Source organism: Jejubacter calystegiae (assembly GCF_005671395.1).
In the GTDB taxonomy this organism is placed as follows: Bacteria; Pseudomonadota; Gammaproteobacteria; order Enterobacterales; family Enterobacteriaceae; genus Jejubacter; species Jejubacter calystegiae.
In genome coordinates, this window is record NZ_CP040428.1 from 2117058 (window position 1) to 2232400 (window position 115343).

General features: G+C 54.2%; 100 protein-coding genes, 1 tRNA gene, 2 rRNA genes and 4 pseudogenes (1 of these 107 only partly in view). 69 read left to right on the forward strand and 38 right to left on the reverse strand.

The features are described from left to right. Positions 1–74 precede the first annotated feature (74 nt). Positions 75–233, forward strand: a pseudogene (locus tag FEM41_RS24860) (YacL family protein); the annotation flags it as partial. A 564-nt stretch (positions 234–797) separates the two neighbouring features. After that, complete coding sequence (gene ltrA / locus FEM41_RS09730) at positions 798–2282, forward strand: group II intron reverse transcriptase/maturase (RefSeq protein ID WP_138095785.1); 1485 nt, start codon at positions 798–800, stop codon at positions 2280–2282. Between the two features lie 95 nt (positions 2283–2377). On the opposite strand, the gene FEM41_RS09735 is transcribed toward ltrA, so the two are convergent. The 4 genes from FEM41_RS09735 to dtnK form a co-directional block, all read right to left on the reverse strand. After that, entirely contained in the window at positions 2378–3586 is a 1209-nt protein-coding gene (locus FEM41_RS09735) for an IS256 family transposase (RefSeq protein ID WP_138095786.1), read from the reverse strand. A gap of 198 nt (positions 3587–3784) precedes the next feature. Beyond that, entirely contained in the window at positions 3785–4549 is a 765-nt protein-coding gene (locus FEM41_RS09745) for a DeoR/GlpR family DNA-binding transcription regulator (protein ID WP_138095788.1), read from the reverse strand. Between the two features lie 2 nt (positions 4550–4551). After that, complete coding sequence (locus FEM41_RS09750) at positions 4552–5538, reverse strand: D-threonate 4-phosphate dehydrogenase (protein WP_138095789.1); 987 nt, start codon at positions 5536–5538, stop codon at positions 4552–4554. After that, positions 5539–6774, reverse strand: a complete 1236-nt coding sequence (dtnK, locus tag FEM41_RS09755; protein ID WP_138095790.1) for a D-threonate kinase — start codon at positions 6772–6774, stop codon at positions 5539–5541. A 168-nt stretch (positions 6775–6942) separates the two neighbouring features. Here dtnK and FEM41_RS09760 point away from each other — a divergent pair, with 168 nt between their 5' ends. From FEM41_RS09760 to FEM41_RS09785, 6 genes are all read left to right on the forward strand, one after another. Beyond that, positions 6943–8112, forward strand: coding sequence for an iron-containing alcohol dehydrogenase (locus tag FEM41_RS09760; protein ID WP_138095791.1), 1170 nt, complete (start codon positions 6943–6945; stop codon positions 8110–8112). Continuing rightward, the gene (locus FEM41_RS09765; RefSeq protein ID WP_138095792.1) at positions 8105–8992 is read left to right on the forward strand and encodes a dihydrodipicolinate synthase family protein; all 888 of its coding nucleotides are present in this window, start codon (positions 8105–8107) and stop codon (positions 8990–8992) included. Before FEM41_RS09760 ends, FEM41_RS09765 begins: the two co-directional genes overlap by 8 nt. Positions 8993–9070: 78 nt before the next feature. After that, complete coding sequence (locus FEM41_RS09770) at positions 9071–10483, forward strand: sodium:solute symporter family protein (protein ID WP_138095793.1); 1413 nt, start codon at positions 9071–9073, stop codon at positions 10481–10483. Between the two features lies 1 nt (position 10484). Then, positions 10485–11654, forward strand: a complete 1170-nt coding sequence (locus tag FEM41_RS09775) for a sialidase family protein (RefSeq protein WP_138095794.1) — start codon at positions 10485–10487, stop codon at positions 11652–11654. Then, positions 11654–12124, forward strand: a complete 471-nt coding sequence (locus FEM41_RS09780) for a NanQ anomerase/TabA/YiaL family protein (protein WP_138099156.1) — start codon at positions 11654–11656, stop codon at positions 12122–12124. The genes FEM41_RS09775 and FEM41_RS09780 overlap by 1 nt, the downstream gene beginning before the upstream one ends. Next, a complete protein-coding gene (locus FEM41_RS09785; protein ID WP_138095795.1) occupies positions 12125–12802 on the forward strand; it encodes an SDR family NAD(P)-dependent oxidoreductase in 678 nt (225 codons plus the stop codon). A gap of 50 nt (positions 12803–12852) precedes the next feature. Here the strand turns inward: FEM41_RS09785 and speD are convergent, their stop codons facing one another. The 3 genes from speD to FEM41_RS09800 all read right to left on the reverse strand — a co-directional run bounded on the left by speD (position 12853) and on the right by FEM41_RS09800 (position 14977). Continuing rightward, positions 12853–13647: an adenosylmethionine decarboxylase gene (speD, locus tag FEM41_RS09790; RefSeq protein ID WP_138095796.1), complete on the reverse strand. Its 795-nt coding sequence runs from the start codon at positions 13645–13647 to the stop codon at positions 12853–12855. Positions 13648–13661: 14 nt separating this feature from the next. After that, on the reverse strand, positions 13662–14528 hold the full coding sequence (gene speE, locus FEM41_RS09795) for a polyamine aminopropyltransferase (RefSeq protein WP_138095797.1): 867 nt from the start codon (positions 14526–14528) through the stop codon (positions 13662–13664). A gap of 101 nt (positions 14529–14629) precedes the next feature. Next, entirely contained in the window at positions 14630–14977 is a 348-nt protein-coding gene (locus FEM41_RS09800; RefSeq protein ID WP_138095798.1) for a YacC family pilotin-like protein, read from the reverse strand. Between the two features lie 307 nt (positions 14978–15284). On the opposite strand from FEM41_RS09800, the gene FEM41_RS09805 reads away from it, so the two are divergent. The 3 genes from FEM41_RS09805 (at position 15285) to cueO (ending at position 18500) form a co-directional block, all read left to right on the forward strand. Further along, the gene (locus FEM41_RS09805) at positions 15285–15650 is read left to right on the forward strand and encodes a DUF3302 domain-containing protein (protein ID WP_138095799.1); all 366 of its coding nucleotides are present in this window, start codon (positions 15285–15287) and stop codon (positions 15648–15650) included. Continuing rightward, positions 15650–16792, forward strand: coding sequence for an HlyD family secretion protein (locus FEM41_RS09810; protein WP_138095800.1), 1143 nt, complete (start codon positions 15650–15652; stop codon positions 16790–16792). Before FEM41_RS09805 ends, FEM41_RS09810 begins: the two co-directional genes overlap by 1 nt. Before the next feature lie 112 nt (positions 16793–16904). Beyond that, positions 16905–18500, forward strand: coding sequence for a multicopper oxidase CueO (cueO, locus tag FEM41_RS09815; RefSeq protein ID WP_138095801.1), 1596 nt, complete (start codon positions 16905–16907; stop codon positions 18498–18500). Between the two features lie 808 nt (positions 18501–19308). On the opposite strand, the gene FEM41_RS09820 is transcribed toward cueO, so the two are convergent. Continuing rightward, positions 19309–21696, reverse strand: coding sequence for a glucose/quinate/shikimate family membrane-bound PQQ-dependent dehydrogenase (locus FEM41_RS09820; protein ID WP_138095802.1), 2388 nt, complete (start codon positions 21694–21696; stop codon positions 19309–19311). A gap of 205 nt (positions 21697–21901) precedes the next feature. Here FEM41_RS09820 and hpt point away from each other — a divergent pair, with 205 nt between their 5' ends. Next, positions 21902–22438 carry a hypoxanthine phosphoribosyltransferase gene (hpt, locus tag FEM41_RS09825; protein ID WP_138095803.1) on the forward strand — a complete coding sequence of 179 codons (537 nt, stop codon included), beginning with the start codon at positions 21902–21904 and terminating at the stop codon, positions 22436–22438. Between the two features lie 29 nt (positions 22439–22467). Here the strand turns inward: hpt and can are convergent, their stop codons facing one another. After that, entirely contained in the window at positions 22468–23130 is a 663-nt protein-coding gene (gene can, locus FEM41_RS09830; protein ID WP_138095804.1) for a carbonate dehydratase, read from the reverse strand. Between the two features lie 108 nt (positions 23131–23238). On the opposite strand from can, the gene FEM41_RS09835 reads away from it, so the two are divergent. Continuing rightward, positions 23239–24165: an ABC transporter ATP-binding protein gene (locus FEM41_RS09835; protein WP_138095805.1), complete on the forward strand. Its 927-nt coding sequence runs from the start codon at positions 23239–23241 to the stop codon at positions 24163–24165. Next, positions 24162–24932, forward strand: coding sequence for an ABC transporter permease (locus tag FEM41_RS09840; protein WP_138095806.1), 771 nt, complete (start codon positions 24162–24164; stop codon positions 24930–24932). Before FEM41_RS09835 ends, FEM41_RS09840 begins: the two co-directional genes overlap by 4 nt. A 68-nt stretch (positions 24933–25000) precedes the next feature. On the opposite strand, the gene panD is transcribed toward FEM41_RS09840, so the two are convergent. The 9 genes from panD to thpR form a co-directional block, all read right to left on the reverse strand. Beyond that, complete coding sequence (panD, locus tag FEM41_RS09845; protein WP_138095807.1) at positions 25001–25381, reverse strand: aspartate 1-decarboxylase; 381 nt, start codon at positions 25379–25381, stop codon at positions 25001–25003. A 97-nt stretch (positions 25382–25478) separates the two neighbouring features. Continuing rightward, positions 25479–26333: a pantoate--beta-alanine ligase gene (gene panC / locus FEM41_RS09850; protein WP_138095808.1), complete on the reverse strand. Its 855-nt coding sequence runs from the start codon at positions 26331–26333 to the stop codon at positions 25479–25481. A 14-nt stretch (positions 26334–26347) separates the two neighbouring features. Continuing rightward, the gene (panB, locus tag FEM41_RS09855) at positions 26348–27142 is read right to left on the reverse strand and encodes a 3-methyl-2-oxobutanoate hydroxymethyltransferase (protein WP_138095809.1); all 795 of its coding nucleotides are present in this window, start codon (positions 27140–27142) and stop codon (positions 26348–26350) included. Between the two features lie 112 nt (positions 27143–27254). Next, positions 27255–27734: a 2-amino-4-hydroxy-6-hydroxymethyldihydropteridine diphosphokinase gene (folK, locus tag FEM41_RS09860; protein ID WP_138095810.1), complete on the reverse strand. Its 480-nt coding sequence runs from the start codon at positions 27732–27734 to the stop codon at positions 27255–27257. Further along, positions 27734–29125 carry a polynucleotide adenylyltransferase PcnB gene (pcnB, locus tag FEM41_RS09865; RefSeq protein ID WP_206665554.1) on the reverse strand — a complete coding sequence of 464 codons (1392 nt, stop codon included), beginning with the start codon at positions 29123–29125 and terminating at the stop codon, positions 27734–27736. The genes folK and pcnB overlap by 1 nt, the downstream gene beginning before the upstream one ends. A 51-nt stretch (positions 29126–29176) precedes the next feature. Next, positions 29177–30079, reverse strand: a complete 903-nt coding sequence (gene gluQRS / locus FEM41_RS09870; protein WP_138095812.1) for a tRNA glutamyl-Q(34) synthetase GluQRS — start codon at positions 30077–30079, stop codon at positions 29177–29179. A gap of 53 nt (positions 30080–30132) precedes the next feature. Continuing rightward, complete coding sequence (dksA, locus tag FEM41_RS09875; RefSeq protein ID WP_138095813.1) at positions 30133–30588, reverse strand: RNA polymerase-binding protein DksA; 456 nt, start codon at positions 30586–30588, stop codon at positions 30133–30135. A gap of 166 nt (positions 30589–30754) precedes the next feature. Beyond that, positions 30755–31459 (reverse strand): DNA/RNA nuclease SfsA, encoded by a 705-nt coding sequence (gene sfsA, locus FEM41_RS09880; protein WP_138095814.1) that lies wholly within the window; start codon positions 31457–31459, stop codon positions 30755–30757. An 8-nt stretch (positions 31460–31467) separates the two neighbouring features. Beyond that, positions 31468–31998: an RNA 2',3'-cyclic phosphodiesterase gene (gene thpR, locus FEM41_RS09885; RefSeq protein WP_138095815.1), complete on the reverse strand. Its 531-nt coding sequence runs from the start codon at positions 31996–31998 to the stop codon at positions 31468–31470. 74 nt (positions 31999–32072) lie between these two features. Between thpR and hrpB the strand changes: the two genes are divergently transcribed. The 6 genes from hrpB to fhuB all read left to right on the forward strand — a co-directional run bounded on the left by hrpB (position 32073) and on the right by fhuB (position 43352). Continuing rightward, positions 32073–34499 carry an ATP-dependent helicase HrpB gene (hrpB, locus tag FEM41_RS09890; RefSeq protein ID WP_138095816.1) on the forward strand — a complete coding sequence of 809 codons (2427 nt, stop codon included), beginning with the start codon at positions 32073–32075 and terminating at the stop codon, positions 34497–34499. Between the two features lie 100 nt (positions 34500–34599). Continuing rightward, positions 34600–37113, forward strand: a complete 2514-nt coding sequence (mrcB, locus tag FEM41_RS09895; RefSeq protein ID WP_138095817.1) for a bifunctional glycosyl transferase/transpeptidase — start codon at positions 34600–34602, stop codon at positions 37111–37113. Positions 37114–37389: 276 nt separating this feature from the next. Beyond that, a complete protein-coding gene (gene fhuA, locus FEM41_RS09900) occupies positions 37390–39627 on the forward strand; it encodes a ferrichrome porin FhuA (protein ID WP_138095818.1) in 2238 nt (745 codons plus the stop codon). Between the two features lie 49 nt (positions 39628–39676). Next, complete coding sequence (gene fhuC / locus FEM41_RS09905) at positions 39677–40474, forward strand: Fe3+-hydroxamate ABC transporter ATP-binding protein FhuC (RefSeq protein WP_138095819.1); 798 nt, start codon at positions 39677–39679, stop codon at positions 40472–40474. Then, positions 40474–41370, forward strand: coding sequence for a Fe(3+)-hydroxamate ABC transporter substrate-binding protein FhuD (gene fhuD, locus FEM41_RS09910; protein WP_138095820.1), 897 nt, complete (start codon positions 40474–40476; stop codon positions 41368–41370). Before fhuC ends, fhuD begins: the two co-directional genes overlap by 1 nt. Continuing rightward, the gene (gene fhuB / locus FEM41_RS09915) at positions 41367–43352 is read left to right on the forward strand and encodes a Fe(3+)-hydroxamate ABC transporter permease FhuB (RefSeq protein WP_138095821.1); all 1986 of its coding nucleotides are present in this window, start codon (positions 41367–41369) and stop codon (positions 43350–43352) included. Before fhuD ends, fhuB begins: the two co-directional genes overlap by 4 nt. Here fhuB and FEM41_RS09920 read toward each other — a convergent pair. Beyond that, complete coding sequence (locus FEM41_RS09920; RefSeq protein ID WP_138095822.1) at positions 43349–44260, reverse strand: LysR family transcriptional regulator; 912 nt, start codon at positions 44258–44260, stop codon at positions 43349–43351. The two genes, fhuB and FEM41_RS09920, sit on opposite strands and share 4 nt — an antisense overlap. A gap of 91 nt (positions 44261–44351) precedes the next feature. Here FEM41_RS09920 and FEM41_RS09925 point away from each other — a divergent pair, with 91 nt between their 5' ends. Then, entirely contained in the window at positions 44352–45134 is a 783-nt protein-coding gene (locus tag FEM41_RS09925; RefSeq protein WP_138095823.1) for an NAD(P)H-dependent oxidoreductase, read from the forward strand. Between the two features lie 36 nt (positions 45135–45170). On the opposite strand, the gene hemL is transcribed toward FEM41_RS09925, so the two are convergent. Continuing rightward, positions 45171–46451 carry a glutamate-1-semialdehyde 2,1-aminomutase gene (hemL, locus tag FEM41_RS09930; protein WP_138095824.1) on the reverse strand — a complete coding sequence of 427 codons (1281 nt, stop codon included), beginning with the start codon at positions 46449–46451 and terminating at the stop codon, positions 45171–45173. 178 nt (positions 46452–46629) lie between these two features. On the opposite strand from hemL, the gene clcA reads away from it, so the two are divergent. Both clcA and erpA read left to right on the forward strand, forming a co-directional pair. Further along, entirely contained in the window at positions 46630–48051 is a 1422-nt protein-coding gene (gene clcA, locus FEM41_RS09935; protein ID WP_138095825.1) for a H(+)/Cl(-) exchange transporter ClcA, read from the forward strand. An 81-nt stretch (positions 48052–48132) separates the two neighbouring features. After that, positions 48133–48477 carry an iron-sulfur cluster insertion protein ErpA gene (gene erpA / locus FEM41_RS09940; RefSeq protein ID WP_138095826.1) on the forward strand — a complete coding sequence of 115 codons (345 nt, stop codon included), beginning with the start codon at positions 48133–48135 and terminating at the stop codon, positions 48475–48477. 52 nt (positions 48478–48529) lie between these two features. Here erpA and FEM41_RS09945 read toward each other — a convergent pair whose 3' ends face one another. From FEM41_RS09945 to mtnN, 3 genes are read right to left on the reverse strand one after another with little or no spacing between them, the layout of a single operon-like run. Next, on the reverse strand, positions 48530–49150 hold the full coding sequence (locus FEM41_RS09945) for a TRIC cation channel family protein (RefSeq protein WP_138095827.1): 621 nt from the start codon (positions 49148–49150) through the stop codon (positions 48530–48532). A 10-nt stretch (positions 49151–49160) separates the two neighbouring features. Continuing rightward, positions 49161–49973 carry a vitamin B12 ABC transporter substrate-binding protein BtuF gene (gene btuF / locus FEM41_RS09950; protein ID WP_138095828.1) on the reverse strand — a complete coding sequence of 271 codons (813 nt, stop codon included), beginning with the start codon at positions 49971–49973 and terminating at the stop codon, positions 49161–49163. Further along, the gene (mtnN, locus tag FEM41_RS09955) at positions 49966–50664 is read right to left on the reverse strand and encodes a 5'-methylthioadenosine/S-adenosylhomocysteine nucleosidase (protein ID WP_138095829.1); all 699 of its coding nucleotides are present in this window, start codon (positions 50662–50664) and stop codon (positions 49966–49968) included. The genes btuF and mtnN overlap by 8 nt, the downstream gene beginning before the upstream one ends. A 64-nt stretch (positions 50665–50728) precedes the next feature. On the opposite strand from mtnN, the gene dgt reads away from it, so the two are divergent. From dgt to FEM41_RS09970, 3 genes are all read left to right on the forward strand, one after another. After that, positions 50729–52243, forward strand: a complete 1515-nt coding sequence (dgt, locus tag FEM41_RS09960; protein WP_138095830.1) for a dGTPase — start codon at positions 50729–50731, stop codon at positions 52241–52243. Positions 52244–52393: 150 nt separating this feature from the next. Continuing rightward, positions 52394–53821 (forward strand): serine endoprotease DegP, encoded by a 1428-nt coding sequence (degP, locus tag FEM41_RS09965; protein WP_138095831.1) that lies wholly within the window; start codon positions 52394–52396, stop codon positions 53819–53821. Positions 53822–53976: 155 nt separating this feature from the next. Beyond that, positions 53977–55152 carry a CdaR family transcriptional regulator gene (locus tag FEM41_RS09970; protein ID WP_138095832.1) on the forward strand — a complete coding sequence of 392 codons (1176 nt, stop codon included), beginning with the start codon at positions 53977–53979 and terminating at the stop codon, positions 55150–55152. A 2-nt stretch (positions 55153–55154) separates the two neighbouring features. On the opposite strand, the gene FEM41_RS09975 is transcribed toward FEM41_RS09970, so the two are convergent. The 5 genes from FEM41_RS09975 to map all read right to left on the reverse strand — a co-directional run bounded on the left by FEM41_RS09975 (position 55155) and on the right by map (position 60816). After that, a complete protein-coding gene (locus tag FEM41_RS09975) occupies positions 55155–55541 on the reverse strand; it encodes a DUF3461 family protein (RefSeq protein WP_138095833.1) in 387 nt (128 codons plus the stop codon). 162 nt (positions 55542–55703) lie between these two features. Further along, positions 55704–55871, reverse strand: coding sequence for a YhfL family protein (locus tag FEM41_RS09980; protein WP_138095834.1), 168 nt, complete (start codon positions 55869–55871; stop codon positions 55704–55706). Between the two features lie 571 nt (positions 55872–56442). Next, positions 56443–57267 (reverse strand): 2,3,4,5-tetrahydropyridine-2,6-dicarboxylate N-succinyltransferase, encoded by an 825-nt coding sequence (dapD, locus tag FEM41_RS09985; protein WP_138095835.1) that lies wholly within the window; start codon positions 57265–57267, stop codon positions 56443–56445. A 42-nt stretch (positions 57268–57309) separates the two neighbouring features. Continuing rightward, the gene (gene glnD, locus FEM41_RS09990) at positions 57310–59979 is read right to left on the reverse strand and encodes a bifunctional uridylyltransferase/uridylyl-removing protein GlnD (RefSeq protein WP_138095836.1); all 2670 of its coding nucleotides are present in this window, start codon (positions 59977–59979) and stop codon (positions 57310–57312) included. A gap of 42 nt (positions 59980–60021) precedes the next feature. After that, a complete protein-coding gene (gene map / locus FEM41_RS09995; protein WP_138095837.1) occupies positions 60022–60816 on the reverse strand; it encodes a type I methionyl aminopeptidase in 795 nt (264 codons plus the stop codon). A gap of 316 nt (positions 60817–61132) precedes the next feature. Between map and rpsB the strand changes: the two genes are divergently transcribed. From rpsB to accA, 17 genes are all read left to right on the forward strand, one after another. Beyond that, positions 61133–61858, forward strand: coding sequence for a 30S ribosomal protein S2 (gene rpsB / locus FEM41_RS10000; protein ID WP_138095838.1), 726 nt, complete (start codon positions 61133–61135; stop codon positions 61856–61858). A gap of 184 nt (positions 61859–62042) precedes the next feature. Continuing rightward, the gene (gene tsf, locus FEM41_RS10005; protein WP_138095839.1) at positions 62043–62891 is read left to right on the forward strand and encodes a translation elongation factor Ts; all 849 of its coding nucleotides are present in this window, start codon (positions 62043–62045) and stop codon (positions 62889–62891) included. A 210-nt stretch (positions 62892–63101) separates the two neighbouring features. Continuing rightward, the gene (gene pyrH, locus FEM41_RS10010; protein WP_138095840.1) at positions 63102–63827 is read left to right on the forward strand and encodes a UMP kinase; all 726 of its coding nucleotides are present in this window, start codon (positions 63102–63104) and stop codon (positions 63825–63827) included. A 142-nt stretch (positions 63828–63969) separates the two neighbouring features. Then, positions 63970–64527, forward strand: coding sequence for a ribosome recycling factor (gene frr / locus FEM41_RS10015; RefSeq protein ID WP_138095841.1), 558 nt, complete (start codon positions 63970–63972; stop codon positions 64525–64527). A 262-nt stretch (positions 64528–64789) separates the two neighbouring features. Beyond that, a complete protein-coding gene (gene ispC / locus FEM41_RS10020; protein WP_138095842.1) occupies positions 64790–65986 on the forward strand; it encodes a 1-deoxy-D-xylulose-5-phosphate reductoisomerase in 1197 nt (398 codons plus the stop codon). A 197-nt stretch (positions 65987–66183) separates the two neighbouring features. Beyond that, complete coding sequence (gene ispU, locus FEM41_RS10025) at positions 66184–66942, forward strand: (2E,6E)-farnesyl-diphosphate-specific ditrans,polycis-undecaprenyl-diphosphate synthase (protein ID WP_138095843.1); 759 nt, start codon at positions 66184–66186, stop codon at positions 66940–66942. A gap of 12 nt (positions 66943–66954) precedes the next feature. Then, the gene (cdsA, locus tag FEM41_RS10030) at positions 66955–67815 is read left to right on the forward strand and encodes a phosphatidate cytidylyltransferase (protein WP_138095844.1); all 861 of its coding nucleotides are present in this window, start codon (positions 66955–66957) and stop codon (positions 67813–67815) included. Between the two features lie 14 nt (positions 67816–67829). Beyond that, positions 67830–69182, forward strand: a complete 1353-nt coding sequence (gene rseP, locus FEM41_RS10035) for a sigma E protease regulator RseP (protein WP_138095845.1) — start codon at positions 67830–67832, stop codon at positions 69180–69182. 34 nt (positions 69183–69216) lie between these two features. Further along, entirely contained in the window at positions 69217–71622 is a 2406-nt protein-coding gene (gene bamA / locus FEM41_RS10040; protein WP_138095846.1) for an outer membrane protein assembly factor BamA, read from the forward strand. A 120-nt stretch (positions 71623–71742) separates the two neighbouring features. Then, positions 71743–72222 carry a molecular chaperone Skp gene (gene skp, locus FEM41_RS10045; protein ID WP_138095847.1) on the forward strand — a complete coding sequence of 160 codons (480 nt, stop codon included), beginning with the start codon at positions 71743–71745 and terminating at the stop codon, positions 72220–72222. Between the two features lie 3 nt (positions 72223–72225). Next, positions 72226–73248: a UDP-3-O-(3-hydroxymyristoyl)glucosamine N-acyltransferase gene (gene lpxD / locus FEM41_RS10050; protein WP_138095848.1), complete on the forward strand. Its 1023-nt coding sequence runs from the start codon at positions 72226–72228 to the stop codon at positions 73246–73248. Between the two features lie 130 nt (positions 73249–73378). Further along, positions 73379–73834, forward strand: a complete 456-nt coding sequence (gene fabZ / locus FEM41_RS10055; protein ID WP_138095849.1) for a 3-hydroxyacyl-ACP dehydratase FabZ — start codon at positions 73379–73381, stop codon at positions 73832–73834. A gap of 3 nt (positions 73835–73837) precedes the next feature. After that, complete coding sequence (gene lpxA, locus FEM41_RS10060; RefSeq protein WP_138095850.1) at positions 73838–74626, forward strand: acyl-ACP--UDP-N-acetylglucosamine O-acyltransferase; 789 nt, start codon at positions 73838–73840, stop codon at positions 74624–74626. A 15-nt stretch (positions 74627–74641) separates the two neighbouring features. Then, a complete protein-coding gene (gene lpxB / locus FEM41_RS10065) occupies positions 74642–75790 on the forward strand; it encodes a lipid-A-disaccharide synthase (RefSeq protein ID WP_138095851.1) in 1149 nt (382 codons plus the stop codon). Further along, a complete protein-coding gene (rnhB, locus tag FEM41_RS10070) occupies positions 75787–76383 on the forward strand; it encodes a ribonuclease HII (RefSeq protein WP_138095852.1) in 597 nt (198 codons plus the stop codon). Before lpxB ends, rnhB begins: the two co-directional genes overlap by 4 nt. 21 nt (positions 76384–76404) lie before the next feature. Next, positions 76405–79887, forward strand: a complete 3483-nt coding sequence (dnaE, locus tag FEM41_RS10075; RefSeq protein ID WP_138095853.1) for a DNA polymerase III subunit alpha — start codon at positions 76405–76407, stop codon at positions 79885–79887. Positions 79888–79899: 12 nt separating this feature from the next. Next, positions 79900–80859, forward strand: coding sequence for an acetyl-CoA carboxylase carboxyl transferase subunit alpha (gene accA, locus FEM41_RS10080; RefSeq protein WP_138095854.1), 960 nt, complete (start codon positions 79900–79902; stop codon positions 80857–80859). Positions 80860–81010: 151 nt separating this feature from the next. On the opposite strand, the pseudogene FEM41_RS24865 reads toward accA, so the two are convergent. Continuing rightward, positions 81011–81161: pseudogene (locus FEM41_RS24865) on the reverse strand (IS3 family transposase); the annotation flags it as partial. 413 nt (positions 81162–81574) lie between these two features. Here FEM41_RS24865 and FEM41_RS10085 point away from each other — a divergent pair. The 19 genes and pseudogenes from FEM41_RS10085 (at position 81575) to FEM41_RS10175 (ending at position 101439) form a co-directional block, all read left to right on the forward strand. Then, positions 81575–82024: an acyl carrier protein gene (locus FEM41_RS10085; RefSeq protein ID WP_168198777.1), complete on the forward strand. Its 450-nt coding sequence runs from the start codon at positions 81575–81577 to the stop codon at positions 82022–82024. 56 nt (positions 82025–82080) lie between these two features. After that, entirely contained in the window at positions 82081–83352 is a 1272-nt protein-coding gene (locus FEM41_RS10090; RefSeq protein WP_138095856.1) for a beta-ketoacyl synthase N-terminal-like domain-containing protein, read from the forward strand. After that, on the forward strand, positions 83349–84398 hold the full coding sequence (locus FEM41_RS10095; RefSeq protein WP_138095857.1) for a beta-ketoacyl synthase N-terminal-like domain-containing protein: 1050 nt from the start codon (positions 83349–83351) through the stop codon (positions 84396–84398). The genes FEM41_RS10090 and FEM41_RS10095 overlap by 4 nt, the downstream gene beginning before the upstream one ends. Positions 84399–84412: 14 nt before the next feature. Further along, complete coding sequence (locus tag FEM41_RS10100) at positions 84413–85684, forward strand: beta-ketoacyl-[acyl-carrier-protein] synthase family protein (protein WP_138095858.1); 1272 nt, start codon at positions 84413–84415, stop codon at positions 85682–85684. After that, positions 85684–86394: a hypothetical protein gene (locus FEM41_RS10105; RefSeq protein WP_138095859.1), complete on the forward strand. Its 711-nt coding sequence runs from the start codon at positions 85684–85686 to the stop codon at positions 86392–86394. The genes FEM41_RS10100 and FEM41_RS10105 overlap by 1 nt, the downstream gene beginning before the upstream one ends. A gap of 8 nt (positions 86395–86402) precedes the next feature. Continuing rightward, positions 86403–89255, forward strand: coding sequence for an aminotransferase class III-fold pyridoxal phosphate-dependent enzyme (locus FEM41_RS10110; RefSeq protein WP_138095860.1), 2853 nt, complete (start codon positions 86403–86405; stop codon positions 89253–89255). Continuing rightward, positions 89252–89998, forward strand: coding sequence for an SDR family NAD(P)-dependent oxidoreductase (locus FEM41_RS10115; RefSeq protein WP_168198778.1), 747 nt, complete (start codon positions 89252–89254; stop codon positions 89996–89998). Before FEM41_RS10110 ends, FEM41_RS10115 begins: the two co-directional genes overlap by 4 nt. 11 nt (positions 89999–90009) lie before the next feature. Further along, a complete protein-coding gene (locus FEM41_RS10120; protein ID WP_138095862.1) occupies positions 90010–90753 on the forward strand; it encodes an SDR family NAD(P)-dependent oxidoreductase in 744 nt (247 codons plus the stop codon). After that, entirely contained in the window at positions 90741–91934 is a 1194-nt protein-coding gene (locus FEM41_RS10125; protein WP_138095863.1) for a DUF1302 family protein, read from the forward strand. The genes FEM41_RS10120 and FEM41_RS10125 overlap by 13 nt, the downstream gene beginning before the upstream one ends. 4 nt (positions 91935–91938) lie before the next feature. Continuing rightward, a complete protein-coding gene (locus tag FEM41_RS10130; RefSeq protein ID WP_138095864.1) occupies positions 91939–92748 on the forward strand; it encodes an outer membrane lipoprotein-sorting protein in 810 nt (269 codons plus the stop codon). A gap of 11 nt (positions 92749–92759) precedes the next feature. Further along, positions 92760–95354 carry an efflux RND transporter permease subunit gene (locus FEM41_RS10135; RefSeq protein ID WP_138095865.1) on the forward strand — a complete coding sequence of 865 codons (2595 nt, stop codon included), beginning with the start codon at positions 92760–92762 and terminating at the stop codon, positions 95352–95354. After that, on the forward strand, positions 95351–95911 hold the full coding sequence (locus tag FEM41_RS10140; protein WP_138095866.1) for an NAD(P)H-dependent oxidoreductase: 561 nt from the start codon (positions 95351–95353) through the stop codon (positions 95909–95911). Before FEM41_RS10135 ends, FEM41_RS10140 begins: the two co-directional genes overlap by 4 nt. 724 nt (positions 95912–96635) lie before the next feature. Further along, a complete protein-coding gene (locus FEM41_RS10145) occupies positions 96636–97211 on the forward strand; it encodes a TetR/AcrR family transcriptional regulator (protein WP_138095867.1) in 576 nt (191 codons plus the stop codon). 214 nt (positions 97212–97425) lie between these two features. Continuing rightward, positions 97426–98151, forward strand: a complete 726-nt coding sequence (locus FEM41_RS10150) for a 4'-phosphopantetheinyl transferase family protein (protein WP_138095868.1) — start codon at positions 97426–97428, stop codon at positions 98149–98151. A 553-nt stretch (positions 98152–98704) separates the two neighbouring features. Further along, positions 98705–99094, forward strand: a complete 390-nt coding sequence (locus FEM41_RS10155; protein WP_138095869.1) for a VOC family protein — start codon at positions 98705–98707, stop codon at positions 99092–99094. Between the two features lie 71 nt (positions 99095–99165). Beyond that, positions 99166–99294 (forward strand): annotated as a pseudogene (locus tag FEM41_RS24870) (hypothetical protein); the annotation flags it as partial. Further along, positions 99294–99674, forward strand: a pseudogene (locus FEM41_RS10165) (Orn/Lys/Arg family decarboxylase); the annotation flags it as partial. The pseudogenes FEM41_RS24870 and FEM41_RS10165, both read left to right, overlap by 1 nt. Before the next feature lie 140 nt (positions 99675–99814). Next, on the forward strand, positions 99815–101128 hold the full coding sequence (gene tilS, locus FEM41_RS10170; protein WP_138095870.1) for a tRNA lysidine(34) synthetase TilS: 1314 nt from the start codon (positions 99815–99817) through the stop codon (positions 101126–101128). Beyond that, positions 101125–101439 (forward strand): c-type cytochrome, encoded by a 315-nt coding sequence (locus FEM41_RS10175; protein ID WP_138095871.1) that lies wholly within the window; start codon positions 101125–101127, stop codon positions 101437–101439. Before tilS ends, FEM41_RS10175 begins: the two co-directional genes overlap by 4 nt. A 38-nt stretch (positions 101440–101477) precedes the next feature. On the opposite strand, the gene rof is transcribed toward FEM41_RS10175, so the two are convergent. Next, positions 101478–101738, reverse strand: coding sequence for a Rho-binding antiterminator (rof, locus tag FEM41_RS10180; protein ID WP_138095872.1), 261 nt, complete (start codon positions 101736–101738; stop codon positions 101478–101480). Then, positions 101725–101925, reverse strand: coding sequence for a YaeP family protein (locus FEM41_RS10185; RefSeq protein WP_138095873.1), 201 nt, complete (start codon positions 101923–101925; stop codon positions 101725–101727). The genes rof and FEM41_RS10185 overlap by 14 nt, the downstream gene beginning before the upstream one ends. 187 nt (positions 101926–102112) lie before the next feature. Between FEM41_RS10185 and FEM41_RS10190 the strand changes: the two genes are divergently transcribed. From FEM41_RS10190 to nlpE, 3 genes are read left to right on the forward strand one after another with little or no spacing between them, the layout of a single operon-like run. Further along, complete coding sequence (locus tag FEM41_RS10190) at positions 102113–102655, forward strand: YaeQ family protein (protein ID WP_138095874.1); 543 nt, start codon at positions 102113–102115, stop codon at positions 102653–102655. Beyond that, positions 102652–103074 carry an alternative ribosome rescue aminoacyl-tRNA hydrolase ArfB gene (gene arfB, locus FEM41_RS10195; protein WP_138095875.1) on the forward strand — a complete coding sequence of 141 codons (423 nt, stop codon included), beginning with the start codon at positions 102652–102654 and terminating at the stop codon, positions 103072–103074. Before FEM41_RS10190 ends, arfB begins: the two co-directional genes overlap by 4 nt. A 32-nt stretch (positions 103075–103106) precedes the next feature. Continuing rightward, positions 103107–103805, forward strand: a complete 699-nt coding sequence (gene nlpE, locus FEM41_RS10200) for an envelope stress response activation lipoprotein NlpE (protein WP_138095876.1) — start codon at positions 103107–103109, stop codon at positions 103803–103805. Between the two features lie 43 nt (positions 103806–103848). Here nlpE and FEM41_RS10205 read toward each other — a convergent pair whose 3' ends face one another. The 7 genes from FEM41_RS10205 to metN all read right to left on the reverse strand — a co-directional run bounded on the left by FEM41_RS10205 (position 103849) and on the right by metN (position 110342). Next, positions 103849–104655: a YaeF family permuted papain-like enzyme gene (locus FEM41_RS10205; RefSeq protein WP_421805285.1), complete on the reverse strand. Its 807-nt coding sequence runs from the start codon at positions 104653–104655 to the stop codon at positions 103849–103851. A gap of 45 nt (positions 104656–104700) precedes the next feature. Beyond that, positions 104701–106419, reverse strand: coding sequence for a proline--tRNA ligase (proS, locus tag FEM41_RS10210; RefSeq protein ID WP_138095878.1), 1719 nt, complete (start codon positions 106417–106419; stop codon positions 104701–104703). A gap of 159 nt (positions 106420–106578) precedes the next feature. Beyond that, on the reverse strand, positions 106579–107301 hold the full coding sequence (tsaA, locus tag FEM41_RS10215; protein WP_138095879.1) for a tRNA (N6-threonylcarbamoyladenosine(37)-N6)-methyltransferase TrmO: 723 nt from the start codon (positions 107299–107301) through the stop codon (positions 106579–106581). Next, a complete protein-coding gene (gene rcsF / locus FEM41_RS10220; RefSeq protein WP_138095880.1) occupies positions 107298–107702 on the reverse strand; it encodes an Rcs stress response system protein RcsF in 405 nt (134 codons plus the stop codon). The genes tsaA and rcsF overlap by 4 nt, the downstream gene beginning before the upstream one ends. Positions 107703–107818: 116 nt before the next feature. Beyond that, on the reverse strand, positions 107819–108634 hold the full coding sequence (locus FEM41_RS10225; RefSeq protein WP_138095881.1) for a MetQ/NlpA family lipoprotein: 816 nt from the start codon (positions 108632–108634) through the stop codon (positions 107819–107821). A gap of 30 nt (positions 108635–108664) precedes the next feature. Next, positions 108665–109318, reverse strand: a complete 654-nt coding sequence (locus FEM41_RS10230) for a methionine ABC transporter permease MetI (RefSeq protein ID WP_138095882.1) — start codon at positions 109316–109318, stop codon at positions 108665–108667. Next, the gene (gene metN / locus FEM41_RS10235) at positions 109311–110342 is read right to left on the reverse strand and encodes a methionine ABC transporter ATP-binding protein MetN (protein ID WP_138095883.1); all 1032 of its coding nucleotides are present in this window, start codon (positions 110340–110342) and stop codon (positions 109311–109313) included. The genes FEM41_RS10230 and metN overlap by 8 nt, the downstream gene beginning before the upstream one ends. 185 nt (positions 110343–110527) lie before the next feature. Here metN and gmhB point away from each other — a divergent pair, with 185 nt between their 5' ends. The 4 genes from gmhB to FEM41_RS10255 form a co-directional block, all read left to right on the forward strand. Then, on the forward strand, positions 110528–111088 hold the full coding sequence (gmhB, locus tag FEM41_RS10240; RefSeq protein ID WP_138095884.1) for a D-glycero-beta-D-manno-heptose 1,7-bisphosphate 7-phosphatase: 561 nt from the start codon (positions 110528–110530) through the stop codon (positions 111086–111088). A 366-nt stretch (positions 111089–111454) separates the two neighbouring features. After that, positions 111455–112996: ribosomal RNA gene (locus tag FEM41_RS10245) — 16S ribosomal RNA — on the forward strand. Between the two features lie 88 nt (positions 112997–113084). After that, a tRNA-Glu gene (locus tag FEM41_RS10250) sits at positions 113085–113159 on the forward strand. Positions 113160–113339: 180 nt separating this feature from the next. Beyond that, positions 113340–115343, forward strand: a 23S ribosomal RNA gene (locus tag FEM41_RS10255) (it continues 990 nt past the right edge of the window). The 16S and 23S rRNA genes sit together here with 1 tRNA gene alongside, the layout of an rRNA operon.

Genomic DNA, 115343 nt, shown 5'->3' on the forward strand with positions numbered 1-115343 from the left:
ATATAAACCCCTTTTGATTGGTTAAAACACCTTGCGGTCTGGCAACTGCAAGGGTTAAACAAGAAATCAAAAGGGTGCGGGCCAATCAGCTCGACTTTTCTGGCGACGAGATCGAAGAAGGGATGAGCGACTACGATGAAGAGAGTCTGACCCTGTGCGGGGTCGAGGACCCTGTAAATAATTCTGTGGTGCGACACGAGGCTGTTCCTGTGATTGTTTCAGCCAGTATGTAGTAATAAGTGTGAAGAAACCTGCTGTCTCACCAGCAGTTCCCTACCCGGCTGTGCGTTGAGAGTAATTTCAGGGTTCAAAGCGTCGGGGACCACGTAGCCACGGATTATCCGTAAGAGCGAGCCGTGAGGCTCAATCCGAAACTGCCAGCCGCAGGCGGTGAAGGCGCAAGGGATGAGGGCATGGTCAGCATAAGCAAACCCCGATAAGCATCGTAATACTTAAGGAGCCAAAGCGGCTGTCAGGCTTCAGCCAAAAGGCACGCGAGCAGGTATGCCCTCTCACAGATGGGGTATCGTGAGTGTTGTATCGCCGGTGTTAGCGGGGGACCTGTCCCCTCGAGTCACAGGAACGGAACGTGGTAACCCCGTACAACTCCGCAAGGTAGTGAGTTCGTGAGGACAAACAATGGTTGTGCGGGAACGGGACGCCGGAAGAAGCGAATGATCGGTTGTAATGACCGATATACGGTTTTTTTTTTTTTTACCGACCTGAAAAGGGGCTGACGTCCGGTGGGTCTTCTCTGGCGAGAAAGTCTGGAAAATCGACATTATGAGGGAATGCAAATGACGCAACAGGCCAGAAGCCAGTGCGGTGCACCTTCAGCATCATCTCTGTGGTCATCAATTGACTGGCAACAGGCTGAGGATGATGTATTTCGCTTTCAGATGCGTATCGCTAAGGCAACCAAAGCACAGCGCTGGACTAAAGTGCGTGTGCTCCAGCGGCTTCTCACCCGATCCCATCAGGCGAAACTGCTGGCTGTAAGGCGCGTGACATCGAACCGGGGACGTAACACGCCGGGTATAGACGGAACGCGATGGATAAATCCGCAGCAAAAGTGGCATGCGGCTATGGAGTTGTCCTGCCGGGGCTATCGGGCACGACCTTTACGACGTATACATATTCCCAAAAAGAACGGTAAAACAAGGCCGTTGGGGATCCCCACTATGCATGATCGCGCCATGCAGGCACTCTTTCTGTTAGCAACAGAACCCGTGGCTGAAAACACAGCCGATCACCATTCGTATGGTTTTCGACCAAAACGCTCAGCCGCAGACGCGATAGAACGGTGTTTTGTGGTGCTGGCGCAAAGGTCATCAGCACAGTGGATCCTCGAAGGGGATATTAAGGGCTGCTTTGATAACATCAGCCACGACTGGATGTTAAGGCATCTCCGCATCGAGCGTAAGATACTTGCACAATGGCTGAAAGCAGGCTTTGTTGAGAAAGGACAGCTTTTCTCCACTGTAGCAGGAACGCCGCAGGGCGGCATTATCTCCCCCTGTCTGGCTAACGGTGTTCTGGACGGTATGGAATCAATGCTGAAAAGCATGACGAGACCTGCCGACAAGGTTCACATGGTCAGGTACGCCGATGATTTTGTGATAACCGGAAGTTCGAAAGAGCTACTGGAAAACAGGATCAAACCGGCGGTAAAGACATTCTTGCGGGAAAGAGGGCTGACACTGTCTGAAGAAAAAACCGCGATCGTTTCGATATCACAGGGATTTGATTTTCTTGGTTTTAATATTCGTAAATACGGCAGGAAACTGCTGATAAAACCAGCGAAAAGCAGTATCAAATCTTTCCTGAACGTTATTCGAAAAGAGATTAAGGTCAGTATAGCTCTGCCCACAGTAGCACTAATAGGTCTGCTCAATCGTAGAATAATGGGTTGGGTAAACTATTATCGGCATGTTGTGGCAAAAGCGGTCTTCAGTAAAATCGACACTGCCATTTTCTGGGCTCTTTATCGCATGATAAGGCGGAAACACGGCAAGAAATCAAAGCGTTGGCTTTACCGAAAGTATTTTGGTAGCAGAGGGCTGCGTCGCTGGATCTTTCACTCGGTCTGGCGCACGAAAAACGGCGAAGTCAGGGGTATCAACCTGAAACAGGCTTCTGCGACACCCATCAGGCGTCACAGACAAATCCGTTCAGCCGCCAATCCTTACGATGTGGAATACGTCGATTACTTTAAAGAGAGAATGCGGAAATATCCTCCACAAGAGGAAGTTGCCGGGTCAGGAATTTATCTGGCTTTGTGAAGGCCTGAGCCGTGTGCGGGGAAACCTGCACGCACGGTTCTGAGGAGAGGGAGTCGCAGAAATGTGGCTCTCTTATCCGACTAACTGCCATCGTGTTAAAGGTGATCGCTCAGGCGGTCACCGAACTCAATAATAAAACGGCTCATCGCCAGCCGCCAGTTCTGGATCGGCATGCTCCATTTTTTCGATGCCGACTGGATTGCCAGATACACCACCTTCCGCACCGAGTCATCCGTCGGGAACACCTTGCGTTTCTTTATGGCGGCACGGATAACGCTGTTCAGCGATTCGATGGCATTCGTCGTGTAGATAGCTTTTCGGATGTCAGCCGGATAGCCGAAGAACGTATTGAGGTTTTCCCAGTGCGCACGCCAGCTTTTGCTGATTTGCGGATATTTGTCATCCCATTCTTCTGCGAACGCATCCAGTGCCATCAGCGCGGCAGCTTCTGTGGGGGACTGATAAACGGCTTTCAGCCCGCCCGTGACCGCTTTGTAGTCTTTCCACGCCACGTATTTCAGGCTGTTACGCACCATGTGGATGATGCACAGCTGGATGTGAGTCTGCGGATAGACGCTGTTTATCGCATCCGGGAAGCCCTTCAGGCCATCCACGCAGGCAATCAGGATGTCCTGAAGGCCGCGATTTTTAAGTTCCGTCAGCACGTTCAGCCAGAACTTTGCACCTTCATTTTCAGCCAGCCACATCCCCAGAAGCTCTTTCCGGCCTTCGGTATTGATGCCCAGCGCCAGGAACACCGCTTTGTTAATCACGCTGCCGTTCTGGCGAACCTTAACAACAATACAGTCCATATAAACAATGGGATAGAGTCCATCCAGCTGGCGATTCTGCCATTCGGCGACCTGCTCTTTAACTGCATCCGTGACTTTTGAAATCAGGGCAGGTGACACATCAGCATCGTACATCTCTTTGAACGTATCGACGATTTCCCGTGTGGTCATCCCCTTGGCGTACAGGGACAAAATCTGGCTGTCCATCTGCGTGATACGCGTCTGATTCTTCTTAATCAGCTGAGGCTCAAAGGTATTTTCCCGGTCGCGCGGCGTGTTCATCTCGATTTCACCGTCGTCGCACAGCAGCGTTTTTGAAGAATAGCCGTTGCGGGTGTTGGTGCCGGTTTTAGGGGCGTTTTTCTCGTGCCCGAGGTGGTCAGTCAGCTCTGCATTGAGTGCCGTTTCAACGGTCAGCTTCGTGAGCATGCGGGAAAACTGATTGAGGTCGGCCTCAGTTTTGAGGCCTTTGGCCAGCTCAGCTGCGAGGGCTTTAAGTTTCTTCTCGTCCATAATTTGCCTGTCTCCGTTGTTGGAGTGAACATATCAAAAACAGGCAATTACACAATTTTAATTACAGTCTCGGGTCGAGGACTTTCTTCAGGTGCTGTGCGCTTACCGACAGTTTGTGATGGGGCGTTAGTCCCGCTTTTTTCACCTCTGTCAGGCCGGGGGCGTACTCCCCGGCTCTTCCCGCTGCTGTCCTGACGTTTAATGATCGGAAATGATTAACTGGCTGGGCATCTGAGCCAGTTGTTCACGGATGCTCTCTTCCAGTTGCGCATCCGTCACGATATCGGTCAGAGAATTCAGATGGGCGACATTAAACAGCGACCATGCGCCATATTTTGAGCTGTCTGCCAGTAGCACCCGGCGTCTGGCATTGGCTATCAGATCGCGTTTTAACCCCGCCTTTTCTTCCGTGGGCGCCGTAATCCCTTTTTCGATGTCCCAGCCGTTACAGCTTAAAAATGCAATATCCGGCCAGATATTCTGTAGCAGCTTACGACCATGCTCGCCAATACAGGACTGGCTGCTCTCATCGATACGCCCACCAATAATCGTCACTTCTATCTGCTTAAATTCCGAGAGAAACAGCGCGATGCGCAGATCGCTGGTAATGACCCGCAGCGTCAGATGTGTCAACTGGCGGGCCAGTTCCATCATGGTGGTGCCGGCATCCAGCACGATGGTATCTCCGGCCTTAACCAGACCCGCCGCCGCCCTGGCGATGGCGCGTTTTTCCACGATATTACGCTGCATTTTTTCATGCGTGGTCGGCTGAGAAGGGATAAACCGGTTAAGCGTCACGCCGCCATGGGTACGGCTGATAACGCCTTCTTGATCGAGCTTAATCAGGTCCCGGCGAATGGTTGCCGGGGAAGCCTGAGTGACCGCCACTAATTGCTCTACTGTGACCAGATTTTGCCCTTTCAGGTAATCCATGATCTGTTCTAACCGGTTATATCCTTTCATTTTTAATCCCGCGTAATTTGCATCGCTAACTGGATAGACACGGCCATGCTTTCAGACCTGGCCTTGCCTGTCCAGGCAATATCAAATGCCGTACCGTGATCCGCTGAGGTGCGGATAAAGGGTAATCCGGCAGTGATATTCACTCCGTCATAAAATCCCAGTAATTTTAGCGGAATATGGCCCTGATCGTGATACATCGCGACCACCATATCGTACATCCCTTCATGGCACTGCATGAACACCGTATCGGGTGGGCACGGACCGGCGACATTCAGCCCTTTAGCCCGCATGGCTTCTACGGCAGGCCCGACAATCTTGATCTCTTCATCACCGAACAGGCCGTTTTCCCCGGCATGGGGATTGACCCCTGCGACCGCAATACGCGGATCCTGATAACCGACGCGCCGCAGGAAGCTGTCGGCTATCTGAATTACGGTTTTTACCCGCTCTTCGCTTAGCGTATCAAGGAATTTGCGCAAAGCGATGTGGGTGGTGACGTGGATGACTTTCAGTTTATCGGTGTACAGAACCATGGCGTAGTCTTTGCTGTCGGTCAGATGGGCCAGCAGCTCGGTATGTCCGGGATAGTGATGCCCGGCCAGGTGTAACGCCTCTTTATTGAGCGGCGCGGTGGCGATCGCGCTGACTTTCCCTGCCAGGGCCAGCGCCGTGGCGCGTTTAATACAGCGATACGCCAGATCGCCAGCCTGCGCCTGTACCACGCCGGGCTTTAACGACCCGGGGTCGGCCAGCGCTTCGTCTATCACGTGGATGACGCCTGGGGAGAATTGGGCCTGGGCGACATCATCGATAATCCGTAACTCTACCTGTGGCGTGATGTTCAGCGCCAGCAACCGCCGTAGCGTTTGCGCGCATCCGACCACCACCACCGGCGAGCCAGAAAGCTCGCCTTCCGCCAGCGATTTGATAATGATTTCCGGGCCGATGCCGGCAGGGTCACCCATAGTAACAGCAATGATATTATTCACTCATCTCTCCTCAATAAAATTCAGTACCTGAAGTAAGGTGGCCTCGTCGCCAAATCCTCCCGCTTTCGTCATCACCGGACGCTGCCAGAGGCCGCCAGCAAAGCGACCGTACGGCACGCACTGTGCGACGCAGCCGGTGATCCTGAATCCCCTGGCCCCCAGTGCTCCGGCAACTGCAGAGGCGACATCTCCCCCTGACAGATACAGCGCGTCGGGTGTGACAGCCTCAAGGACCTGGCGCGTCAGGGTTCCCAAAAAATGGCAAACTTTTTCGCCAAGCTGGGGGCGAGTCAGCTGCCAGCGTGCGCAAAGCCCGGGGATCCGATGGCGTGCTTCACGATCCGGACAGGTATGGACAATACAGTGCCGACCGGATGACAGAATGTTTATAATCTGCTGCAGGTAATGCGTCGGCGAACCGCAAAGGACATTTTCAATATCAATGACCAGGCTCTCCGCTCTGGCGTTTCGGCAGACGGTGGCGATTTGTCGTTGCGCGACTTCGCTCATTGAACCCACCATCGCCAGTAAACAACGTGGCGAAGTATTTACGTGCTGCCGCGCCAGCGCCTGGCAAATTCCCGCAGAGCCCACCAGTAACGGGCGCTCCTTTTGCGCCAGAGCCTGGGTGGCGATGGTATCCAGGCAGCCATCGGTCTGCGCATCCACCACCCAAATTTCCGGGCCATCCGACGCATACTGGTTCAGCCTGTGGCTAAACTGGCTCAGCGACATCGACTGGCAGGGAATCGTCGTTTGCGCCTGCAATAGCAGGCCGATATCGGCGCTGGCGACCGGGGTTTTCGGGTCGCTGGCAAATTCGGTTTCCGTGACGGGAACGCCGTTTATCAGGCATTGCCCCTGTACTGTTGTGCGTCCTGCATCAGGAAAGGCCGGGGCGACAATCGCCAGCTGTTTTCCGGTCGATAGCATCATTGCTTCCAGCTCTGCGCCTGGATTGCCACGCAGCGTGGAATCTATCTTCTTCAGCAGTAGCTGATGTGGATTGCTGTAGCAATCATGAACCAGCGCCTCAATGCGTGAAGCGGCGTGCCGTGCGGCAAGCGCCCGGCTATCGCTGTTCACCACCAGCACATCGGCATTGCCGTGATAGGGCAGTTCAAAAGCGACATCGACCCGCAAACCGGTGCACGCCAGGCTGACGCCCGCATCATTACCACCGGTAAAGTCATCGGCAATCACTACGATTTGAGGCGTTGTGAGTTTTGTGTCCATCCCAGCTCCGGATCATCATATTTCAGATTTGATTATATTCAATCACATTTGATTAAATGTGAGCAAGTTCAATTTATTCGGTCAAGAGATAAACTATAAAGTTACGCCATGATGCGATTGTGATGAACTTGTTATGAGCGAGTTCAATCAAACAGACAGGAGAATATTGTGGCAACGATTAACAGCACCGTGATAGCCGGCCCGGCATCCGTTTTTGCGCTCGAACCGCTGGTGGCCGGCAGGCGCCAGATTTTGCTGGTGACTGACGCAAACATGATAAAGCTGCCGCTGGTTGCGCAGATCAGGGAATTACTGGCAGCCGACGGTCGTGATATCACGGTGGTCGATACTGTGCCTGCGGAGCCGAGCCATCGTGATGTTAACGGCATCATCAACGGCCTGGGCGATGCCGACGTCGATATGGTGGTTGGCATCGGCGGGGGAAGCGTACTGGATGTGGCAAAACTGTTTTCCGTGCTCTGCCATCCGACCACCCCCAGGCTGGAAGCCATGCTGGCCGGTGAAAAACCTCAGCAGCGCGTGGCGTCATTACTGATTCCGACCACGGCAGGTACCGGCTCGGAAGCCACGCCTAACGCCATTCTGGCGATCCCTGAACAAAATACCAAGGTGGGCATTATTTCTCCGGTGCTGCTGCCGGACTATGTGGCCCTGTTGCCCGAACTTACCGCCAGCATGCCCTCACATATCGCTTCGTCTACCGGGATTGATGCGCTGTGTCACCTGATTGAGTGTTTTACAGCCACTGTCGCGAATCCGGTGAGTGATAATGCGGCGCTTATCGGGCTGAAGAAGCTGCTGACTCATATCGAAACTTCGGTGAATGAGCCGGAAAACCGGCTGGCCAGACTCGAGATGCTCTGGGCGTCCTGGTACGGCGGGGTCGCCATCAATCATGCCGGTACCCATCTGGTGCATGCTCTGTCTTATCCGCTGGGCGGTAAATATCATCTGCCCCATGGCGTCGCCAATGCCATTCTGCTGGCCCCCTGCATGAAAGTGATACGTCCCTGGGCTGTCGATAAATTTGCTCAGGTCTGGGATCTGCTGCCTGATGCTGACCACACTCTCTCTGTTGCAGATAAATCCATCGCGCTGGTGGACTATTTTTCCGGGCTGGTCAAACGCCTCGACCTGCCGGATAACCTTGCGACGCTGGGCGTCCCCGTCACGGATATTCCGGAACTCGCCGAAGCCGCACTCAATGTGAAGCGTTTGATGAACAATGCCCCTTGCCAGGTGAATCACCACGATGTCCAGGCCATCTATCAAACGCTTTTCCCCACCCGCGAATACACAGGGAGTGAAAATGAGTAACAAAATCGACGGTGTACTGACCGCTATTGTGACCCCGTTTGACAGCGAAGGTGCGCTGAATCTGAAAGCGCTAAAGGAGCAGATTACCCGACAGCGGCAGGCAGGAAACAGTATCTTTTGCGGTGGTACTAACGGTGAATTTTTTGTGCTTAATGAAAAGGAGAAAGTGACCGTGACTCAAACCTGCGTCGATGAAGTCGCAGGGCAGGCTCATGTGGTGGCTCACATTGGTGAGATATCCACGCGCGAGACCATCCGTCTGGGAAAGCAGATTGAAAAACTGGGCGTGGACGCGGTATCGGTGATTACGCCTTATTTCGTTCCACTGCAGCAACAGGAGTTAATCGCCCATTATACGTCCATTGCCGATGCGCTGACCGTGCCCCTGTTTCTTTATAACATCCCGGCGCGCACTGGAAATACGATTGAGCCAGAGACGGCGAGAATATTGGCGGCACACCCGAATATCATCGGTATTAAAGATAGCGCCGGAAGCTATCAAAGCCTGAGCGGTTTTCTTAATGCGGTAAAGGATATCGACGATTTTGATGTGTTAAATGGCCCGGATTCGCTTATTCATCAGGGATTTGTAGAGGGCTGCTCCGCCTGTATTTCCGGGCTGGCAAATGTAGCGCCGAAGGCGATAAATTCCATCTGGTCGCGCTATAAAGCGGGGGATATTGATGGCTCCCGTCAGGCGCAGGAGAGCGTGACGCAGCTACGTAGTGAGCTTTACCAGGTGGCGTTCTCTCCTGCGGCAGTCAAAAAAGCATTACAGCTTATGGGTTATGCCGTTGGCGAAAGTCGTTACGCCGTTGAATTTAGCCCGCAACAGGAAAGCGTTATTCGCCAGCTCATTGCGAATATTGCCCACGAATAAGGTTGTTAAATCATCACAAGCATTCTGCGTGCCCCTTCCGGCGCGTAGGATCGGTACGCCTTGATAAGAGAGGTAAAGATGAACACATTTACCGCTGAAGATACCCTGATTATTGTCGGAATCGTTATTGCCTATATTATTTTTACCACATGGCTGACTTTCCGTATCCGAAGTAAAAACTCGGGTGATTTTATGGAAGGGTCTCGCGCCATGCCGGCTTTTATTGTCGGTATCCTTTTAATGTCTGAATATATCGGCGCCAAATCCACCATCGGTACGGCTCAGGCCGCTTTCGAAAGTGGTATTGCTGCTTCCTGGTCGGTGCTTGGCGCCGCCATTGGCTTCCCGTTATTCGGGTTGATACTGGTTAAGCGGGTTTACAGCACCGGTAAAATTACGATTTCCGGGGCGATTGCAGAGAAATATGGCAACAGCACCAAAAATATTATCTCGGTCATTATGATTTATGCCCTGTTGCTGGTTAACGTCGGTAACTACGTGAGCGGGGCCGCGGCGATATCAACGGTATTACAGGTGAATTTACCGGTCGCTGCCTTTATCACCGCCATTGTCAGTACCTTCTATTTTGCCTTTGGTGGGATGAAAGGGGTGGCATGGGTGACGATGCTGCATAGCGCCCTGAAATATATTGGATTGTTGGTTATCCTGGGATTTGCCTTGTCGAAAACCGGTGGCTTTAGTCCGATGATCGAAAAAATGCCGGAGTTCTACTGGACCTGGGACGGCAATATCGGCATCAGTACTATTATTGCCTGGCTTATCGGGACGATTGGCTCCATTTTCTGCACCCAGTTTGTTATTCAGGCTATCTCATCTACCCGGGATGTAAAATCGGCAAAGCGTTCAACCTGGGTCGCCTTTTTCTTCTGTCTGCCGATAGCCTTTGCTATCGCCATTATTGGCGTGGCGGCGAAATACCTGCACCCGGAAATTAATAGCCTGTATGCCATGCCGGTTTTCCTGCAGGATATGAACCCGTGGATGGCCGGTCTGGTCACGACATCGCTGGTGGCCTCTATCTTTGTCAGCGTCAGTACGGTGGCGCTGGCGATTGCGTCATTGGTGGTGAAGGACTTCTATGTACCGATGCGCAACCCCACGCCGGAACAGGAATTTAAAGCCACCCGCTGGATATCGCTGTTCATCGGCTTCCTGCCGTTAATCTTTGTGCTGCTGGTGCCGGAGGTGCTTAAACTTTCCTTCTTTACCCGCGCTATCCGCCTGTCGATTACCGTGGTCGCCATTATCGCTTTCTATGCCCCTTTCTTTAAGAGCGCTCGTGGCGCCAACTGCGCACTGCTCGGCGCCTGTGTGGTGACCTCTGTCTGGTATCTGCTGGGCGATCCCTTTGGTATTAATAATATGTATATCGCGCTGCTCACCCCGGCATTAATTATGGGTATCGATCGTTTGATCCCCAATAAAGCGGAATATAAAGCCCCGGGTCACGTTAAAAATATTGGAGTTTAAAATGACTGTAACCGTAAATCGCGATGGCGTTCTTCATTCACAGGGACAGGATAACGCGGTGATGACTGCGATGTTACCCTCGGAATGTCCACAGAATCATGCGGCCAATATTCTGCCGCTGCCGGACGGCTCTCTGATGTGCGTCTGGTTTGGCGGCACCCAGGAAGGCATTGCCGACATCTCGGTCTGGGGTTCGCGGCTGGGGGTTGGCGGCGATCGCTGGAGTGATGCCGTAAAACTTTCCTGTGACCCGGAACGTTCGGAGCAGAATCCGGTATTGTTTCTCGCGCCTGATAATGTCCTGTGGCTGATGTGGACTGCGCAAATCTCCGGTAATCAGGATACCGCTATTGTGCGCTATCGTCAGTCGCAGGATATGGGCAAAACCTGGGGGGATATTGCGACACTGCTCGATAAACCAGGCACTTTTATTCGCCAGCCGGTGACTGTGTTGAACAATGGTAACTGGTTACTGCCCGTTTTCTATTGTCGTACTCAGCCGGGTGAAAAATGGGTCGGTAATGATGATATTAGCGCAGTCAAAATTTCTGCTGATAACGGAAAAAGCTGGCGGGATGTGGAAGTTCCTGAAAGCCTGGGCTGTGTTCATATGAATATTACGCCGCTGGCGGACGGTACTCTGGTTGCACTGTTCCGCAGCCGCTGGGCCGATAATATTTACCTGAGCCGTTCTGATGATAGCGGTGAAAGCTGGTCTGTGCCTGAGCCGACCTCATTGCCCAATAATAACTCTTCCATTCAGGTCACGACGCTACAGGATGGCAAGCTGGCACTGGTTTTCAATCATATGAGTGCAGCAGGGGCGCCGGAGCGCCGTGCATCGCTGTATGATGAAATTGATGATGGCGATGACAGCCGTAAGGAGCCGACGGTAACCGATGGGCGCACGGCATTTTGGGGAGCCCCCCGGGCGCCGATGACCGTCGCGCTTTCCCCCGATGGCGGTAAAACCTGGCCCTGGCAGCGCAATCTTGATGAGGGTGATGGTTACTGCATGACCAATAACTCTCAGGATAAGCTCAACCGTGAATTTTCCTATCCCAGCATTAAACAGGGGGAGGACGGCCAGCTGCATATCGCCTATACGTATTTCAGGCAGGCGATTAAGTATGTGCGCATCTCTCCCGAATGGATTCAGGGGGCGGAGTGATGATTATTGGTCAGCTAAAAGCGCTTCCCGTCGCAGGCTTATCGGCGTATTTACGGGAGATTCTTGGCGACCCTCGCTGTCATTTCGAGGCGTTGCGGGCGCGGGAAGATGGCCGCTGGCAGCCCGAAGGCGCTGACTGGTATTGCACCATTGGTCCGGCAACCACACAACCGGTCTCTTTGCGTCATACCGAATATCATCGTCAGTGGGCCGACATTCAGGTCATGCTGGAAGGTGCCGAAATCATTCATGTCGGTACGTTACCGGTCCCGGACCCGGCCGATGAAGAGCGTAAACCGGATCTGTTTATTACCGCTAATGCGCGGCATAACGTGTGCATCACCTTAGATCCGGGAGATTTTGCGGTTTTCTTCCCCGGCGAGCCTCACCAGGCGCTCTGTGCCGTTGGCGAGCCGCAAACGGTCCGCAAAGCCGTATTTAAAGTACCGCTAAGCAAACTGGGGGGATAAATGCGTCATGCGATTGTGACCGGTGCCAGCTCCGGGATTGGAGAGGCGGTTGTCAACCGCCTGCTGGCCGACGGTTGGCGGGTTACCGGCCTGAGCCGTACCCCGGTTGTTCGGGATGAGACGTTATTTGACAGCATCAGTGTTGACCTTAGCGATAGTGTGCGACTCCAGGCGCTATTACCCGAACTTCCGGTGCCAGATGCGCTTATCCACGCGGCTGGAATGATGGCGGCCGCGCCGCTGGGGGAACTGGATCCGGTGGTAAGCCAGCGTCTGTGGCAGTTGCATGTCGGGGGAGCGGAAATGCTGGTCAACTTTTTTGCCCCCCGTATGTCGGCTGGCGGGCGCATCGTAATTGTTGGTAGCCGAACCTCAAGAGGGGCGGCTGGTCGCTCACAATATGTTGCGACCAAAGCTGCGCTGGTGGGGATGGTCAGAAGCTGGGCAGCGGAACTGGCTCAGAAGGGGATTACGGTGAATGTGGTTGCGCCTGGCGCCACGCAAACGCCAATGCTGCACGCCCCTGGCCGGGAAAGCGCATCGGTACGGGTGCCGCCCATCGGCAGACTGATTAAGCCGCAGGAGGTGGCATCCTTAACGGCCTGGCTACTGGGAGAGGACGCGGCGCCGGTTACTGGCCAGGAGATGGTGATATGTGGCGGTGCATCGCTATCCTGATGGCATAAAAAATGCCGGTAATTTACCGGCATTGATTCAACGAGATGGCTTCAGACCGACGGAATATTGCGTCCGTAGTAGATCTCGCGCATCTCTTTCCATAGCAGATCGGTAATGGTCTGACGCTCTTCCTCAGTTAAATCTTCCGGTTTGGTGTGGAACATATAGTGCTTCAGGTCGAACTCCTTCAGCAGCATTTTGGTGTGGAAGATGTTTTCCTGGTAGACGTTGACATCAACCATGTCATACAGCGCTTTCATGTCGTCGGACATAAAGTTCTGAATCGAATTGATCTCGTGGTCAATAAAGTGCTTCATGCCATTCACGTCGCGGGTAAATCCCCTTACCCGGTAGTCGACGGTGACGATATCGGATTCCAGTTGGTGAATCAGATAGTTCAACGCGCTAAGCGGGGAAATCACGCCGCAGGTTGAAACTTCGATATCGGCACGGAAGGTGCAGAGCCCGCCTTCCGGATGGCTTTCCGGATAGGTGTGCACGCAAATATGGCTCTTATCGAGGTGGGCCACGACGGCGTCCGGCAGCGGGCCGGGACGTTCGCTCGGGTCAATCAGTTTGGGGTCTACGGGCTCTTCGCTCACCAGAATAGTGACGCTGGCCCCCTGCGGCTCATAATCCTGACGCGCGATATTCAGAATATTGGCGCCGATGATGGAGCAGGTTTCGGTCAGTATTTCGGTAAGACGGTTAGCGTTATACAGCTCATCGATATAGGCGATATAGCCGTCACGCTCCTCTGCCGTCTTAGCGTAACAGATGTCGTAAATGCAAAAACTCAGGCTTTTGGTCAGGTTGTTAAAGCCATGCAGTTTGAGTTTTTTCAATTTGGTCCACCCCCTTAGGATGCCTGTCCGGACAGGGCATCTTGTAGATACTGCGGCAGAGCGAAAGCTGCCGAATGGATCGCCGGATTGTAATAGCGGCAGCGGATACCGGCGCTGTGGAACCGTGCCTGAATGGTGTCGGGACGCAGATGACGCAGCGCTTCGTTGTCGGTCGCCCAGGCAAAGGTCATGATGCCGCCGTAGTAGGTCGGAATCGCCGCCTGGTAGAAACTCACATCCTTAAAGTAGTGGCTCAGTTTGCGATGACTGTCGAGGACTTCGTCCTGCTGCAGGAAGCAGACGCCGTTCTGGGCCACAAAAATACCACCCGGGTTCAGGCAGCGTTTGCACCCTTCATAGAAGGCCGAAGTGAACAGGCTCTCGCCCGGACCGATGGGATCGGTACAGTCAGAGATAATCACATCGAAGGTCTGCGTCGTGCTGTTGACAAAGTTAACGCCGTCATCAATGACCAGATTAAAGCGCGGATCGTCGTAGCTGCCTGCGCTGTGTTTGGGCAGGTACTGACGGCAGAAAGAGACCACGCCGGCGTCGATTTCCACCATGGTGATGCTTTCCAGACTGCTATGACGGCAGACTTCGCGCAGCATACCGCCGTCGCCGCCGCCGATAATCAGCACCCGTTTCGCGTGGCCATGGGCCAGCAGCGGAACGTGAGTCAGCATTTCATGATAGATAAATTCGTCGCGCTCGGTGGTCTGCACCACGCCGTCCAGCGCCATTACCCGGCCAAAGGCCGCGTTTTCGAAAATGACCAGATCCTGATGTTCGGTCTTCTCATGGTAAAGCACGTTATCGACGCTAAAGTACTGACCAAAATGGTCATGCAGCGTTTCATGCCACAGCTTGTTATCGCTCACTGGCGGAAACCTCCTTCGTTAACTTCCCCAAAAAACGGGCGCAACATAATAGCTAACAATGGAGGGGGATGCACATTATTTCAGCGTAGGAGAGCGGAGGGTTACTTCGCCCAGGCGAGCAGGCTGAGGGAGTCACGGGCCAGCGCTTTACACTTCTTCTGGGTGGGTACGGCAATGCCGCTCAGATCGCGATAGCTCTCTTCACCCAGCCGCTTCATATCGTAATTTTCGTAATTGCTCAGATCCCACTGATTCTGTCGTGCGAAGAAAACCAGCGCGCGACGGATCTGGTCATTAGGCAGGTGATCGTAACCGCAGTCATTCTTAAGAAAGACAAAAACTGCCGTGAGATCGGCCATATCTTCCGCTTCTGATTCGTTAAGCGCCTGGCTGGCGGTGGAAAACCCCAGCAGGCCGCCCAACAGCATTGCCCTGACAAACTTCTTCATTACGACTACCGCTTCTGGATGGATACCAGACGTTAGCATATTTTGCCAAAGCGCTACGAGCGGTTATTACCAGGAAATAACCGAGATCAATGGCAACAGGGGATGGTGAGCGGTTTACTTAATCACGGATTAAGTTCTGATTATCAGATAAGGCTGATATAACGTTCGCCAGCGCCCGGGCGGTTACCCACTCTCTCCGTCATCGCCACCCTGTCCGGAGTGCGTTCTCGCTGTTTCTGTTGAGCTGCCTGTTATTTCATTCACCTGCTTCAGGCGGGTTCGCTGCTATGCCTTTTATGGAGAAACCATGACCCTGGATTATGTTGCTCTGGGAATATTCATCGCCGTGGCGTTGATTATTTTCTACGGCATTATCGTGATACACGATATTCCCTATGAAATTGCTAAAAAGCGCAATCATCCGCATCAGGATGCCATCCATTATGCCGGATGGGTCAGTCTGTTCACGCTGCACGTCCTGTGGCCGCTACTGTGGATCTGGGCCACGCTGTGGCGTGAAGACCGGGGCTGGGGCATTCAGCAAATTGCCCAGGAACAGCATGATATTCAGCACCATATGGCGCAATTGAATAACCAGATTGATGAATTACGTCAGGAAATCGCTGTGTTGAAAACCGCCAATAACCCGCATTCGCAGCAGGAGGAACAATAATGGAAACGTTAATGTTACTGACCTACGCGGCGCTGTGTATTGTTATCTTTAAGTTATTTAAAATCCCGCTGAATAAATGGACCGTACCGACTGCGGTACTGGGGGGCATTATTATGATTGGCGCCCTGGTATTAGTAATGAATTACAACACGCCCTATACCCGAATGGGCAGCCAGGTTTTTCGTTCGGTGCCGATTGTTCCCCAGGTGCGAGGTCGGGTGATTGAGGTGCCGGTGAAACCGAATCAGCCGCTCAGGCAGGGCGATGTTCTGTTCCGTATCGATCCCACGCCATTTCAGGCCGAGGTAGATAATCTGAAGGCTCAGGTGAAAGAGGCCAGCCAGGGGGCGCTATCGCTGGATGCCAGCCTTTCAGGCGCCCGGGCGGAACTTCAGCGAGCGGTGGCACAGCGTGATAAAGACCAGCGTGAGTACGCCCGTTTCCAGGCCGGATATGCCAAAGGGGCATTTTCCGACCAGATGATCGACAGCCGTCGGCAAAACTATAAAGCATCTCAGGCGGCCGTAGAGGCGGCACAGGCGAAGGTGCGCGAAGCGAAGCTGGCGCTGGATTCGGAAATCAACGGCGATAATACCGCCGTGGCGGCGCTGATGGCGGAATTGCGTAAGGCGCAGTTTAAGCTGGACCATACCGTAGTGCGCGCGCCTTCTGATGGCTATGTCACTCAGGTGGGGCTGCGTCCGGGCGTGATGGCAACGGCGCTGGGGCTGGCGCCGGTGATGACCTTTATTCCGACCGATACTCACCAGTCTGCGAGCTACGTCGCCGCGTTTCGCCAGAATTCGCTCCAGCGCCTGAAGCCGGGTTACAAGGCGGAGTTTATCTTCCCGGCCATTCCCGGCAAGGTGTTTGCAGGCGAAGTGGTGCAGGTGCTGCCCGCTATTGGCGAAAGTCAGCTTCAGGCCCAGGGAAAACTGCTGACCACCTCGGCGCTACAGACCGACGGCCGCGCGCTGGTCATGCTGAATGTCACCGATAAACGGCTGGCCGCCTATCCTCTGCCGCAGGGAACTTCGGTGGAAGTGGCGGTCTATTCGGACCATTTTCACCACCTGGCGATGATTCGTAAAATCCTGATTCGTATGAAAAGCTGGCAGAATTTCCTCTACCTGGATCACTAAATTCATCCGACGATAGAAAAGTTGTGCAAATAACCGACAGAGGCTTGACCCTCCCCCAGGAAGAAGGTCTATGCTCCCATGTCCGATACCGGTTAATAAGGAACAATGGATCATGCAACGCCGCGATTTTCTGAAGTATTCTGCCGCGCTGGGCGTACTCAGTAGTTTCCCTTTGCTTAGCGGTCGTCTTTATGCCGCAGAGCGCCCGCGGTTACCGATTCCCACACTGCTGGAACCCGACGCTCAGAGCTCGATTCGCCTGACGGCCCAGGTCGGGAAAAGCATGCTGGCGGGCCATCAGGCAACCACCTGGGGTTATAACGGCTCTCTGCTGGGGCCGGCGCTGCGCCTTGAGCAGGGTAAAAAGGTCAACGTTGAAATTCATAACCGGCTGTCGGAAAGCACCACGGTACACTGGCACGGCCTGGAAATCCCCGGTGAAGTGGACGGTGGCCCTCAGGGCGTAATTGCCTCAGGCGCGAGTCGCCGGGTTTCGTTCACGCCGCAGCAGCGCGCCGCCACCTGCTGGTTCCACCCGCATCAGCACGGTAAAACCGGCCATCAGGTCGCGATGGGCCTGGCCGGACTGGTTCTGATTGATGACCTGGAAAGCCGCCAGTTGATGCTGCCGAAGCAGTGGGGAATCGATGATATTCCGCTGATTATTCAGGATAAACGCTTCGATGCCGATGGCCAGATCGACTATCAACTGGACGTCATGAGCGCCGCGGTAGGCTGGTTTGGCGATACACTGTTATGCAACGGCGTTAATTACCCTCAATTCGGCGCGCTGCGCGGCTGGCTGCGACTGCGCCTGTTGAACGGCTGTAACGCCCGCTCGCTGGAGCTGGCGACCAGCGACGGTCGCCCGATGTATGTGGTAGGCAGCGACGGCGGTCTGCTGGCGGAGCCGGTGAAGGTCGAAAGCCTGCCTGTGCTGATGGGGGAACGCTTTGAGGTGTTGGTGGAAGTGAAGGATGCCAAACCCTTCGAGATTATGGCGCTACCGGTGACACAGATGGGGATGCAGGTTGCACCCTTTGATAAACCTCAGCCGGTGGTGCGTATCCAGCCAGTACCGGTTCACGGCTCCGGCGAGCTGCCGGATACCCTGGCGAAGGTGCCTGAACTCCCGAAGCTTGAAGGGCTTAATACCCGCTGGCTGCAACTGATGATGGATCCCCGCCTGGATCAGATGGGCATGCAGGCACTGATGGCAAAATATGGTCAGGAGGCTATGGCCGGGATGGATCACGGTGCTATGGGCCATGGCGATATGGAACAGATGAAAGGGGGAATGGGCCATAGCGCGATGGATCATGGTGCTATGGGCAGGATGGCGAACGGCGATCGGAAGCTGGATATCTATAACGCCAATAAGATTAACGGCAAGGCCTTCGACATGAACACCCCGTCATTTAACGTGCCGCGCGGGCAGTACGAGCGCTGGATCATCTCCGGTGAAGGCGACATGATGCTGCATCCGTTCCACATCCACGGTACCCAGTTCCGTATTTTGTCGGAAGACGGCAAGCCGCCAGCGGTGCATCGCCGCGGCTGGAAAGATACGGTGCGGGTGGAAGGCAAGCGCAGCGAAGTGCTGGTACGTTTCGATCATACCGCCCCTGCGCAACACAGCTATATGGCCCACTGCCATCTGCTGGAACATGAAGATACCGGGATGATGTTGGGTTTTACCGTGGGTTGAGCCTGGGGCGCTGCGGCGGGCGAAGACCGCCGTCTGCGTAAGCTCCCGTGTAGCCATATTTTGTCAATCGAAAAAGCCCATTACCGGTATGTTTCTTGATGAGAAACGCTGATTTCAGGAAGTTGGGAGCATTTAATCTGAATGCTATTCTGAATAATAGGTTCCCGAAGTTCGCTTTTCCGGAAACAGAGGAAGCCACCGAACGACTTGCTGGCTACAGGCTATATATTAAAAACGGATTTTTAATTTCCCTCACAGTCTATTTAATTGCGTTGTGTTCTGAGCTAACAATAAGAAAAATAATGAATTTTTAAAAGCATGATCTGACAAAGTTGATATCGGATTTTTTTGGGAGGGGTGGTTTTTATTTAAAGGACGTATATCATACATTTTGTTTCCCGGCGATTTCTGGTTTAGGCGTGGTTTTACATAAACTGTCTGCTGTTGTGTAAACTAAGGCAACTTATTTTTCCGGGGATTATGAAAGCGCCCGTAAAGGCAAGTTAATACAATTAATAATAGGGATATTCACCATGAGAAATATTACTGACTCTGAGCTTAATGTCGTTTCTGGGGGTTATTATGGCGGTTGCTGTCGTCCTCCGGTTGTCGTTACTCCGCCGTGTAGTCCGCGCCCGCCTGCTTGCGGTAACTGGCTGAATTCACTTCTTCATGCTATTTTTCGCTGCTGATTAAAATAAATCTCTTTCCTCTTCTCTGATAACGAATAAGTTATCTTATCGCAGCTTTTGTAATAACTATGGTAACGGAATCATTTCCGTTACCATAGCTCGTTTGTCATATACGCTTATTCTGCTTCATCCGGCAGCGCATACGCGACAATATAATCACCCATCTTCGTACCGAAAGAGCCGTGCCCCCCGGCGGAGATCACCACATACTGCTTACCGTTAACCTCATAGGTCATAGGCGTGGCCTGACCGCCTGCGGGCAGGCGTGCCTGCCACAGCTTCTTGCCGTTGGTCATGTCATAGGCGCGCAGATAGTTGTCCGCGGTGGCGGCAATAAACAGCACGTTACCGGCGGTAGAGATCGGCCCGCCAAGCATCGGCATTCCCATATTAAAGGGAAGCGAGAACGGGAGCGGGAACGGCAGGCTGTCGCGCGGAGTACCTATGCGTTTCTTCCAGGCGATGGTGTTGGTCTTGAGATCGATACCTGAAATATAACCCCAGCCCGGCTGCTTACACGGCAGGCCGAGCGGCGACAGGAACGGATTCAGGGTAACGCCAAAAGGTACGCCGTACTGCGGCTGAATACCGGATTCGGTGCCGGAGCCTTTGGCATCCTTCGGCGGCTCCATCGGATTACCCGGCCCGCGCGGGATAAGTTTCGAAACGAACGGCAGCGCCATCGGGTTGGCAATGGCTACCTGGCGGTTGGGATCGACCGAGATACCGCCCCATTCAAACATCCCCAGGTTACCCGGGAAGACCAGGGTGCCCTGTTCGGAAGGCGGGGTAAAGGTGCCTTCATAGCGCAGACCGTGGAAGATCACCCGGCACACCAGCTGATCGTACATGGTAGCGCCCCACATATCGGCGCCGGTCAGTTTTTTCTCCGGACGGAACGTCAGTTCAGAGAACGGTTGAGTAGGCGACAGACGATCGCCTTTTGCAGGGCCCTGCGGAACCGGACGCTCTGGGGCAGGTACCACGGTTTTACCGGTGCGTCTGTCCAGCACGAACAGGTTGCCGGTTTTGGCCGGCGCGTAGATAACCGGAACGGTGTTGCCGTCTTTATCGGTAATATCCGCCAACGTCGGCTGGGAAGGCATATCCATATCCCACAGATCGTGATGCACGGTCTGATAGGACCACTCCAGTTTACCGGTGGTGGCGTTAAGCGCCAGAATCGAGCTGGCATAGCGCTCCTGCTCCGGCGTACGATTGCCGCCCCAGATATCCGGCGTGGTCACCCCGGTCGGGATGTAGACCAGATCCAGCTTCGCATCGTAAACCGACGGCGCCCAGGAGTTCGGCGAGTTCAGGGTAAAGTGATGCTCGTCGGCCGGAATAGCATTCGGGTCTTTGGCGCCGGGGTCGAAGACCCACAGCAGCTTACCGGTATTCACGTCGAATCCGCGAATCACGCCGGAAGGCTCGCGGGTCGAGAAGTTATCGGTGACCGCTCCGGCAATCACAATGACCTTGTCGGTAATGATCGGCGGCGAGGTGGGTTCGTACATGCCCGGCGTAGTGACCGGCATATTGCTCTGCAGATTCAGTTCGCCGTTATCGGCAAAGCTGGCGCAGCGTTTGCCGTTATCGGCGTTAATGGCAAACAGGCGGCCATCGTTAACTGGCAGAATGATACGGCGCGGGCAGTCTGCCACCACATCCGGCGCAGCATTGTCGGGGGTAGCCTCATGATAAGAGACGCCGCGGCAGGTCACGTGCTGGAATGAAGGGTCGGTCTTCAGTTCAGGATCAAAATGCCATTTTTCTTGCCCGGTGGCGGCATCCAGGGCGAACAGGCGCTGGTGCGCGGTGCACAGGAACAGGCTATTGCCCACTTTGATCGGCGTGACCTCGTTAGTGATCTCGACCGGATCGTTATCCTGCTTCAGATCGCCGGTACGAAACACCCAGGCTTCTTTTAGCTGGTGCACGTTGTCAGCGTTGATCTGCTTAAGGGGCGAGTAACGCTGGCCTTCCTGGGTGCGTCCATAGGCTGGCCAGTCGCCGTCAGGAATATCGGAACTCTGCGCCGCTGCCGTGGCGTCGGTCGGCAGGGTACCGTGGATCTCCTGAGGGTCGTTAAATCCAGCCCAGGTCAGGATCCCGGCGCTGATAAGCAAGGTGACGACCAGTGCAGGAATAGCCAGACTGACATGAACGAGGTTGCGCCAGATAAAGGGCAACAGTAGCCAGATACCGAAGAATACCAGCACGTCACAACGCGGTGTCAGGGCCCAGAAGTCGAAGCCGACCTCCCAAACGCCCCATAGCATGGTGCCGAGTAGCAGAAGGGCATACAGCCATAATGCAGCGGCGCTGCGGCGCCACAGCAACCAGGCAACCACCAGCATGACGATGCCGGCTATCGGGTAGTACCAGGAGCCGCCGATCGCGACCAGCCAGACACCACCTCCCAACAGCCAGAGTCCTGTTAACAACGCAAACAGAGCGGATAACGTCACGACCATACGTGGCCGGGGTTGTTGTTTTTCCATAGCGAAGAGTTCCATTAATTTTTGATAGCAATTAATTATAGTTATTTACATGTGTGATAACGATCACAAAAAAGGCTTTTGATGCAAAGAAGCGAAGGTGGGGGGTTTGCTGTTATACTCTGCGATCTTTCGATTCACGCGGGCACTTTCTCTGAATGAAGGGCCGCGGAGCAGAGCCTTATCAGCAAATTATTTGGTTATACAGATGAAACATAAAGTAGAAGTGATGATCCCGGAAGCGGAGATCGCGGCGCGTGTCGCAGAGCTCGGGCAGCAGATTAATGAACGCTATCGCGACAGCGGCAGCGAAATGGTGCTGGTGGGGCTGCTGCGCGGCTCCTTTATCTTTATGGCGGATCTGTGCCGGGCGGTTGAAGTGCCTCATGAAGTCGACTTCATGACCGCTTCCAGCTACGGGAGCGGGATGTCCAGCACCCGTGACGTGAAAATCATCAAGGATCTGGATGAGGATATTCGCGGTAAGGATGTGCTGATCGTGGAAGATATTATCGACTCCGGCAACACCCTGAGCCGGGTGAGTGAGATTTTGCGCCTGCGTGAGCCGAAATCACTGGCTATCTGTACCCTGCTGGATAAACCCTCGCGCCGTGAGGTGGACGTTAAGGTTGAATATATCGGCTTCTCCATTCCCGACGAATTTGTGGTGGGTTACGGCATTGATTACGCTCAGCACTATCGCCATCTGCCCTACGTCGGCAAAGTCGTTCTGCTGGACGAGTAACAAAAAGGGCCGCGATGCGGCCCTTAACATTATTTATGGTTTTGATGCTGCTGACGCAGGTTGCAGATGCCCTTACGGTAGTTCTGCTCCAGCGACTCGCGGCTGGTGGCGGTTACGTCCAGATCGCGCAGCAGGCCGTCGTGAATGCCGTAGGCCCAGCCGTGGATGGTGACCTTCTGGTTACGTTTCCACGCTGACTGCATAATGGTGGAGTGGCCCAGGTTATAGACCTGCTCCATCACGTTCAGCTCGCAAAGCGTATCCATGCGCTGACTTTCCGGCAGTTCGCCCAGCAGGGAGCTGTGCTTAAACCAGATATCACGAATGTGCAGCAGCCAGTTGTTGATCAACCCCAGTTCGGGATTTTCCACCGCCGCCTGCACGCCACCACAACCGTAGTGACCGCAAATAATGATATGCTCGACCTCCAGCACATCGACGGCGTACTGAACCACGGAAAGACAGTTCAGGTCGGTATGGATAACCAGGTTAGCCACGTTACGGTGAACGAATATCTCGCCCGGCTCCAGGCCGGTGAGGCGCTCAGCGGGAACGCGGCTGTCGGAACATCCGATCCATAGAAAACGGGGCTTCTGAGCTTGAGCAAGCTGCGTAAAGAAGCCGGGATCCTCTTCCACCAGCATTTTGGACCAGAGACGGTTATTGCTGATGAGACTGTCGATATCTTTCATAGAGGTTAACAACCTGTAACCAGATTAGTGCGTTGGGGTAATATAGGGCAACTCAACTTTTTTTTAAACCATATAACTCGTGTAAGAAAAACAAGGCAAGCTGAATCTATGGCATATGCACTGGAACTTGAGCAACTGACGAAAACCTATCCCGGCGGCGTTCAGGCGTTGCGAGGCATCGATCTGCGCGTAGAAGCCGGTGATTTTTACGCACTATTGGGGCCTAACGGCGCAGGAAAATCCACCACCATCGGTATTATCAGCTCGCTGGTCAATAAAAGCGCAGGCCAGGTCAAGGTCTTCGGCTATGACCTGGCGCGTGATGTGGTGAATGCCAAGCGCCAGCTTGGGCTGGTGCCGCAGGAATTTAACTTTAACCCCTTCGAGACGGTACAGCAGATCGTCGTGAATCAGGCGGGTTACTACGGCGTACCGCGCCGCGAGGCGATAGCGCGTAGCGAAAAATACCTGACGCAGCTCGATCTGTGGGGAAAACGCAACGAACGTGCGCGCATGCTCTCTGGCGGTATGAAGCGTCGCCTGATGATCGCCAGGGCGCTGATGCATGAGCCGCGGTTGCTGATTCTGGATGAGCCCACAGCCGGAGTGGATATTGAACTGCGCCGCTCAATGTGGACCTTCCTGAAGGATCTGAACGACCAGGGCACCACCATTATCCTGACCACCCACTATCTGGAAGAGGCGGAGATGCTGTGCCGCAATATCGGTATTATCCAGAGCGGGGAGCTGGTGGAGAACACCTCCATGAAAGATCTGCTCTCCAAGCTGAAGTCGGAAACCTTTATCCTCGATCTGGCGCCGAAAAGCCCGATTCCTAAGCTGGACGGCTATCAGTACCGGTTGGTGGATACCTCGACGCTGGAGGTGGAAGTGCTGCGCGAGCAGGGGGTCAATAGCGTCTTCGCTCAGCTGAGCGCACAGGGTATTCAGGTATTAAGTATGCGTAACAAAGCTAACCGACTGGAAGAGCTGTTTGTCACGTTGGTCCATGAGAAGAAAGGAGAGCCGGCATGATGCAGCTTTACTGGGTCGCCCTGAAGAGCATCTGGGCGAAAGAGATTCACCGTTTTATGCGCATCTGGATCCAGACTCTGGTGCCGCCGGTGATCACCATGACCCTGTACTTTATTATCTTCGGTAATCTGATTGGTTCGCGCATTGGCGAGATGCACGGCTTTAGCTATATGCAGTTTATCGTTCCGGGTCTGATCATGATGGCGGTGATCACCAACGCTTACGCCAACGTGGCTTCCTCTTTCTTTGGATCTAAATTCCAGCGCAATATCGAGGAGCTGCTGGTGGCGCCGGTGCCGACCCACGTGATTATTGCGGGTTATGTCGGCGGCGGCGTGGCCCGCGGCCTGTGCGTGGGGATTCTGGTCACGGCGATTTCGCTGTTCTTTGTACCGTTCCACGTGCATTCGTGGCTGTTTGTGGCCCTGACCCTGCTGCTGACCGCGATCCTGTTCTCGCTGGCGGGGCTGCTGAACGCGATATTCGCCACCACCTTTGACGATATCAGCCTGATACCGACCTTTGTACTGACGCCGCTGACCTATCTGGGCGGGGTATTCTATTCGCTGACGCTGCTGCCGCCTTTCTGGCAGGCACTCTCCAAGCTGAACCCCATCGTCTATATGATTAGCGGGTTCCGCTACGGCTTCCTGGGGGTGAGTGACGTTCAACTGCCGCTGACCGTTGGCGTACTGCTTATCTTTATTGCTGCGTTCTATCTGCTGTGCTGGCGACTGATCCAGCGCGGGCGTGGGCTGCGTAGCTAATTCTCCTCGTAAAAAAACCGGAACGCCATCTGACGTTCCGGTTTTTTTATACGCTGACGAAGGGGCTATCAGGCGACCTGCACCGGCACAGCCTTCGCAATACGCTTCATTTCGTTATCACCGTCGAAGTAGGCGACTTTCGGCTGCCAGCTACGGGCTTCTTCATCTGGCATGGTGACATAGCTTGCGATAATCATGATATCGCCAACGCTGGCGCAGTGGGCCGCGGCGCCATTCACCGAGATAATGCGCGAACCGCGTTCGGCGGCGATGGCATAGGTCGAAAAGCGCTTACCGTTGGTGACGTTGTAGATATCGATGGCTTCATATTCCAGAATACCTGCCGCGTCGAGGAAATCCTGGTCAATGGCGCAGGAGCCTTCATAGTGCAAATCGGCCTGCGTTACTTTGACGCGGTGAAGTTTGCCCTGCAGCATAGTACGAATCATAGCGTTAAACCCTGGTCATTAAGTCATACGGAACAAGGGCCAGGCGGGCCTGGCCCTGGGAAAGTGGGGCAGTATTACCCCATCAGGCGTCTGCTGTCTACTCTGTAAGCGTGACCTGCATATTATCAATCAGGCGCGCTTCACCGAGCCAGGCGGCCATCAGAATTACCGCGCGCTGGCTTTCCGGCGTCAGAGCCAGCAGGCTATCGGCATCGCGGATTTGCAGATCGTCGGCGCGGAAGCCTTTTTCGTTCAGCGCCTGGGCGGCAATGGCGAGAATCTCTTCGCAGTCGCGTTCACCTGCGCTAAGTTTGGCGGCAATCTCCTTCATGACCTGATGCAGGCCCGGGGCGATTTTACGCTGACCGGAGGTGAGATAGCCATTGCGGGAACTCAGCGCCAGGCCATCCTTCGCGCGTACCGTAGGGACGCCGACGATGTCGATATCGTAGCCCATATCCGCCACCATCTTGCGGATCAGCGCCAGTTGCTGAAAATCTTTCTCGCCGAAGCAGGCGACGTCCGGCTGCACCAGGTTGAACAGCTTGCTGACCACGGTAGAGACGCCGCGGAAGTGGCCAGGGCGGCTGGCACCTTCCAGGATAGTGGAGAGTTCCGGCACCTCGACGAAGGTCTGTCCTTCCATGCCTTTGGGGTAAACCTCCTGCGGCGTAGGAGCGAATACCACGTCCACACGACGCTTGTTAAGTTTTTCGCTATCCTGCTGCAGCGTGCGGGGATAGCGCGCCAGATCGTCAGGCCTGTCGAACTGCATCGGATTCACGAAAATACTGACTACCACCACATCGGCGCGTTCGCGGGCTTCGTCGACCAGTTTCATATGGCCATCGTGCAGGTTGCCCATGGTTGGAACCAGCGCAATCCGTTTCCCCTCCTTCCGCCAGCGGCGAATTTGCTGACGCAGCAGCGGTAAGGTTTCAACGATCAACACAGCGATTACTCCTGTTATTCAAAACTATGTTCGTCACCCGGGTAAGCCCCGGACTCGACTTCGGCGACATACTGGCGCACGGCTGCGCGGATATCACCGGTTTGGGCAAGAAAGTTTTTAGCAAATTTGGGGATGTGGCCGCCCGTGATGCCGAAGGCATCGTGCATCACCAGAATCTGACCGTCGGTGCCGTTGCCGGCGCCGATGCCGATCACCGGAATAGAGAGGGCGTCGGTAATGCGCTGAGCCAGCGCTTTAGGCACGCATTCCAGCACCAGCAGCTGCGCACCGGCGGCTTCCAGCGCCTGAGCGTCTTCCATCAGCGTCTGAGCGGCCGCATCGCCGCGCCCCTGAACCTTATAGCCGCCGAAGATGTTAACCGACTGCGGCGTCAGCCCCAGATGGCCACAGACCGGCACGGCGCGTTCAGTCAGCAGGCGTACGGTGTCCGCCAGCCACTGGCCGCCTTCAATTTTCACCATATTGGCGCCGGCGCGCATGACCTGAGCGGCATTATCAAATGCCTGTTCGGGAGTGGCATAGGCCATAAAAGGCAGGTCGGCAAGCAGCAGGCAGCCTGGCGCGCCCCGGCGTACGGCGCGGGTGCACCAGGCGATATCGTCAACGGTAACGGGCAGTGTGGAGTCATAACCCTGGACGGTCATACCCAGAGAATCGCCCACCAGCATCACGCTGATGCCTTCGTCGGCGAAGAGTCTGGCAAAGCTGTAGTCGTAGGCGGTAATACTGGCGAATTTCTTGTTCTGCTCTTTGAGCTGGCGTAGGTGGGTGATGGTTGTCGCTTTCATAATATCCCCCGTAACAAAACGATAGCGCATTCTGAAAGATCCCGGGGAAGAATGCCAGTGCTATAAAGTGAGGGGAGATTCTGTTGCCACAATATGAATAACGGGTGGCCGGTTACCATACCACCGGCGTTGGGTCAGTCAGACGCGCCAGGCAGTCGCGCAGGCTCTGGCCATCGGGGAATACCAGATCGGGCGCGATTTCGAACAGCGGCCACAGCATAAACATGCGGTTTTTCATGTCGTAGTGGGGGACCGTCAGGCGCGGCGTGGCGAGAGTCAGATCGCCAAACAGCATGATGTCGAGATCCAGAGTGCGGGGTCCCCAGCGTTCGGCCTTACGGGTGCGGCCCTGCTCCAGCTCAATGCGCTGGGTACTCTCGAGCAGCGTTTCGGGCTCGAGCGCGGTTTCCAGCGCTACGGCGGCGTTGAGGTAGTCGGGCTGGTCCTGGGGGCCGAGCGGTGGCGTGCGATAAAACGCAGAGAGCGCGACGCGTCGGGTCTGAGGAAGGCCATCCAGGGCCTCTACGGCGGCGCGAGCCTGCGCCAGCGGAGAGGCCAGATTACTGCCGATGGCGATGTAGCACAGGGCCACTATTTCTCCTCGCGTCGGGGAGCGCGACGGCGCGGACGACGGTGACGCTTGCGGCCGCTGGGCTCATCGCCAAGCTGGCTGACCATATTTTTCTGCTGCGGCGGTGGGGCCACCTGGAATTCGCCCCACCACTGGGTCAGACGCTGCAGTTCGCCGTTGTTCTCGGCCACGGCGCGCTGTTCCAGCAGATCGTAGGCGGCGCGGAATTTGGGGTGTTCCATCAGGCGCCAGGCGCGTTTGCCCTGACGGCGGGAAAGCCGCAGCTGCAGCTGCCAGATATCGCGAATCAGCGAGGTAATACGCTTTGGAATGGCAATAGAGCGGCAGGCTTCGTCCAGCACTTCATTCATGGCCAGGGCAAAGGCGTCGTAGTAAGCAAGCCCGCTCTCCTGGGTCAGCTTCTGCGCCATTTCCAACTGCGGGTACCACAGCATGGCGGCGAACAGGAAGGCCGGGTTAACACGCTTGCCGTTCAGAATACGGTTATCGGTGTTCTTCAGCACCTGCTCAATGATGCGTTCCATGGGGCTGTCGCCGCTTTCGGTGAAGTAGCGGGTGATGCTGGGGAACAGCGGCTGAAACAGTTGATATTCGCGCAGCAGCCGATAAGTTTCGTAGCCGTAACCGGCTTGCAGCAGCTTTAGCGACTCCTCGAACAGACGGGCTGCGGGCACGTCGTTGAGCAGATTGGCCAGACGGGGAATAGGATCGCCGGTTTCCGGGCTGATGGTCATGCCGAGTTTGGCGGCGAAGCGCACCGCGCGCAGCATCCGCACCGGATCTTCGCGATAGCGGGTTTCGGGGGAGCCAATCAGGCGAATGCGTTTTTCCTGCAGGTCGCGCAGCCCGCCGACATAGTCGCGTACCGTAAAGTCGGCGGCGCTGTAGTAGAGGCTGTTGATGGTGAAGTCGCGGCGCTGGGCATCTTCTTCGATGGAGCCGAAGATGTTGTCGCGCAACAGCATCCCGTTTTGCCCGCGCTGGGAAAGCTGGCGGTCGGTTTGCGCTTCATGATGGCCGCGGAAGGTGGCGACTTCGATAATTTCCGGCCCGAACATCACATGGGCAAGGCGGAAGCGGCGCCCCACCAGACGGCAATTGCGGAACAGCTTACGGACCTGCTCCGGCGTGGCGTTGGTGGTGACGTCAAAATCTTTTGGCTTCTGCCCCAGCAGCAGATCGCGGACGCCGCCGCCAACCAGCCAGGCTTCATATCCCGCTTTGTTGAGACGATAGAGTACCTTGAGGGCATTTTCACTGATGTCTTTGCGGGAAATGGTGTGCCGATCGCGCGGGATCACCGTCATGACAGGCTGTGCGGAGTGCGCCTGCTGGGCGCCGTCTTCGCGGTTCAGCACTTTACGGCAAAAATTAGCGACTCGAGTAAAAATGGTACACCTCGGTTGTGTCAATCATCAGGGGACAAAAAAAACAGCGGCTAATCATAGCTCAGTGTGACGCGTTTGAGAATGGCGGATTCGTGGTGTTTCTGGCAATACCGTCGCCAGCGACCAGTTGTCCGCGGCGTAAGCCAGCAGCGCATCCAGCGGCATATCGCGCCAGTCGGGGGGCGGCGTCTGGTTGAGAAACTCCAGCGCTCTCATCAGAACTGGCCGTGGATCGCCTTTGGGCAGGGCCGGGGCGTGGTTCTGTTTTGATAGCTTATCGCCGTGTTCGTTAAGGGCCAGCGGCAAGTGGATATAGTCCGGCACCGGCCAGCCAAAGGTCTGGTACAGGGATATCTGACGCACGGTGGGGGCTACCAGATCGGCACCGCGCACGATTTCGGTAACGCCCTGAAAGTGGTCGTCCACTACCACCGCCAGGTTATAGGCGAACAGACCGTCGCGGCGATGGATAATAAAATCTTCGCGCGCCAGCGCCTGGTCGGCGTCCAGGTGGCCGCGCAGGCGGTCGGTAAAGCTAAAAACCGGGTGGCGCTGCCACAGGCGTAGCGCTGCGTTTTCCGGCCCTAATCCCAGGGAACGGCAGTGGCCGTCGTAAACGCCGCCGGTCTCGTGGATGCGGCGTCGGGTGCAGATACAGTAGTAGCTGAGTCGTTGCTCATGCAGCCAGGCGAGCGCGGCGCGATAGGCATCACTGCGCTGTGACTGCCACAGCACTTCGCCATCCCAGACCAGCCCGTAGTGTTCGAGCTGGCGCAGAATGGTGCTGGCAGCGCCGGGTACCTCCCGGGGAGGATCGATATCTTCGATGCGCACCAGCCACTGACCCTGCATAGCGCGGGCCTGAAGCCAGCTGCCGAGGGCGGCAATCAGCGAACCGAAATGCAACTCACCGGAAGGAGAGGGGGCGAAGCGCCCAATATAGTTTTGCACAGACATGGGGTATTAAGGCGGGGGATAGCCCCCGCCCCGGGAAAGTTTGATGTCGACTGTTAGCCAGCCATCTGTTTTTCGCGGATTTCGGCCAGCGTCTTACAGTCGATGCACAGATCGGCGGTCGGACGCGCTTCCAGACGACGAATTCCGATTTCAACACCGCAGGATTCGCAGTAGCCGAAGTCTTCGTCTTCCACTTTCTTGAGCGTTTTTTCGATCTTTTTGATCAGCTTACGCTCGCGGTCACGGTTACGCAGTTCAAGGCTGAACTCTTCTTCCTGAGCGGCACGGTCCACCGGATCGGGAAAGTTGGCAGCTTCGTCCTGCATGTGAGTTACGGTACGATCGACTTCATCCCTGAGCTGATTGCGCCATGCTTCCAGAATCCGCTTGAAGTGCGCCAGCTGGGCGTCGTTCATATACTCTTCGCCCGGCTTCTCCTGATATGGCTCCACCCCAGCGATGGCGAGAATACTCAGGGACGATGTCTTACGGTTTTGCCCTTGTTGCATGTTGCTTCTCCTTAACACGCACTATCGGTCCCCATATCGGGGGAAAATCAGGCCGCTATAAATAACAGAAGCGTTTCCGGATGGCAATTGTATTAAATCCGCCTCTTGACAACCTTGTGAAGGAAAGCGTATTTAGCACGCGGCCCGATCGTAAAATCAGACAGCCCTAAGGAATGAAAGGAACCGGCGCGCTAAGCTGCAGCGCGCTTCGGGTCAGACTGGCTTTCCAGGCCAGTACCTCCACCCCCCGGGCGACGGCTTCATCAAGAAGCTGTCCGTATTTCGCATCGTATTGCCGTGCCGGTGAGACGCTGTCGATGGCTGAATGCATTACCGCAAACAGCAATACGGCTCGTTCACCCCCCTGTACCACGCTTATCAACTCCCGCAGATGTTTCTGCCCGCGTTCGGTGACAGCATCGGGAAACCAGCCGCGGTTCGCATCGGCTAACGTGACTGATTTGACTTCAATATAGCAGTTAACCCGGTCATCCGCCTGCAGCATAAAATCGATGCGGCTACGTTCGGCGCCGTATTTTACCTCGCTGTGAAGCTGGGTATACCCCTCCAGTCCGGAAATCAGATGATGACTCAGCGCTTCCTTTACCACCGCGTTGGCGCGTAGCGTGTTGACGCAGAGGATTGCGCCCTGAGCGGTTTCGGTCAGTTCCCAGGTATGGGGATACTTGCGGGCCGCATTGCTGGAGGTGGAATACCAGACCGTATCGCCCGGCGTAGCGCAGCCGGTCATGGCGCCAGTATTGGGGCAGTGCAGCGTCAGTTCTTCTCCCGATGGGGTAATCACATCAGCCAGAAAGCGTTTGTAGCGGCGCACCAGGGTGGCGGGCTGTAGCGGCGGAGTAAATTCCATGATCTTCCTTATTGGGTTAACGGCCAGCGCTCAAGCGCCCGGTAACGGGTGCGGCCCTGCTCGAACAGCGACTCATAGAGGGCGAAATTTTCCACCTCCCAGCGCCAGCTAAATCCCGGTGCCGGGAGTTTGACCAGCGACTGTGCATGGCGCCAGAGCGTCACATGGGGGTGAAAAGGGCGGGTTCCCTGGGGGCAGCCGCTGCGTTCGGCCTGAGCGCGCAGCAGAGAGGCGAGCTGCAGCAGACCGCGAGGCGCGCGTCGCGTGCCCAGCCACACCACCCGGGAGCGCGGCCAGTGACCGGCATCGTCCAGCGTGAGGGCGAAGCCGGGCTGGCGGATGCGCCCGGCCAGGGTGGTCAGCGCCTGCTGTTTTTTGCTTCCCACCTCGCCCAGAAAGGCCAGCGTCATATGCAGGTTGGCTGCCGCTACCGGGCGTCCGGTCTCCTGGGGGAACTGTTGCGCGCGCCAGTGCAGGATCTGCTGCTGAATGGCGGCGGGAATCTCCAGAGCAAAAAACAGGCGACGTGTGGCGGACATGGCTCTCTCGGGGTCAAAGGTTTGCCGGGATGCTACAATGCCGCCACGCGATTGTTAACCCCGGGAAACGCATTGTGTCCACATTACCCGTTGCGGCGGTCCTGCCGGAACTGCTCACCGCGCTGCGGAACAAGCCTCAAACGCTGTTGATTGCCCCTACCGGCGCCGGTAAATCCACCTGGCTGCCGCTCTTGCTGCTGCGCGAGATGCCCGCCGGGCGCATTCTTCTGCTGGAGCCGCGACGGCTGGCAGCCCGCAATGTGGCCCAGCGCCTGGCGGAACAGTTAGGCGAACAGCCGGGCGAAACCGTGGGTTACCGCATGCGTGCGGAAACCTGCGTGGGGCCGAACACCCGGCTGGAGGTGGTGACCGAAGGGATCCTGACCCGCATGATCCAGCGCGATCCGGAACTGAGCGGTATTTCCCTGGTGCTGCTGGACGAATTCCACGAACGCAGCCTGCAGGCCGATCTGGCGCTGGCGCTACTGCTGGAGATACAGCAGGGGCTGCGTGACGATTTAAAGCTGCTGATTATGTCGGCAACCCTGGACGACCGGCGCCTGAGCCAGCTATTGCCGGAGGCGCCGGTGGTGGTTTCCGAAGGACGAAGCTGGCCGGTGGAACGCCGTTATCAGGGGCTGCCAGTCCACCAGCGTTTCGACGAAGCGGTAGCCATCGCCACTGCGCAATTACTGCGTGAAGAGTCGGGATCGCTGTTGCTGTTCCTGCCGGGCGTAGGCGAGATCCTGCGCGTGCAGGAGCAACTGCGCGAACGAGTGCCCCGGGATGTGATGCTCTGCCCGCTGTATGGCGCGCTGCCGTTGAGTGAGCAGCGGCGCGCGATTTTGCCCGCGCCGCCTGGCCAGCGCAAAGTGGTGCTGGCGACCAATATCGCCGAAACCAGTCTGACCATTGAAGGGATCCGTCTGGTGGTGGATAGCGCTCAGGAGCGCACCGCGAAATTTGATCCGCGCAGCGGGCTGACCCGGCTTATCACCCAGCGCATTAGTCAGGCCTCGATGACTCAGCGCGCCGGTCGTGCCGGGCGCCTGGAACCGGGGATCTGCCTGCATCTGGTGGCGGCAGATCAGGCAGAGCGCGCTGCCGCTCAGGGGCAACCGGAAATGATGCAGAGCGATCTTTCCGGTTTATTGCTGGAGCTCTGCCTGTGGGGCTGTACCGATGTGGCGCAGATGAGCTGGCTGGACAAGCCGCCGGAACCCAATCTGGCGGCGGCGCGGCGTCTGTTGCAGCAACTGGGGGCTCTGGATGAACAGGAGCGCCTGACGGTACAGGGGCGACGTATGGCGCAACTGGGGCTGGATCCCCGGCTGGCGGCAATGCTTGTGGCAGCGGCCACGCCGGATGAACGCAGCACCGCAGCACAACTTGCGGCGATCCTCGAAGAACCGCCCCGCGGCGACGGCGCTTTGAACGATGCCCTGACGAAACCCCAGGGCAACTGGCGGGCGCGGGCTCGGCAGTTGCTTAAACGTATTCAGGGCGAAGCGGGGAGCTGCGATCCTGAACTGGCTCCGGGTCTGCTGGCCCGTGGTTTTGCCGATCGTATCGCGCTGCGGCGCGGCCAACAGGGGCGCTACCTGCTGGCTAACGGCATGGGGGCGACACTGGAGCCGGATTCTCCGCTGACTCGCCACGAATGGCTGCTGGCGCCGCTACTGCTTCAGGGGGCCAGCTCGCCGGATGCCCGCATTCTGCAAGCGCTGCCGGTGGATCCAGAACGGCTGGCGGCGGAGGTACCTGGGCTGCTGAGTCAGAGCGACAGCGTGGAGTGGGACGAAGGTCCTGGTACCCTGAAGGCCTGGCGCCGCTGGCGCATTGGCGACCTGACCGTCAGGCGTCAGCCGCTGAATCGCCCCGATGAAAATCAGCTTCACCAGGCGATACTGAACGGCATTCGCGATAAGGGACTGTCCCTGCTTAACTGGAGCGAAGCGGCGCAGCAGCTGCGGTTGCGTATAAGCTGCGCCGCCCGCTGGCTACCGGAGCATCCGTGGCCGAAGGTTGATGACGAAACGCTACTGGCGACGCTGGAGCAGTGGCTGCTGCCGCAGATGGGCGGGGTAAAATCGCTCCAGGCCCTGAAAAATCTGGATCTCTGCCAGGGACTTTACAGCCTGCTTGACTGGTCACTGCGTCAGCGGCTGGATAGTGCGCTGCCAACTCATTACACTGTGCCGACCGGGAGTCGTATCGCCATCCGTTATGATGCGGATAATCCTCCTGCGCTGGCGGTACGAATGCAGGAGATGTTCGGCGAAGCGACGACACCTTCGATTGCCGAAGGACGGGTTGCGATGGTACTGGAGCTGTTGTCTCCGGCCCATCGTCCGCTACAGATCACCCGCGATCTGGCTGCCTTCTGGGGCGGTGCGTATCGCGAGGTGCAAAAAGAGATGAAGGGTCGCTATCCCAAACACGTCTGGCCGGACTCCCCGGCGACGGCGCAGCCCACCCGACGCACTAAACGTCACCAGTGACGGCGCGGGATTGACCAGATTTTGAGAGCTTTCTTCTTTCGCCAACGGCGGAAGACAGGAGAATCGGGCCCTTGCGCCTGCACTTTTGTGGAGAAAGAGAATGGCGGGGAATGACCGCGAACCTATCGGACGCAAAGGTAAACCTAAGCGTCCGCCTAAAGAGAAGGTGAGCCGTCGTCGCCTGCGCGATGAGCGGTATGACGATGATGATAATGACGACGATTTTGATGAGGCGCCCATGTCGCGCAAGGTAAAGAAGGGGCGTCCGCCACGCCGTAAACGCAGTTGGATCTGGTTTTTCGTTAAGCTGATGATCGTACTGCTGGTGCTGTTTGTCGCCTATGGCGTCTGGCTGGACCAGAAGATCCGCAGTCGTATTGACGGTAAAGTCTGGCAACTGCCAGCGGCGGTCTATGGGCGCATGGTGAACCTTGAGCCCGATATGGCCTTCAGCGAAAAAGAGATGGTGAAGCTACTGGAAGGGACGCAGTACCGTCAGGTGACGCGTATTACCCGCCCTGGCGAGTTCACCGTGAAGGGCAACAGCATCGAGATGCTGCGTCGCCCGTTCGATTTTCCTGACAGCAAAGAAGGGCAGATTCGCGCGCGCCTCACCTTTGATGGCGATCGTCTGGAATCCATCAAGAATATGGAAACCGGTCGCGATTTTGGCTTCTTCCGCCTGGATCCGCGGCTGATTACCATGCTCTCTTCGCCCAACGGCGAGCAGCGCCTGTTCGTGCCGCGCAGCGGCTTCCCGGAGCTGCTGGTCGATACCCTGGTGGCCACCGAAGACCGCCACTTCTACGAGCATGACGGCATCAGCCTCTACTCCATTGGCCGCGCTTTTCTCGCCAATATAACCGCGGGTAAAGCGGTGCAGGGGGGAAGTACTCTGACCCAGCAGTTGGTGAAGAACCTGTTCCTGACCAACCAGCGCACCCTGTGGCGTAAGGCTAACGAAGCCTATATGGCGCTGATCATGGATGCCCGTTACAGCAAGGATCGCATCCTGGAGCTGTACCTGAACGAGGTGTATCTCGGCCAGAGCGGTAACGACCAGATCCGCGGTTTCCCGCTGGCCAGCCTTTATTACTTCGGCCGTCCGGTAGAGGAGCTGAGCCTCGATCAGCAGGCGCTGCTGGTGGGGATGGTGAAAGGGGCTTCGCTGTATAACCCGTGGCGTAATCCGAAGCTGGCGCTGGAGCGCCGTAACCTGGTGCTGCGACTGCTGCAACAGCAGAAGATTATCGACCAGGAGCTGTATGATATGCTCAGCGCCCGTCCGCTGGGCGTTCAGCCGCGCGGCGGCGTGATTTCGCCGCAGCCTGCCTTTATGCAGATGGTACGTCAGCAGCTGCACGACAAGCTGGGGGACAAGGTTAAGGATCTCTCCGGCGTGAAGATCTTCACCACCTTTGACTCGGTGTCTCAGGATGCCGCAGAAAAAGCGGTGACCGACGGTATTCCGGCGCTCAAGAAGCAGCGTAAGTTGGACGATCTGGAAACCGCGATGGTGGTGGTCGACCGCTTTAGCGGTGAAGTCCGCGCTATGGTTGGTGGTTCCGATCCTAACTTTGCCGGTTATAACCGCGCCATGCAGGCGCGTCGTTCTATCGGCTCGCTGGCAAAACCGGCTACCTATCTGACGGCCCTGAGTCAGCCGAACAAGTACCGGCTCAACACCTGGATTGCCGATGCGCCGATCTCGCTACCGCAGCCGGGTGGCAAGACCTGGTCGCCGCAAAACGACAACCGTCGCTTTAGCGGCCAGGTGATGTTGGTGGATGCGCTGACCCGTTCGATGAACGTGCCGACGGTGAATCTGGGCCTGTCGCTGGGTCTGCCCGCGGTCACTGAAACCTGGACCAAACTGGGGGTGCCGAAAGATCAGTTGCATCCGGTTCCGGCTATGCTGCTGGGCGCCCTGAACCTGACGCCGGTAGAAGTGGCCCAGGCGTTCCAGACTATCGCCAGCGGCGGTAACCGGGCGGAACTGTCGGTACTGCGTTCGGTGATTGCCGAAGACGGTACCGCGCTGTATCAGAGCTATCCGCAGGCAGAGCGCGCCGTACCGGCTCAGGGGGCCTATCTGACGCTCTACACCATGCAGCAGGTGATGAAACGCGGCACCGGCCATGCGCTGGGGGCGAAGTTTCCGGGTCTGAACCTGGCGGGTAAAACCGGTACCACCAACAATCAGGTCGATACCTGGTTTGCCGGTATCGACGGTAAAGAGGTAGTGATCACCTGGGTGGGACGCGACAACAACCAGCCGACCCATCTGTACGGCTCCAGCGGTGCAATGTCGCTCTACCAGCGCTATCTGAGCGATCAGTCGCCGATTCCGCTGACCCTGACGCCGCCGGAAGATATCGTCGATATGGGCGTGGATGATATGGGCAACTTCCAGTGCTCGGGCGGTTACCGAACGCTTCCGGTCTGGACCACCAATCCGGATGGCCTCTGCCAGCAGAGCCAGCAGGAGATGGATTCCCGCAACCCGTTCAATAACGCTGAGACTGCGCCGCAGCAGCAACAGGAGCAGCAGCAGGAAGAGAAGAAGAGCGACGGCGTTGCCGGCTGGATTAAAGATATGTTCGGCGGCGACTAACCGAACAATACTGGCAAAAAGCGAAATCCCCCGACCAGTCGGGGGATTTTTTTTGCTAACACCAGGCGCATTTCGATAACGTCATACTGAACATCAGTGCAACATTTCACAATGTACAAAATGACCGCGTGCTTTGCCTGGTTATTTCCCGACCTGACAAGGGCCCCAGGACGGAGCGGCGCTTGATATACGCGCAATCTTTCGCATATTATCCGCAGTCATAATAATAATTCTCGTTTTCGTTCAACCTGGCACCTCTCACTAAGAGAATTTACCATGACGCGTTGTTTCACCGTTCGGGCAGCTCAGCTTCCCGTTTGTCGACTGGCCATACTGATAGCCGCGGCGCTGGGCGGCGTGACTGCCCCGGCATTCGCCGCCGATGAGGCTAAACCCGAAGATACCATCACTGTTTCCGCCGACGCGGCGAACGTCGCTCAGGAGAGCGCCTGGGGCCCGGCGCCGACCATCGCGGCTAAACAGAGCGCCACCGGTACCAAAACCGATACCCCAATAGAGAAGGTGCCGCAGTCGATCTCCGTGGTGACCCGCGAAGAGATGGATATGCGCCAGCCCCAGACCGTGAAAGAGGCGTTAAGCTATACGCCGGGCGTATTTGCGACCCGCGGCAGCTCCAGTACCTATGACGTGGTGTCGATTCGCGGCTTTACCTCGCCTTCTACGGTGAACACCAACCAGTATCTGGATGGCCTGCGCCTGCAGGGAAACAATTACTCCGAAGTCTCGATGGATCCCTATTTCCTGGAGCGCGCGGAGCTGATTCGCGGCCCGGTATCGGTACTGTACGGTAACAGCAACCCCGGCGGGGTGATATCGATGGTCAGTAAGCGTCCGACCACTGAACCGCTGCGCGAAGTTCAGTTTAAGGCCGGTTCACGTAACCTGTGGCAGACCGGCTTTGACTTTAGCGATGCCCTGGACGATGACGGCGTCTTTTCATACCGCTTAACCGGTCTGGCTTTCAGCCAGGATGCCCAGCAGGATCGCGTTAAATCTAACCGTTACGCCATTGCGCCCTCTTTTAGCTGGCGCCCGGACGATAAAACCGACTTCACCTTCCTGAGCAACTTCCAGAGCGATCCGCACGCCGGTTACTACGGCTGGCTGCCGCGCACCGGCACCGTGGTGCCCTATGTGGATGCCGATGGTCATTCGCACAAGCTGCCGACCGACTACAACGAAGGCGATCCGGATAACAAAATGCAGCGCCGCCAGCAGATGGTGGGCTACAGCTTTGCGCACGCCTTTAACGACACCTTTACCGTACGCCAGAACCTGCGCTATTCGCGGGTACATACCCTGTATCGTTCAGTCTATGGCTTTGGTATGACGGGGCAGGGCAATATGCTGAAGCGTAGCTATGTGCGTTCAGATGAAGACCTGACCAATTTCGGCGTCGATACCCAACTGGAAAGTAAATTCCATACCGGCCCGGTGGCCCACACGCTGCTGACCGGGGTGGATTATCTGCGCAGCCGTAACGATGTAGACGCCCAGTACGGCGATGCCGATCCGCTCGATCTCGGTAGCCGCGGCGTAACGCCGTCCAATATTTATCCGTATGCGGATAAATATCAGGTGGTTAACCGCCTGGAACAGACCGGTCTGTATGTGCAGGACCAGGCTGAATGGGATAAATGGGTGCTGACCCTGGGTGGGCGCTATGATTTTGCTAAATCCAGCGTACATACCCGTAAAACCAGCTATGCCAGCGCTTCCAATGATATTAACCGCGATGAAGCCTTCACCTGGCGTGGCGGTCTGAACTACCTGTTTGATAACGGCGTTTCCCCGTACTTCAGCTACAGCGAATCGTTTGAACCGAATTCCGGGCGTTCATATGACGGTAAAGCATTCGATCCGTCACGCGGCAAGCAGTATGAAGCCGGGGTGAAATATATTCCTAAAGATAAGCCAGTTAGTGTGACTGCCTCGGTGTTCCAGATCACCAAGGACAAAAACCTGACGGTGGATCCGCGCAATGAACTCTATAGCACCATGGGCGGCGAGATTCGCTCACGTGGCTTCGAGCTGGAAGCGAAAGCGGCGCTGACGGCCAATATCAATATGACGGCGGCCTACAGCTATACCGACGCCGAATATACGGAAGACACTCTGTATAACCATCAGCGCCCGGTCGAAGTGCCGCGCAATATGGCATCGCTGTGGATGGATTACACCTTCTATGAAACGGCGTTGAGTGGTCTGACGCTGGGGGCGGGGGTTCGCTATGTGGGCTCCAGCTCCAGCTTCTACTCCAACACCTATTACGACGAGAGCAAAAGGAACAAGTCCTTTAACGTGCCGAGCTATACCGTTGCCGATGCCACCGTGAAATACGATCTGGCCCGCGTTGGTATGCCGGGGTCGTCCGTGGGCGTTAACGTCAGCAACCTGTTTAATCGTGGTTATGTCTCCAGCTGCTACCGCGACTACGCCTGCTATTGGGGCGCAGAGCGTCAGGTGACCGCTACCGCGACTTTCCGCTTCTGATATTTACCCGGGCGCGGTGATGCCGTGCCCACCAACCAATTGGCGAGTTATGCAGGATAAACCGAGTGGCCACGGGGCTACGTTCAGCCTCTCCGATGTCTCTTTTCGCGTGCCGGGGCGCACGCTGCTTCACCCTCTCTCACTCACTTTCCCTGCCGGGAAAGTGACTGGCCTTATCGGCCACAACGGCTCAGGGAAATCGACGCTGCTCAAAATGCTGGGACGCCATCAGAAGGCTTCCGACGGTGAGATCATGCTCGACGGACAGCCGCTGGAGAGCTGGGGCAGCAAGGCATTTGCCCGCATGGTGGCCTATCTGCCCCAGCAGTTGCCCCTTGCTGAAGGGATGACGGTGCGCGAACTGGTGGCTATCGGCCGTTATCCGTGGCACGGCGCGCTGGGGCGATTTGGCGTGGCTGACCGTGAAAAAGTGGATGAGGCCATTGCGCTGGTAGGGCTGAAGTCACTGGCCCATCGCCTGGTGGACAGCCTTTCCGGCGGCGAGCGGCAGCGCGCCTGGATCGCCATGCTGGTGGCCCAGGATAGCCAGTGCCTGCTGCTGGATGAACCCACCTCGGCGCTGGATATCGCCCATCAGGTAGAGGTACTGGCCCTGATTCACCGTTTGAGCCAGAAGCAGGGACTGACGGTGATCGCCGTACTGCATGATATCAATATGGCCGCCCGCTACTGCGACCATCTGGTGGCGCTGCGCGGCGGTGAGATGATCGCCGAAGGTTCGCCGGAAATGTTGATGAATGGCGAAACGCTGGAGCGGATCTACGGTATTCCGATGGGCATTCTTTCGCATCCGGCGGGCGCCTCGCCGGTAAGTTTTGTCTGGTGATGGATAATCTGTTTGCAACGGACATCAGCCGCCGTCGGCTGGTGACGGCGCTTGCGCTGGCGCCGCTGCTGTGGCACACCCGCGGCGTTCGGGCTGCAACGGCCGATCCCCGACGGGTGGTGGCGCTGGAGTGGCTGCCGGTGGAGCTGCTGGTCGCACTGGGCGTCACCCCGATGGCGGTGGCGGATATCACCAACTATCGCCTGTGGGTTGGCGAGCCGCCGCTGCCGGAAGGCGTTATCGAGGTGGGATTGCGCACTGAACCCAATCTGGAGCTGCTGACCCAATTGCAGCCCTCGCTGATTGTCTACTCTGCGGGCTACGGGCCGGGAGAGGATAAAATTAAGCGTATTGCGCCGGGGCTGGGGGTCAACTTCAGCGACGGGCGCCAGCCGCTGACCAGCTCCCGCCAGTCATTGATCGAACTGGGTGAAACCCTGGGGCTGGCGTCTCAGGCCCGGGCTCATCTGAATGAATTCGATGCCTTTATTGAACAGATGAAGCCGCGCTTCGCCGCTCGCGGCGATCGTCCGCTGCTGCTGATGTCGCTGCTCGATGAACGTCATGCGCTGGTGATTGGGCCTAACAGCCTGTTCCAACAGGTGATGGATATGCTGGGGCTGAAGAATGGCTGGCAGGGTGAAGTGAACTTCTGGGGCAGCGCGGTGATTGGCCTTGAGCGCCTGGCCACCATCGAAGCCAGCGACGTGCTGTGCTTTGCCCATGGCGATGATGCCGTGATGGAGCGGATTGCCGCCACGCCGCTGTGGCAGGCGATGCCGTTCGTGCGCGCCGGGCGCTTTCAGCGCCTGCCGCCGGTCTGGTTCTATGGTGCGACCCTGTCGGCCATGCACTTCTGTCGCCTGCTGGATAAGGCGCTGGGAGGCCGTCCATGAGACATCGTCACCTGATTCTGCCGGGGATTCTGCTGAGCGTGCTGTTTATCGCCGCGCTGCTGCTGACCGGCTTTAACTTTAGCGCTCAGCTGCCGCTGACGGAGTGGGGGCGCGCCCTGCGTCATCCTGATATCGACAGTATCCCGCAGATGCTGTTCCACTACAGTACGCTGCCGCGACTGACGGTCTCGCTGCTGGTGGGGGCGGGCCTGGGGCTGGTTGGGGTATTGTTCCAGCAGGTGCTGCGTAACCCGCTGGCCGAGCCGACCACGCTTGGCGTCGCCACCGGCGCGCAACTGGGGGTCACCGTCGCCACGCTGTGGGCGCTGCCGGGCGGCCTGCTGACCCAGCAGTTTGCCGCGCTGGCCGGGGCGGGCATTATCGGCCTGCTGGTATTTGGCGTCGCCTGGGGGAAGCGGCTGTCGCCGGTCACCCTGATTCTGGCGGGGCTGGTGGTGAGTCTCTACTGCGGGGCCATCAATCAACTGCTGGCGATTTTCCACCATGACCAGCTCCAGAATATGTTCCTGTGGAGCACCGGCGCTCTGAACCAGACCGACTGGCGCATTGTTGATAGCCTGTGGCCGCAGCTATTGGGCGGCGTGGTGCTGACCCTGCTGCTGCTGCGTCCGCTGACGCTGATTGGGCTGGACGACGGCGTGGCGCGCAACCTGGGACTGGCGCTCTCTCTGGTACGGCTGGTGACCCTGGCGTTGGCTATCGCCATTAGCGCACTGCTGGTCAATGCCGTGGGGATCGTTGGCTTTATCGGCCTGTTTGCGCCGCTGCTGGCGCGGATGCTGGGGGCCAGGCGCTTGCTGGCTCGTCTGGTACTGGCGGCGCTGATTGGCGCTCTGATCCTGTGGCTTTCCGATCAGGTCATCATCTGGCTGACCCGGGTCTGGCGGGAGTTTTCCACCGGTACGGTGACCGCGCTGATTGGCGCGCCGCTGCTGCTGTGGCTGCTGCCGCGCCTGCGTACCATGAGCGCCCCTTCGATGAACGAGGGCAACAGCGTCAGCGCTGAACGCCATCATGTGGTCTGGTATGCGCTACTGGGCATCGGCCTGTTGCTGGTATTACTGGCCCTGGCGCTGATGCTGGGACGTGACGCGGTTGGCTGGCGTTGGGCATCCGGTGAACTGCTGAGTCAGCTCTGGCCCTGGCGCTGGCCACGGGTGCTGGCGGCTCTGAGCGCCGGTATGATGCTGGCGGTGGCGGGCTGTATTATCCAGCGCCTGACCGGCAACGGTATGGCCAGCCCGGAAGTGCTGGGGATTAGCTCCGGCGCGGCCTTTGGCGTGGTGGTGATGCTGTTTATGGTGCCGGGCGATGCCTTCGGCTGGCTGCTACCGGCCGGTAGCCTGGGGGCGGCGCTGACTCTGGTGGTGATAATGATCGCCGCCGGACGCGGCGGTTTTTCGCCCCAGCGTATGCTGCTGGCGGGGATGGCGATCAGCACCGCCTTCACCATGCTGCTGATGATGCTGCTGGCGAGCGGCGATCCGCGCATGGCTTCGCTGCTGACCTGGCTTTCCGGCTCTACTTATAACGTGACCGGCGCCGCTGCGGGTCGTACCGCGCTGGTGATGGCGGTGCTGCTGGCGTTGACGCCGCTGTGTCACCGCTGGCTGCAGGTACTGCCGCTGGGTGGTCCCACCGCCCGGGCCGTGGGAATGGCGCTGACGCCGACCCGGATCGTGCTGCTGCTGTTGGCTTCCTGCCTGACGGCCGCGGCGACCCTGACCATCGGCCCCCTGAGCTTTGTCGGGCTGATGGCGCCCCATATCGCCCGAATGATGGGTTTTCGTCGCGCTATGCCGCAGTTGATCATCGCGGCGCTGCTCGGCGGGGCGTTGATGGTGCTGGCCGACTGGTGTGGGCGAATGCTGCTGTTCCCGGATCAGATCCCGGCGGGCCTGCTGGCCACCTTTATCGGCGCCCCTTACTTCGTGCTGCTGCTGCGCAGGCAGGGGCGTTAGGCAGACGCTGGCTTCCCGAGCGAAGCCACGATTTGCTCTCTTAACCAGCGGTGCGCCGGGTCCCGGTGCATCCGCTCGGGCCACAGCATCAGCATCTCAAAGCCAGGGAGCGCGATGGGCGGCTCCCACATTCGCAGCCCCGGCTGACCGCGCACCAGACGTTCCGGCAGCACCGCCACCTTATCGCTCTGTGCCACAATCGCGGCCGCAAAGCTAAAGCGGGGCACCGAAAGCGCCACCCGACGCCGGATGCCCTGTGCCGCCAGCGCTTTATCGGTCATTCCCACAAAGCCGCCCCCCTCCGGTGAGACCACGATATGTTCCAGCTTACAGAAGGTCTCCAGCGTGGGCAGCGTCATCAGTTGCGGATGGTCGTGGCGGCAGGTCAGAACGTAGCGCTCTTCAAACAGCACCCGACTGCGCAACCCCGGGGGCGCTTCCTCGCGGGTGTTAAAGGCCAGATCGATACCGCTGCGCTCACTCATTTCTGCAAGACGCGACGGCGCCTGGCTGATGATAGCCAGCCGACAGTCGGGCGCTTGCGCACTCAGGCGGTTAAGCGCCGGTAGCAGCACTGTCTGCTCGCTGAAATCCGAAGCGATCACGCGCCAGGTGAGGCTGGCCTGTTTCGGAACGAAGCTGGCGGGGGGCGCGACGGCCGCTTTCAGCGCGCTGAGCGCTAGGTGCAGCGGTTCCCGCAGCGCTTCAGCCCTGGCGGTTGGGCGCATTCCCCGGGGGCCGGGGATCAGGAGCGGATCGTTCAGTTGCTCGCGCAACTTCGCCAGCTGGATACTGACTGAAGGCTGAGACAGATTCAGCCGGGATGCGGCCCGGGTGACGCTTTGCTCGCGCAGCAGGGTATCCAGGGTCACCAGCAAATTCAGGTCCAGTCCGTCAAAATTGTTCATGGCTATACCGGTTATTAAGGTAATTCATTTTAACTATACCTGAGGGCGCACTAGTCTGCTCATAACATCAACCCCATAAGGAGTGACTGAGATGAGCCATGTTCTGCTGGTTTATGCCCACCCGGAGCCCCGCTCCCTGAATGGCGCGCTTAAGCGCTTTATGATGGAGCGGCTGGAGGCGGCCGGTCATCAGGTGCTGCTTTCCGATCTCTATGCCATGAACTGGAAGTCGGCGCTGGATGCCAGGGACTATCCAGCCCGGGATCCGGAGCAGCCTTTTAATCCCTCCCTGGATTCGCTCCAGGCGTTTAACGAGGGAACCCAGAGCGCGGATATCGCCCGGGAGCAGGAAAAGCTGCGTCAGGCGGATGCGGTGATTTTTCAGTTCCCGCTGTGGTGGATGTCGATGCCGGCGATCATGAAAGGCTGGGTGGAGCGGGTTTACGCCGCCGGGCTCGCCTATGGCGTAGGGGAACATTCAGACCGCCACTGGGGCGATCGCTACGGAGAAGGGAGTATGGTCGGTAAGCGCGCCATGCTGGTGGTCACGATTGGCGGCTGGGAGTCCCATTATGGTCCCCGGGGCGTTAACGGCCCGATCGACGATATCCTGTTCCCGATTCATCACGGCATGCTGTGGTATCCCGGCTTTGAGGTGATCGCGCCTCATCTGGTCTGGCGTACCGGAAAAGTGGATGAGCAGCGTTTTGCACAGGAGTGCGCCGCACTGGGGGAACGGCTGGATACCCTATGGCAGCAGCCGACGATGCGCTGGCGTTGCCAGAATGGCGGCGATTACACCATTCCCGATCTGACGCTGCGTGAAGACATTGCGCCGGGGCAGAGCGGCTTCGGGATTCATTTACGGTCGTAGGAAAGCGCCGCCGACGGAGGTCGGCGGCGGATGGGGTTACAGCTTCGCGAATGCCTTGCGGGCGGCGTCGATGGTGCGGTTGATGTCGTCGACGCTGTGGGCGATGGACATAAAGCCCGCTTCGAAGGCGGAAGGCGCCAGGTAGACGCCTTCGTCCAGCATCAGATGGAAGAAGCGTTTGAAGCGTTCCACATCGCAGGCCACCACGTCCTGATAGCAGGTGACGGTCGGCGCATCGGTAAAGAACAGGCCGAACATGCCGCCCACGTGGTTCACCACCAGCGGAATTCCCGCTTCCTGTGCCGCTTCACGCAGCCCTTCCGCCAGTTGGGTGGTCAGATCGTCCAGGGTTTCATGCACGCCGGGCTGGGCCACTTCGCTCAGGCAGGCATAGCCTGCCGCCATGGCGATGGGGTTACCGGAAAGCGTACCCGCCTGGTAGACCGGGCCGGTGGGGGCCAGAGCATCCATCACGTCTCGGCGGCCGCCGAAGGCGCCGACCGGCATCCCGCCGCCGATGATTTTGCCCAGGCAGGTGAGATCCGGCACCACATTGTAATAAGACTGGGCGCCCGCCAGCGCGACGCGGAAGCCGGTCATCACTTCGTCGATAATCAGCAGCGCGCCGAATTCGTCGCACAGCGCCCGCAGGCCGGGCAGGAATTCAGGCAGCGGCGGCACGCAGTTCATATTGCCCGCTACCGGTTCGACGATGATACAGGCTATCTGTTCCGGGTACTGTTCGAAGGCGGCGCGCACCGAATCGAGATCGTTGTAGGTGCAGGTCAGGGTGTGCTTCGCAAAGTCAGCGGGCACCCCCGGCGAGTTGGGCTGGCCCAGGGTCAGGGCCCCGGAGCCGGCTTTCACCAGCAGGCAGTCGGCGTGGCCGTGGTAGCAGCCCTCGAATTTGATGATTTTGTCACGGCCGGTGAAGCCGCGCGCCAGGCGGATGGCGCTCATGGTGGCCTCGGTCCCGGAGTTCACCATACGCACCATATCCATGGTCGGCACCAGCTCGGTCACCAGCTGCGCCATTTTGACTTCCATCTCGGTCGGCGCGCCGAAGCTCAGGCCGCGCTCTGCCGCCTCGATAACCGCGCTGCGAATGCCGGGGTGGTTATGGCCCAGCACCATCGGACCCCAGGAGCCAACGTAGTCGACGTAGGCTTTGCCGTCGACATCATAGAGGTATGCGCCGTCGGCTCGCTCAATAAACAGCGGCACGCCGCCTACGCCGGTAAAGGCGCGCACCGGCGAGTTAACGCCCCCGGGGATGAGCTGGCGAGCGGTAGCGTAGAGGTTTTCAGACTGGCTCATGAATCGACTCCTGATTCGTATGATGATGTGTAGCTGGCTATTCTACGGGATTATGCAACCTTTATAAAAGATTTGCCCGATTGAACCAAGACCCTTTGTAAGGTTTTTTCTGATGACGTAAGCCAGTAAGGTGATAGAATGTGCGGCGGCTTTTTGTCATACCAATTTATGATGACCTATGAATCCTGAATCTCCCACTTTCGAGTCACGCCAGGTGTTACGCCTGCGGCGCGGCGATATCGTGCGCCGTCTGATCCATCGCGATAAAACCCCGCTGGCCATTCTGCTGCTGGCCGCCATTGTCGGTACTCTGGCCGGGCTGGTCGGCGTGGCCTTTGAGAAGGCTGTAAACTGGGTACAGAACAACCGTATTGGGCTGCTGGCTGAAACGGCGCATCACTGGTGGCTGGTATGGCCGCTGGCGTTTATTGCCTCGGCGGGACTGGCGATGGTGGGGTACTGGCTGGTGCGGCGCTTTGCGCCAGAAGCAGGCGGTTCGGGGATTCCGGAGATCGAAGGGGCGCTGGAAGAGCTGCGCCCGGTGCGCTGGTGGCGGGTGCTGCCGGTCAAATTTATCGGCGGTATGGGGACGCTGGGCGGCGGCATGGTACTGGGGCGCGAAGGGCCGACGGTGCAGATTGGCGGCAATATCGGGCGTATGGTGCTGGATATTTTCCGGGTACGCGGCGCCGAGGCGCGTCATACGCTACTGGCGACCGGCGCAGCGGCGGGGCTTTCCGCGGCCTTTAACGCGCCGCTGGCCGGGATTCTGTTTATCCTGGAAGAAATGCGCCCGCAGTTCCGCTATAACCTGATCTCCATTAAGGCCGTGTTTACCGGCGTAATTATGTCGAGCGTGGTGTTCCGCATCTTTAACGGGGAAGGGGCGGTCATCGAAGTTGGCAAACTGATTAATGCACCGGTAGAGACGCTCTGGCTCTACCTGGTGCTGGGGATGATCTTTGGGGTGCTGGGACCGCTATTTAACGGCATGGTCTTCCGCACCCAGGATATGTTCCAGCGCTTGCACGGCGGCAATATTAAGAAATGGGTACTGATTGGCGGACTGCTGGGGGGCATGTGCGGCATTTTAGGGCTGATTGAACCCACGGCTGCCGGAGGCGGCTTCACGCTGATCCCCATTGCCGCCGTCGGTAATTATACCGTGACGACGCTTCTGTTTATTTTCGTCGCCCGGGTGGTGACGACGTTGCTGTGCTTCTCTTCCGGCGCCCCTGGCGGTATTTTTGCGCCTATGCTGGCGCTGGGCACGCTGTTCGGTACCGCCTTCGGTATGGCCTGCATGGCCTGGTTTCCCGGCTATAATCTGGAAGCGGGCACCTTTGCCATTGCCGGTATGGGGGCGCTGTTCGCCGCCTCGGTGCGGGCGCCGCTGACCGGTATCGTACTGGTGCTGGAGATGACCGATAATTACCAGCTCATTTTGCCGATGATTATCACCTGCCTGGGCGCTACCCTGTTAGCCCAGTTCCTGGGAGGTAAACCGCTCTATTCGTCGATCCTTGCTCGCACCCTGGCGAAACAGGAGGCGGATAAGCAACTGGGGCAGCAGAAGGCGCCAGCGCAGGAGAATACTTGAACGATTTACCAGGGTATTGGATAATGGCATCAAAAATCGGGTTAATTTTTACCCGGCGAAGTCCTTAGTTGGGAGCAAAAAATGAGTGATGACGTAGCGCTGCCCCTGCAGTTTACCGATGCGGCAGCCAGTAAAGTAAAACACCTGATCGCAGATGAGGAAAACCCGAATCTGAAGCTGCGCGTGTACATCACCGGTGGTGGTTGCAGCGGCTTCCAGTATGGCTTTACGTTTGATGACCAGGTTAACGAAGGCGATATGACCATTGAGAAACAGGGCGTGTCGCTGGTGGTGGATCCCATGAGCCTGCAATATCTGGTCGGCGGAGCCGTCGATTATACCGAAGGGCTGGAAGGTTCCCGCTTTGTGGTGAATAACCCGAACGCGACCAGCACCTGCGGGTGCGGCTCTTCGTTCAGCGTCTGATTTTCCCCTTCGGGTAGAACAGGGCCGCGCATGATGCGCGGCCTTTTTGTTTTTATTGCCTGTCCTCAAGCGCAAAGGTGGGCAGCTTCAGGCGCCAGCGAATGGCGGCCAGCCGAATACTCAGGGTCACGGCCATGCCTATCATACTGGCTTGCTCCAGCGGAACCTGGAAGGTATCCCAGGCGGTGGCGTGGACAATACCGCCGACAATGCAGGCAGTGGCATAGATTTCGGTACGCAGTATCATCGGCACTTCACGGGCCAGGACATCGCGGATAATGCCGCCACCGACACCGGTCAGCACGCCCATGCAAACGGCGATCAGCGGGCCGGTTCCGGCCATAAAGGCTTTATTCACCCCGATGCCGACAAACACCGCCAGGCCTACGGCATCCAGCACCGGCAGTATCCATTTCGGCAGGCGTCTGGGCTGGCGCACCAGAATAATGGTCATCATGCTGGTGACCATCGCCACCACCAGATCGGTGGGATCCTTAACCCAGAATACTGGGCCATTCGCCAGCGCCATATCGCGGATGGTACCGCCGCCCACGGCGGTCACCACGCCGAGAACCAGCACCCCGAAGGGGTCCATACGTAGTTTTCCCGCCAGCAGAACGCCGGAGATCGCAAAGACGGCTGTGCCAATAATATCCAGCCAGTAGACCAGCATGCAGAGTGCCTCAACTCGGTGATTTCAGGTGCGACAGCGCCCCGCAAAGCTGCCGGGCGGCGAGGATAATACGCGGCCCCGCCCGTTCAAACCAGTCCTCTTTAAGGCCAATCACCGGAACCGGCAGCGTTGCTCCCCAGAAGCGTCGAACGGCAGCGGCTTTCTGCTCACCGCCTGGCGTAATAATAGCCTGAGGCTGGCGCGCCAGCACCTGTTCCCGACTAACCTGGGGCCAGGGCACCTTACTTTCAGCAAAGATATTGTCGCCGCCGCAGGTTTTCAGTAGCTGGTTCTGAAGCGAACGGGCGCTGCTGGTGAACAGTGGCCGGTCACCGAACTGCAAAAATACCGGTCGTTTTGGCCTGCCGCTGTACTGTTGCTGTAGCACTCGCCACTGGTCGCGTAACCGAGCCGCTGCCTGGCGCGCCTTGTCCGGCGCTGGGCTCCAGTCAGCCAGTTGCTGGAGCGCGTTCGCCACCTCTTCGACCCGGGTGGGATCGAGCCATAGCACCTTAATACCAAATCGGGACAGTTGTTCGACCGGGCGACTGGGGTTGCCGCCGCGCCAGGCCAGTACCAGATCGGGCTTTAGCGCCAGGATGCGCTCGACCTTAATGCCCTGCCAGTCTGCTACCTGCTCAATACTTTTCGCCTGTTCGGGATAGTCTGACCAGGCGCTGACCGCTACGGGGGTAATACCGGCGGCGAAGGCCAGTTCGGTATTGGCAGGGGAGAGTGAAATGACGCGCGGCGCGGCAAACAGCCACGCCGGCAGTAGCATCAGCAGAGCGCAGAGCGTGGCTCTGCCGGGCCTGTTAGCCATGGGCCAGTTTTTGTACCAGTGATTCGACCATCAGGCTGGACTGACGGGCCGCGACAGCCAGGAACTCTTCGAAGCTCAGGTGGGATTCCTGGTCGGCCACGTCGGAAATGGCGCGAACCACCACGAACGGCGTGCCAAAGTTATGGCAGACGTGGCCAATGGCGGTGGCCTCCATTTCTACGGCGATCGCCTGCGGGAAGCGGCGGCGAATATTAGCCAGATTTTCCGCGCCGTTGATGAAGGCGTCGCCGCTGACTACCAGACCGCGCACGGCGTGCAGGTTTAGGGCTTCAATGCACTGTTCGGCGGCATTAATCAGCTTTTCGTCGGCCACAAAAGCCGCCGGGCAGCCTGCCATCTGGCCGTATTCATAGCCGAACGCGGTGACGTCGGCATCGTGATAGCGCACTTCGTCAGAGACCACGATATCACCCACTTTTAGCGACGGCGCCAGGCCACCTGCCGATCCGGTATTGATCACCACATCCGGTTTACAGTGGTCCAGTAGCAGCGCGGCGCCCATGGAGGCGGCCACTTTACCGATGCCGGATTTCAGCAGAGCCACATCAACCCCGTTCAGCGTACCGGTATAGATTTCGCTACCGCCAAGCTTCAGCGTCTGGCGGTTTTCAATTTTGTCGCGCAGCAGCGTGACTTCTTCTTCCATTGCACCAATGATGCCAACTTTCATTCGGGTACTCTCCAGGGCTAATTTGGCTGTATAGTCTATCATGGCTGGAAAAACGGGAGGGAGCATGAACGGTATTGATTTTCGCAGGAAAATAAACTGGCACCGCCGGTTTCGTTCACCGCAGGGAGAAAAGACGGAACATGAAATTCTGCGGATTTTCGAAAGCGACCGCGGCAGGATCATCAATTCGCCGGCTATTCGCCGCCTGCAGCAGAAGACTCAGGTCTTCCCGCTGGAGCGCAATGCGGCGGTGCGCACCCGGCTGACCCACTCTATGGAGGTTCAGCAGGTGGGGCGCTACATCGCGCGCGAGGTGCTGAGTCGTCTGAAAGAGCAGAAGCTGCTGGAAATCTACGGGCTGGATGAGCTGACCGGGCCTTTTGAGAGCATCGTCGAGATGGCCTGTCTGATGCACGATATCGGTAACCCCCCTTTTGGCCACTTTGGCGAAGCGGCCATTAATGACTGGTTTCGTCAACGTCTGTTTCCGGAAGATACCCGCTGTGACGCCGCGCAGGATACGCGCTGCGAGATAACCTGTCTGCGGCTTCGGGAAGGGGAGTCGGAACGTAATACCTTGCGTCGCCGGGTGCGTCAGGATCTCTGCCATTTTGAGGGTAATGCCCAGGGTATTCGTCTGGTGCATTCGCTGTTGCGAATGAACTTAACCTGGGCTCAGGTGGGCTGTATTTTGAAATACACCCGTCCGGCCTGGGATGCCGACCAGCCGCCTGAGGCATTTCGCTACCTGATGAAAAAGCCCGGCTACTACCTTTCTGAAGAAGCCTATATCGCCCGACTGCGGCGCGAATTAGAAATGGATGAATATTGCCGTTTCCCCCTGACATGGATTATGGAAGCCGCGGATGATATCTCTTATTGCGTGGCGGATCTGGAAGATGCGGTAGAAAAAAATATTTTCACGGTAGAGCAGCTGTATCAGCACCTGAAAAACCGTTGGGGAGAGCCTGAGTCTGGCGATCTGTTCTCTGTGGTCATCAATGACGCCTGGGAGAAGTCGGGCACCAATACCATGCGCCGCAGTACGGAAGATCAGTTCTTTATGTATCTGCGGGTCAATACCCTGAATAAGCTGGTACCCTACGCCGCACAGCGTTTTATCGATAATATCGGGCAGATATACGCGGGCTCCTTTAATCACGCGCTGCTGGAAGATGACAGCCCGTTCAGTCGTCTGCTGGAGCTGTATAAACAGGTGGCGAAGCGTCATGTTTTTTGCCATCCGGAGGTCGAGCAGTTGGAGCTTCAGGGCTACCGCGTCATTAGCGGGCTGCTGGATATTTACCGCCCGCTGTTGATGATGTCGTTTGCGGATTTCCAGCAAATGGTGGCGAACAATAGCGTGGGCCATTTGCCGATCGAAACCCGGCTATACCACAAATTATCCACCAAACACTGCCTGTCTTATATTGAGGCGATTAAGAATTTGCCAGAGAATTCGCCCGACATGGAGGAGATGGAGTTTTATTATCGCTGTCGCCTGATTCAGGACTATATCAGCGGAATGACCGATCTCTATGCCTGGGACGAATACCGGCGGCTGATGGCGGTGACCTGAGTCACCGCTTTGTAAAGATGAACAATAAATTTTTACCTTTTCCATAACCTGTTTAAGGGAACTTCACGCTATAAATTCACTCTGATAATTGCCATAAACAATAGCCATTCTGGCTCGCTCAGTATTTAAAGAAATTTGAGATAGAAACTGATGAAAAAAACCACGTTAGCAATGAGTGCGCTGGCTCTGAGTCTGGGCCTGGCGCTGGCCCCTGTGTCATTCGCCTCCGCCGCTGAGACTGCCTCTTCTTCCGTCGCGTCGCAACAGATGCCGAGTCTGGCGCCGATGCTGGAAAAAGTGATGCCATCGGTGGTGAGTATTAACGTAGAAGGGAGTACTACGGTTAATACGCCGCGCATGCCGCGCAACTTCCAGCAGTTCTTCGGCGACAACTCACCGTTCTGCCAGGACGGTTCGCCTTTCCAGAGTTCTCCCTTCTGCCAGCAGGGGGGCGCGGATGGCGGCCAGCAGCAGAAATTTATGGCGCTGGGCTCCGGGGTCATTATTAATGCCGAAAAAGGCTATGTGGTGACCAACAACCACGTTGTGGATAAGGCGACCAGCATTAAGGTTCAACTGAGCGACGGGCGTAAGTTCGACGCTAAGGTAGTCGGTAAGGACCCGCGTTCTGATATCGCGCTGATCGAGCTGAAAGATCCGAAAAACCTGAGTGCGATTAAACTGGCGGATTCCGATGCCCTGCGGGTGGGCGACTACACTGTCGCTATCGGTAACCCGTATGGTCTGGGTGAAACCGTGACCTCCGGTATCGTCTCTGCCCTGGGGCGCAGTGGGCTGAATGTGGAAAACTATGAAAACTTCATTCAGACCGATGCCGCCATTAACCGCGGTAACTCCGGCGGCGCGCTGGTTAACCTGAACGGCGAGCTGATTGGTATTAACACCGCGATTCTGGCGCCGGATGGCGGCAATATCGGTATCGGTTTTGCCATTCCCAGCAATATGGTGAAGAACCTGACCGAGCAGATGGTTAAATATGGCCAGGTTAAGCGCGGTGAGCTGGGCATCATGGGGACCGAGCTGAACTCCGACCTGGCGAAAGCCATGAAGGTCGATGCCCAGCGCGGCGCTTTCGTAAGCCAGGTGATGCCGAACTCCTCTGCGGCGAAAGCGGGCGTGAAAGCGGGCGATGTTATCGTCTCTATGAACGGTAAGCCGATCAGCAGCTTTGCCGCGCTGCGTGCCCAGGTGGGCAGTATGCCGGTAGGCAGTAAGGTTAAACTGGGTCTGCTGCGTGAAGGCAAGCAGGTTAGCGTTGACCTGGAGCTGCAGCAGAGCAACCAGAATCAGGTGGACTCTTCCAGCGTCTTTAACGGTATTGAAGGGGCCGAACTGAGCAACCGCACCGGCAAAGATAAAGGCGTTATCGTCAATAGCGTGAAGGCGAATACGCCTGCAGCGCGCATCGGTCTGAAGAAGGGCGATGTGATTGTTGGCGCGAATCAGCAGCCGGTAAACAACATTGCCGAACTGCGTAAGATTCTGGACAGCAAGCCGTCGGTGTTGGCGCTGAACGTTCAGCGCGGCGACACCTCTATCTATCTGCTGATGCAGTAATCCTCTCTTCACTCCTTCTCAGGCCGCGTATGCGGCCTTTTTTTGTGATGTTTTACATATCTTCATATCCCTCTGTTGCGCTTTGGGCATTTGCACAATGTTATTGCCTTCTCTCTGGCCTATGCTAGAACGTCGATTAGCGGGAGGAGGGGATTATGGCAGACTGGCACCTGAATGACCTGATGGCGCAGGAGATCGTCGACAGGACGATGCGTATCATCGATACCAATATCAACGTCATGGACGCACGCGGCAGAATTATTGGCAGCGGAGATCAGGAGCGAGTTGGCGAATTGCATGAAGGTGCGCTGCTGGTGCTCTCACAGGGGCGGGTTGTGGATATCGACGACGCGGTGGCGCGCCATCTGCACGGGGTACGTCAGGGGATTAATCTGCCGCTACGTCTGGAAGGGGACATTGTCGGCGTAATCGGGTTGACCGGCGCACCGGAAACGCTGCGTCAGTACGGCGAACTGGTCTGTATGACGGCGGAGATGATGCTGGAGCAGTCAAGGCTGATGCATCTGTTGGCCCAGGATCGGCGGTTGCGTGAAGAGCTGGTGATGAACCTGATTCAGGCGGAAGAGCACACGCCTGCGCTGGTGGAGTGGGCCCAGCGGCTGGGAATTGACCTGAATCAGCCACGGGTAGTGGCCGTGGTTGAGGTAGACAGCGGGCAGTTGGGGGTCGACAGCGCCATGGAGGAGTTGCAGCGTCTGCAAAACGCCCTGACCACGCCGGAGCGAAATAACCTGATCGCTATTGTTTCGCTGACGGAAATGGTGGTGCTGAAACCGGCGCTAAACGCCTTTGGGCGCTGGGATGCAGACGATCACCGACGTCGGGTGGAGCAACTGCTGTCCCGCATGGAAGAGAGCGGTCATCCACGTTTTCGTATCGCGCTGGGTAACTACTTTACCGGCCAGGGAGCGATAGCCCGTTCCTGGCGAACGGCCCGCACTACTATGATGGTGGGTAAGCAGAGGATGCCGGAACAGCGCTGTTATTTTTATCAGGATCTGATGCTGCCGGTGTTGCTCGATGGCCTGCGTGGCGGCTGGCAGGCTAATGAGCTGGCCCGGCCGTTGGCCAGGCTGAAATCGATGGACAACAACGGGCTGCTGCGCCGTACCCTGAACGCCTGGTTCCGTCACAATGTACAGCCGCTGGCGACCTCACGGGCGCTGTTTATTCACCGTAATACGCTGGAATACCGGTTGAATCGGGTGGCGGAACTGACGGGGCTTAATCTGAGTCACTTCGACGATCGGCTACTACTGTATATCGCCCTGCAACTGGATGAGCAGCAGGGCGTGGGCGGCGTCAGCTAAAATTATTTGCGGGTCAGCTTTTCGAGATCGGCTTCGATCTCGGTAATTTTGTTGGCTACCACGCTTTCCAGATGGCGCAGATCGTCAAGAATCTTGCGCTTCAGATCGACATCGCTACGCTCGCGCTGGCAGATTTGATCGAGTTCATCGATCACGTAGCGCAGATTGGGGCTGCTCTCCTGGACTTCCCGATATCCCTGTCCGGTACCGCCTGCGGCGACCGTCTTGCGCTGGCGCGGATATTTAAACTTCACGCTTTTGGCGAAGAACTCGCCTTTATCCTTGTGAAAGTAGATCTTCAGGATGTCGTTATTCGCCTCCTGGCGCAGGCTGTAACGGTCAATCTCTTGCGGATTAGTGATGCCGAGGCTTTTCAGATTATCGTACATAGTGGCGTTTTCCCCTTTAAGCGAGACGAGAGCATCCAGTAGATAGTTAACGGAAAGCGGTTTTTTTGCCAGTTCTGATATCAAAAATTCGACATTACGGGAGAGGAAACAGAAAAGCCGACCGCAGGGGTCGGCTTTACACCATCGGGTAACCCGCAAGACTTACTTGTCTACCGGGCCACAGCCACCAATAATTTTAGAGATAGAAATTGCCGGATGCAGAAGGTAATCGTAGTCGCAGTTCTTCTCTTTATTGTAAATGCTACCGGTACAGCCTGTCAGAGTAGCTAACAGAGCAGCAACAACCGTGAGCTGTGCGATTTTTTTCATTGTATCAATCCTGTTTGAAATAATTCCATTGAGAGTGCGCTATCAATTAGCGTCGTGCTAAATATAATCTTACAAACAATAATGATGCCAAGCATAATGTAAATAAAATGACATAACTGGCAAGCGGCGTTATTTGTTGCGTGAGCACACGAAGAATATTCCTAATAAGATAATGGGGGTATTGTTTCCGGTTTTTTCCTGAAAGCGTCTTAAAAAAGCGGTGGGGTAGATGTGGCAGGGGATAGCTCTGTGCCAGAGCAGACTCTGTAATTATCGCTGTTTTTATTGCTCTGGACTGGATACAAGCGTGACAGATAAAATAATGTTTTTATTTTATGGCTATTTTCCTGTTTTTATATTGATGATGTTTTAGGATTTTATTCTGGTTACGGAGAATACTTGCTGGATTAGTTACTGGAAATCAATATGGTAAATAATTAAGACAATCGACTGTGTTGGGAGAATATTCCTGGTGCTGGGGCGCATGTTATTATATCCGGCGAGGGACTGGCTGCTGAATAAAAAAGGCGGCGCCGGAATCCGGGCCGCCCTGATAATGGATAACTGTCGCTTAGTCGATCGAGCGCAGCAGTTCGTTGATACCTACCTTGCCACGGGTTTTGGCGTCAACCTTCTTGACGATGACTGCGCAATAGAGGCTATATTTGCCATCTTTAGAAGGCAGGTTGCCGGAAACCACTACCGAGCCAGCCGGAACGCGACCGTAGTGGACTTCGCCGGTTTCGCGGTCATAGATTTTGGTGCTCTGGCCGATGTATACGCCCATAGAGATAACGGCGCCTTCTTCAACGATAACCCCTTCGACGATCTCGGAGCGCGCACCGATAAAGCAGTTGTCTTCGATGATGGTCGGGTTAGCCTGCAGCGGCTCCAGTACCCCACCGATACCCACGCCGCCGGACAGGTGTACGTTTTTGCCGATCTGGGCGCAGGAGCCCACGGTTGCCCAGGTATCCACCATGGTGCCTTCATCGACGTAAGCGCCGATGTTAACGTAAGAAGGCATCAGTACGCTGTTGCGGGCGATAAAGGCGCCCTGACGCACTGCCGCTGGCGGTACCACGCGGAATCCTTCCTTCTGGAAGCGCGTTTCGTCGTAGCCGGCGAATTTCATTGGCACCTTGTCGAAATAGCGGCTTTCTGCCCCTTCCATCACCTGATTATCATTAATGCGGAAGGAGAGCAGGACCGCCATTTTCAGCCACTGATGGGTCACCCACTGACCGTCAACTTTCTCGGCTACGCGCAGCTCACCGCTGTCGAGCAGAGCGATAACCTGATTAACGGCATCGCGGGTTTCGGAATCAACGTTGGCCGGTGTAATGTCGGCACGGCGCTCGAAAGCGGACTCAATCACTTTTTGAAGCTGCTGCATTGTTTTGCTCTTTCCTGATGGCTAATTGTCACTTAAAAGAAGTTACCCTTTATCGTTTGGATTAAGGGCCTCTGTCAACCGTTGCTGTACTTCGCGCTGCAGATCCTCCCCCAGCGCGCGCCCTTCTGCGTTGGCGAGAATAAACAGATCCTCCACCCGTTCGCCGATGGTGGAGATGCGTGCGCCGTGCAGGGAGATATCCAGATCGGCAAAGATCTGCCCGACGATAGCCAGCAGACCTGGCTGATCGAGGGCGATCAGCTCCATAAAGGAGCGGCGCTCGGTATGGGTTGGCAGAAAAGCGATTTCGGTCGGTACATTGAAGTGGCGCAGCCTGGCCGACTGGCGGCGCGGGCGCGGCGGCTGCCAGGAGCGCTGGGTGATGGTCTGTTCCAGCCCCTGAATGATGGCCTCGTGGCGATCGGCGGAAAGTGGCGTGCCGTCCGGCTCCAGTACGATAAAGGTATCCATCGCCATACCGTCGCGGGTGGTGAAAACCTGGGCATCGTGGACGCTCAGATTACGACGGTCCAGCTCGCCGCAGACGGCAGCGAACAGATAAGGGCGGTCCGGACTCCAGATAAAGATTTCGGTACCGCCGCGGGTGGCTTGGGGGCTGAGCAGGATCAACGGCTGCTCCAGATCGTGGCGCAGCAGATGCCGGGCATGCCAGGCCAACTGGTTGGGGCTGTGGCGTACAAAGTAGCTGGCGCGGCAGCGACGCCAGATCCGGTGCAGCGCCTCTTCGTCGATGCTTTCCATTCGTAGCAAGGCCAGCGCCTGGCTCTGATGATGACGCACCCGCTCGCGCATATCGGGCGTGTTGTGCATGCCGCGCCTGAGCTGCTTTTCGGTGGCGAAGTAGAGTTCGCGCAACAGACTCTGCTTCCAGCTATTCCACAGGGTTTCGTTGGTGGCGCAGATATCCGCTACCGTCAGACATACCAGATAGCGCAGACGATTTTCGCTCTGCACCTCTTTGGCGAACTGTTTGATCACTTCCGGATCCTGAATGTCGCGGCGCTGGGCGGTGACCGACATCAACAGATGCTGGCGCACCAGCCAGGCGACCAGCAGGCTTTCGCGGGAGTTCAGGCCGTGCAGTTCGGCAAAGGCCCGAACGTCCTGAGCGCCCAGCACCGAGTGGTCACCGCCGCGACCTTTGGCAATGTCGTGGAACAGCGCGGCGATAAAAATCAGTTCGGGGTGGCTCAGCCGCGGCCAGAGATTGGCGCACAGCGGATGGCGCAGGCGGGTTTCTTCATCGCCAAAGCTTTCCAGTTTCAGTAAGACCCGGACGGTGTGCTCATCCACGGTATAGGCGTGAAACAGGTCAAACTGCATCTGGCCGACGATATGGCCCCACTGCGGCATATAGGCCCAAAGTACGCTGTAGCGGTGCATTGGCAGTAGGCCATGGCGTACCATTCCCGGGTGGCGTAGCATTGCCAGAAACAGCTCACGGGCTTCCGGAATATAGCACAGCGGTTGTTTCAGATTACGGCGGGCGTGGCGCAGCTGGCGCAGAGTGGTGGAGTAGATACCGCTAATCTCGCGATTGCGCACCATAGTGTAGAACATGCGCAGAATCGCCTGAGGTTCGCGCATAAACAGGGTTTCATCACGTAAGTCGATAAGCGAGCCGCGCAGCTGGAAATCGTCGTCGATAGGGCGGGGCTTTTCATCGGCGGGTAGCGCCAGAATCGCTTCGTCGAACAGCTGCAACAGCACCTGATTCAGCTCGCTGACCCGATGCATCACGCGATAGAAGTTCTTCATCATCTGTTCGACCGGCGCATTGCCATCGCCGCTATAGTTCAGACGCCGGGCGACGCTCAGCTGGCGGTCGAACAGCAGGCGGTTGTCGTAGCGGTTGAGCTCCAGATGCAGCGCGAAGCGGATGCGCCACAGTTGAATCTGACACTCATTCAGTTCGGCGCGTTCGGCGTCGGTCAGAAAGCCGAAACCGACCATCTCATTCAATGACGTGGCGCCAAAGTGGCGTCGGGCCACCCATTGCAGGGTATGAATATCGCGCAGGCCGCCGGGGCTGTTTTTAATGTCCGGCTCCAGGCTATAGCTGGTGCCGTGATAGCGCTGGTGGCGCTCCTCCTGCTCCGTCACTTTGGCAGCGAAAAATTGCTCCGACGGCCAGAAACCGTCGCTGAACACCTGCTTCTGCATCTCAAGGAACAGCGTGACGTCGCCGGTAAGCAGACGAGACTCGATCAGATTGGTAGCGATGGTCAGGTCGTTAAGTCCTTCCTGCAGGCATTCATCCAGGGTGCGGACGCTGTGGCCGGGCTCCAGACGCAGATCCCAAAGCGTGGTAATCAGGGCACCGACTTTCTGCGCCAGAGATTCCGGCAGCGGTTCGCGACTCAGAATAAGCAGATCGATATCCGACAGTGGATGCAGTTCGCCGCGACCATAGCCGCCTACGGCAATCAGCGCCAGGCCGGGCACATCACCAAAGCCGTCGTGGCGCCACAGGCGTTGCAGGAGCTGATCGATAAATTCGGTTCGGGCGCTGATGAGCTTGTCTACCGCTACGCCGTCGTCAAAGGCGCGACCCAGCCACTGATGGAAGTCATCCAGGTGGGGGCGTAGTGTATCGAGGTCGAAACACGCTTCTTGCCAGGTATTGGGGTTTTCCGGCTGACCGGGGAGGGTGGCCCGGGTCATATTCAGATGAGGGGAACTGTTATCCATGCGGGGGCCCATAAAAAAGCCGGCGTGCGCCGGCTTCAGATGTTATTCATCATGCGATATCACGCGCGGGATGGTGTCATCTTTGCGCAGGGTCAGGATCTCGCAGCCGTTCTCGGTGACCACAATAGTATGCTCATACTGTGCAGACAAGCTGCGATCCTTGGTTTTCACCGTCCAGCCATCTTTCATGGTACGGATGCGGTAGTCGCCGGCGTTGACCATCGGCTCGATGGTAAAGGTCATACCGGTTTTCAGCACCACGCCGCCGTCATCGGCATCGTAATGCAGCACCTGCGGCTCTTCATGGAAGCCTTCGCCGATGCCGTGGCCACAGTATTCGCGCACCACAGAGAAACCTTCTGCTTCAACAAATTTCTGAATCGCGGCGCCCAGCGAACGCAGGCGGATACCCGGCTTCACCATACGCAGCGCCAGGTAGAGGCTCTCCTGGGTGATGCGGCACAGACGCTCGCCAAGAATTGTTGGCTTACCAACGATAAACATTTTGGATGAATCGCCATGGAAGCCATCTTTAATGACGGTCACGTCGATATTAACGATGTCGCCCTCTTTCAGATGCTTATCGTCGCTGGGGATACCGTGGCACACCACTTCGTTGATCGAGATGCAGACCGATTTCGGAAAGCCATGATAGCCCAGGCAGGCGGAAACCGCGTGCTGTTCGTTGACGATATAGTCGTTGCAGATGCTGTCCAGCTCGCCGGTGGTGACGCCGGGCACCACGTGGGCTTCGATCATCTCCAGAACTTCGGCGGCCAGACGACCGGCAACGCGCATTTTTTCGATATCTTCAGGGGTTTTGATTGAGATTGCCATGCAATGAGATCCGCTGTGTCGGGGTTTCGACAATAATTAATGATAGCGGTAATGGTATCAGGGCAGATCCAGGTAGCCAAATTGCTAATGATGCTATCCGCGACCAGGCAACAACTATTGGAGTCCGGCGCTGGTTTGTGGTATAAAGCGCGCCGGAATTCTATTTCGTATAGTACATACCATACGGAACGGAACAGACGAAAACTCACTTTGTGTATAACACACACGTATCGACACATATTCCGGGGTGCTCTTCGGAGTCGGTAATATGGGATACGTGGAGGCATAACCCCACTTAATCTATAGAGGTTTAAACATGGCAACTGTTTCCATGCGCGATATGCTCAAGGCTGGTGTTCACTTTGGTCACCAGACCCGTTACTGGAACCCGAAAATGAAACCGTTCATCTTCGGCGCGCGTAACAAAGTTCACATCATCAACCTTGAGAAAACTGTACCGATGTTCAACGAAGCTCTGGCTGAGCTGAGCAAAATCTCTTCCCGTAAAGGTAAGATTCTGTTCGTTGGTACTAAGCGCGCTGCAAGCGAAGCGGTAAAAGAAGCTGCAACCAACTGCGATCAGTTCTTCGTGAACCATCGCTGGCTGGGCGGCATGCTGACCAACTGGAAAACCGTTCGTCAGTCCATCAAGCGTCTGAAAGACCTGGAAACTCAGTCTCAGGACGGCACTTTTGACAAGCTGACCAAAAAAGAAGCGCTGATGCGTACCCGTGAACTGGACAAGCTGGAAAACAGCCTGGGCGGTATCAAAGACATGGGCGGCCTGCCGGACGCACTGTTTGTGATCGACGCAGACCACGAGCACATCGCTATCAAAGAAGCCAACAACCTGGGTATCCCGGTATTCGCTATCGTTGATACCAACTCCGATCCGGACGGTGTTGACTTCGTTGTCCCGGGTAACGACGATGCAATTCGCGCTGTTAGCCTGTACCTGAACGCTGTTTCCGCGACTATCCGCGAAGGCCGTTCTCAGGACCTGGCAACTCAGGCTGAAGAAAGCTTCGTAGAAGCTGAATAATAAGGTTCGCTCTTTTAGAGCCCTTATTAACCAGGTATAAAAAGTTTGGTTAGGGGGCCTGTCTCAGGCCCCTTTTTTGTTTGAGTCCGGCTTGTCAGGCTATCCTTTGATGAGTCGCACTATACCGCTGTCTCCGCTGGGGGCAGGGGTGATCTCACCGCACGAGATAATCGAGGATTAAATAATGGCTGATATTACCGCTTCCCTGGTAAAAGAGCTGCGCGAGCGTACCGGCGCAGGCATGATGGATTGTAAAAAAGCGCTGGTCGAAGCTAACGGCGACATCGACCTGGCTATTGAGAACATGCGTAAATCGGGTGCTATCAAAGCGGCGAAAAAAGCAGGTAACGTGGCTGCTGACGGCGTCGTTAAAACCAAAATCGTCGGCAACTATGGCGTGATTCTGGAAATTAACTGCCAGACCGACTTCGTTGCTAAAGACGGTGGTTTCCAGGCATTTGCAGACAAAGTTCTGGATGCAGCCGCTGACGGCAAAGTCACTGACGTTGAAGTTCTGAAAGCCCAGTTCGAAGACGAGCGTGTGGCGCTGGTTGCTAAAATCGGTGAGAACATCAACATCCGCCGCGTTTCAATTCTGGAAGGCGCAGAGCTGGGTGACTACCTGCACGGCGCTCGCATCGGCGTTCTGGTTGCCGCTACCGGCGCTGACGAAGAGCTGCTGAAAGATCTGGCGATGCACGTTGCTGCCAGCAAGCCGGAATTCGTGAAGCCGGAAGATGTGTCTGCTGAAGTAGTAGAGAAAGAGTACCAGGTTCAGCTGGACATCGCGATGCAGTCCGGTAAGCCGAAAGAGATCGCAGAGAAAATGGTTGAAGGCCGTATGAAGAAATTCACCGGCGAAGTTTCTCTGACCGGCCAGGCTTTCGTTAAAGATCCGAGCAAAACCGTAGGTCAGTTGTTGAAAGAGAAAGGCGCTGACGTAACTGGTTTCATCCGCTTTGAAGTGGGTGAAGGCATCGAGAAAGTTGAAGCTGACTTCGCTGCCGAAGTCGCTGCAATGTCCAAGCAGTAATGCTGTTAAAGGAGCCGCCTGCGGGCGGCTCTTTTTTACGGACAACGCCTGAATTCCGGTCGCCGGGAATTTCCTCTGGTCCTGGCGGCAAACGGGCAACACGGTCAGAGGCCATTATCAGTCTGCTCTGATTCCGCTTTGATCGTAATGCGACAACACTCTGTCGCCAGACTTAACCATCCCATTCGTTGATTGTTCCAGGAAAGAAACATGGCTACCAATGCAAAACCCGTCTATAAACGCATTCTGCTTAAGCTGAGCGGCGAAGCGCTGCAAGGTGCAGAGGGCTTCGGTATCGATGCAAGCATACTGGACCGTATGGCTCAGGAAATTAAAGAGCTGGTTGAGTTAGGGATCCAGGTCGGGGTGGTTATTGGCGGCGGCAACCTGTTCCGCGGCGCGGGACTGGCCGAAGCCGGTATGAACCGCGTAGTCGGCGATCACATGGGCATGCTGGCTACCGTGATGAACGGCCTGGCCATGCGCGACGCGCTGCACCGCGCCTATGTGAACGCCCGTCTGATGTCTGCTATTCCGCTGAACGGCGTGTGTGACAACTACAGCTGGGCCGAGGCGATCAGCCTGCTGCGCAATGGCCGCGTGGTTATCTTATCCGCTGGCACCGGTAACCCCTTCTTCACCACCGATTCGGCCGCCTGCCTGCGTGGTATCGAGATCGAAGCCGATGTGGTGTTGAAAGCGACTAAGGTCGATGGCGTCTACTCGGCCGATCCGGTAAAAGATCCGAACGCGACCCTGTATGATCAGTTGCACTATCAGGACGTGCTGGAGAAAGAGCTGAAAGTAATGGATCTGGCCGCCTTTACGCTGGCCCGCGATCATAAATTGCCGATTCGCGTCTTCAACATGAATAAGCCAGGCGCGCTGCGTCGGGTGGTCATGGGTGAAAAAGAAGGCACTTTGATTACGGACTAATTTTCGTTTGCCTGGAATCAGGGTAAGATTCCGCCTTCGAAATCGATTTCTCACAGGTCGGCCCGGCAAAGAGCGCTATACTTAAGCACTCCGCTGCAGGCGGTGCGGGCAGCCTGACAACCAGTTTTCAAGGACTTATAACGTGATTAGCGATATCAGAAAAGACGCCGATGTACGCATGGACAAGTGCGTGGAAGCGTTTAAAAACCAGATCAGCAAAATCCGTACCGGTCGTGCTTCCCCAAGCCTGCTGGACGGCATTATGGTGGAATACTACGGCGCGCCCACGCCGCTGCGCCAGCTGGCCAGCGTCACCGTGGAAGACACCCGCACGCTGAAAGTCAACGTGTTTGATCGCTCTATCTCTGCTGCGGTCGAGAAAGCGATCATGACCTCCGATCTGGGCCTGAATCCGAGCTCAGCAGGGAGCGATATTCGTGTGCCGCTGCCGCCGCTGACTGAAGAGCGCCGTAAAGATCTGATCAAAGTGGTTCGCGGCGATGCTGAAGATGCACGCGTGTCGGTACGTAATGTTCGCCGTAACGCTAACGATAAAGTCAAAGCGCTGCTGAAAGATAAAGAGATCAGCGAAGACGACGAACGTCGTTCTCAGGATGAAGTTCAGAAGCTGACCGACGCGGCTATCAAAAAGATTGATGCGGCGCTGGCAGATAAAGAAAAAGAGCTGATGGAATTCTAATCACTCTTCGAAAGCAATACTCTAAATAATTCAAGTTGCATTGCGGCGGCAACTGAGTGAATCCCCGGGAGCATAGCCGTACTATGTGACCGGGGTGAGCGAAGGCAGCCAACAAAGAGGCGGCTTGAAGTATGACGAGTATATGAAAAAACGCCGTACAGGGAGGCCAGTCAAACGGTCTGAACTGACGGCGTTTTTTGCTTTTTAGGCTGTGCGGCTGAGCCGTGCGTTTGATACATACCTCCGGGTTTCAGAGCATTTCATGAAGCATTTGACCATTCTTGGCTCGACCGGCTCTATCGGTTGCAGCACCCTCGACGTGGTTCGCCACAATCCCGAACGGTTCGCCGTTTCCGCGCTGGTGGCAGGAAGCAACGTCTCCCGCATGCTTTCTCAGTGCCTTGAGTTCCAGCCGCGCTATGCGGTAATGAACGATGATGCCAGCGCCTGCGATCTTGGCAGGCGCCTGAAAGAGGCGGGAAGCCGTACCGAGGTGCTGTCCGGTAGGTCAGCCGCCTGCGATATGGCGGCGCTGGATGAGGTTGACCAGGTGATGGCGGCGATCGTCGGTGCTGCCGGTCTGCTGCCGACGCTTGCGGCGATCCGGGCCGGTAAACAGGTGCTACTGGCGAACAAAGAATCACTGGTGACCTGCGGCCGACTGTTCATGGATGCCGTAAAGCTGTCAGGCGCGCAACTTTTGCCCATCGACAGCGAACATAATGCCATTTTTCAGAGTATGCCCGAAACAATTCAGCAACAGCTGGGATACGCTGACCTGGAGGAAAATGGGGTCCGCTCAATTATCCTTACCGGGTCAGGTGGCCCGTTCAGGGAAATGCCGCTGGCGAGCTTCGGGACGATAACCCCGGAACAGGCCTGTCGGCATCCGAACTGGTCGATGGGACGTAAAATCTCTGTCGATTCTGCCACCATGATGAACAAAGGTCTCGAATACATAGAAGCCCGCTGGTTATTTAACGCCTCTGCCGAGCAGATGGAGGTGTTGATTCACCCGCAATCGGTGATTCATTCGATGGTGCGCTACCAGGACGGCAGCGTGCTGGCGCAACTGGGGGAGCCGGATATGCGTACGCCTATTGCGCATGCTATGGCTTACCCGGATCGGGTAAATTCCGGCGTTCAACCGCTGGATTTTTGCCGGATCGGTTCGCTCAGCTTCCAGGCTCCGGATATGCAGCGCTACCCCTGTCTGCAACTGGCCGTGACGGCATTTGGACAGGGGCAGGCAGCGACGACCGCGCTGAACGCGGCGAATGAAGTTGCCGTCGCTGCTTTCCTGGAGGGCGCCATTACGTTCACTGATATTGCGGCGCTAAACCGTGATGTGCTGGCGACTATCGCCGTACCGGAACCCCGCAGCGTGGAAGAAGTATTGGGGGTGGACAGCGAGGCGCGGGCACTGGCATCGGCAAAAGTTGCACGCTTTACGCATTGATAAAGCGGCACCGTTATACCCGAAGTATGCAGGGTATATTTGTGGGTCCAGGGCTGAGGTGATATAGTCTGCGCCACCCAATGGAAGCTCATTGGTGCTTATCAGGTAGTTAAGCCGTGGTTGACACGGCTTTTTTACGTGAAGGCTTCTGTATTCCTGAGAACCGCTTAATCCTTATCAGGGAAATTAAACGCGTTATGTTGTCTGCTAACCAACCATTAAGCGAAAATTCACCTGCGCATGGAGCACGCCATGTCGCCATTATTATGGATGGCAATGGCCGTTGGGCGAAAAGACAAGGGAAGATGAGGGTCTTTGGCCATAAGGCCGGTGCCAAATCGGTCCGGCGTGCGGTCTCTTTTGCTGCCAATAATGGCGTCAGCGCGCTGACGCTCTATGCGTTCAGCAGCGAAAACTGGAACCGTCCCGCGCAGGAGGTCAGCTCCCTGATGGATCTGTTCGCCTGGGCCCTGGATAGCGAGGTGAAGAACCTGCACCGGAACAACGTGCGGCTGCGTATCATCGGCGATACCTCGCGCTTTAACGCCCGACTGCAGGAACGTATCCGTAAAGCTGAAGCGCTGACGGCTCAAAACACCGGTCTGACGCTGAATATCGCTGCGAACTATGGCGGACGATGGGATATTATTCAGGGAGTGAAGCGCCTGGTCACCCAGGTTCAGGACGGTGTCCTGACGCCCGAGCAAATCGATGAAGAGATGCTAAACCAGCAGATCTGCATGAATGAGCTGGCTCCCGTAGATTTAGTGATTAGGACAGGGGGAGAGCACCGTATCAGCAACTTTCTGTTGTGGCAGATAGCCTATGCTGAACTCTACTTTACCGATGTTCTCTGGCCTGATTTCGATGAACAAGACTTTGAAGGTGCGTTGCATGCCTTTGCAAATCGCGAGCGACGTTTTGGCGGCACGACACCCGGTGGCAGCTATGCCTGATGGGGGGAGCTTTTGCTGAAGTATCGCCTGATTTCCGCTTTAATTCTGATTCCCGCGGTGATCGCCGCGCTATTGTGGCTACCGCCGGTTGGCTTCGCGATTACTCTGCTTGTGGTCTGTATGCTGGCCGCCTGGGAGTGGGGGCAACTGAGTGGGTTTAAAAGCCGTTCGCAGCGGGTCTGGCTGGCGGTACTCTGCGGCCTGATATTAGCCGCCATGCTCTATACCCTGCCTGAATATCATCACCATAGCGCGCAGCTGCCGCTGATTTCCGGTATCCTCTGGGCTTCACTGGCCTGGTGGATTGTGGCGCTGGTGCTGGTCCTGTTTTATCCCGCTTCTGCGGGAAGATGGCGCAATTCGCGCGTTCTGCGTCTGGTTTTCGGCGTAATGACCATCGTGCCCTTTTTCTGGGGGATGCTGGTACTGCGCAACTGGCACTACGATGTTAATCACTACACCGGAGCTATCTGGCTGCTGTATGTGATGCTGCTGGTATGGGGAGCCGATTCAGGCGCCTATGTCTTCGGTAAGATGTTCGGCCGCCATAAGCTGGCGCCGCGGGTGTCGCCGGGGAAGACCTGGCAGGGGTTTATCGGCGGACTGTTCACCTCTGCGGTCATTGCCTGGCTGTTCGGCTCCTGGGCCAACCTGGAAGTGGCGCCGACCACGCTGTTTGTCTGCTCTATTTTTGCTGCCCTGGCTTCGGTACTGGGCGATTTAACGGAAAGTATGTTTAAACGTGAAGCGGATATTAAGGATAGTGGTCACCTGATTCCCGGTCACGGTGGTATTCTGGATCGCATCGATAGCCTGACGGCGGCGGTGCCGGTTTTCGCCTGTCTGTTACTGCTGGTTTTCAGAACGGTTTAAAGGGACATTTCGCTATGCTGAGCATCCTATGGAATCTGGCGGCTTTTATCGTTGCGCTTGGTGTGTTGATCACCGTGCATGAGTTTGGCCATTTCTGGGTTGCCCGGCGCTGTGGCGTGCGCGTGGAACGCTTCTCTATCGGTTTCGGCAAAGCGCTGTGGCGCAGGGTCGATAAGCAGGGAACCGAATTTGTTATCGCCCTAATCCCTCTGGGCGGCTATGTCAAAATGCTGGATGAGCGCGTGGAGCCGGTGCTACCGGAGATGCGCCATCAGGCCTTCAATAATAAGCGGGTCTCGCAGCGGGCGGCGATTATCGCTGCCGGTCCCATCGCGAATTTCCTGTTTGCCATCATCGCCTACTGGTTGGTTTTCATCATCGGTATCCCCAGCGTTCGTCCGGTTGTTGGTGAAATAACCGCCAGTTCCGTGGCCGCACAGGCACAAATTGCGCCAGGTATGGAACTTAAGGCCGTTGACGGTATCGAAACGCCTGATTGGGATGCAGTTCGTCTCGCTTTTGTCGGCAAGATTGGCGATGCATCGGCCCGGGTAGCGGTGGCGCCCTTTGGCAGCGACCAGGTGAGTGAGAAAACGCTTAATCTGCGGGACTGGCACTTTGAACCAGACCGCCAGGATCCCATCTCCTCGCTGGGTATCATCCCCCGCGGTCCGACGGTTGAACCTGTGTTGGCTCAGGTTCAGGAGCAATCGGCAGCGACTAAAGCCGGTTTGCAAGCTGGCGACAGGATCGTTAAAGTCGATGGTCAGCCGCTGAAAGAGTGGATGACGTTTGTTAAGCTGGTGCGCGATAATCCGGGGCGCCAGCTAGAGATAGAAGTCGAAAGGCAAGGGAAGACCTTGTCTTTAACGCTGATACCGGATACAAAACCGGGTAAAGCGAAGGCGGAAGGTTTTGCAGGGGTCGTACCACAGGTCACCCCGCTGCCAGACGAGTACAAGACAGTGCGCCAGTATGGGCCGTTTACCGCTGTCGTCGAAGCCACGGACAAGACATGGCAGTTGATGAAGCTGACGGTTAACATGCTGGGGAAATTAATAACCGGTGACGTAAAACTGAACAACCTCAGTGGGCCAATCTCGATTGCCCAGGGGGCGGGGATGTCAGCGGACTACGGGTTGATCTACTTCCTGATGTTTCTGGCGCTGATTAGCGTCAATCTGGGAATTATTAACCTGTTCCCGCTGCCTGTTCTGGACGGTGGACATCTGCTGTTTCTGGCGATTGAGAAGCTGAAAGGCGGGCCGGTTTCCGAGCGAGTTCAAGACTTTAGTTATCGCATTGGCTCAATTTTGCTGGTGTTGTTAATGGGGCTTGCACTTTTCAATGATTTCTCTCGGTTATAAGAGAGATTTGGGTTAGGAAGAACGCATAACAACGATGGCGATGAAAAAGTTGCTCATAGCGTCGCTGCTCTTCAGCAGCGCCACCGTATACGGTGCAGACGGGTTCGTAGTGAGAGATATTCATTTCGAAGGCCTGCAGCGAGTCGCCGTTGGTGCGGCCCTCCTCAGCATGCCGGTGCGCGTTGGCGATACGGTAACGGACGATGATATCGGTAATACCATCCGCTCACTGTTTGCCACCGGTAACTTCGAAGATGTGCGGGTACTGCGCGACGGCGATACGCTGCTGGTTCAGGTGAAGGAGCGTCCAACCATCGCCAGCATTACTTTCTCCGGCAACAAGTCGGTGAAGGACGATATGCTGAAGCAGAACCTGGAAGCCTCAGGCGTGCGCGTGGGGGAATCTCTGGATCGCACCACCCTGTCCGATATCGAGAAAGGGCTGGAGGATTTCTACTACAGCGTGGGTAAATACAGCGCCAGCGTGAAAGCTGTTGTCACGCCGCTGCCGCGTAACCGCGTCGACCTGAAACTGGTGTTCCAGGAAGGGGTTTCGGCCAGGATCCAGCAGATCAACATTGTGGGTAACCACGCCTACAGCACCGAAGAGCTGATCTCGAATTTCCAACTGCGCGACGAGGTTCCCTGGTGGAACGTGGTCGGCGATCGTAAATACCAGAAGCAGAAGCTGGCGGGCGACCTCGAAACCCTGCGCAGTTTCTACCTCGATCGCGGCTATGCGCGCTTCAATATCGACTCTACTCAGGTCAGCCTGACGCCGGACAAAAAAGGCATCTACATTACCGTGAACATCACTGAAGGCCAGCAGTACAAGCTGTCGGGCGTTCAGGTCAACGGTAATCTGGCGGGCCACTCAGCGGAAATCGAAAAGCTGACCAAAATCGAGCCAGGCGAACTCTATAACGGCACTAAAGTGACCCGCATGGAGGACGACATTAAGAAACTGCTCGGTCGCTATGGTTATGCTTACCCGCGCGTTCAGACTCAACCAGAGATCAACGATGCCGACAAGACAGTTAAACTGCACGTCAGCGTCGATGCCGGCAACCGTTACTACGTGCGTAAGATTCGATTCGAAGGTAACGACACCTCCAAGGATTCCGTACTGCGTCGCGAAATGCGCCAGATGGAAGGGGCGTGGCTGGGTAGTAACCTGGTCGACCAGGGGAAAGAGCGTCTGAACCGTACCGGTTACTTCGAAACCGTGGATACCGAGACTCAGCGCGTGCCGGGTAGCCCGGACCAGGTAGACGTGGTCTACAAGGTGAAAGAGCGTAACACCGGTAGTCTGAACTTTGGTATCGGTTACGGTACTGAGAGTGGCGTGAGCTTCCAGGCGGGTGTTCAGCAGGATAACTGGCTGGGTACGGGCTATTCGGTCGGGATCAACGGTACCAAGAACGACTACCAGACTTACGCGGAACTCGCGGTCACCAACCCGTACTTTACGGTGGATGGGGTGAGTCTGGGTGGTCGTCTGTTCTACAACGACTTTAAAGCGGATGATGCGGATCTCTCCACGTACACCAACAAGAGCTACGGCCTTGACGGTACGCTGGGCTTCCCGATCAACGAATACAACACGCTGCGCGTCGGTCTGGGCTATGTCCACAACGACCTTTCCGATATGCAGCCTCAGGTTGCGATGTGGCGTTATCTGAATGCCCAGGGTGAACATCCGTCCAACTCAGGTAAGGATGATGACTTCTCGGCGGACGATTTCACCTTTAACTACGGCTGGACCTTCAACAACCTTGACCGTGGTTACTTCCCGACCAAAGGTTCACGCGTTAACCTGAATGGTAAAGTGACCATTCCGGGCTCCGACAACGAGTTCTATAAGGTAACGCTGGATACCGCGACCTACATGCCTATCGATCAGGATCGCAAGTGGGTGGTACTGGGTCGTACCCGTTGGGGCTACGGCGACGGTCTGGGCGGTAAAGAGCTGCCGTTCTACGAGAACTTCTACGCCGGTGGTTCCAGCACGGTGCGCGGCTTCCAGTCTAACAACATCGGTCCGAAGGCCGCTTACTATGGCCCGGATAACCGCTACTGTTCCGGATCGGCGGTCTGTGAATCTGACGATGCTATCGGCGGTAACGCCATGGGCGTGGCCAGCCTTGAGCTGATCACCCCGACGCCGTTCCTGAGCGAGAAGTACGCCAACTCGGTGCGTACCTCTTTCTTCGTGGATGCAGGTACGGTCTGGGATACCGAGTGGAATGATACCGCGCAAACCCGCGCAGCCGGTATTCCGGACTACAGCGATCCGAGCAACATTCGTATGTCTGCCGGTATCGCCGTACAGTGGATGTCGCCGCTGGGGCCGTTGGTCTTCTCTTACGCTCAGCCGTTCAAGAAGTACGATGGCGACAAAGCGGAGCAGTTCCAGTTTAATATCGGTAAAACCTGGTAACGTCGCCGAAAAAAAGGCGCACGTTTCAGTATAGCGAAGGCTCCGGGCGGGAATACCCCCTGCCGGAGTCCGCATAAAACGGGTACCTGCGGGTACGTATGGGATGGTAAGGAGTTTATAGTGAAAAAGTGGTTTATTGCTGCAGGTCTTGGTCTGGCTATGGCTGCATCTGCACAGGCTGCGGATACCATCGCTGTGGTTAACATGGCGAATCTGTTTCAGCAGGTAGCCCAGAGCACCGGGACCACCAAAACGCTGGAGAACGAATTCAAAGGCCGTGCGAGCGAACTGCAGACTATGGAAAGCAGCCTGCAATCCAAAATGCAGCGTCTGCAGAATTCCAAAGGCAAGAATAGCAGCCTGGAAAAAGAAGTCATGGCCGATCGCGAGAAGTTCTCTGCCAAAGCGCAGGCCTTCGAGCAGGATCGCGCTCGTCGCTCCAACGAAGAACGCGGCAAACTGGTGACTCGTATCCAGACTGCTGTGAAGAAAGTGGCTGACGATAAAGATATCGACGTGGTTCTGGATGCCAACAGCATCGCCTACCACGGTAGCGATGTTAAAGATATCACCGCTGATGTGCTGAAGCAGGTTAAATAATTCATGCCTTCAATTCGACTGGCTGACCTTGCACAGCAGCTGGATGCCGAATTGCACGGCGATGGCGATATCGCCATCGCCGGTGTGGCATCTATGCAGTCTGCGGTTGCGGGGCAGATTACATTTATGGTTAATCCCCGCTACCGTGAGCAGTTGGCGGATTGCCAGGCGTCTGCGATCGTTATGACGGAAGCCGACCTCCCTTATGCCCGGAGTGCGGCACTGATCGTTAAAAATCCCTACCTGACTTACGCGCGCATGGCGCAGATTCTGGACACCACGCCAAAACCCGCGCAGAATATCGCGCCTGCTGCTGTGATCGACCCGAGCGCGAAGCTTGGAAACAATGTGGCGGTCGGCGCCAACGCTGTGATTGAATCCGGTGTGGTGCTGGGCGACGACGCGATCGTCGGCCCGGGGTGCTTTGTGGGAAAAAATACCCGCATTGGCGCTGGCACGCGACTGTGGGCCAATGTCACCGTTTACCATGAAGTGGAAATCGGCGAACAGTGCCTGGTGCAGTCTGGTACCGTTATCGGGTCCGATGGCTTTGGCTATGCCAACGATCGCGGTAACTGGGTGAAGATCCCGCAGCTAGGCCGGGTGATCATCGGCGATCGGGTAGAGATTGGTGCCTGCACCACTATCGACCGCGGTGCGCTGGACGATACTCTGATTGGCAACGGCGTCATTATTGATAACCAGTGTCAGATTGCACATAACGTGGTGATTGGCGACAATACCGCGGTTGCAGGCGGCGTCATTATGGCGGGCAGCCTGAAAATTGGTCGCTACTGTATGATTGGCGGTGCCAGTGTGATCAATGGTCACATGGAGATCTGCGATAAGGTGACCGTAACGGGTATGGGCATGGTGATGCGCCCCATTACGGAACCCGGTGTTTATTCATCAGGTATTCCGCTGCAACCTAATAAAGTCTGGCGTAAAACCGCAGCGCTGGTGATGAATATCGATGAGATGAGCAAACGCCTCAAGGCGGTAGAGCGAAAAGTTAATCAGGACTAAGTCCACCGCACCGCTCACTCATTACACCTGAATACAGAGCCAGATTCGCGGCCTGCCAGCGATCTCCGGATCGCCGCGGGCCGTGTTATTATTGTCCCTTATGTAATGTACATTTGACAGGAAGAGTATTTTGAATACTGACACACATACTCTGCGCATTGAAGAGATTCTGGAGCTTCTGCCGCATCGTTTTCCGTTCTTGCTGGTTGACCGCGTACTGGATTTCGAAGAAGGCCGCTTTCTGCGCGCGGTGAAGAATGTTTCGGTTAATGAGCCGTTTTTCCAGGGGCATTTCCCTGGTAAACCGATTTTCCCTGGCGTGCTGATTCTTGAAGCAATGGCGCAGGCCACCGGTATTCTGGCGTTTAAAAGCGTTGGCAAACTGGAGCCGGGTGAACTGTACTACTTTGCCGGCATCGACGAGGCTCGCTTCAAGCGCCCTGTCTCTCCTGGCGATCAGATGATCATGGAAGTGACCTTTGAAAAGACTCGCCGCGGTTTGACGCGTTTTAAAGGCGTGGCGACAGTTGACGGTAAGGTTGTCTGTGAAGCGACCATGATGTGTGCCCGTAACCGGGAGGCCTAATTCGTGATTGATAAATCCGCCTTTATTCATCCCACCGCCATTGTGGAAGAGGGGGCCGTTATCGGCGCCGGAGTCCATATTGGCCCGTACTCGCTGGTTGGTCCGAACGTTGAGATCGGCGAAGGCACCGTGCTGAAATCGCACGTTGTCGTTAACGGCCATACCAAAATCGGCCGCGACAATCAGATCTTCCAGTTCGCCTCTATTGGTGAAGTGAATCAGGATCTGAAGTACGCGAACGAACCGACGCGTGTGGAGATTGGCGATCGCAACCGCATTCGCGAAAGCGTCACCATCCATCGCGGTACCGCGCAAGGGGGGGAATTGACGAAGGTGGGTAGCGATAACCTGCTGATGATCAATGCCCATGTGGCGCATGACTGTCAGGTAGGCGATCGCTGTATCCTCGCGAACAATGCGACGCTGGCCGGCCATGTCACCGTGGACGATTACGCCATCATTGGCGGCATGACCGCGGTACATCAGTTCTGCATCATCGGTGCCCATGTCATGGTCGGGGGCTGTTCCGGCGTAGCGCAGGACGTGCCGCCCTACGTGATTGCTCAGGGCAACCATGCGACGCCCTTCGGCGTTAATATCGAAGGGCTGAAGCGCCGCGGCTTCAGCAAAGAGGCGCTACATGCCATCCGCAACGCTTATAAGTTGCTGTACCGTAGTGGAAAAACCCTGGATGAAGCTCGCCCGGAAATTGAAGCTCTGGCGGCTAAGCACCCTGAAGTTCAGCCTTTTGTGGCGTTCTTTGAACGTTCCACTCGCGGTCTGATTCGCTAGGGTGTCGCCACGCCAATGAAAACGGGTCGTCCTCTTACTATCGCCCTGGTCGCCGGAGAAACCTCCGGCGATATTCTTGGTGCCGGTCTGATCCGCGCGCTGAAGGCTAAAGTACCGGATGCGCGCTTCGTTGGCGTGGTGGGGCCGCTGATGCAGGCGGAAGGCTGCGAAGCCTGGTATGAGATGGAAGAGCTGGCGGTGATGGGCATTGTCGAAGTGCTTGGCCGTCTGCGCCGTCTGCTTCAGATTCGCGCCGATCTGACCCGCCGCTTTAGCGAATTGCAGCCGGATGTCTTTGTCGGTATCGATGCGCCGGACTTCAACATCACTCTGGAAGGAAAACTTAAACAGCGCGGCATTAAGACTATTCACTACGTCAGCCCCTCCGTTTGGGCGTGGCGTCAGAAACGCGTTTTCAAAATAGGGCGAGCCACCGATCTGGTGCTGGCTTTTCTGCCTTTTGAAAAAGCGTTTTACGATCGATTCAACGTTCCCTGCCGCTTTATCGGTCACACCATGGCGGATGCCATGCCGCTGGATCCCGATAAAAACGGTGCCCGTGACGTGCTGGGTATTGCCCATGAGGCCCGCTGCCTGGCGCTGTTACCTGGTAGCCGCGGGGCGGAAGTTGAGATGCTTAGCGCCGACTTTCTGAAGACTGCTCAGCTGCTGCGCAGCCATTTTCCCGACCTTGAAGTACTGGTTCCGCTGGTGAACAGCAAACGCCGCGAGCAGTTTGAGCGTATCCTGGCCGAGGTGGCGCCAGAGCTGCCGGTGCGACTGCTGGACGGACAGGCCCGCGAGGCGATGATTGCCAGCGATGCCGCGCTGCTGGCATCCGGCACTGCCGCGCTGGAATGTATGCTGGCAAAATGTCCAATGGTGGTGGGTTATCGTATGAAGCCTTTCACCTTCTGGCTGGCGAAGCGGCTGGTGAAAACCGATTATGTGTCGCTGCCTAACCTGCTGGCCGGGCGTGAGCTGGTGAAAGAGCTGCTCCAGGAGGAGTGTGAGCCGCAATTACTGGCCCAGGCATTGACTCCGTTGCTTGAAGAGAGTGAAACGCGCCACGAAATGCATGATATCTTCCGCCAGTTGCATGAGCAGATCCGCTGTAACGCGGATGAGCAGGCGGCACAAGCGGTACTGGAGCTGGCGCAATGATGGAATTTGTCTATCCCCACACCCGGCTGGTGGCCGGGGTTGACGAAGTTGGGCGCGGCCCGCTGGTTGGCGCCGTGGTGACCGCTGCGGTGATCCTCGATCCCGAACGCCCCATTGCCGGGCTGGCGGATTCGAAAAAACTCTCCGAGAAGCGTCGTCAGGCGTTACATGATGAGATTTGCGAAAAGGCGTTGGCCTGGAGTCTGGGGCGCGCTGAACCCCATGAGATCGATCAGCTTAATATCCTGCATGCCACCATGCTCGCCATGCAGCGCGCCGTGGCCGGGTTGGCGATTGCGCCGGAGTATGTGCTGATCGACGGCAATCGCTGTCCAACTCTGCCAGTGCCCAGCATGGCGGTGATCAAAGGAGACGGCCTGGTGGCGGAAATCAGCGCCGCCTCGATTATCGCTAAAGTTTCCCGCGATCGCGAAATGGCGGAACTGGATCGCGCGTTCCCCGAATACGGCTTTGCGAAACATAAAGGCTATCCAACGGCCTTACACTTAGAGAAACTGGCGCAGTACGGCGCCACGGAACACCATCGCCGCAGCTTTGCGCCCGTCAAACGTGCCCTGGGCCTGAGCGCCTGACTGCGTTAACCGGAAAGAGATATGGCTGAACCACGTTTTGTCCACCTGCGGATACACAGTGACTACTCCATGATCGATGGCCTGGCGAAGGTGGGGCCGCTGGTGAAAAAAGCGGCTGCCCTTGGCATGCCATCGATGGCGATTACCGACTTCACCAACCTGTGTGGTCTGGTGAAGTTTTACGGCGGGGCTCACGGCGCCGGAATGAAGCCGCTGGTGGGCGCCGACTTCCATATGGTCAACGAGCTACTGGGTGATGAACCCGTCGAACTGACCGTGCTGGCGATGAATAACGTTGGCTATCAGAACCTGACCCTGCTTATTTCTCGCGCCTATCAGCGTGGCTATGGCGCCGCGGGTCCCTTAATTGACCGAGACTGGCTGGTAGAGCTGAATGAGGGGCTGATCGTGCTGTCCGGCGCCCGCCGGGGCGATGTGGGTATCAGCCTGCTGCGCGGTAACGATGCCCTGGTTGAACAGTGTCTGGCATTCTGGCAGGAGCACTTCCCCGAACGCTACTATCTGGAGCTGATTCGAACCGGGCGCGCGGATGAAGAAAGCTATCTGCACGCTGCCGTTCGCCTGGCGGAAGACCGTGGGATACCGGTGGTCGCGACTAACGACGTGCGCTTCCTGGTCGCCGACGATTTCGACGCCCATGAAATTCGCGTTGCCATTCACGATGGCTATACCCTGGACGATCCCAAGCGGCCGCGTAATTATTCCAGCCAGCAGTATCTGCGCAGTGAAGATGAGATGTGCGAGCTGTTTGCCGACATCCCCGAAGCGCTGGAAAACAGCGTGGAGATCGCCAAACGCTGCAACGTGACGGTACGACTGGGCGAGTACTTCCTGCCGCAGTTCCCCACCGGTGATATGACTACCGAAGATTTCCTGGTGGCGAAATCCCGTGAAGGCCTTGAGGAGCGCCTGGAATTTCTCTACCCGGATCCGGAAGAGCGGGCCCAGCGTCGCCCTCCCTATGATGAACGTCTGGAGATCGAACTCCAGGTAATCAACCAGATGGGGTTCCCCGGCTACTTCCTGATCGTGATGGAGTTTATCCAGTGGTCGAAGGATAACGGCGTGCCGGTAGGGCCTGGACGAGGATCCGGCGCCGGTTCGCTGGTGGCCTATGCGCTGAAAATCACCGATCTCGACCCGTTGGAGTTCGATCTGCTGTTCGAACGCTTCCTGAACCCGGAACGTGTCTCGATGCCCGACTTCGACGTCGACTTCTGTATGGAGAAGCGCGACCAGGTCATTGAGCACGTCGCGGACATGTACGGCCGCGACGCGGTATCGCAGATTATCACCTTCGGTACCATGGCCGCTAAAGCGGTTATCCGCGACGTAGGCCGGGTACTGGGCCATCCCTATGGCTTTGTCGACAGGATCTCCAAACTGGTGCCGCCAGACCCGGGCATGACCCTGGCAAAAGCCTTCGAGGCGGAGCCTCAACTGCCGGAGATCTACGAGGCGGACGAAGAGGTGAAGGCGCTTATCGACATGGCGCGTAAGCTGGAAGGGGTCACCCGTAACGCCGGTAAACACGCCGGTGGTGTGGTGATCGCGCCTACCAAAATCACCGACTTTGCGCCGCTCTACTGCGACGAAGAGGGGCGCCATCCGGTCACCCAGTTCGACAAGAACGACGTGGAATATGCCGGGCTGGTGAAGTTCGACTTCCTGGGGCTGCGTACCCTGACCATCATCAACTGGGCGCTGGAGATGATCAACGCCCGGCGTGAAAAGCAGGGCGAACCGCCGCTGGATATCGCCGCCATTCCGCTGGACGATAAAAAGAGCTTCGATATGCTGCAACGCTCGGAAACCACGGCGGTATTCCAGCTTGAATCGCGCGGCATGAAGGATCTGATCAAGCGCCTGCAGCCTGACTGCTTCGAAGATATGATAGCCCTGGTGGCCCTGTTCCGACCGGGGCCGCTGCAGTCCGGGATGGTGGATAACTTTATCGACCGTAAGCACGGGCGCGAGGAGATCTCTTACCCGGATATTCAGTGGCAGCACGATAGCCTGAAGCCGGTACTGGAGCCAACTTATGGCATCATCCTCTATCAGGAACAGGTGATGCAGATAGCCCAGGTGCTTTCGGGCTATACCCTGGGCGGCGCGGATATGCTGCGTCGCGCTATGGGTAAGAAAAAGCCGGAAGAGATGGCCAAGCAGCGTTCCAGTTTTGAAGACGGGGCGAAAAAGAACGGCATCGACGGCGAACTGGCGATGAAAATCTTCGACCTTGTGGAGAAGTTCGCTGGTTACGGCTTTAACAAATCGCACTCCGCCGCCTATGCGCTGGTGTCATATCAGACTCTGTGGCTTAAGGCACACTATCCCGCTGAATTTATGGCGGCGGTGATGACCGCCGATATGGATAACACCGATAAAGTGGTGGGACTGGTGGATGAGTGCTGGCGTATGGGACTGAAGATCCTGCCGCCGGACATCAATTCCGGGCTGTATCATTTCCACGTGAATGATGACGGTGAAATTGTCTACGGTATCGGCGCCATCAAAGGGGTGGGCGAAGGTCCTATCGAAGCGATTATTGAGGCGCGTAACAACGGCGGCTATTTCCGTGAGTTGTTCGATCTCTGCGCCCGTACCGATATCAAGAAGATCAACCGCCGGGTGATGGAAAAGCTCATCATGTCCGGCGCCTTCGATCGCCTTGGGCCGCATCGCGCTGCGCTGATGAATTCGCTGGGGGATGCCCTTAAAGCGGCGGATCAGCATGCTAAAGCCGAGGCCATTGGCCAGGCCGATATGTTTGGCGTGCTGGCGGAAGCGCCGGAGCAGGTGGAGCAGTCCTACTCGAACTGCCTGCCCTGGCCGGAACAGCAGCAGCTCGACGGTGAGCGCGAAACCCTGGGACTGTATCTGACGGGCCACCCCATCAATCAGTACCTGAAAGAGATCGAGCGATACGTCGGCGGTGTGCGTCTGAAAGACATGCACCCGACGGATCGTGGGAAGGTGACCACGGCGGCGGGACTGGTGCTCGCTGCCCGTATTATGATCACTAAGCGGGGAAACCGCATCGGCATCTGCACCCTTGATGACCGTTCCGGACGCCTGGAGGTCATGTTATTCTCTGAGGCGCTGGAAAAATACCAGCAACTGCTGGAAAAAGACCGTATCCTGATCGTCAGCGGACAGGTCAGCTTTGATGACTTCAGCGGTGGGCTTAAAATGATGGCCCGGGAAGTGATGGACATTGACGAGGCTCGCGAAAAGTATGCGCGCGGGCTTGCTATCTCGCTGACGGACAGGCAAATTGATGACCAGCTTTTAAACCGACTCCGTCAATCTCTGGAACCCCATCGTTCGGGGACCATTCCAGTGCATCTCTACTATCAGAGGGCGGATGCGCGTGCACGGCTGCGGTTTGGCGCTGCATGGCGCGTGTCGCCCAGCGATCGTTTACTTAACGATCTGCGCGGTCTGATAGGTTCGGAGCAGGTGGAACTGGAGTTTGACTAATACAGGAATACTATGAGTCTGAATTTCCTTGATTTTGAACAGCCGATTGCAGAACTGGAAGCGAAAATCGATTCCTTAACAGCGGTCGGCCGTCAGGACGAAAAACTGGATATTAATATCGACGAAGAGGTGCATCGTCTGCGCGAAAAGAGCGTAGAGCTGACCCGTAAAATCTTCGCCGATCTCGGCGCCTGGCAGATTGCCCAGCTGGCGCGTCATCCATTGCGTCCTTATACCCTGGACTATGTGCGTATGGCGTTCGACGACTTCGACGAACTGGCCGGCGATCGCGCATATGCAGATGACAAAGCCATCGTCGGCGGTATTGCCCGTCTGGATGGTCGTCCGGTAATGGTCATTGGCCACCAGAAAGGGCGTGAAACCAAAGAGAAGATTCGTCGCAACTTTGGTATGCCTGCGCCGGAAGGCTATCGCAAAGCGCTGCGCCTAATGGAGATGGCCGAGCGTTTTAATATGCCGATCGTTACCTTTATCGACACCCCGGGGGCTTATCCGGGCGTGGGAGCGGAAGAGCGCGGCCAGTCAGAAGCCATTGCCCGCAATCTGCGTGAAATGTCCGGGCTGACGGTGCCGGTTATCTGTACCGTTATCGGCGAAGGCGGCTCCGGCGGCGCTCTGGCGATTGGCGTGGGTGATAAGGTCAATATGCTGCAGTACAGCACCTATTCGGTAATCTCACCGGAAGGCTGTGCCTCCATTCTGTGGAAGAGCGCAGATAAAGCGCCGCTGGCGGCAGAAGCCATGGGCATTATCGCTGAGCGTCTGAAAGAGCTGAAGCTTATCGACACCGTGATTCCGGAGCCGCTGGGCGGTGCCCATCGTAATCCGGAAACGATGGCGGAATCGCTGAAGGCCCAGCTACTGGCCGATCTGGCTGACCTGGACGTACTGGGTAAAGACGATCTGCTTAATCGCCGCTATCAGCGCCTGATGAGTTACGGTTACGCCTGATTAACGTGTATGTCGATAAAAGAGCCGATTTATCCGGCCCTTCAGGTTGAGGACAAAGAGGGAAAAGGCATGGTTTTTCCCTCTTTGTGGTCATCGACCTGGTTTTGGCTTTGTCTGGATTTGCCCTATATATCCAGAGGTCTTTTCTCTCTTACGGTTGGGATAACTTCCTGCGTATATATTCCTGTGGTGAGCGATATCCCGGTGTACTGTGCGGGTGATATTCGCTGTACTGGCTGAACGTCACCGCCAGCTTCGCCACTGCCATCCGGTTTCGGCATCATGCTGATGTAATCCCGCTCTGACTCCCATCTCAGCAACGCCCACACGCGATACACCGGCAGACGTCGGTTATTCGTCGTCCCCGGGCAGCAAGGGCGCATGCGCAATCCATTTTTTGTTAACAGCTACTTAACTATATGCTTATTGCATATAATTAAGTTATTAAAAATAATTTGGAATATTCTTGAAGACATAGATATCTATAATTTTATTGCGTGATCAGTATCACATTTCTAAAGATGTAAAAATTAACTTCTATTTTGGTCGCTTGACCTAACAATCGGTCCATGATATTCATTTAACATCAGGGTATAAATGTATTTCTAATTTTATACTCATAAAACTAAATGGAGAATTGATATAGACGGTATTTAAATTAGGATGTTCTCAGCTACTGAGTAATAGTGCTGATTTTTTAATTAAGGAAATGATTATGAAAAAATATTTGGATTTGGTTCGTGTTGAAACCGCAAAAGTATTATCTATTGAAGAAAGAGCTATTCTTGATGATTCATCGCTCGTGAATGATCTTGGGGCAGACTCTTTAGATATAATGGACTTAACATACTCTCTGGCGCAAAAGTTTAAAGTCACCATGCCCACTGCCAGCCTCTATCAACATGCTGTTGATAATCTCACGGAGCAAGAACTCGCTGAACTTTTTGATGACAACACCCTTACCCCAAAGGGAAAATTGCTCTTCTCAGAAAGTTGCTATAAATATACCAAAGAACAGTTAAAAGACATTCAAACCCTCGGTGACATATACAGCGAGACTACTATTTCAAACTGGGCTGCATTATGCAAAGCTGTCGCGGAGTCTGAAGCAAAGAATGCTGATCTACTATTAATAGATAATATAAATGTTTTTTTCCAAAAATAATGTCTATACGTGTGCAATTAGCATATTGATCTAAGTAACTATCATATAGAGACACGATGAATAATGTAGCTATTACAGGATATGGCACTGTAGTGCGTAAACTATTAACGCCGGAAAGGCTATTTAATTTATTAGCCGAAGGTGAAACGCTATTGTGCGAAGATGAACGACTCAAAAATTTAGGGGTTTCCCAAGTACCAAGTGTAGCTCTGAATGATATTGAACGGAAAATTATTGTTGAAAAATTGCGCCGCCATGGCATTTTATTGCAGTATGATTCGATAGTTCAGGCGATGGCGTTAAGTGCCATTATCGATGCGCTGGAAATGAGTCAGCTATTAGTCAGTGATTTATCTTCATTAAATCAGGAGCTTTTCTTTGCAAATAATAAATTGCTCCCCTCAATTGAGAAGGTTTATTTGCATGCGGAAGATAAAAGTATAGATGTCCGGTCTGGCGACATTGATATCGAGGAACAGTGCGAAGTTCCACAGGCGACGGTATTTTTTAGAGAGATAGCAAATTATCTAAAATCACCATTCCCGCCGCGAATATATAGCGATGCCTGTACTGCAGGAATGTCAGCATTATATTCAGCTTTTCTCAGTATCCGCCATGGACTCTGTGATGTGGCTATAGTTTGTGCATCCGAAGAAGCGACCCATCCTTTGGTGCAATTGTTGTTCAAAAAAGTTGGAGCTCTTTACAATGGAAAATTTTCACAACCAGACGAAGCTTCACGAGCATTTGATAAAGCTCGAAATGGATGCGTTCTGGCCGATGCCTCAGCATGTCTAATTCTTGAAAGCCAGTCTCATGCACTTGCAAGAAAAGTGCGACCTCTGATTGAAATAAAAGGGATGTACAGGAATTCTGAAGCTCACAAAATGACTTCATCCGATGAAAATGGCGTTAATTATCTGGAGACTATGGCCAATGCTTTGCGCGATGCTGGCATGGCTCCGGAAGATATCCACCATATCAATGCACATGGCACTTCAACAGTCAGTAATGATCAAGCGGAAAGCAAGGCTATCGCTTCCCTTTTTACATCACACTGTCCACCTGTTATTTCCACAAAATCGGCGCTGGGACATTCTTTGGGAGTTAGTGGCCTGCTGGAATGCATTCTCTCATGTGAATCTATATTGCACGATACCATGTTGCCGAGCCTTAACTTCCATGAACAGAGCGCTAAAGACGGTAGGATATTGATTAACACTCAAACCCGCCGTAATGCCCGGGTGAATACAGTATTAAGTAATTCATTTGGATTTGGCGGCGAAAACTGTAGCGCGGTACTGGCGAGAGCAGGAATATATTCATGAAAGTTTATGTAAGCGAAGGGGCAACGCTGTTACCGCCATGTTTTTGTATTGAGGATATAGCCAACGAGTATCCCTTGATGCTGCAACGGAATGACGGCGGTATGTTTATTGAAAACAAAATATCTGACAGCGATTTTCAGTTAAGCAATGTCGACAAAACGGTCAAACGTATCAGCAATCACCAGTCGCGCTGGCTATTACACAGTGGAATTGAAACATGGAACAGCTCATCGATAGGTGAGCTTGTGTCTCCAGAACAGCGAGGGTTATTCCTTGGGCTAGGAACCTGTGACTCGGATGATAAGATTACACCTCTGGGTTTTTCTGAGAAAGATACAAAAAGTTATGTCGCCACAGCGCTAACCAATTTGCAGCCTACAATTGGTCTGACGCTACTCAATACCTCAAGTGCCAGCCAGCTTGCACAGCATCTTGATATCCAGGGTGATAATGCCTTCTTTTCACCGCATAGTGATGCGGGCGCTACCGCCTTAATTGAAGGTTTTCACAGTGTTTACCATCAGAAAAGTAAAGTTGCTCTGTGTGGGGGGGCGAGTCAGAAAATATCAGAATGGTTCTATCTGAGCTATGAAAAAGCACTACGAGAACGAAACTGTTTAAATTTGACTGAGGCCAGTGCATTTATTTTACTTCATAATAATGTAGAACAAGCATCAGCTCACTTGAGTCAAATACGGCGCTCTGTGATTCATGACCAAGCACAGTACCAACATTTTTTAAAACAGTATCATCATACGGCATGTAATTCTCTCACTCTCATTCATACCGGACCAGGTTGTGGCAATTACGATTTTCTGGATCCGAAAGGCAATGTTTTTTCTGACACCCCGGCAATTCAACTTGAGCAGCATTTGGGTTATAGCGGTGCGGCGTCGGTATTCCTTGCTATTAATTATGCCATCCATCGACATAATCGCTGCAAAGTAAGTGCTGGAGTCCGGCCTCCGGCTTTAGTCGATCAGGTTCTGATTATTAATCACGGACTATATGGAAATTGTGCGGCTATGATGCTGAATTTTAATTAGGCCGAGTAAATATAATGTCAAAAGTAAAAAATAGGGTGGTGATCTCCGGGATAGGAATCATAAGTGCTTGGGGACATTGCCATAACACGTTCTGGAGTAATTTATGCGCCGGCCGCTCGGCAATAAAACGCCTGTCGTTAACCGAAGAAACATCATTACCGGTGCGATATGGTGCCCCGGTCGACTTTGAGCATCTTACGGCGGCATTCCCACATCTGCTGCCGCCACCGGGGATCACCGATCGTCGAGGGGTCATGGGGTTAATCGCTGCCGACAAAGCTATTTCTGATGCAGGAATAAATGAACACGAAACCCAGGATATGAGGATGGGGGTTTTTGCTTGTAGTGGTGTAGTAGAAATGCAGGAGGTGGATCGCATTTTATGTAAAGGTAGTTCGTTTCCATTGCAAACCCTGCGCGATAAATATTCCAGTCTGTCACGTTTCTCTGGACTAACTTGCTCAAACGATGGAATGGTTGTAGAAATCGCAAGACGTTATCGCCTTACCGGTCCGATGAGTAATGTGAATGCGGCATGCTCGGGCGGTAGCCATGCAATTGGTCTGGCCTATCGTGCCATACAGCGTGGAGAAGCGGATATTATGCTTTCTGGTGGTGCAGACTCGGTATTAAGTCTGCGTACCTTGATAGGCCTGAAATTACTTGGTGCAACGGCAACGACTGAAAAATGGGGTGAAGCCCTGTGTCGGCCTTTTGATAAATCTCGCAGTGGGTTGGTTGCCGGTGAAGGCGCGGCATTTATGATCCTCGAAAGTGAGGAGCATGCGCTCCGTCGAGGAGCAAATATTTATGCGGAGCTGAAAGGGTATGGATCATCTCTGGATGCTTGGAAACTTACGGCACCTCATCCTGAAGGACGGGGAGCGGAGGCTGCAATTAGAGATGCTCTTTATGATAGCGGTCTTCATCCGGAACAAATTCAGTACATTAATGCTCACGGAACCTCCACGCAGCTAAACGATACCATTGAAACCGCCGTTATACGCAGAATTTTTGAAGGCACTAAAGCTCCTTTGATCTCTTCAACTAAATCAATGACCGGACACTGGATCGCAGCAGCGGGGGCGATTGAAGCGGTTATCACTGCGCTAACTCTGAAGCATAATTTCATTCCGCCGACGATAAACTTATCCACCCCCGATCCTGAATGCGATCTGGATTATGTGGCGAACCATGGGCGTGAGAATCTTGTATCTAATGCCATGAGTAATTCCTTCGGTTTTGGCGGTATTAATACTTGCTTGGTCATGGGAGATTATGAGTAGTGGAAAAAATTGTTGTTGTAGATCATGAGTTTATTATTGGTGATAATGCCGTGAATCCAGTAGAAAAAGAGACATCGCATATTGAACTGACATTAAAAAAGAATCGTCGCTTCTTTTCTATCGGAACCCTCAATGGGATTTTGAGTGCCAAAAAGATGTTTTCCCGTCTGACATTGACTGACGAGCAAATTACCCGTAGCACCGGCATTTATTGTACGCAGTTTGGTTATTTACATCCGGATTTTAACGATCTGTTGGCGAAGATTGATACTCGGGCTCTCGATGACCAGGGGACTCTGTTTAATACTATGTGGTACTCAAATAAAATTAATCCGTTTCTACTCACACGCTCGTTAAGCAATAATCTGCTGGGGCTGGTGTCACAGGAATTTGGAATAAAATCGGACTGTGCCGCTTTCCTTCGCGATAACACTGGGCTACTGGCCGCACTGCGGGAGGCGCAATTGTCATTATATTGTAATAAGGTTGATTATGCTCTGGTGATGGCCTCTGGAGTCGCTGATAAAACATCATCTGAGCAACAAAAAACAGAATTTGGCCTTAGCCTGATGCTAAAACGAGATGATGGAAAAGGAAAATGTCCTACCCTACCTGATTATGATGAATTGCTGAATTACTATCAGACACAAGGGCATTGCGGAAATAATCTTTCATTTGTTCGTAAATTGATTTCAGTCTGCCGACTATAGGAATAGCTATGGACAATTATATTACTCTTTGTAAACCAACGCTTTCAAAAGCGCTGTTATCGATTGGACTGGATAAAAAATATTTTAAAGCCAGCGGCAATTATCTTTATTACCGTAATTCTCAAGGAGAGGAAGTTGAAGTCCTTGATTTACTCGGTGGCTACGGCGCTACGCTGATCGGTCATTTTCATCCGCAGATTGGCTCCCGCTATAAAGACTATATTGAGCAGAAGGTGCCATTTCACAATCAATTTTCAATACGTGAGGGGGCTGGTGAGTTATCTACTCTTCTGAATAGCCGCCTGTGTCATGAGACCAACTATCGGGATGGCTTCCAGTTTTGTTACACCAGCACAGGTGCGGAAACGATGGAGATCGCACTTAAACATGCGGAATATGCCCGCAGTCTCGAGCTCAATGCTATGCAGCAACAGCTCAAAGCAGATTATGACTCTCTGAATCCTCAATACTCCTACCATCTATTACCACAGCAGGAAAGGCTACTCGGTGTTTCCCGGCTGGCATCATCTCATGTCATTAAGCAGGCACTGGTTCGCTACAACACAGAACAATTTAATAAACATCCGATTTTTATCGCCCTGGAAAACGCGTTCCACGGCAAGATGATGTTGACTGCCAACTGTACACATCATCCGATGTATCGGGCTTTTCTCCGGTGTTTGAATATTGAAACACGTTTTCTGTCGGCTCATGTGGTTAACGAGATCGTTCACAACATCGAGCATCACGGGCTGTGGGGTGAGGCGCTACAACCAGAGGTGATCGACGGAGTGATTCACCTGAAACCGTTAATCATACGCCGGGTTGTCGCGATTCTTGCCGAACCGGTGCAGGGGGAAGGTGGTGTATGGCCGTTAAACGCCACAGTGGCAGAAGATTTAAATAAATTGCGCGACTCGCTGCACTGTCCCCTTATTGCTGACGAAGTGCAGTCCGGTTCCGGCCGCTGCGGTATGTTGGTGGCTGCGTCTAATATTGGTTTGAATGCTGACTATTATGCACTGTCAAAAGCGCTGGGAGCGGGCTACGTCAAGATTGGTGTTGTTGCTATTAAAAAAAGTCACATTGCTTCAGGATTTGATCTCATTCAGAGCTCGACGTTTGGTGAAGACGATCTCTCCTGCAAAGTTGCCCGTGATTATCTGGAATTGCTTTTTAATGGCGATGATCCGTTAATTAAAAGAGTAGGTAAAATCAGTGAACAGCTTGGGAAAATCCTTGACCAGCTAAAGAATCGCTTTCCTGACGTAATCAAAGATGTTCGCTATCAGGGGCTATTGCTGGGTATAGAGTTTAACGATGTTGCAGAGTCATCCTCTTATTTAATGCAGAATATTGCCGCCCAACGGTCACTGGGCTATATCATTGCCGGTCATTTGCTGAATGCTTATAATATTCGCGTTGCGCCTTCGGGAAGTTCAGAAAATGTACTGCGCTTTGAACCTTCAGTGTATCTTGAACAGCGCCATATTTCGCTGTTACAGCGGGGTCTGGAAAGAATTTGTCTTGGGATCCGCTATGCGGATGTCGGTTTTCTTCTTCGACCGATCATTAATAAGGGTACCAGCTCAGCCATTCAGCCTAAAGATTATCGACTCACCGCTAGCGGAATCGATAAATCTGCTACACCAGCCGATTTTAGCGTCACCTTTGTTAACCACCTTATTTCCGCAGCAGGGTTACGGGATGTGGAACCCTCTTTTGAGGGATTCAGTGATAAAGAGCTCGAGGTTTTCCTGCTGAATACCAGCTTTAATTTATCAACGGTGCCTTTTCCCGCTAGCAGGATACGCAATAAGTATGGGAAAACTGTCGATTTTATTATTCATCCTATTCCAGTGACATCACAGATGATCGCCCATGCTCTGGAAAAAAATAATCTTACCCAACTAAGAGCGGAGATAAATCAACGAATTGATTTCGCCATGCAAAATGGCAGTCGAGTCGCAGGGCTGGGAATGTTTACCTCAATCATCACCAATAATGGAAAATCAGTAAAAAATAACAGTATCACGGTGACAACCGGCAATGCGTTAACTGTGGGCATGAGTATCGCAGCAGTGAAGAAGGCTTTCGGTCAGCGTGATTTAGCCTGTGCCAGTCTTAGCGTGATTGGCGCGGCGGGAAATATTGGTAGCGTTTATGCCGAAATATTAGGTGCGGAGTGTCGAACGCTTCGGCTGCTAGGCAGCAGTAAACAAGATTCTCTGCTGCGCCTCAAAGCGGTGATGTATAACATCTATGCTCACTACTACGATGATTTTAGCACTGGAAAAACATATCCGGTGGGCAGTTTGGCTGCGCGTCTGGCGGACGTCTTTAATACAATGCAGCCGGATATACACCAACAATGCCACACCCCATCAGTTGGACGTTGTATCAGCGATTATCTGGCGGAACATTATCCGGCAGAAATGTTTATCTCCATCTCACAGCAAATTGACGATGTTACTGATAGTGACATCATTATCTGCGCAACTAATGCAACCAATTCTATTTTGCCACTCGGTCAACTAAGGCAAAAGGCGGTGGTCTGCGATATTGCTGTTCCCCACAACGTGCTGCAGGACGATCTTATCGACAGGCCCGATATTCTGTTATTGCGTGGTGGTGTGGTAAAAACTCCGTATGACGATGGTTTGGATCCTCGGATCAGAGCTTATCTTGAGGGAAATCAGCTATATGCGTGTATGACCGAAACGATATTACTGGCGCTGGAAGAATGCACCGAACATTATTCTTACGGTAATATTACTCCGGAGCAGGTAGAGAATGTAATGCAACTTGCCGATAAACATGGATTTGTTCTGGAAGATGTGAAGAGGGAATCAAGTCTGTGAAAACAAAACAAGTGGAGAAAAAATATTCCTTAGTCACTGGTGGCAGTAAGGGGATCGGCAAAGCTATTGTCAATTATCTACTCGACAACCAATACCATGTCGCGTTCAGCTATCGTCATAGAAAAGATATGCAACAACTCATGGACGATGTTGGAGATAAGAAAAAATATCTTCTGCCTATTTTTGCCGATATGTCGATTCATGAAGAATGCGAAAATTTTGTCCTGGAGGCATACCTGCAATTTGGCCGTGTCGATCTGTTGGTTAACAATGTTGGTATCACCCGCGATTGCCTGCTCGCTTCAGCCAGTAATAAAGATATTTATAGAGTTCTTGATACTAATTTGCTCAGCTATATCCTCTGTTGCCGTGAAGTATTAAAGATTATGTTGCCTCAGCGATATGGAAATATTATTAACATCTCTTCGATATCCGCCATGCGCCCTAACAAAGGGCAGTCGGTTTATGCGGCGACAAAAGGTGCTATCGAATCTCTAACCAAAGCGTTGTCCGTTGAGATGGCACCAAAAAATATCCGTGTTAATGCTATCGCGCCTGGTATCATCAGAACTGAGATGGTTGAGAGTTTACTTGAATCCCATAAAAATATTGTTGAAGAACGCGTCCTGCTGAAAAGACTTGGTAGTGTTGAGAATATCATTGTCGGCATTGATTACTTGCTAAATAATGATTATGTCACCGGTGAGGTGATAAATATTAACGGCGGGTTATCTCTCACTTAACAGGAGGTAAAATGAAAAATTATGTGGTTTCTGGTGCTGCTAATGGAATCGGTAAGGCCATTGTATTGTCTCTGGTTCGCGAGGGACACCAGGTATTTGCCCTGGATATTGATGAGCAAAATCTAAACTTATTAAAATTGGAGGCGCCAAAGCAAATACATACTTATACTATTGATGTCACAGATTTCCGTGCTATTGAGAGAGCACTGTTACCGGTTGTTAAGGAGCAGACGCTGTTCGGTGTAATTTTATCTCACGGTATCGATAACGAACATACTATCAGTGAAAATAGTATTTGGGATAGGATTATCGCTACGAATCTTACCTCAACCCAGCGTCTGTTGTCGTTACTATGCCCAGCTATTAGTAACGGGGGAAGAGTAGTAATGATTTCTTCTATACTTGGTAAAGTTGGGCGAAAAAATAATAGTGCCTATTGTGCTTCCAAACATGCTCTGCTAGGAATAACCAAAGCACTGGCTCTGGAACTGGCCCCGCAGCGGATAACTGTTAATGCCGTATTACCTTCCTGGGTGGATACCAAAATGCTACGTGAGGGATTGGCACAGCAGGCACGCATGATGGGTAATACCGTTCCGCTGCTCCTAAAGCGCATAGGAAAAAGAATTCCTCTGGGGCGGCTTATTAGTGCCGAGGATGTCGCAGGTAGCGTTAACTTTTTGCTGTCCCCTGCAGCCGTTATGATCACGGCGCAGAGTCTGGTCATTGATGGGGGTGACGGGTGCGGGGTCTAATTTTCCTGTTTTTGTTTTATGGTGCAAATACGTACGCCAATTTTTTTATTGAGCCACGAATACAACTTAACGGTGCCAATCAATTATCGTCACTTTCTGGCACCGAGCGTAGTATTTATGTTGGCACCTATATGGACTGGGAAAATGATTATTTTTATATGCGCTTCAATGGTGAATATCGTTACGACGGGATTTTTAATAGTCACTACTCCTCTGCTAGTCGTGATAAATATCGTTCGGTTTTTTGGTTAGATGAATTCTATCTGGAAAGAAAATTCGATCTTTTTAATCTGTACCTCGGCTATCAGAAAGTGATTTGGGGGCAGGCCGACGAGCTGCGTGTGGTTGATGTTATCAACCCGCTGGATTATCGTCAGTTCATACTGATGGATCTGAATGATTATATGTATCCTTTGCCGATGTTACGGATAGTGAGCGATGCAGTGCCGGACTGGACGTTCGAGGCGATATGGATAATGAAATTTAAAGCCAATCAGTATCCACCACCCGGTAGTGAATTTAATCTGGCGATACCGAAGGATTTACCACATAGAAAAAATACTAAAGGAGAGTTTGCCTTTAGCGCTACAACTAACGTGGAAGGCTTTGATCTGGGCTGGTATGCATTTCGTGGCTATAGCGACGATCCTCTGTACCATATTGAAGACCATGCTGCATACATACAGTACTCCCAGGAAAGCATGCTGGGCGCTAGCGTCAGTACTGCATTACAGAACTGGGTAATACGTGCCGAAAGTGCTTGGTTTCCAGATAAGTATTATAATGACATTCACGGAAATCAGGAGCGACATGACACTGTTAAATACTTACTGGGTCTCGACTATCTGTATAAAGACTGGATGGTTACCGCACAGATAACCGATCATCACATTGTGGGCTGGCATCCGAAACTGGTCACATTATCGTCGGATCCTTACTACACCATGTCTATGGAAGGAAAAATGTTTTCCGATAATTTATCGTTGCGATTAAGTAATACTTGGTCTGCCAGTATCGGAGGAGGAAATCTTTTTCAAAGCAAAATAAAATATCAATATAATACAAATCTCTCTTTTAATATACATCTGGATATAATGGGGGGTGCATCTGGAAATATTATTGGTTCACAGTCAGATTCATCCCGCATTATGTATTCTGTTATTTATAAATTTTCAGGATGATTTTATGAAATATAAAATTTGCACTCTACTCTGCGTATTTTCCGTATCTGCACTGGCTACACCGCAGGCTGATCAGATATTAACTAAAGTACGTGATCGTTATGATGGAGATGATTATGTCTCTCAGGTTACACTCAGAAATCATAATAATGGAAAAATTCAGGATAAAAATATGTATATGCTGCAAAAAGATCTACCTGACAGGGAGATGGCCAGCATGTTTTTTTATTCACCTTCTGATGTGCGTAACGTGAGCTTCTTGATCGCCAACTACAATGAATCCATTGCTAGCGACGATGAACAATGGATGTACCTACCGGCTTTTCGTAAAGTGCGCCGAATCTCCGGGCAGGATAAGCGAGGAGCCTTTATGGGGAGCACCTACAGCTATTCCGATCTGGATAAACTACGGGTTAAAGACTATCACTCCACTCTGGAAGGTGAGGAGAAAGTGAATGGGCGGGATTCGTGGAAAATTGAGCGTATTCCAGTTTCTCAGGATGTTATAAATAAAAATGGTTATAATCGTACCTTGCTATGGATAGATAAAGAGCGCAATATTGTGTTAAAACAGGATTACTTTAATAGTAAGAATGTTAAATATAAATCATTGGAGACTACTGAAGTAAGATTGATTCAGAATATCTGGACCATTATGCACAGCAGAATGCGGAATTTTGAAAACAATAAAGAATCGGAAATGATATTTCACTCCATTAAGTACAATGCTGGTGTTGATGTCAATTATTTAACGCAAAGCATTCTGAAAACCAGTATTAAAGATAGTGAATTCAAAAAACTAATTAACCATTAAGAGAAATCATCATGGAAGGTTATATTCGATTTATTGAGAAATACTCTCGATGGGTGCTCTTTATCCTCTTGCTAATAACACTTCTGTTCGCGTGGAAAATCACTGACCTTACGGAAGACAGTAATCCTTATATGCTGTCGGAATCTCATCCGGCTCGAAAGGCGATCGCTGACATTCGTGAAGATTTTACCGGAACCTATGACTCAGTCCTGATTGCTATACATAACAAAGAGACCGTATTTAATCAGGAAACACTAAATGCAGTATTCACCCTGACAGAACAAGCCAGAAAACTCATTCTGGCCAATGATGAAGATGTGACCGAATTTCTAAGCATACTAAAAGATCTACCCGTGGATTCTTCCTGGAATGAGCAGATAGCGCAGATCCGCCAGCGGGGTTTTACACAGAGCGATGCAATGTTGGTAAAGTCCATTTATGACTCCAGAGACCAATTACGTCTTTCTAAGCGGCAGGCCTCATTTCTACGTTTTCTGGTTGAACGTATTAACCCAATAAAAGAGATGGCGGGCATGTCAGCGACGGAAAACGCGTTTTTGGTCGATGGTGATACCCTGAAGGCGGCAGTGACTGTGAATAATCTGGGGGTCAATCCGCGGATGGCGCAGAATGCTCTGATGAACAATGAACTCATGAATATGGGGGTGGTGAATCAAGATGGCACGGTGACAATGATTACCATTGAGCTTGGTATCCTTCCTGATGATTCGGTAGCGCAGATGCGCACATATCAAATCATAACAAACATGGTTGACAACTATAAACGCGAACACCCTGCCTTTGTTGATGACATATTTATTGCTGGTGTACCGGTGTTCTTTGCTGAGCAGACCAAAACCATAAATCACGATATGCAGTTGTTGTTTCCAATCACCATACTGGTGGTCTTTGGGCTGTTAGGTTATTTCCTGCGTAATCGTTATGGTGTACTGATCCCACTCTTAAATGTTGTGGGCTGTGTTATCTGGACGCTGGGCATGATGGCGATTGTTGGTACGCCTCTGGATTTGATTACTAGCGTGCTACCGGTATTCCTTGTGACGATTTGTTCGTCTGACGCAATTCATATTATGGTCGAATATAAGCATCAGGTTGCTCAAGGAAAAAATCTACGTGATGCCAATAAAGCTATGATGCGTTTGATGACACGGCCAGTAATTTTGACCACGCTGGCAACCTGCGTCACCTTTATTTTATCCACGAGTACTAACATCGTTAATCTGCGTAACTTCGGGATTTATATGACATTTGGCATGTTCGTCGCGCTAATCATTTCCTTGCTGATGATTCCGGCTATGCTGCACACATTCAAATACCAACGGGAAGATGAGAGTACCGAGCTACAACAAGAAACATCGACAAATATTCAGCGTTTTCTGTTCTCCACACTACGGATTATTGCCGCGCATCGACTTGTGATTATGATTTGCTTTGGTCTGCTGACTTTTTCCGCTTTGCTTATTGCCCGTAACGTCAAAGTAGATGATATGGGCAGTCGCTATTTTGCCAAAACAAATCAGTTTCGTGAATCTGACGAATTTATCAATTCACATATCGCTGGCACCAGTCCTGGATGGATTGAGATAGATACCCATAAGGAAAACGGTGCTATCGATCTTGATATGGTAAATTTTATTGATCGTATGGAGAGGTTTGTTCATCAGCAGAATAGTGTCACGTATAGTTATTCTATCGCGCGCTATATTCGCCGTATTAACTATACGCTGAATGACTATAATACCCAGTACAACAGGTTACCTTATGCTGAAGAAAAGATCATGGAACCGAATGATGACGGAACTATGCAGGTTATTCGTGTCAGAGGTAACGATATTATTCGCCAGTCAGTATTAATGTATGAAAATAGCGGAGGTACGGATCTGACTAATGTATTAAACGCTGATTTTTCTAAAACAACTTTATTGTACACTATGAACACCACGCTTGCCAGCGAGTATCAACAGTTTCTTGATAAGCTTGTCCCGTGGCTTGATGAAAATATTCCCCAAGGTGCAAGCTATATATTGGCTGGTTCTCCGGTGGTCTGGACATCGGTGTTAAGTGAGATGTGGCAGGGGCAGAAAATAGGGATATTCATATCCTTTATTTCTATCTTCGCCATTATGAGTCTGTGGTTTAGATCGGTGCGGTATGGTTTTTTTGGCACATTACCACTGATTTTGACGGTTATTTTTTACTTCGCTTTCATGAGCATTTTGAATATAGAATTAAATATAGGTACGGCAATTATTTCCTTCCTGGTATTGGGGGTGGTAGATTACTCTGTGCATTATATTATGCGCATGAAAACCCACTACGAAGAGGGAGCTGATGCCGAGCAAGCGCTCCACTATGCTATCAGTAGTGCTGGTAATGCGATCGTAATTAATATCATAGTATTTTTTGTAGGTTTCATCCCGTTGTTGTTTTCTGCATTTCGGCCAATATTTGATGTGGGTTTGTTGGTAGGTATGGCATTATTTATTAGTGGAGTATTGACCATATTTACACTTAGTCTTTTTTCACCCATTGTATTTCCGAAAAGAAAATCTGAAGTACAAAAAAACATGAGGTTTGAACAATGAAATATTGTATTATTTATGCCCATCCCAATCCATTAAGTTTCAGTCATGCAATTAAACAACGTGTCGTTGAGATTATCGAGAGCCGAGATTCCATATGTGAAATTATTGATCTGTACGAAGATAATTTCAATCCAGTATTGAATGTAGACGATTTTATTGCATTACAGAATGGCGAAGTATTACCGGAAGTTAAAAAATATCAGCAACAGGTAGCAAATGCCGATCATTTGATTTTTATTTATCCGATCTGGTGGTATGGCCAACCGGCTATATTGAAAGGCTGGATAGATCGCGTTTTCTCTTGGGGTTTTGCCTATCGCGATGATGAAAATGGATTTACGCCGCTACTAACAGATAAAAGGGCTACATTGCTGCTACCTTTGGGATCAACTAAGGCGATTCTGGAGCAATACGACATGTTGCGATTTATTGACAATATGATTGTCGGTACTCTTAATTTGGTCGGGATAAGCAGCGTAAATTACCAACCTTTCTATGGTTTACCGGCGTTAACTGACGAACAGCGGCGTGAATTACTGGAACAGATCGTGATTTAAATTTAAATATCTATTCGGGCGATACTGTGAGATAAGTCGCCCGAATATTTATTTATTACAGTAGGTTAATTATGAGTATTAAAACTATCGCAGCATTGGTAAGGAAAATCAGTTACACATCAATTAATGAATTCATTCATTACCGATAATGCTGTATCGATCCGTATTTCTCAGATGCCGGGGCAGAGACATTTACCAGTTAACCCGATAATTGAACTACTGGATAAAAAACATACTGTCGAAGTGGGTGGAATTAATTCCATTAGTATCGATGAATTCAAATCTCCGAGGGTAGGTGTTTACTATTCCTCACATCATGATAAAACAAAATCGTATATTGTTACTGGTTACTTAGTTAATCCTGGAGATCGACTTGGGGTGATCAGAGTAATGAATGTTAATACGGTAATATATGACAGTGGAAAGATGATTGCTTCTGATATTTTAATTAAAAATAGTCAGCCGGTAGAATATGTTCAAACACTATATGTAGTTAAGTATAGTTAGATGTTTGTTAATTTCTTAAGGCGTTTGAATAACTACAATACATGCTGATGTAAGTATATGGCAGAGAGTTACGTTATGTTTAGCCATCTGGACATCTATTTTTCTCACTGAGAAATCCGTCTGTTACGATACAGGGCACTATTCAGGCATCCCTACTATTATTCGATTAAATCCAGTATACTGTTCTGATAAAACTACTTGTAGAGGGCTGTATACAATGACTTTGGCAAAAAAAAAAAGTGGAAAAGCGGAAATTCTAACTACGGCAAAGATAATCCTTTCTGAGAAAGGAGCGCGGAATTTCAGTATGCGTGAGGTCGCTAGAGCGTGCGGAAAATCGCTCAGTAATGTTCAGTATTATTATCCCTCATTAGAGGAACTACTATCAGCATTATTTGAAGATGTTATTGATGATTCTATTCAGAAACTAAATGAAGTTATTGTTAATGATGGTGAAGAATTAAAGTGGTTAGTTGATCTTATTATTAGTAATTTTAATGATGTGACACTATGTAAGTTAATCTGGGAAGCTTGGGTTAATAGCGCTAATTGTACTAATTCAAGTTATGCACTGCATGATTTTTACATCAAATATATTGAGCAGGTTAAGCTGATTATTTTACGCAAAATACCGGATATGCGGGATGATCTAGCGAAGCAGAAAGCGGTGATGTGTGTAGCGTTATTTGAGGGGTTGTCGGTGTTATACACTGTAGGTAAAAATACATTTATTGATTTTGATGTTAATGATGCATTGTATACTGCCGCATATGGGATCATTAATGTAGAATAATCAGATGTTTTTTCGGAATGTCTGATGATTGATAAAAAGTCAGTGACTAGACTGGCTCCACAGCTCGCCAGACACTTCGCCTCTCTTAAAATAAGAGGTAGTCTTGGAGTCGGTGGTGGATTTTTGTTGTTGAACGTAGAAAAAATTAGGGTAGGATTAATATGGTAGAAATGTTTCGTGCCTTATATCATAATGTACGTTGGTGGTTAAAAAAATGTTTACTTTTGAGCGACACATTACTAACCTGGATTTTATTCGGCAGCAAAGCACAGGCTATGCAAATAGTCATTCCGGAATTAAAGTGTGTCTGGTTGCTTTTGATGAATTTTCTTATAGAGATACACTCTTTACTCAGTTGTCGCTCCCTTTTCCGGATGTGTTGAAATCGGCTGGGGCAAAGCGTCGTGCAGAATATCTTGCTGGGCGTTATGCCGCTAGACAGTTATTACAAGAGGTTGGATACAATGGCGTTGTGGCTACTGGTACAGATCGCGCTCCTGTTTGGCCCAGAGGTTGGCGGGGAAGTATTTCTCATACAGACACATCGGCCATTGCTATTCTGACACCAAATCATTTTGGTATAAGTCCGGGCGTTGATATTGAAATGTTTCGCCCTGACATAATGCAGGAAATTGCTACGAGTTTTACTACAGCCGATGAACGCGATGTATTATTGGCTGCAAACTGTCTCCCATTTGATACGGCACTGCTCATTGCTTTTTCTGCTAAAGAGAGTCTGTTCAAAGCACTCTATCCATTAGTACAGCAGACATTTGGTTTTGAGGTGGCGAAACTATACGAAATTGACCCAAATACTCACACTTTTACGCTGGAACTGACGAGAAAATTAGTGCCGATTTTTCGTGCTGGATATCGTGTTTCTGGTTATTATTCGATTGGGCCAGTTGGGGTTACTACTATGGTTTACGTGTCAATATAAATATTGCTTATTCTGAAGTAGAAACACCTGGCTGGGGAGAGAATTTATCGCCAGGCTTCTTGAACACTACCGGATGGTGATTAGCGTTTTGCTCTCGGGTAATTAGGTGTGAAAGATCATAAACCAGAATTTGATAGGCATGGATTCTTTGGAATTTATTGTCGATGGATGCGGTTGTAGAGCAGCCAGCAGAAATAAGTTTCCGTTTTTCCCCGTTAACGTCAGATAGATCAGGTTTGCCATGATATTCGTCCTGTGATTATCCAGAGATTTCGAACCTGGCACGGATTTAATCGGGGATGCTATTATAACTTGATGAAAAATAAGCATGTCTTGTCTAAAATAAAGGTATTTAGTAAAGGAAATAGTGCTTTTAGGGTTACGTGGTTTAAATTTTCGGAAATGTAGTAAAGCAGAATAATTGATTATCTTTGGTGTAAAGAGTGAGTGGAAACGGCTTGCGACAGGATTGCATGTCGTCTGAAAAATCCCTCGTTATCTTGCGCCCAGCCATGTGCCCCTTTATTGTCCCAGCATCAAAAAAGGAGAGATTATGCTGGGTTTACAACAGGTTCACCACATCGCCATCATTGCCACCAACTACGCTCAGAGCAAATCCTTTTACTGCGATATTCTTGGCTTTACCCTCACGTCCGAAGTCTACCGCGAAACCCGTGACTCCTGGAAAGGGGATCTGGCACTGAATGGGCAGTATGTTATCGAACTTTTCTCTTTTCCCTTCCCACCGCCGCGCCCGAGTCGCCCGGAGGCCTGTGGTTTACGCCATCTGGCCTTTAGCGTGGCGGACATTGACCAGGCCGTTGCCCATCTGGAATCGCATCATGTGCCTTGTGAAGCGATACGCGTCGATCCCCTGACGGGCAAGCGTTTTACCTTCTTTACTGACCCGGACGGGTTACCGCTTGAGCTCTACGAGGCGTAGCTCTGCGTCCCCAAAGGGAGGGTAGGGGCCGTGTTATGATGGACGCTTTCCCTTCCTGTTTAGGGGGGGTTATGCAACAGCCAGTGGTACGCGTAGGCGAATGGCTTGTTTCACCCGCAACCAACCAAATCAGCCGCTCTGGTCGCCAGATTACTCTGGCACCTCGCTTAATCGACCTGCTGGTATTCTTCGCCCGTCACAGGAGCTGGCACGCAGTATGCACTAACTGGTGGAACACCATAATCTGCCTGATCTGATGTTCCGTGCCTTCGAAGTCCTGCTGGAGATGGTGGTGACGCCGTATCACGCCTTCCATAAAGAGCTACAGGGTGAAGTGGAAGAGATTAACGTCAATGAGATGGTCGGGCGGGTTAGCGCCAATATGATCCTTCCATATCAGCCGGGCGTTCCGCTGGTTATGCCGGGCGAAATGATCACCGAAGCCAGCTTGCCGGTGCTGGAGTTCCTGCAAATGTTGTGTGAAATCGGGGCCCATTTCCCCGGGTTTGAAACCGACATTCATGGTGCGTATCACCAGCCGGATGGACGCTATACCGTTAATGTACTGAAAAACATATAATCATAGTAACGGGGAGGGCGCCTGTGCTCCCCCTTGCCTTTTTCTTCCCGCCTGACTTTCACCGGGACGCGGCGTTATCACTTGATCATCGTGGACTGAGTGGTTAACGTGCCGCTATACCTCCTTAAATCCTCCGGACAATGGATAACAACGGCGATATTTCACTCTCCCCCTCTCTGAATCACTGGTCGCGCTGGCTGGTGGCCTTTAGCGGTGGTCTTGACTCCACGGTGCTATTGCATCTGTTAGTGCAGCTACGCGAGCAAACAGGCGCCCGGTTACGGGCGATTCACGTCCACCACGGGCTTAGCCGTTACGCTGACGACTGGGCGGTACACTGCCAGCAAATTTGCGAACGCTGGAAGGTGCCGATGGAAGTGATTCGGGTTGAGCTACAGGAAAACGGGCAGGGCGTTGAGGCTCAGGCTCGTGAAGCGCGCTATGCCGCCCTGGCCGGGGCTCTACAGCCGCAAGAGGCGCTGATTACCGCACAGCATCTGGACGATCAGTGCGAAACGCTGCTGCTGGCCCTGAAACGCGGTAGCGGCCCGGCGGGGCTTGCCGCCATGCCTGAAACGCTGGCGTTCGCCGGTGGGACACTCGTACGTCCAATGTTGAAAAACCCGCGCTCGGCGCTGGAGAGCTATGCCGGAAAGCACGGGCTGGCGTGGATCGAAGATGAAAGTAATCAGGATGATCGCTTCGATCGTAACTATCTGCGCCTGCGGGTACTGCCCCAACTGACACAGCGCTGGCCTCATTTTGCCCGTACTGCGGCGCGTAGTGCGGCGCTGTGCGGCGAGCAGGAGAGCCTGATCGACGAACTGCTGGCGGATGAACTGGCGTCGCTGATTGGTCCCCAGGGCGAGCTACGCCTGACGCCGCTTGCTGCCATGAGTGATATCCGACGTGCCGCGCTGCTGCGGCGCTGGCTGACGCGAGGCGGCGGTCAGGCGCCGTCGCGTTCTATGCTGGCGCGTTTGTGGGATGAAGTGGCCTGCGCCAGGGCAGATGCCGCACCGCGTCTGCGTCTGGGCGGTGAAGAGGTACGTCGCTACCATGGCGCGCTGTGGCGGGTAAAATGTCGGGCGTCGCTGGATGATGTCGTGCTGAGCTGGGACGATCCCGCCCAGCCGCTGGAGCTACCGGAGGCGTTGGGCACTCTGAGTTGGGGTGAACCGGGTAGCGCGGTACGTCCACCGGCTGACGATGAGCAGGTTAGCGTCCGTTTCCGGGCCAGGGGGACGGTACATATTCTGGGGCGCGCCCACGGGCGGCCGATAAAAAAACTGTGGCAGGAGCTTGGTATCGCGCCCTGGCGGCGCTTCACCACGCCACTGCTTTATTACAATGAGTGCCTGATTGCCGCGCCAGGGATTTTCGTGACCCGGGAAGGCGCCCCGCAGGGGGCGTCATGCTGGCATATTTTATGGCAAAAGGAGCAAGAGTCATGATCAAACGAACGGGGCTGGCGGTGGCGCTGCTGCTGTGCGGCCTGCCCGCGCTGGCGAAGGGTGATGCCAAAGCCGGTGAAGAGAAAGCGGTGATGTGTGTCGCCTGTCATGGGGCTAAAGGGAAGATATCGGTACCGCTTTATCCTAACCTGGCGGGACAGAATGAGGCCTACCTGGCCCACGCGCTGCATGCTTATAAAAAAGGGGAGCGCAGCGGCGGCCAGGCGGAGGTGATGAAGGCTTACGTCAACGGTCTTTCTGATGAGGATATTGATAATCTGGCGGCGTACTATGCCAGCATGGAGCCCTGAGAGTGAAAGGGCAGCCAGGCGGCTGCCCTTAGAGAGTATTATTCGCGAATGTAGTTATCGCCTTTAAGTTCCGGATGACTGAACATATTAATTTCGTCCAGGCGCAGTTCGCGCTTGTCGCCACCATTTTCGACAATCAGATACTCGATGCCTTTGCGAATCACCAGGTCGTGGGCATTAGCCTGGAGTTTCTCTCCATTTTTTAACTCCAGCGTCAGAAGCCAGTGGTGCTGGCAGGCGAGCTCGAGATTCTCATAATCATCGCAGTTAATGGGTTGATAGGTATCATTCACTGACATAATCGCTCACCAGTAAGTTAGCGGCAGCATAAGCCGCCTTATCCCTGACTGAATCCGAAAGCGTCTCGTCGGAAGCCGTGTCATTCAGAAACTTTAATACGCAGCCCAGCGCATCCGGGATGTAGCCCAGTTCGCCGCTGGCGATCTCACTGTAGCGTCGGCGTATTAATTCACAATACCTTTCCATATGCCCTCCTTTCCGAGTCTGAAACCAGACTTTTACCAGGATACCTGCTAAGACTACGAAGATAAACACGCTTTCGCAAGGTGGCGCAATTTACGGCAGCAGGGGCACGAACGGGAAAAATTGGGAGTAACGGCAGAATGTCGAGGCGCTTTTCGCTACAATAATTGCCAGCAAATTTGGGGGCGCTATGGCTTTAAAAGCAACGATTTACAAAGCGGCAGTCAATGTCGCCGATCTCGACCGTAACCGGTTCATGGATACCAGCCTGACGCTTGCCTGCCACCCGTCAGAGACGCAACAGCGCATGATGCTGCGCCTGATGGCATGGATCATGTATGCCGATGAGCGGCTGACCTTTACCCGTGGACTCTGTGCTGACGATGAGCCAGAGCTGTGGTTGCGTAACGATTGCGGCGATATCGATGTATGGATCGAACTGGGCCTGCCGGATGAAAAGCGCCTGAAGAAGGCCTGTAGTCAGGGGGCGCAGGTGGTGCTGTTCGCCTACAATAGCCGTGCCGCCCAGGTGTGGTGGCAGCAGAATCAGACCCGGCTGGCCGGGTATCGCAATCTGACCATCTGGTATCTGGATGATGAACAGCTTGCGGCTCTGAGTAGCCTGGCGGCGCGCAATATGACGCTGCAGGCGACGCTCACGGAGGGAACTATCTGGCTTTCTGACGCTCAAAACCATCTGGAGCTGAAGCCAGTGTCGTGGCAGCAGCAATGATTGAGATATCCCGACGCGTTATCATTCCCGATGATGAGATTACGCTGAGCGCGATTCGCGCCCAGGGGGCGGGTGGTCAACATGTGAATAAAGCATCAACGGCAGTGCATCTGCGTTTTGATATTGGTGCTTCCAGCCTGCCAGAAGAGTATAAAGCGCGGATGATGGCGGCCAGCCATCATCTGATTACCTCAGAGGGTATCGTGGTGATTAAAGCGCAGGAGTATCGCAGTCAGGAGATGAACCGGGAGGCCGCTATCGCACGGCTGGTGGCGTTGATTCAGGAATTGAACGCGCCCCGTAAAACTCGCAGACCCACCCGGCCGACGCGTGCTTCAAAGCAGCGGCGGCTGGCGGCAAAGTCGCAGAAGTCGACGACTAAATCGTTGCGAGGCCGGGTTCGTCGTATGCCGGAGTAATGAAACGCTAAAGTGAATAACAGGATTGGCCGGTGAAAAAGATCATTTTTTCTGCAGTTGCAGTTGGTACGTTGTTGTCGCTATTTGGCTGTAACAACCCTTCCGATAGCGTTCGGATGGCGCCAGAAACCCAGGCCGCCGAACTGAAACCCATGCAGCAGAGCTTCCGTGGTGTGCTGCCCTGTGCCGACTGTGAGGGCATTGAAACCTCGCTGTTCCTGGAAAAGGATGGCACCTGGGTGATGAATGAGCGAGGCATAGGGGCGAAAATGCCTGATGTTTCTGCCTCCTGGGGTTCCTGGGCGCGTACTGCCGATAAACTGGTGCTGACCGATGCCCGGGGCAATAAGCGTTACTTCCGCCCGGACGGTGAGGGGCTGGAGATGCTGGATCAAGAGGGCAATCCCATTGAATCCGCGCTGAACTATCGTCTGGAGTCGGTGCAGACGCAACTGCCCAAAACGCCGATGGCGATGAAGGGCAAATATATGTATATGGCCGATGCAGCCACCTTTACCGACTGTGCGACCGGACGCACCTTCATCTTCGACAACAATATTCAGATGGAGCGGGCTTACAGTCAGGCGCGTGACCAGAGCATGCAGCCGGTGCTGGTGAAGCTGGAAGCGCACTTTACCCTGACGCCGAATCCGGACAGTGGAGAGATGCAGATGACGGTGGTTCCTGACAGCGACGGTCGTTTTGCGCCGGGCAAGGATTGTAACGACTGACGCGATGGGCAGGTGGCGATGTCAGCCACCTGCATCTGCTGTTTTAGTGCCACCGCCACGCCATTTTACGCGCTTTAAGGTAAACCCCCTGTTTCAGGTGACCAACGTAATCAAGCGGCCGTTCCGGTGTCATTGATGCGACGTCACCATCACGCATATGCATCAGATCGGCCGGACTCACCCAGCCAGCGGCCATGGTGGTGAGTGGGCGATCTGCGGCGGCATAGGCGGCTAATACAAATTCGGAACAGAAATAGCTATCCTGCGTGCGGCCATCGGGCGTACTGAGTTGAGCGCTGGCTAATCCCTGAACGCACTGCTGGCGAAATTCGCGGGAAAAGGGGTTCAGAGAACAGAGCTGTCTGGTGAGCATAAAGGGGACCATTTCGACGATCCCGCCGTAATTATAGCGGCTACCGTTTTTGTCGCGGGCAAAGCGGGCGATAGCCTCCGCCTGTGGCTGGGTCAGATCGGGCAGACGCAAAGCAAAAAGCTTATCGCTGTGTTTCAGCACTTCCTGAAGCGGCGCGATCTGTACGCCATCACCGACGGCCTCCGCGACCATGCCGTCGCCAATATAGATGGCGACATGGCTGACCGAAGAGGTACTGAACAGTCGAATCCCCAAAGAAGTCAGACCCAGACTGGAAGAGAACAGAACATCGCCAGCGCGCAGCTGTTCAGGTGTGATATCGCGCAAGCTGCTGCCAGGTGCAGAACTCTGGCGCTGTATTTTTATGGCCAGGCGCTGTTTTTCAGGTGAAGGGGAGATATCCAGGGTACAACCAGCAAGCAGCGATATGCATAACAGGGCGGGGATCTTTGGCGCCATCAGACACTCCATTGTCATTGCGAAGATAAAAAAACGCCCCGCGTCCTGCGGGGCGTCAGTGACTTATCCGGTGATTTTTTCCATCAGGAATTCGAGGATATCGTCGGTTTTAATCAACTCTTTCTCGCCAGCGCGACGGTACTTATATTCCACGTCATCGTTGTCCAGATTGCGATCGCCGATGACGACGGCATGCGGAATACCGATAAGTTCCATATCGGCGAACATCACGCCCGGACGCTCTTTACGGTCGTCCAGCAGCACGTCTACGCCACGCGCGCGTAGTTCGCTGTACAGGCGTTCGGCCAGATCCTTCACGCGGAATGACTTGTGCATATTCATCGGCAGAATGGCGACCTGGAACGGGGCGAGCGCTTCTGGCCAGACGATACCGCGCTCGTCATGGTTCTGTTCGATGGAAGCGGCTACCACGCGGGTTACGCCGATACCATAGCAGCCCATGGTCAGCACCTGGTTACGGCCGTCCTCACCCTGAACGTTCGCTTTCATTGCTTCGGAGTACTTGGTACCAAGCTGGAAGATATGGCCTACTTCAATACCGCGACGGATCTGCAGGGTACCTTTGCCGTCCGGGCTGGGGTCGCCTTCCACAACGTTGCGAATGTCAGCGACGTCCGGCAATGCGACGTCACGCTCCCAGTTGATGCCAAGATAGTGCTTACCGTCGATATTGGCGCCAGCAGCGAAGTCGCTCATGGCGGCCACGCTACGGTCAACCACTACCGGCAGCGGCATTTTAACCGGGCCCAGTGAACCGGGGCCTGCGTTAATGGCTTCGCGGATCTCTTCTTCCGTTGCGAAGGTCAGGGGCACGGCGACCTGCGGCAGCTTTTCTGCCTTCACTTCGTTCAGGGTGTGATCGCCACGCACCAGCAGGGCGATCAGCGGATAGGCTGAACCTTCTTCCGCTTTCACCAGCAGCGTCTTCACGGTTTTCTCGACGGGCAGATTGAACTGTTCGACCAGATCGGCAATGGTCCTGGTGTTCGGGGTATCGACCAGCTCCATTTCCTGAGTCGGTGCTGCGCGTTCTGCGGCCGGGGCAACGGCTTCGGCCAGTTCAATGTTAGCGGCGAACTCGGAATCGGTAGAAAAGACGATATCATCTTCGCCGCTCTGGGCCAGCACCTGGAACTCATGGGATGCGCTACCGCCAATCGAGCCGGTATCTGCCTGTACAGCGCGGAAATCCAGTCCCATGCGGGTAAAGATTTTGCTGTAGGCCGTGTACATCGCGTCATAGGTCTCCTGCAGGGAGGCCTGAGTCGTGTGGAAGGAGTAGGCATCCTTCATAATGAACTCACGCGAACGCATCACGCCAAAGCGCGGACGCACTTCGTCACGGAATTTAGTCTGGATCTGGAAGAAGTTGAGCGGCAGCTGCTTATAGGAGCTCAGCTCGTTACGGATCAGATCGGTAATCACTTCTTCATGCGTCGGGCCGAGCACGAACGGGCGATCGCCACGATCGACAAAACGCAGCAGCTCCGGACCATACTGCTCCCAACGGCCGCTTTCCTGCCACAGATCGGCTGGCTGGACCACTGGCATGGACACCTCAATGGCACCGGCGTTATTCATCTCTTCACGCACGATGTTTTCGACTTTTTTCAGGACGCGCAGGCCGGTCGGCAGCCAGGTATACAACCCGGAGGCCAGCTTGCGGATCATCCCGGCGCGCAGCATCAGCTGATGGCTGATGACTTCGGCGTCGGCGGGTGTCTCCTTCAGAGTGGAGAGCAGATATTGGCTAGTACGCATGTTTGTAAAGGTTCCATTTGAACGATCTAACGCAGGCCTGAAAAGGGCCCGTTGGAAAAAAGTGGCTTAGTGTACCAGTGTGGCAGAGTTGCCAAAAGAGAGAGAGTGGAAATTCGAATATTTACCGGCCCTATCTCCCTTTGCGCGGCATTTTCACTGCTATTCGGCGCTTTCTGGCCTGGGCTCCAGGGCAAAGACTTCGGCCCCCTGTTCGGTCACCCGCCAGCGGACGTTAAAGTCCAGTAGCCAGACGGCATACTCACGGCCTGTATCCTCGCTTTTGCGATAGGCCGGGCGAGGATCCTGGGCCAGAACTTCACTAATGAAACGGGCAAGCTGCGGATAGCGCCGAGCTGCTTGATCCGCCTGACGCTGTGCGTCTGGGGTGAAGCTGACGGGCATATCGGCTGGCGGCGCGTCGGCGGCATAGCCTGCCTGAGCCTGGGGAAGCGCCTCGGCAAAGGGCAGATAGGGTTTGATATCCACCACCGGCGTACCGTCGACCAGATCCAGACTGCCCAGCTTCAGTATCAGGCGATCGCGCTGGCTCTCAATGCCTTTTAGCTCAACCAGCGACATCCCGATGGGATTCGGGCGAAAGGTGGAGCGGGTGGCGAACACGCCCATACGCGTATTTCCACCCAGTCGCGGCGGCCGTACCGTCGGGCGCCAGCCGCCGTTCATGGTCTGGTGAAAAACGAACAGAATCCACAGGTGGCTAAACCCTTCCAGACCACGTACGGCCTCTGGCTGATGCCAGGGGGGAAGCAGATGAAGTTCGCCGCCGCCGCTTTTTACCAGGCCTGGCTGGCGAGGGACGGCAAACTTCTCTTTATAGGGGGAGCGGATAACGCCAATTTGTTCAAAACTGAACGATGTCATTTGGCATTAACTTTCAGCGCCGAACCGACGCAAACCGCCTGACGGTAACAACCCGGCGCACCGCTGGTGATTTCGCACTTGTGCAGCAGGACCGCGTTGGCCTTCATTTTAGAGGCGTTAATCTGCATGCGCTTACGGGCAGTGGGAATATTTGGCGGTGAGTCCTGATTGCTCATCTGGCAAGAGTCACCGCTGACTTCACCCAGATCCCTGAAGGGTTTACCGACCAGGTCTTCGGCATTGGTGTAAATCTTAACCGGTGCCGCCCGCGGGGTTCTCGGACGCGTAGGCTCCGTTTTCGGCGCTGTTGCTGTGCTTTGGGTGGGTTCGACAGGAGATCTGCTTAGTATGGAGCAGCCACTTAGCATGAGTGCTAATAAACAGATCGGTAAAGCACGCATAATTTTTCCTCAATAGATGAATCGAAACAGACTTTATTGAATCAAGCTCTTGTTAAAATAACAAGACGGGCCTGAGCCCGTCTTTTCATTTTTACCAAAAAAGTGGCAACCGAATATTACCAACCCTTCACGGCACCGCCATTGAAGATTTTATTTGCGGCTTCAGAAACTTCGTCAGATTGGAATGCCTCAACGAATTTCTTCACATTTTCAGCGTCTTTATTGTCTTCACGCGCCACGATCAGGTTCACGTACGGCGAGTCTTTATCTTCCACGAAGATGCCGTCTTTCGCCGGGGTCAGGCCAATCTGGCTGGCGTAGGTGGTGTTGATAATCGCCAGCGCGATACGGGCATCATCCAGCGAACGCGGCAGCTGCGGGGCTTCCAGCTCAAGTAGTTTCAGGTTTTTCGGATTTTCGGTCACGTCCAGCACGGTCGGCATCAGGCCAACGCCGTCTTTCAGTTTGATCAGACCCACTTTCTGCAGCAGCAGCAGGGAACGGCCAAGGTTGGTCGGATCGTTAGGCAGAGCGACCTGAGCGCCAGGCTGTAATTCATCCAGCGATTTAATTTTTTTGGAATAACCGGCGATGGGGTAAACAAAGGTTTTGCCGGCCGGAACCAGCTTATAGCCGCGATCTTTAATCTGCTGATCCAGATAGGGTTTATGCTGGAATGCGTTAACGTCGATATCGCCCTTGCTCAACGCTTCATTAGGCAGGACGTAGTCGTTGAAAGTCACCAGTTCAACGTCCAGACCATATTTCTCTTTCGCGACCTTCTGAGCGACTTCAGACACTTTCTGCTCAGCACCGACGATCACACCGACCTTAATATGGTTCGGATCTTTCTCTTCCTGGCCGCAACCTGCCAGAGCCAGGGCGCCGACCAGGGCGCCAATTGCTGCAACGGTCTTAAATTTGAGAGACATATCTCTTCCTTCCGTAAATGTGATTGTGCGTTATTTGCGTGTTACAGCGCGGACGATGCGATCGCCACCGAACTGGATCAAATAGACCAGAACGACCAGCAGAACCAGTACCGTATTCATGACGGTGGCATCATAACCAATATAGCCGTACTGGTAGCCAATCTGTCCCAGACCGCCGGCGCCCACGGCGCCGCCCATGGCGGAGTAGCCAACCAGGGTGATCAGTGTGATGGTGGCCGCGTTCACCAGGCCCGGCAGCGCTTCCGGCAGCAGAACCTTGCGAATAATTTGCATTGGTGTGGCGCCCATGGCGCGTGAAGCTTCAATCAGGCCCGACGGAATTTCCAGTAGCGCATTTTCCACCATACGGGCGATAAAGGGCGCGGCACCGACGGTGAGCGGCACGATCGCCGCCTGCAGGCCAATAGAGGTTCCGACAATCACGCGGGTAAAGGGAATCATCCACACCAGCAGAATAATAAAGGGGATGGAGCGGAAAATGTTCACCAGCGCCGAGACGACGCGGTACAGATTCGCGTTTTCCATAATCTGGCCCGGGCGGGTGACATAAAGCAGTACGCCGACCGGAAGACCAATCACAAAACCGAAGAAACCGGAGACAAAGGTCATCATCAGGGTTTCCCATACCCCGCGACCCAGAAGCCACATCATTGCTTCAGACATAACCCAGTACCTCCACCTTCACATGATGCTGCGTGAGCCAGTCAATGGCTGCCTCGGTATCTTTCTGTTCGCCGTGCATTTCAGTCAGCATAATGCCGAATTTCACGCCGCCGGCGTAATCCATCTGAGCGCTAATAATGTTGTTGTTAACATTAAAGCGGCGCGCCGTTTCGGAAAGCAGCGGAGCGTTAACCGACTGCCCGGTAAACTCCAGACGCAGCAGGGGAACGGTGTCTGCGCTCGCTTTGTCGCTCAGGCGCAGGGCATAGTCCTCGGGAATATCCAGATGCAGCGTGGACTGGATAAACTGCTGCGCCAGCGGGGTTTTGGGGTGAGAAAACACTTCGCCCACGGTATCCTGTTCGATTAACTCGCCATCGCTGATCACCGCCACACAGTCACAGATGCGTTTAACGACATCCATTTCATGGGTGATCAGCAGAATGGTCAGGCCCAGACGACGGTTGATGTCTTTCAACAGTTCCAGAATCGAGCGCGTGGTGGCTGGATCCAGGGCGCTGGTGGCTTCGTCACAAAGCAGAATTTTCGGGTTGCTCGCCAGCGCACGGGCAATAGCTACGCGCTGTTTCTGACCGCCTGACAGGTTGGCCGGGTAAGCATCTTGTTTTTCGCCCAGCCCAACCAGTTCAAGCAGCTCCGTTACGCGGCGTTTGATTTCATCGCGCGGAGTATTGTCCAGTTCCAGCGGCAGCGCCACGTTGCCGAACACGGTACGTGAAGAGAGCAGGTTAAAGTGCTGGAAGATCATGCCTATCTGACGGCGGGCCCGGGTCAGTTGGGTGGCGTTCATTGCCGTCAGGTCCTGGCCGTCGACCAGAACGGTTCCCTGGGTGGGGCGCTCCAGCAGGTTAACGCAGCGGATGAGCGTACTTTTACCTGCACCGGAAGAGCCTATCACCCCATAAATTTGTCCGGCAGGCACATGCAGGCTGACGTCTTTCAGCGCCTGGATGGTGCGATTCCCCTGCTGGAACACTTTGGTGATATTGGAAAGTTTAATCATCAGGTTAATTATTATCTTATATAAGTAAGCCGTGGCATTTTCTGCTGCCGTGTACGGGGATAACCGTATTGGAGATGGATGTTAAGGCATCCAGACGTCTAAATCAATCAATGTCTGATTCGCCATTAGCGTTCGGCAGGGATATGATGTGCGCCAGTTATTATCAGCGATCACAGGAGCATTCGGTGACCAAAAACGTCCCCGCCATTTTTCTCGATCGTGACGGCACTATCAATGTCGATCACGGTTATGTACATGAGATAGATCAGTTTCAATTTATCGAGGGCGTCATCGACGCGATGCGCGATCTGAAAGCTATGGGGTATGCGTTGGTGCTGGTCACTAACCAGTCGGGGATTGCGCGCGGTATTTTCAGCGAGGAGCAGTTTGAGCAGCTAACGGAGTGGATGGACTGGTCGCTGGCAGATCGCGGCGTCGATCTCGATGGCATCTATTACTGTCCGCATCATCCGGAAGGAAAAGTGGAGGCATTTCGCCTGCAGTGCGACTGCCGCAAACCGCAACCGGGGATGCTGATTTCAGCGCGTGACTTCCTGCATATCGATATGGCCTCTTCTTATATGGTCGGGGATAAGCTGGAAGATATGCAGGCAGCCGCCGCCGCAGGCGTGGGTAATAAGGTGCTGGTTCGTACCGGGAAGCCAGTAACATCGGATGCCGAAGCGGCTGCGGATTGGGTAATTGATTCTCTGGCTGCGCTGCCTGAATTGATCAAAAGAGGCTAAAATCACCTTTGTGCGCGAAAACTGAACGGTTGAAAACTTTTTCTGTTTTAGCGCTTGCTATCCCGCGGCGGGGCCCTATAATGCGCCTCCATCGACACGGCGCAGCGGCAACGCAGCGTGGTGATTCGAAGAGAGAAAATCCTGAGAATCAGGGTTGACTCTGGAAGAGGAAAGCGTAATATACGCCACCTCGCGACAGTGAGCTTAACGCCGCGTCGCAACTGCTCTTTAACAATTTATCAGACAATCTGTGTGGGCACTCGAAAGCACTGATATCCTGAACGTCGAAAGACGCTAAATGAATATCAAGTCTCAAGAGTGAACACGTAATTCATTACGAAGTTTAATTCTTTGAGCATCAAACTTTAATTGAAGAGTTTGATCATGGCTCAGATTGAACGCTGGCGGCAGGCCTAACACATGCAAGTCGAGCGGCAGCGGAAGGAAGCTTGCTTCCTTGCCGGCGAGCGGCGGACGGGTGAGTAATGTCTGGGGATCTGCCTGATGGAGGGGGATAACCACTGGAAACGGTGGCTAATACCGCATAATCTCGAAAGAGCAAAGTGGGGGACCTTCGGGCCTCACGCCATCAGATGAACCCAGATGGGATTAGCTAGCAGGTAGGGTAATGGCCTACCTGGGCGACGATCCCTAGCTGGTCTGAGAGGATGACCAGCCACACTGGAACTGAGACACGGTCCAGACTCCTACGGGAGGCAGCAGTGGGGAATATTGCACAATGGGCGCAAGCCTGATGCAGCCATGCCGCGTGTATGAAGAAGGCCTTCGGGTTGTAAAGTACTTTCAGTCAGGAGGAAGGGTGTGAGCTTAATACGCTCATACATTGACGTTACTGACAGAAGAAGCACCGGCTAACTCCGTGCCAGCAGCCGCGGTAATACGGAGGGTGCAAGCGTTAATCGGAATTACTGGGCGTAAAGCGCACGCAGGCGGTTGGTTAAGTCAGATGTGAAATCCCCGGGCTCAACCCGGGAACTGCATTTGAAACTGGCCAGCTGGAGTCTCGTAGAGGGAGGTAGAATTCCAGGTGTAGCGGTGAAATGCGTAGAGATCTGGAGGAATACCGGTGGCGAAGGCGGCCTCCTGGACGAAGACTGACGCTCAGGTGCGAAAGCGTGGGGAGCAAACAGGATTAGATACCCTGGTAGTCCACGCCGTAAACGATGTCGACTTGGAGGCTGTGAGCTTGACTCGTGGCTTCCGGAGCTAACGCGTTAAGTCGACCGCCTGGGGAGTACGGCCGCAAGGTTAAAACTCAAATGAATTGACGGGGGCCCGCACAAGCGGTGGAGCATGTGGTTTAATTCGATGCAACGCGAAGAACCTTACCTGGTCTTGACATCCACAGAAGGTCTCAGAGATGAGACTGTGCCTTCGGGAACTGTGAGACAGGTGCTGCATGGCTGTCGTCAGCTCGTGTTGTGAAATGTTGGGTTAAGTCCCGCAACGAGCGCAACCCTTATCCTTTGTTGCCAGCGATTCGGTCGGGAACTCAAAGGAGACTGCCGGTGATAAACCGGAGGAAGGTGGGGATGACGTCAAGTCATCATGGCCCTTACGACCAGGGCTACACACGTGCTACAATGGCGCATACAAAGAGAAGCGACCTCGCGAGAGCAAGCGGACCTCATAAAGTGCGTCGTAGTCCGGATTGGAGTCTGCAACTCGACTCCATGAAGTCGGAATCGCTAGTAATCGTGAATCAGAATGTCACGGTGAATACGTTCCCGGGCCTTGTACACACCGCCCGTCACACCATGGGAGTGGGTTGCAAAAGAAGTAGGTAGCTTAACCTTCGGGAGGGCGCTTACCACTTTGTGATTCATGACTGGGGTGAAGTCGTAACAAGGTAACCGTAGGGGAACCTGCGGTTGGATCACCTCCTTACCTTTGGATACAGGTTTCGCAGTGTCCACACAGATTGTCTGATGAAAGTAAAGAAGCAAGACGGCTACGAAGTCGTGACACTTTTCGTGTCCCCTTCGTCTAGCGGTTAGGACTCCGCCCTTTCACGGCGGCAACAGGGGTTCGAATCCCCTAGGGGACGCCACTTGCTCGGTGACAGGTGAAAGATGTTACCCCCGATATCTCAAAACTGGCTCAGTGAGTCACATTTGAGATATTTGCTCTTTAACAATCCGGAACAAGCTGAAAATTGATAATCCATAAACGGGAAAACCGTTTAATGGGTCTCTCAAGCTTACAACGCGAAGACATCTTCGGGTTGTGAGGTTAAGCGAATAAGCGTACACGGTGGATGCCCTGGCAGTCAGAGGCGATGAAGGACGTGCTAATCTGCGAAAAGCGTCGGTAAGCTGATATGAGGCGTTATAACCGACGATGTCCGAATGGGGAAACCCAGTGTGATTCGTCACACTATCATTAACTGAATCCATAGGTTAATGAGGCGAACCGGGAGAACTGAAACATCTAAGTACCCCGAGGAAAAGAAATCAACCGAGATTCCCTGAGTAGCGGCGAGCGAACGGGGAAGAGCCCAGAGTCTGAATCAGCGTGTGTATTAGTGGAACGGTCTGGAAAGTCCGGCGATACAGGGTGACAGCCCCGTACACGAAAATGCACATGCTGTGAGCTCGATGAGTAGGGCGGGACACGTGTTATCCTGTCTGAATATGGGGGGACCATCCTCCAAGGCTAAATACTCCTGACTGACCGATAGTGAACCAGTACCGTGAGGGAAAGGCGAAAAGAACCCCGGCGAGGGGAGTGAAACAGAACCTGAAACCGTGTACGTACAAGCAGTGGGAGCACCCTTTGGGGTGTGACTGCGTACCTTTTGTATAATGGGTCAGCGACTTATATTCTGTAGCAAGGTTAACCGTATAGGGGAGCCGAAGGGAAACCGAGTCTTAACCGGGCGTTAAGTTGCAGGGTATAGACCCGAAACCCGGTGATCTAGCCATGGGCAGGTTGAAGGTTGGGTAACACTAACTGGAGGACCGAACCGACTAATGTTGAAAAATTAGCGGATGACCTGTGGCTGGGGGTGAAAGGCCAATCAAACCGGGAGATAGCTGGTTCTCCCCGAAAGCTATTTAGGTAGCGCCTCGTGAATTCATCTCCGGGGGTAGAGCACTGTTTCGGCTAGGGGGCCATCCCGGCTTACCAACCCGATGCAAACTACGAATACCGGAGAATGTTATCACGGGAGACACACGGCGGGTGCTAACGTCCGTCGTGAAGAGGGAAACAACCCAGACCGCCAGCTAAGGTCCCAAAGTCATGGTTAAGTGGGAAACGATGTGGGAAGGCCCAGACAGCCAGGATGTTGGCTTAGAAGCAGCCATCATTTAAAGAAAGCGTAATAGCTCACTGGTCGAGTCGGCCTGCGCGGAAGATGTAACGGGGCTAAACCATGCACCGAAGCTGCGGCAGCGGACGTATCACTTAAGACGTCTTACAGAGGCTTAATGATTGACGGAGCGTTTTTTGCGACGTCAATGCGTTCATTAAAGTCGAGGCGGCTTAAGGATACGTCCGTTGGGTAGGGGAGCGTTCTGTAAGCCTGCGAAGGTGTGCTGTGAGGCATGCTGGAGGTATCAGAAGTGCGAATGCTGACATGAGTAACGATAAAGCGGGTGAAAAGCCCGCTCGCCGGAAGACCAAGGGTTCCTGTCCAACGTTAATCGGGGCAGGGTGAGTCGACCCCTAAGGCGAGGCCGAAAGGCGTAGTCGATGGGAAACGGGTTAATATTCCCGTACTCGGTGTTACTGCGATGGGGGAACGGAGAAGGCTATGTCATCCGGGCGACGGTCGTCCCGGTTTAAGCGTGTAGGCTGACTTTCCAGGCAAATCCGGAAAGTTAAGGCTGAGGCGTGATGACGAGGCACTACGGTGCTGAAGTGACAAATGCCCTGCTTCCAGGAAAAGCCTCTAAGCTTCAGGTAACAACGAATCGTACCCGAAACCGACACAGGTGGTCAGGTAGAGAATACCAAGGCGCTTGAGAGAACCCGGGTGAAGGAACTAGGCAAAATGGTGCCGTAACTTCGGGAGAAGGCACGCTGACATGTAGGTGAAGCCCCTGCGGGTGGAGCTGAAGTCAGTCGAAGATACCAGCTGGCTGCAACTGTTTATTAAAAACACAGCACTCTGCAAACACGAAAGTGGACGTATAGGGTGTGACGCCTGCCCGGTGCCGGAAGGTTAATTGATGGGGTTATGGGTAACCAGAAGCTCCTGATCGAAGCCCCGGTAAACGGCGGCCGTAAC

Coding starts and splice junctions, on each gene's coding strand:
- ltrA (WP_138095785.1), top strand. CDS start 798: ATGACGCAACAGGCCAGAAGCCAGTGCGGTGCACCTTCAGCATCATCT.
- FEM41_RS09735 (WP_138095786.1), bottom strand. CDS start 3,586: ATGGACGAGAAGAAACTTAAAGCCCTCGCAGCTGAGCTGGCCAAAGGC.
- FEM41_RS09745 (WP_138095788.1), bottom strand. CDS start 4,549: ATGAAAGGATATAACCGGTTAGAACAGATCATGGATTACCTGAAAGGG.
- dtnK (WP_138095790.1), bottom strand. CDS start 6,774: ATGGACACAAAACTCACAACGCCTCAAATCGTAGTGATTGCCGATGAC.
- FEM41_RS09765 (WP_138095792.1), top strand. CDS start 8,105: ATGAGTAACAAAATCGACGGTGTACTGACCGCTATTGTGACCCCGTTT.
- FEM41_RS09770 (WP_138095793.1), top strand. CDS start 9,071: ATGAACACATTTACCGCTGAAGATACCCTGATTATTGTCGGAATCGTT.
- FEM41_RS09775 (WP_138095794.1), top strand. CDS start 10,485: ATGACTGTAACCGTAAATCGCGATGGCGTTCTTCATTCACAGGGACAG.
- FEM41_RS09780 (WP_138099156.1), top strand. CDS start 11,654: ATGATTATTGGTCAGCTAAAAGCGCTTCCCGTCGCAGGCTTATCGGCG.
- FEM41_RS09785 (WP_138095795.1), top strand. CDS start 12,125: ATGCGTCATGCGATTGTGACCGGTGCCAGCTCCGGGATTGGAGAGGCG.
- FEM41_RS09800 (WP_138095798.1), bottom strand. CDS start 14,977: ATGAAGAAGTTTGTCAGGGCAATGCTGTTGGGCGGCCTGCTGGGGTTT.
- FEM41_RS09805 (WP_138095799.1), top strand. CDS start 15,285: ATGACCCTGGATTATGTTGCTCTGGGAATATTCATCGCCGTGGCGTTG.
- FEM41_RS09810 (WP_138095800.1), top strand. CDS start 15,650: ATGGAAACGTTAATGTTACTGACCTACGCGGCGCTGTGTATTGTTATC.
- cueO (WP_138095801.1), top strand. CDS start 16,905: ATGCAACGCCGCGATTTTCTGAAGTATTCTGCCGCGCTGGGCGTACTC.
- FEM41_RS09820 (WP_138095802.1), bottom strand. CDS start 21,696: ATGGAAAAACAACAACCCCGGCCACGTATGGTCGTGACGTTATCCGCT.
- hpt (WP_138095803.1), top strand. CDS start 21,902: ATGAAACATAAAGTAGAAGTGATGATCCCGGAAGCGGAGATCGCGGCG.
- can (WP_138095804.1), bottom strand. CDS start 23,130: ATGAAAGATATCGACAGTCTCATCAGCAATAACCGTCTCTGGTCCAAA.
- FEM41_RS09835 (WP_138095805.1), top strand. CDS start 23,239: ATGGCATATGCACTGGAACTTGAGCAACTGACGAAAACCTATCCCGGC.
- FEM41_RS09840 (WP_138095806.1), top strand. CDS start 24,162: ATGATGCAGCTTTACTGGGTCGCCCTGAAGAGCATCTGGGCGAAAGAG.
- panD (WP_138095807.1), bottom strand. CDS start 25,381: ATGATTCGTACTATGCTGCAGGGCAAACTTCACCGCGTCAAAGTAACG.
- panB (WP_138095809.1), bottom strand. CDS start 27,142: ATGAAAGCGACAACCATCACCCACCTACGCCAGCTCAAAGAGCAGAAC.
- gluQRS (WP_138095812.1), bottom strand. CDS start 30,079: ATGTCTGTGCAAAACTATATTGGGCGCTTCGCCCCCTCTCCTTCCGGT.
- dksA (WP_138095813.1), bottom strand. CDS start 30,588: ATGCAACAAGGGCAAAACCGTAAGACATCGTCCCTGAGTATTCTCGCC.
- sfsA (WP_138095814.1), bottom strand. CDS start 31,459: ATGGAATTTACTCCGCCGCTACAGCCCGCCACCCTGGTGCGCCGCTAC.
- thpR (WP_138095815.1), bottom strand. CDS start 31,998: ATGTCCGCCACACGTCGCCTGTTTTTTGCTCTGGAGATTCCCGCCGCC.
- mrcB (WP_138095817.1), top strand. CDS start 34,600: ATGGCGGGGAATGACCGCGAACCTATCGGACGCAAAGGTAAACCTAAG.
- fhuA (WP_138095818.1), top strand. CDS start 37,390: ATGACGCGTTGTTTCACCGTTCGGGCAGCTCAGCTTCCCGTTTGTCGA.
- fhuC (WP_138095819.1), top strand. CDS start 39,677: ATGCAGGATAAACCGAGTGGCCACGGGGCTACGTTCAGCCTCTCCGAT.
- fhuD (WP_138095820.1), top strand. CDS start 40,474: ATGGATAATCTGTTTGCAACGGACATCAGCCGCCGTCGGCTGGTGACG.
- fhuB (WP_138095821.1), top strand. CDS start 41,367: ATGAGACATCGTCACCTGATTCTGCCGGGGATTCTGCTGAGCGTGCTG.
- FEM41_RS09920 (WP_138095822.1), bottom strand. CDS start 44,260: ATGAACAATTTTGACGGACTGGACCTGAATTTGCTGGTGACCCTGGAT.
- FEM41_RS09925 (WP_138095823.1), top strand. CDS start 44,352: ATGAGCCATGTTCTGCTGGTTTATGCCCACCCGGAGCCCCGCTCCCTG.
- hemL (WP_138095824.1), bottom strand. CDS start 46,451: ATGAGCCAGTCTGAAAACCTCTACGCTACCGCTCGCCAGCTCATCCCC.
- clcA (WP_138095825.1), top strand. CDS start 46,630: ATGAATCCTGAATCTCCCACTTTCGAGTCACGCCAGGTGTTACGCCTG.
- erpA (WP_138095826.1), top strand. CDS start 48,133: ATGAGTGATGACGTAGCGCTGCCCCTGCAGTTTACCGATGCGGCAGCC.
- FEM41_RS09945 (WP_138095827.1), bottom strand. CDS start 49,150: ATGCTGGTCTACTGGCTGGATATTATTGGCACAGCCGTCTTTGCGATC.
- btuF (WP_138095828.1), bottom strand. CDS start 49,973: ATGGCTAACAGGCCCGGCAGAGCCACGCTCTGCGCTCTGCTGATGCTA.
- mtnN (WP_138095829.1), bottom strand. CDS start 50,664: ATGAAAGTTGGCATCATTGGTGCAATGGAAGAAGAAGTCACGCTGCTG.
- dgt (WP_138095830.1), top strand. CDS start 50,729: ATGAACGGTATTGATTTTCGCAGGAAAATAAACTGGCACCGCCGGTTT.
- degP (WP_138095831.1), top strand. CDS start 52,394: ATGAAAAAAACCACGTTAGCAATGAGTGCGCTGGCTCTGAGTCTGGGC.
- FEM41_RS09970 (WP_138095832.1), top strand. CDS start 53,977: ATGGCAGACTGGCACCTGAATGACCTGATGGCGCAGGAGATCGTCGAC.
- FEM41_RS09975 (WP_138095833.1), bottom strand. CDS start 55,541: ATGTACGATAATCTGAAAAGCCTCGGCATCACTAATCCGCAAGAGATT.
- FEM41_RS09980 (WP_138095834.1), bottom strand. CDS start 55,871: ATGAAAAAAATCGCACAGCTCACGGTTGTTGCTGCTCTGTTAGCTACT.
- dapD (WP_138095835.1), bottom strand. CDS start 57,267: ATGCAGCAGCTTCAAAAAGTGATTGAGTCCGCTTTCGAGCGCCGTGCC.
- glnD (WP_138095836.1), bottom strand. CDS start 59,979: ATGGATAACAGTTCCCCTCATCTGAATATGACCCGGGCCACCCTCCCC.
- map (WP_138095837.1), bottom strand. CDS start 60,816: ATGGCAATCTCAATCAAAACCCCTGAAGATATCGAAAAAATGCGCGTT.
- rpsB (WP_138095838.1), top strand. CDS start 61,133: ATGGCAACTGTTTCCATGCGCGATATGCTCAAGGCTGGTGTTCACTTT.
- tsf (WP_138095839.1), top strand. CDS start 62,043: ATGGCTGATATTACCGCTTCCCTGGTAAAAGAGCTGCGCGAGCGTACC.
- pyrH (WP_138095840.1), top strand. CDS start 63,102: ATGGCTACCAATGCAAAACCCGTCTATAAACGCATTCTGCTTAAGCTG.
- ispC (WP_138095842.1), top strand. CDS start 64,790: ATGAAGCATTTGACCATTCTTGGCTCGACCGGCTCTATCGGTTGCAGC.
- ispU (WP_138095843.1), top strand. CDS start 66,184: ATGTTGTCTGCTAACCAACCATTAAGCGAAAATTCACCTGCGCATGGA.
- rseP (WP_138095845.1), top strand. CDS start 67,830: ATGCTGAGCATCCTATGGAATCTGGCGGCTTTTATCGTTGCGCTTGGT.
- bamA (WP_138095846.1), top strand. CDS start 69,217: ATGGCGATGAAAAAGTTGCTCATAGCGTCGCTGCTCTTCAGCAGCGCC.
- lpxD (WP_138095848.1), top strand. CDS start 72,226: ATGCCTTCAATTCGACTGGCTGACCTTGCACAGCAGCTGGATGCCGAA.
- lpxB (WP_138095851.1), top strand. CDS start 74,642: ATGAAAACGGGTCGTCCTCTTACTATCGCCCTGGTCGCCGGAGAAACC.
- rnhB (WP_138095852.1), top strand. CDS start 75,787: ATGATGGAATTTGTCTATCCCCACACCCGGCTGGTGGCCGGGGTTGAC.
- dnaE (WP_138095853.1), top strand. CDS start 76,405: ATGGCTGAACCACGTTTTGTCCACCTGCGGATACACAGTGACTACTCC.
- accA (WP_138095854.1), top strand. CDS start 79,900: ATGAGTCTGAATTTCCTTGATTTTGAACAGCCGATTGCAGAACTGGAA.
- FEM41_RS10085 (WP_168198777.1), top strand. CDS start 81,575: ATGAAAAAATATTTGGATTTGGTTCGTGTTGAAACCGCAAAAGTATTA.
- FEM41_RS10090 (WP_138095856.1), top strand. CDS start 82,081: ATGAATAATGTAGCTATTACAGGATATGGCACTGTAGTGCGTAAACTA.
- FEM41_RS10095 (WP_138095857.1), top strand. CDS start 83,349: ATGAAAGTTTATGTAAGCGAAGGGGCAACGCTGTTACCGCCATGTTTT.
- FEM41_RS10100 (WP_138095858.1), top strand. CDS start 84,413: ATGTCAAAAGTAAAAAATAGGGTGGTGATCTCCGGGATAGGAATCATA.
- FEM41_RS10110 (WP_138095860.1), top strand. CDS start 86,403: ATGGACAATTATATTACTCTTTGTAAACCAACGCTTTCAAAAGCGCTG.
- FEM41_RS10120 (WP_138095862.1), top strand. CDS start 90,010: ATGAAAAATTATGTGGTTTCTGGTGCTGCTAATGGAATCGGTAAGGCC.
- FEM41_RS10130 (WP_138095864.1), top strand. CDS start 91,939: ATGAAATATAAAATTTGCACTCTACTCTGCGTATTTTCCGTATCTGCA.
- FEM41_RS10135 (WP_138095865.1), top strand. CDS start 92,760: ATGGAAGGTTATATTCGATTTATTGAGAAATACTCTCGATGGGTGCTC.
- FEM41_RS10140 (WP_138095866.1), top strand. CDS start 95,351: ATGAAATATTGTATTATTTATGCCCATCCCAATCCATTAAGTTTCAGT.
- FEM41_RS10145 (WP_138095867.1), top strand. CDS start 96,636: ATGACTTTGGCAAAAAAAAAAAGTGGAAAAGCGGAAATTCTAACTACG.
- FEM41_RS10150 (WP_138095868.1), top strand. CDS start 97,426: ATGTTTACTTTTGAGCGACACATTACTAACCTGGATTTTATTCGGCAG.
- FEM41_RS10155 (WP_138095869.1), top strand. CDS start 98,705: ATGCTGGGTTTACAACAGGTTCACCACATCGCCATCATTGCCACCAAC.
- tilS (WP_138095870.1), top strand. CDS start 99,815: ATGGATAACAACGGCGATATTTCACTCTCCCCCTCTCTGAATCACTGG.
- FEM41_RS10175 (WP_138095871.1), top strand. CDS start 101,125: ATGATCAAACGAACGGGGCTGGCGGTGGCGCTGCTGCTGTGCGGCCTG.
- rof (WP_138095872.1), bottom strand. CDS start 101,738: ATGTCAGTGAATGATACCTATCAACCCATTAACTGCGATGATTATGAG.
- FEM41_RS10185 (WP_138095873.1), bottom strand. CDS start 101,925: ATGGAAAGGTATTGTGAATTAATACGCCGACGCTACAGTGAGATCGCC.
- FEM41_RS10190 (WP_138095874.1), top strand. CDS start 102,113: ATGGCTTTAAAAGCAACGATTTACAAAGCGGCAGTCAATGTCGCCGAT.
- arfB (WP_138095875.1), top strand. CDS start 102,652: ATGATTGAGATATCCCGACGCGTTATCATTCCCGATGATGAGATTACG.
- FEM41_RS10205 (WP_421805285.1), bottom strand. CDS start 104,655: ATGACAATGGAGTGTCTGATGGCGCCAAAGATCCCCGCCCTGTTATGC.
- proS (WP_138095878.1), bottom strand. CDS start 106,419: ATGCGTACTAGCCAATATCTGCTCTCCACTCTGAAGGAGACACCCGCC.
- tsaA (WP_138095879.1), bottom strand. CDS start 107,301: ATGACATCGTTCAGTTTTGAACAAATTGGCGTTATCCGCTCCCCCTAT.
- rcsF (WP_138095880.1), bottom strand. CDS start 107,702: ATGCGTGCTTTACCGATCTGTTTATTAGCACTCATGCTAAGTGGCTGC.
- FEM41_RS10225 (WP_138095881.1), bottom strand. CDS start 108,634: ATGTCTCTCAAATTTAAGACCGTTGCAGCAATTGGCGCCCTGGTCGGC.
- FEM41_RS10230 (WP_138095882.1), bottom strand. CDS start 109,318: ATGTCTGAAGCAATGATGTGGCTTCTGGGTCGCGGGGTATGGGAAACC.
- metN (WP_138095883.1), bottom strand. CDS start 110,342: ATGATTAAACTTTCCAATATCACCAAAGTGTTCCAGCAGGGGAATCGC.